The sequence below is a fragment of the Erythrobacter sp. JB3-1 genome (genome assembly GCF_057364995.1).
In genome coordinates this window covers 592501-706851 of sequence record NZ_CP200289.1, presented here as the reverse complement: position 1 = coordinate 706851, position 114351 = coordinate 592501, and the positions used below count along the sequence as shown (strand labels likewise).

The window sequence follows — 114351 nt, the reverse complement described above, 5'->3', positions numbered from 1 at the left end:
CCGTCTGGATCGGTGAAATAGCACAGGTTCATTGTGCCCATTGATCCGTTGCGCGGGCCGGGTGGGTCTTCGATGCTGGTGCCGCCATTGGCGACCGCGACATCATGCAACTCCTGGATCTGTTCCATCGAGCTGCACTTAAATCCGATTGTGAAGCCATTCGACGGGGTCACTGGCTCGCCATTGATGGGCTCGCTGACCGAGAATGTATCGCCATCATGGCTGTAAAACAGGCGGGTTTGCCCCGTGTCGTTGACATGCGCCATTGGCTCACCAGCGCCTAGAACGCCGAGAACTTTGTTGTAGAACGCCTTTGACCGTTCAATATCGTTGGAACCGATCATGATGTGGTTAAGCATTGTGGGGTGTCTCCTTTGTGAGTCTCCACGAAGCTGGTAGCATGGCGTTCAGATTGATTGCTATAGGCAACTGGTATGAGCTCTCTTTCCATATTCGCCGCTTTGCTGTTGGCGCAAGCTGGCCCCGCGGTCGCCCTTACACCTGTTGCTGATGAGGCTGCTAGCGCCGCTAACCTTTCCAGCGAAAACCGGGCGATTGTGCGCTGTTCAGCGGCGTTTTCACTGGTCGCTTTTGGCCAGGCCAACGGCAATGCGGATGCGCAAAAATGGCCTGCAATGGGCGAGCGAGGGCGCGAGTTCTTCGTGCGCGCGCTGGCGGGACTGATGGATGAGACCGGGCTAAATCGCGATGGCGTGTCGCAATTGGTCTCGCAAGAAGCGCAGCGCCTTTGGGATACGGACACACTCAATGATGTGATGCCGGCCTGCCTGTTGATGCTGGAAACCTCTGGGGTTTAGCTGCGTCCTTTTATTCAGGTTCAAGTCACTGAACATGAACTAATGCATGGCCAGCCCAAATTTTCAGGAGGATTTTCCATGCGCGCTCTGCCTATTGCTGCTGCCGCTGTGTTGGCGCTTGCCACCCCGTCCATCGCTTTTGCACAGGATGCAGCAGATATCTCGCCAAGCGACGCGGAAAGCTCTCTTTCGCAATTGTCTGAGAAATTGTCCGACCCCGCGTTTCAGGATCAGACTGCCGTTTTGGCCCAAGTCCTTCTGGGCACTGTTCTGGAATTGCCGATCGGGCCGATGGCTGAGGCTCTGGACAAGGCAACCGGAGGTCAAGGACCCGACATTGATCCCGACGCCCGGGTGAGAGACCTCGCACCAGAGGCGGACGAGCTGCCCGAGCAATTGTCGAATGAACTGCCCCGAGCGATGAATGCGATGAGCGGGATGGCAGAAGGCTTGGAGCTAATGCTGCCTGCGTTGCGCGATATGGCGGAGCGCATGAATGGCGCGCTGGACGAGGCGCGCGTACGCTAAAACGCGGCTCGCAGCTTGCAATCGCAGGTCGCAGGTTCGATTCACAAGACTTTACGCGAATTCCGGTGGACGCGGAGCCTGCGCTAAGGCATGAATCTCAGCGCTATGTACCGCCTTCATCAATTCCCTCTCTGCCCCTTTAGCCGTAAGGTTCGGCTGCTGATGGGCGAGAAGAATATCGCCTATGAATTGGTGCGCGAAGACCCGTGGGCGGCCTCTGACATGTTCTTCAATCTCAATCCGGCTGGCCGCACGCCAGTACTTGTTGATGCGGAGCGCGAGATCGTGATCAGCGATAGCCGGGCGATTGCAGAATATTTCGAAGAAACCGTCGACACCGCGCCGATGATCAATGGCACAGCAACGGGCCGCGCGGAGATTCGCCGGTTGGTCGCGTTGTTTGATGAGAATTTCTACGCCGATGTCACTGCGCCGCTCTTGTCGGAGCGGATGAAGAAGCGGATTGTTCTGCGCCAGCCGCCGGACTCCAAAGTTCTGCGGGTGGCGATGAAGCTCGCTCATGGCCATTTGGACTATATGGATTGGCTGATCGACAATCGCCCATGGCTCGCCGGATCGACCATGAGCATGGCCGATCTTGCCGCCGCCGCGCAGATATCGGTGGCCGACTATCTCGGCGGAATTGATTGGACCGGGCATGAGCAAACGCGCGGCTGGTACGCGGTATTCAAGAGCCGCCCAAGCTTCCGCCCGCTGCTGACTGAGCGGATGGATGTGATCAAGCCGCCTGCGCATTACGCGCTGGTCGATGGGTAGGCTTTTTTGTTTTCCGCACACCATCCGGTGTGCGATTTCCTCGCTCATGCGATCATAGATCGCGTCGCTGCGGGCGGGCGGTCGCCCTTGCGGTTCATCTTCGAGGAACCGATATCAGCGCTAGCGGATTATGGAGCGCGACAATGAATACCAACCCCAAGACTACGACCGATGCCGAATGGCGCGAAAAGCTCTCGCCAGAGCAGTACCACGTGCTGCGCGAAGCGGGCACAGAGCGGGCCTTCACCGGCGAATACGACAAGCATTTTGAAGAGGGCGAATACACCTGCGCTGGCTGCGGCACGGTGCTGTTTGCCAGCGATGCGAAATACAACAGCGGATGCGGCTGGCCCGCGTTCACGAAACCTGCCGATGCTGAAACCGTCGAGGAAAAGCGCGACGTTTCGTACGGCATGATCCGCACAGAGGTGCTGTGTTCCGCATGCGGCGGGCATCTGGGCCATGTCTTTCCTGATGGTCCGCCAGAAGCCGGCGGCCTGCGTTATTGCATTAACTCCGCCAGCTTGGATTTCGCCTCGGACGATTAAGGCGTTTCGCAGCAATAACCCGTTTTGGAGGCAGGCTGCATTGCGAACATTGTTCACGCCGGGTTAGGACAGACCCATGCAGGTCAATTGCGGGTGAAAGCGCGCGATTTTGGGCGCGAAAAGGATAGGCCAAGCCGGTAATGTCGAAACGGGGAAACCAACTGCAAAACAAAGGCAAGCGCGGTAGCCGCCGCGCCGCGGCTGAGCGTGCGGGTGGTTCCAAGCGGCCTAGCAGCAAGGGCAAAGGCAAATCGGCCAAGGACGCTAAGCCGCCATCTGCGTTTCGCAAATGGCTCAAGCGGATTGTCCTGTGGGGCGGCGGGGTCGCCGTTCTTGGCGTGATCTTCCTCGCCGTCGCCGTGGGTTTCGCCGCACGCGAGCTGCCTAGTTTTTACCAGCTGAAAGCGACTCAGAACGCGCAAACCATTCTGGTGCGTGCGCGCGATGGGACAGAGATTGTCGAGCTAGGCCCAAGTTTCGGCGAATGGTTGGCCTATGAAGAAATCCCGGAAAATATGACCAATGCCATGATCGCGGTGGAGGATCGCCGCTATCATTCGCATTACGGGATCGATCCGATCCGCCTGACCGGCGCGATCATCGAAGGCGTCACTGGCTCCAGAGCGCGGCTGGGCGGCACGTCCACCATCACTCAGCAGCTGGCGCGCAACCTGTTCCTCAATTCCAATCGTACCGTCGACCGCAAGGCGCGCGAGGCGGTGCTGGCGATGGCGCTGGAATGGAAATTTTCAAAAGAGCAAATTCTCGAGCTTTACCTCAACAAGGTCTATTTCGGCGGCGGCGCTTACGGCATCGACAGCGCCAGCCGCAAATTCTTCAGCCACCCAGCCAAAGAGCTGAGCGTGGCAGAGGCCTCGATCATCGCAGGTCTTGTAAAGGCACCGAGCCGCTATTCGCCGACCGCCGATGTGCAGGCCGCCGTTGACCGCGCGCAAACCGTGCTGCGCTTGATGAATGAGCAGGGCTATATCACCTCAGAGGAAGCCTCCGTTGATGTAAGCGCGGTGAATTTGCGTCAGCAGAGCGGGCAGAACTCGGTGCGATATTTCACCGATTGGGCTCTGCCTCAGCTCGATTTGCTGCTGCCAGAAACTTACGAGCCGATTGAGGTTTGGACGACGCTGGATGTGGGCATGCAGCGCGCGGCAACCGCTTCGATTGATGCGAACACGCCGGACGGATCGCAGGGCGCTCTGGTCAGCCTCGACCGTGACGGCGCGATCCTGGCGATGGTTGGCGGCACGGACTATGTCGAAAGCAATTACAACCGCGCGACCAATGCCATGCGGCAGCCCGGTTCCTCGTGGAAATTGTTCGTCTATCTCGCTGCGCTAGAAGCCGGATACACACCAGATGACCGTGTCGTTGACACCCCGGTTACCATTGACGGTTGGACCCCGCGCAATTCCAGCGGCCGCAATGTGGGTGAGACGAGCCTGCGGACCAGCTTTGCCTTTTCGATCAACACTGTTGCGGCGCAATTGGGCAATGAGGTCGGTTTTGGCACCGTCGCCTCCATGGCGCGCCGGTTTGGTGTCACGACGCCGATCTCCACCTTCCCTTCGATGGTGCTCGGTTCCTCCGAGGTCCGTCTGATCGATATGACCCGCGCTTTCGCGGCTGTCTCCGCGCGCGGAAAGGCCATCGAGCCTTACGGCATCTTGCGCGTAACGAGCGCGAATGGCGAGGTGATTTACAAGCACGAGAAGGCGACTGAGACGACTTTGGTGCCTGACTATGTTGCCGCTGGCATCACGGATCTGCTTCAAAGCGCGGTCGCGACCGGCACAGGCCGCGCGGCGCAGATTGGTCGCCCGGTTGCAGGCAAGACCGGCACCACCAGCTCCAACAAAGATGGCTGGTTTGTCGGCTTTTCTTCCGGCGTTACCACCGGCGTTTGGATGGGCCGCGATGATGCCAAGCGTGTGTCGGGCCTGCAGGGTGGGCGCGCACCAGCGCAGGCATTCGCTGCCTACATGCGTTATGCGGTGAAGGACCGCCCAGTTGAGAAGTTTGATACCGATCTCAACCTGCCCGAATGGCAGCTCGAGCCGGATGACGAGTTCCTCTATGGCGATCCGGACGACTACTACTTCATCGACGAGCAGGGCAATCTGGTCGAGCCGGGCCGCCGCGAGGCCGAAAGTGACGTGCCGTTCGGTATTGAGGGTGAGCGCACAGAACCGAGCGGCGCGGAAGAGCCGCCTCAGGCCGCAAGCGATGATTTCCTAGAGCAGGCCACAGGGCAAAACCTGCCGCCTGATCCGGGTGCACCGGGAGATGTGCCGAGGCGCGATCCTCCACCGCCACCAGCGCGGCAAGATCGCACGGGGCAAGAGGGACTGACCTCTATAAATTAGTGATGGTGCGGGGTGTTGCGGCGCAAGTCGCGGCAATACGCGTGCACTCTATTGACGATTGCCGGCTACCATCGCCCGTGTCCATTCAGCCCATACGAAAAGAGGCGCCGCGGTCTGCCCGCAGCGCCTCCTTTTTGATCGACTTCTCTGCTTAGATTAGCGCAGGCGTACCGGCAGGTAACGCGCGGGCTGGCCCGGACGCTGCATGCGCAGCAGCAGGGCATCACGGTCATCAGTCTCTGCCTGCGTGATGATCTCGCGCAGGTCGTCCACGCTGGAGATATCCTGATAGTTCGCCGATAGGATGATATCGCGGCGACGCAGACCTTTCCGGCCAGCGTCAGAGTTTGGATCGACAGCGGTGATTGCCACACCGGTCGTGCCTTCGTCAGCGCGCAGTTGACGGACGATCTCAGGGGTCAAGTCAACAACCTGAAGCCCGAGCTTCTCTTCGATGAAGCCATCGGAATCGCCTGGCGTCATCTGAGCGTCATCGTCATCTTCGCTGAACATTTGCTGTTGACGAAGCTCGTCCTCGGTTGGACGCTTGCCCACTGTCGCGTTGACAGTGCGGCGCTGGCCATCACGCAGCAGCTCAATCGGGATACGAGTGCCGGGCGCGATATTGGCAACGAGGAATGACAATGACTGTTCGCTGGTGACGTCTTTACCATCGATTTTCAGCACCACATCACCCGCTTGAATGCCCGCAACGTCCGCTGCGCCGTCATCCTGCACGCTTTGAACAAACTCGCCGCGATTGCGTTGAAGCCCAAGCGAGTCGGCCAGATCATCGGTGATGGGCTGAATGCTGACACCCAGGAAACCGCGCTCAATTTCTTGACCGCTCTTAAGCTGCTCGACGATTGGCACTGCAATCTCTGCTGGGATGGCAAAGCCAATCCCGACACTGCCGCCAGAAGGCGAGAAGATCGCATTGTTGATGCCGATCACATTGCCCTGCATGTCGAACAATGGGCCGCCGGAATTGCCTCGGTTGATGCTGGCATCGGTCTGGATATAGCGGTCATATGCGCCGCCTTGACCGGTGTTGCGCAGCACCGCGGAAACGATGCCGCTGGTCACTGTTCCGCCAAGGCCGAACGGGTTGCCGATTGCAACGACCCAGTCGCCGACCCGTGCTTCAGCGGAATTGCCGAACTTCACGAATGGGAAGTCATTGCTTGATTGGATTTTAAGCACGGCCAGATCGGACGCGGCATCGGCGCCGACCAATTCAGCCTCATATTCCGTGCCATCAGGCATGGTGATGGTGATCTCTTCCAGTGTCGCCCGCTCGTTCGGGGCGACGACGTGGTTGTTGGTGACCACAAAGCCATCGGCGGAAATGATAAAGCCCGAACCCAGCGATTGCGCCTCGCGGGTTTGCGGCTGTGCTTGACCATTGCTGCCACCGCGGCGGCGGTTGAACAGGTCAGCAAAAGGCGTGCCTTGGAACGGGTTGCGGCTTTGCACCTCGACCCGCTGACGGGTGGCGATGTTGACCACCGCTGGCTGCAATTGCTCGGTGAGATCGGCAAAACTGGCCGGTGCACCTGCACGCGGAACCACTTGGCTCATCACCCGGTCATCATTTTGCGCAACTTGTGCGCCAGCAGGCTGGCCGGTCACCAGCGAAATTGTCGCGCCGCCCACAAGCAGCGCACTCGTCAGTCCATAAACATAACGCACTTTGTTCACGTCCTCTCGTTCCTTTTACAAGTTTGCGCTTAGCACGCCCTCATGAATACGAGCGAGCCTGCTAAACAGTTACGCCCCTACAATGGCCCAAGACGCACTTAACGCAGTTTGAACGACAAATGTAGTCGGTCAGACCCGCTAGGCGGTTCGTCGGAACTCGGCCGGTTCCCGGTGCAACGCGGCATCAGGCGATCGGCCGAAGGTATTATTGCCCGCGAAACTCGCGGAAATACTCATTGTCTTCCGACAGAACCATGGAGCTGTCGCCCTTACCGTCGATAAAGGTCCGGCGATAACTCTCCATCGCGCGGTAGAAGTTATAAAAGCTTGGATCCTTACCATAGGCCGCTGCATAGGTGTTGGCGGCATTCGCCTCTGCCTCAGCGCGAATGATCTGAGCATTCTTGCGCCCTTGCGCGCGGATGGTTGCGGCTTCTTCCTGACGGTCCGATTGCATCCGGGTAAAGGCCGCTTGCAACGGTGTGCCCTCCGGCAAATCGGCCGCTTTGATGCGAACATCGATGATCTGCACACCGTATTGGCGCGCCTGAGCATCGAGCTTGTCGCGGATATTGTTCATCGCATTGCCGCGTTCCGCAGTCAGCAGGCTGGCGAAGGTGCGGCGGCCTAATTCCTGACGCAGAACCGAGGTCAGGATTGGCGACAATTGTGAACGCAGGCGGTTTTCATCGCCCGCGCTCTGCACCATCGTCACCGGCTGGATGATCCGGAACCGAGCATAGGCGTTCACCTGCAGACGCTGCTGGTCGCTGGTGAGCACTTGCTGGTTGTCCATGTCGAGGTCGAGCACGCGGCGCTCCACCATCTGCACCCGGTCAACGAATGGAATGCGGTACCACAGGCCCGCCTTCGTATCGCCAAACGGTACGTCTGGACGGAAGATATTCACCACTGAATGCGGTTCACCCGTGCGGATGATAACCGCTTGCTTGCTCTCCGGGACGATGAACAAGCTGGAAGCGGTTGCCACCAGCAATACGCCAAGTGCGATGAACGCGAAGCGATACTTTTGCCAAGTTGCATCCATGATCATTGCCCCCCTTGCGGTGCGGCTTGCGCCGGTGTTGCCGTTTGCGCCGAGTTGGAGCGGCGCTGCACTTCACTTAGTGGCAGGTAAGATGTGACGCCATCGGCCTCGATGATAGTCTTGTCGGTGTTCGCCAGAACAGCCTCCATGGTCTCATAATATAGGCGCCGGCGGGTGACCTCTGGGGCAAGGCGATACTCGCCATAGATCTGGTTAAACTCTGCCGCATCACCTTCCGCGCGGGCCAGCAATTGCTGGGCATAGCGGCGGGCCTGGTTGATTTCTTGCTCAGCGTTTTGCTGCGCAGCGAGCACGTCGTTAAACGCCTCAATCACTTGCTCTGGCGGGTCGGCCTTGTCGATTTCGATACCTTGCACGGCAATGCCGGAGCCATAGGCATCCAAAATGGTTTGCATCCGGGTCAGGACGTTTTGCTCAATGTCTGCACGGCCTTCACCGGAGATCACAGCATCCAGCGTCATCTCCGCAACAGAAGACCGCATGGCCGTTTCCGCTGCTTCTTGAACCGTCTCAATTGGCTCAGCGAGCTGGAATTCAAACTGCGTCAGATCCTTGATGTTCCAACGAATAAGATAGCTGAGGTCGACGAGGTTTTGGTCGCCGGTCAGGATCAACTTCTTCGGCACATCAACAGATCGGATTTCGCTGACGTCCTCGGCCTTCACCTGCTGGATTGGCCAAGGCAGCGTGAATTCAGTGCCGGGATTGAGCGTTTCAGAATATTTGCCGCCGAACCAGGTTACGACCGCTTGCTCGCGCGGTTGGATGAAGTGGACGCTGGTTGCGAACAGCCAGATTGCGCCGATGCCAACCGCGATGATTGGCAGCCAGCTCTTGCCGCCCTGCCGCTCTGGAAGACGGAATTTGGGTCCGCCCGGTCCGCCGCCACCACCGCGATTGGGGCCTTCTGGCCCGCGGTTCTTGAAAATATCTTCGATGCTGGCGGAACGTCGTTTGTCGTCGCCGCCGCCCGGCAGCCACGGGTTGCGCGGTCCGCCGCCCTTGTCACCGTCGCCCGTGTCATTGCTGCCATCGTCGCCGCCGCCTGAACCCCAGGGGTTTTTCTTGCCAGCCATCGCCAAGCCGATTGCGCCAAGGCCATCGGTCCCCTCATCAGAGGGGCGCGAAACGAAACGTTTTTTCAAACCGTCAAAAATTCTCATATGCCTTTTATAGGGTGCCCTTTTGCGAAAAACAGGCCCTATGCAAAAACAAGGATTACGTGGGCGATTTTGCTGCTAGAGGCGTGTCACCATGAGCGAGCCTAAAAACGCCACCAATGATCAAGAGCGATTGCTGAACGCTATCAAAGCGCAGGCCGGCGATGACCTCGCGCAGCGGACCACTTCCGCCCGAATGGTTGCAGGCCGCGCCGTCGTGGTGGTGGAGGCGACCGGGCTTTCTGGCGGCGAACGCAAAGATGCAGAGCAGCAGATCGAGGCTGCTCTCAGTCCTCTAGACGGGGTCAGCGAAGTTCGCGTTGCCCTGATGGGGGAGCGGGTGAAGCGCCGGATTATCGCGGTGGGCTCGGGCAAAGGCGGGGTCGGCAAATCGACGCTGACGGCCAACCTCGCAATCGCGCTTGCTGCATCGGGGCACAAGGTCGGCGTGATCGATGCCGATATTTACGGACCTTCTCAGCCCAAACTGCTTGGCACTGAAGGCAAGAAACCGGTGGCAGAGAACGAGCAATTGATCCCGCTCGACAGCCCGCATGGCCTCAAAATGCTATCCATGGGTAATCTAGCGAAACCGGCGCAGGCGCTGGCGTGGCGCGGTCCGATGGTTGGCAATGCGCTCACCCAATTGGTTGAGGGCGATTGGGGTGACACCGAATTGCTGCTCATCGACTTGCCGCCGGGCACTGGCGATGTGCAGCTCTCGATGTTGCAAAAGCATAAGCCCGATGGCGCTATCCTGGTATCCACCCCTCAAGATCTGGCGCTGATTGATGCCGCGCGCGCTGGTCAGCTGTTTGAAACCGGCAAGGTTCCGATCATCGGTCTGGTTGAGAATATGGCGGGCTATTCCTGTCCGCATTGCGGGGAAATTAGCGATCCGTTTGGCAAGGGCGGCTTTGAAACTCTGGCTCAGCGGCTCGACATTCCATTTTTGGGCCGTATTCCGCTCAGCATGGATGTGAGAGTGGCAGGCGATAAAGGCAGTAATCTGGTCGCGACAGACAGCGACACTGGGGCGGCCTTCCGCTTGATCGCGCAGCAGCTTGCCACTTGGCTAGAGCAAGAGGCGGGCTAGCGCGATGGAGCTGACACGCCGCGGATTGCTCACCGGTGCTGCTGTTGGCGGCGGGCTGGTGGTTGCCTGGTGGCTCTATCCGCGCACCTTCCCCAGCCCTCTAATCCCGAGCGAGGGCGAGCATGTGTTTGATGCTTGGCTCAAAATCGCTGAGGATGGGGTGGTGACTGTGGCGGTGCCGCAGCTTGAAATGGGCCAGGGGATCACAACTCTTTTGCCGCAGATTGTGGCGCAAGAACTCGGCGCCGATTGGCGGCAGGTTGCGGTCGAACCGGCTCCGGTTAGCGGCGCCTATGCCAACATCCCGCTCGCACGAAAATGGTCGGCGCTGTGGGATGGCTGGGGTCAGGGCCTCTCTGAAATGAGTGATGAGTTTCTGGCCGCGAAATTTGCGCGCGATGGCCGCTTTTCCGCCACGGCGGATGGCACCAGCATCGCGGCCTTTGAGGAACCGTGCCGATACGCCGCGGCTGCCGCGCGGGCTATGCTGGCGCAGGCCGCTGCGGATCGCTGGGATGCGTCCTGGGAGCAATGCGTCGTCGAAAACGGCTTCGTTCGCTACGGTGAGGAGCGCGTGACCTTTGGCGAGCTTGCCGCTGAGGCAGCGACCAAGGAAGCACCCGATCCGCCGCCTTTGCAAACCACGTCTCCTGGCGAGAAGCCAGTCGTCGGCGAGGACGTAGCGCCGCTGGCCTTTCCGCGCATTGATATGCCGTCAAAGGTTGACGGCACGCATCAGTTTGCCGCTGACGTGCGCCTACCCGGTATGCTCTATGCGGCGATCCGCCATGGCCCGGTGGATAGCGCTACGCTGACCGGCTTTGACAAGCGCCGCAGGCGCGGGGTCATCAGCGTGATCGAAGGCAAACGCTGGCTGGCCGCAGTCGCCAGCAATTGGTGGGCGGCGCAGCGCGGGCTCGCCGCGATGAAGCCGCAATTCGCAGCCGAGTCTCCCGCCGATAGCGGCGCTATCGCTGCCCGGCTTGAAACGATGGTCACTGGCGGCGATTCCTTTCGCATCGCCACCGAGGGCTTTGGCGAGGAGGGGATCAGCAGGATTGATTTCGCCCGCCAGTACGAGGTTGAGGCCGCGATCCCAGTTCCGCTGGAGACCGCGAGCGCAACTGCCAGATATGAAGACGGCACGCTTGAGCTGTGGATGGCGACCCAGGCGCCAGAGAGCGCCCGTGTTGCTGCCGCGCGCGCCATCGGAATTCAGCCGGAAGATGTGGTGCTGTATCCCATGTCGGCAGGCGGCAGTTTTGATCGCCGTCTGGAAAATGATCACGCCATTGAAATTGCGCTCATCGCCAGAGAGCTGGCCGAGAGCCACGGCGCGCCTGTGCAATTGGTCTGGTCGCGGCGTGAAGAGATATTGCAGTCGCGCCCGCGCACTCCTGCATCCATGCTGCTCGGCACTCAGCTCTCGCCGGATGGTTCAGGCCGGATCGATGGCCTGCGCACTCGGATCGCTTGCCCGCCGAGCAATCTGGAATTTGGCAAGAGGCTGTTCGAGAATTTCACTCCATCCGCCGCGATGCGCGAAACGGTGGGCGCGAAAGACGCTCTTGCCTGCGAAGGCGCGGTGCCTGCCTATGCCATCCCAAGCGTGATCGTCGACCATGTGCCGACAGAGATTGGTTTGCCGACAGGTCGTATGCGCGGCAATGCGCATTGCTATACCGCCTTTGCGACCGAGAGCTTGATCGACGAGATAGCCGCCGAACATTCTCGCGAGCCGCTGTCATACCGTATCGCTATGCTGGGCAAGGATGTGCGGCTGGCGGCGTGTTTGCAGCGCGCGGCGCAAATGGCGGAGTGGGACGGCGGCGCTGATCAAAGCGGGCAAGGGCTAGCCTGCCACCGGATAGGCGATGCGACCACCGGAGGGCGGATCGCCTGCATCGCCACCGCGCGGGCGGGTGAGGGCGGCGTGCGCGTAACGCGGCTGACGGCGGCGGTGGATATCGGGCGGATCATCAACCTCGACATCGCGCGCCAACAGATCGAGGGCGGCCTGATCTTTGGCATCGGCCTCGCTCTAGGCGCGCCGATCCGTTACTCCGAAGGCATGCCCGCGGCGCTCGATATGGACGAGCTTGGCCTGCCAGCATTGGCCGATTGCCCAGAGATCGAGGTTGAGTTTATCGCCAATGAAGCCGCCCCAGCCGACCCGGGTGAATTGGGCGCAGCGGTTGCCGCTCCAGCAATTGCGAATGCATTGTTTTCCGCTACGGGCTTGAGACTTCGCCGCCTGCCCCTACTTTCAGGCGGTATATGATTGCCCAGCAACGCCTTTTTAGCGCCAAGCGCTCATGACTTGGCAGCCTCAGCTCCTGCCCAATGATCACCCGCCGGTCTCCAGCGGATCGGTTGGCGTGCTTATGATCAACCTAGGCACTCCAGAGGCGCCAACGCCCAGCGCGGTGAAGACCTATCTGAAGCAATTCCTGTCTGACCGGCGCGTTATCGAAATCCCAGCGTTGCTGTGGCAGCCATTGCTGCGCGGGGTTATTCTCAACACTCGGCCAAAGAAAAGCGCCGAGGCCTATTCGAAGGTCTGGACGGAGCGCGGCTCGCCGCTCGCCGATATCACCGCGCGCCAATCAGAGGCAATTGCTGGGAAAATGGGTGAGAATGTGCAGGTCGAATACGCCATGCGTTATGGCTCGCCGTCTATCGAAGAGCGCTTGCGGAAACTGACCGAGGCAGGCTGTGACCGAATTCTGATCGCACCGCTCTATCCGCAATATTGCGCTGCGACGACTGCGACAGTGTTTGACGAGGTCGCGCGGGTCCTGGGCGCAATGCGCTGGCAACCGGCCTTGCGGTTTTTGCCGCCTTATCACGACGATCCGGCCTATCTAGACGCGCTGGCTGAGGATTTGACGCGGCAGGTGGAGGCTTTGACGTTCAAGCCGGAGGTACTGCTGCTGTCGTTCCATGGGATGCCAATGCGCACGCTGGAGCTGGGCGATCCCTATCATTGCCATTGCCACAAGAGCGCGCGGCTGCTGCGAGAGCGATTAGAAGGTCTGCCGCAGTTTGCTGGTGTCCGGTTTGAGACAAGCTTTCAGTCCCGTTTTGGCCCGGCCCAATGGCTGGAGCCTGCGACCGACGACACGCTGACAAAAGAAGGCGAGCAGGGGACGAAGCGCCTCGCCGTCGCTGCCCCTGGGTTCTCGGCGGATTGCGTCGAGACGTTGGAAGAACTCGCTCTTGAAGGGGCGGAGATATTTGAGGAAGCAGGGGGCGAAGATTACGCCGTGCTTGATTGCCTCAATACCAGCGCATCTGGCCTCACTCTGCTTGAAAGCATGGTCAAGCGCGAGCTCGGCGGCTGGATTTAGAACGCCTTAGCAGATCACTCTGGATTTGGTGCTCCTCGCTGCTTACAGTGAGGTAAGTTGTAAATCCGAACCTGATCAAGGATGCGCTAATGGCCACGCTCGCCGATACAAACGCCCCTGCTGAAAAAGCGCAAGAGGCGCCGCCGTCGCATTGGACTGAAGGCAATCCAGAGCCAAAAGAACTGGCGCATATCCCTGGTGACGCTGGCTGGCCCGTGGTTGGCAACACGCTCAAAATGCTGGCTGATCCGCACGCTTTCACCAGCAATATGGTTGAGACGCATGGTCGGGTTTATAAGAACCGCGCCTTTGGCGGCTGGAATGTCGCTTTGGTCGGCGCAGAGGCCAATGAGCTGGTCCTGTTCAATAAGGAAAAGATCTTTTCCAACGAACAAGGCTGGGGCCCGGTGCTCGATCAATTGTTCCCGCGCGGGCTGATGCTGCTCGATTTCGACCATCACCGGATTGATCGGCGAGCGCTTTCGATTGCGTTCAAGCCTGGGCCAATGCGGCATTATTCCGGCGCGCTGAACAATGGCATGTCGGCAGAAGTCGCAAGCTGGGCGGGCAAGATGGAGTTTTATCCGGCGATCAAGAAACTGACGCTGGATTTGGCGGCTGACAGCTTCATCGGGATCGAATGGGGGCCAGAGGCCGACAAGATCAACGAGGCTTTTGTTGATATGGTGCAGGCATCGGTCGCGCCGGTCCGATCACCGCTGCCCTTCACCAAGATGAAGAAGGGTGTCGATGGCCGCGCCTTCCTGGTCGACTATTTCACCAAGGAAACGCATCGCCGCCGGGCCGAGGGCGGCGGGCAGGATATGTTCAGTCAGTTCGCAACGGCCACCCGCGAAGATGGCTCTTTGCTGCCGGTTGACGAGGTGGTCGACCATATGAATTTCCTGATGATGGCCGCGCATGACACGATCACATCGAGCGCGACCTCACTGGTCTATCTGCTGGCGAAGAATCCCGAATGGCAGGCGAAGCTGCGCGATGAGATTACGGCTGTCACCGGCGGGCCGGATGGCTCGGGAGAGCCGCGACCGCTTGATTATGATGATATGGGCAAGCTTGAACTGACCGAGATGGCGTTCAAGGAATCTTTGCGGATCATGCCGCCGGTCCCTTCAATGCCGCGCCGCGCGCTGAAGAGTTTTGACTATGGCGGCTATCGCATCCCCGCCGGAACGCCGGTGGGCATCAACATCTATTGGACGCACCACAGCACGGATTACTGGGATGATCCCTACACCTTCGATCCAATGCGCTTCACGCCAGATCAGGTGAAGGCGCGGCACAAATATGCATGGGTGCCGTTCGGCGGCGGCGCGCATATGTGCCTTGGTCTGCACTTTGCTTACATGCAGGTGAAGGTCCTGATCGCGCAGATCTTACAGCGCTATGAGATCATGGTTGAAGAAGGCTATGATCCTGACTGGCAGGCTTGGCCGATCCCTCAGCCTAAAGACGGTTTGAAGGTAGAGTTCAAGCCTCTTTGATTTGCGCACGCCATCCGGCGCGCGATTTCCTCACTCATGCGATCATAGATCGCATCGCTCCGGGCGGGCAGTCGCCCTTGCGGTTCGCTGTTCGCGAACCGTTGATACTGACAATGTGTCTTGAATGCTAAAAATCCCAGGCGATGCCTTCGCGTTCCCAATCGCCATAGCGAGTGGGCGATAATTCGCGCGGCTCATCCTTCAGCGGATCGACCGCTTTTGGCTTTGGCACGGGGTCATTGCCCCAGTGCGCGGGTTTGGTGAAATTCTTCGCAGCTTCTGATTTTTGTTTTGTCATCGCATATTAGAAATGCGCAAGCTGGCACTTAGTTTCAAGTGCGGCTATTCGCCTGAGCCATGCCAAGTATTTCTGGACTTCCCGCGCGCCGCGCTGCGCTGCAAATGCTCGACGCTGTATTGCGGCGCGGCGAAACTTTGGAGCAGGCCGAGGGCGCTGCCACTCGCAAGCTGCACACTGGAGAGGATAAGGCACTGGCCCGCGCGATTGTCAGCGAGGCACTGCGCTGGCTGGTTGATTTTGATGCGCTGATCGACAGTGCGACCAAGAAGCGGCTGGCCGATGATGTGAAAGTGCGCAGCGTTCTGCGTCTTATGCTGGCTCAGGCCTTGCGGCTGAACACGCCGCCCCACGCGGTGATTGCGACGGGTCTGCCGCTGTTGTCTGGCGGACCGCGCCGGCTCGCGCATGGTGTCTTCTCAGCTTTGATCAAGCTGGAGTTGACCCTGCCAGATGCGCCTAGCCTGCCTGAGCGCGTCCAGGAAAGATGGAGCGAGCGGGCGGCGGAAATAGCGCCGGGGTTGGCCGATCCTCCTGAGCTTGATCTGCGCCTTAAGGATCCGGCCAGCACCGGCGAACAAGCGGTGGCGATGGGAGGGGTCAGCCTCGCGCCGGGCCATATTCGCTTGCCGCGTGGAACCTCGGTCGAGAAACTGCCTGGCTTTGCCGACGGCAATTGGTGGGTGCAGGATTTGGCCGCGCAATTGCCTTCGCATCTGCTTGGGGACGGCAACGGCCGTCACGCGCTCGACCTGTGCGCTGCGCCCGGCGGCAAGACCATGCAACTGGCCGCGCAGGGGTGGAATGTGACGGCGCTGGATATCAGCAAGCGGCGACTTGGCTTGCTCAAAGACAACTTGAAACGCACCGGCCTTAAGGCTTCTCCCGTGCGCGCCGACGCTGCCAAGTGGGAACCAAAGCATCATTATGATGCGATTCTGCTCGATGCGCCGTGCACCGCGACCGGCACCTGCCGCCGGCACCCCGACGTGCTCCACCGCATTGGCGGCGCCCAGATTGAGGAGATGGCCAGCCTGCAGATCATGCTGATCGAACGTGCCGCGCAGTGGCTGAAACCCGGCGGTCAGCCGATCTATGCGGTGTGCTCGTTGGAACCGGAAGAGGGCGAAGCTCAAGCCCGCCGCATTGCCGATAAGTACGGGCTAAAGCTGGTGCCCGTGACTAAGGATGAGCTGCCTGATGGCATTGAGCCAAGCGAAGAGGGCCACATCCGCACGCATCCCGGCATGCTCTCCGATCAGGGCGGGGTCGATGGGTTCTTTATCGCTCGCTTCCAGAAGGGCTAAAGCCTCGGGGCAAATGCGCCGGCGGCTAGCAATGCAGTTGCCAAGGCGTAGATAAACCAGCCGGGATGGCGGCCGCGCGTGCCCCAGCAATTGCCGATTGCCGCATAAAGGTAAGAGCTGCCGACCATTAGGGCGAGCACGGCCAAACCCTGCTCGCCAAGCCAGAACGGCGCGGCCATCAGCGCCAATCCGCCGATCTGCCAGTTAAACCCGCTGAAATCGAGCAATGCCGGGACCAATCGCGCCAAAGCCTCTGGATAGTCGCCATTGTTCAGAACCTTACCCGCTAGCGGACCGGTGATCTTCTGGCGCACTAGATAGCTGTGAATGAGCGCGCCAGATGCGCCAATGAAGCCTGCCGTGATTATTGCGACGTCTTGCCAGATCATTTCCATACACCTTTGTATGGTTACGTAAACTATGGGCTAGATTGCGTCAATACACTTGTGTATGGATGGCTGATGAGTGAGCGCCTCTCAAAGCATGATTGGGTGAAGCACGGTCTTATTGTTTTGGCCCGCGATGGGATCGGCGCGATTAAGCCGGGCCCGTTGGCGAAGGAGCTGGGCGTCTCACGCGGCAGCTTTTACTGGCACTTCGTTGATGTCGCTGATTTTCGCGGCGAACTGCTGGGCGCTTGGGCCAGGGAAACCACCGATAGAGTGATCGACGAAGGGCTCGACCTGCCCGGGCGCGGGCGCTTGCGCGCTCTGATTAAGCGCGCCTTTCACACCGACCGGGCGCTTGACCGGGCAGTGAGGTCTTGGGCCACGCAGGATTCGGCCGCGACAAAGCAAGTGGGCGAGGTCGACAAACGCCGCATTTCCCATATCGCCATCCTCTTGCTACAGGCTGGATTGGATCAGCAACACGCCGCTGAGCGCGCGCAATTCCTTTACTGGGCCTATCTTGGCCAGCCGCTGGTCATCGCGCCAGAGGCGGGCGCGGTGTCCGACGATGCGCTGGAACAAATCGCGCAAATGTTGGAACGTTAGGGGCTAGATTTTGACCCATGCCATGCTCAGCAGCGCGCAGGACCGGCCAAGCTGGCTCACGCGGAGCACGGCTGATGTGCCTTGCTGCTCCTCAATCGTGATCGCTATTTCCGTACCCAGCTCGATATAGCGGTGCATGTCCATCTCACCCCGAGTGATCTGTATGGCCGCGCCGTCGCATAGGAGGCTCACCGTCTGCCGAGCCAATTCAGAGAGATGCGGCGCGTTCACATGGTCGCCAGACCCGCTGAAAAAGGGATGACCCGGCATCAGGCCGTTTTCTTTGGTCACCAGCGCTTTGGTCGCGAGGCCATCTGGACCATCCGCCACGGTTCCAATCAAGGGTGGCTCCCGCTCTGTCAGGCCCAGCATCTTGCGCGTTGCATAGTTGAACTGCGTGGGAGCAGGCGCATCTTGCTTGGCTGAGGTCTTGGAGCCTTCACGCCATTTCTCAAAATTGCGGGTTCTAAAAACCACGCCCTTTCCGCCAATGCGCGCGATTAATCGGTCGTGCGCATCGAGCAACTGGGTGGTGAACGCCAGCTCACCGTCCTCTCCGCTCAGTGCAAAGACACCGCGAACGGCCTGACCAGTATCAAGCTCGCCCAGCGCCCAATCCGTCCAAGTCAGCGCGCTCCACTTGCTGTCATCGCGTGTGCCCAGCGCGGCGGTGGCGCCAACGCTGGTCCAGAAATTCTGGGTTTGGATGACGAGCGGGTGCTGCGCAGGCAGAGCAAGCCAAGGCCATTCGGCCTCATCTTGTGAACACTCAAACGCTACCGAGCCGTTGCTCAGCACCTTATGATCGGTTGTGTAAGACCGGCTCAGGCCGCATTGTTCAGCCGCGCATCACGCCTTCACCTTGCTTTGAAAGCTCTTGCGCAGCTTCATCAGTTTTGGCGGGATCGTCGCCAGGCAATAGGGGTTTCGCTGGCCTTCACCGTCCCAATATTCCTGATGGTAATCCTCCGCGGGATACCATTCACTTGCAGTCTCGACGGTGGTCACAGCTTCGCCTGAATTTTCTGCATTCCAGCGCGCAATCGCGGCCTCAGCTTTTTCGCGCTGAGCGTCGCTAAGCGGGAAGATTGCGCTGCGATATTGGGTGCCAACATCATTGCCCTGGCGGTTCAGCTGGGTCGGATCATGGGTGCCCAGGAACACATCGAAAATCTCCGGCAGGCTGATCACGGCCGGGTCGAAGGTCACTCGAATGCCCTCGGCATGGCCGGTCGTCCCGGTGCACACTTCCTTGTAGGTCGGATTGGGTTTGTCGCCGCCGATATAGCCGCTTTCGACCTCGCTCACGCCCACCACATCGCGAAAGACCGCCTCAGTGCACCAAAAGCATCCGCCTGCGATAATTGCCTGTTCCATCGATCAAAACTCCTTGTTGGCTGGGAGATAAGAACGCTGAGGCTGTTTGTCATTAGCCCGCTGATCGTGCCTCGGTCGATCCGCAACTTGTCATCGCCTGCCCAGCGGCTATTGAAGGTCGCAATCGTTCGACTAAAATGAGGACACCCCAATGAAGCCCCTATTTTTTGCTCCGTTTGCCGCTCTCGCAGGTCTTGCTACACTGTCGCCAGTAGCACCCGCAATGGCGGATGATCACGCTGCCGCGCCCAGCCTTGCCGAAGTGCTCGCCCACGAGCGCCGCGACAATGACCGCGCGCGCGATCAATATCGCAATCCTGCTGAAACGCTGGCGTTCTTTCAGGTTGAGCCGACCCAAACCGTGGTCGAATATGGCCCGGGTGGCGGCTGGTACACCCGCGTCCTTGCGCCTTATCTGATGCCTGCTGGCAAATATATCGCGATCAACCAAGACAGCGATGGCCGCGAATACCGCTCTCGCGCTCAAGAAGCGCGCAGCAAGGGCTGGACCGAGAATTTCAAATCGGGCCTTGCAGAGGCGATGGGCGTCGAAGCCGATGCCGTCACCGCGTTTGAAACCGATGAAATGCCAGAAGACGTCGCCGGCACCGTTGATCGCGTTTTGATCTTCCGCTCGATGCACGGCCTCAACATCGGCAATCGCTCCGATGATGTGCTGAAGGCTGCGCGCATGATGCTGAAGGATGACGGCATGGTTGGCGTTGTGCAGCACCGCGCGCCAGAGGGCGCAAGCTACAATGATTACGGAGCGCGCCAACGCGGCTACATGCGCAAAGCCGATGTAATCGCTATTTTCGAAGCCAATGGTTTTGAACTTGCCGCCGAGAGCGAAGTCAACGCCAACGCCTCTGACCCAGCCAATTGGGAGCGCGGCGTTTGGACCCTGCCTCCGGTCCTTGCCACCGGCGAAGATGATCCGCGCCGTAGTGAATATATGAGCATCGGCGAAAGCGACCGGATGACGCTGCTGTTCAAGAAAGCGAACTGAGGCTCACGCCAAGGAGAAAACCCATGATGCGATCTTTGATTCTAGTCGCTACGAGCGCCTTTGCCCTATCGGCTTGCGCGCCCGAAGCCGGCGAGAGTGGCGCAAGCGAAACCGCGGCTGAAAGCAGTGCGCTGGAAAATATTTTGGCCGCTGATCTGCGCACGGATGACAAAGCGCGCGATGCCTTTCGCAATCCGGGTGAGACCTTGGCGTTTTTTCAGGTACAGCCTGATCACACCGTCATCGAGTACGCACCAGGCGGCGGTTGGTACACGCGTATCTTGGCGCCATTGGTAAGCAATGAGGGCAGCTATATCGCGGTTGGCTTCCCGCCTGAGGCAGGCGCGAGCATCGGCGAGGAATTCGTTGCCCGCGTTCGCGAAGGCGGCGAAACTTTCGCGGCAAGACGGTCTGAATCGCTTGGCATTCCGGCAGAGCAATTGCCGTTCTATTTCAGCAATGCGATCCCGGAAGAGCTGAACGGCACCGCCGACCGTGTGCTTATCTTCCGCATGATGCACAACCTGAAGCGTTGGGGCATCGATGACAGCGAAATCACGGCTCTCAAAGCGGCTCTCAAGCCCGGCGGCATGCTCGGCGTAGTTCAGCACCGGGCCAAAGCGGATGCAACCGATGAGTTTGCAGACGGCAATGCCGGTTACCTAAAACAAGCGGATCTGATCGCCTATTTCGAAGGCCAGGGCTTTGAACTGGTGGATACGTCAGAGATCAATGCCAACCCCAACGACACCACCGATCACCCGAACGGCGTGTGGTCTTTGCCGCCCAGCTTTGCTGGCGGTGACGAGGGCCGGGAAGAGCTCGCCGCCATTGGCGAGAGTGACCGCATGACCCTGTTGTTCAAAAGCCTGAATGATCGCTAGCGGCGGCAGCAGAACGAGGTAAATCCGCGCGATGACCAAGCTCACTGTCGCCGCCCTACAGCTCGCTCTTGGCAGCGAGGACGAAGCTCAGAACATCGCCGCCGTCAGCGCTCTGGTGGAGCAAGCGGCGGGGCAAGGCGCTCAGCTTATACTGCCGCCTGAGCTGTTCTCCGGACCCTACTTTTGCCGCGAAGAAGACGAGGCTTTGTTCGCGCTTGCACGGCCCACGGCAGAGCACCCGAGTGTCATCGCGATGTGCGAGCTGGCGGCAAGGCTCAGGGTCACCATTCCAACAAGCTTCTTCGAGCGTGACGGCCATCATTATTACAACAGTCTCGCGGTAATCGGCCCCGATGGCGAGATCATGGGAGGCTATCGCAAAAGCCATATTCCCGATGGCCCCGGCTACGAGGAAAAGTTCTATTTCCGGCCCGGTAATGACGGCTTCAAAGTATGGGATGTGCCGCTGGGCGGCGGAGAGACCGCGCGCATTGGCGTCGGCATTTGCTGGGATCAATGGTATCCAGAGGCTGCCCGCGTTATGGCTTTGAAGGGCGCAGAAGTGCTGCTCTATCCGACCGCGATTGGCTCAGAGCCCTATGACGCAGAACTCGACACCAGCCGCATGTGGCGCCGCGCGATGGTGGGGCATGCCGTCTCCAACTGCATGCCAGTGGTCGCCAGCAACCGGATTGGCGCAGAGGGACCAGATGAGGCCGCTCAGAATTTCTACGGCCATTCGTTCATCACTGACGAGTGGGGTGATCTGGTGACAGACTACGGGGCTGAGGAGAGCGGCGTTTTAATCGCAGAGCTCGATCTTGCCCGTGCTGCCAAGCACCGGGCGGGCATGGGCTTTTTCAGAGATCGCCGCCCGCAGCTTTATGGCAGAATTGCCGAAGATATTTGAGGCCGCTGGTTTGAGCGCAGACACCTACCTTATTGCGCTTGGCTCCAACATGCGCGTGCCCGGCATTGGCCTGCCGCGCGAGGTGGTGCGGACAGCATTTGCGGCGCTTGGTGAAATCGGTGATGTGCTCGCCGTCTCTCCCATCATCGCGAGCGCGCCGATCGGGCCATCACAGCGCACTTACGCCAATGCGGCGGCGGTTATCGAATGCGGGCTTGCCCCTCTTACTCTGCTGGACGCCTTGCAAAAGATCGAGTGCGAATTCGGCCGGAGCCGCCGCGGACAGCGCTGGCGGGCGCGTCCGCTCGATCTGGATATGATTCTGTGGAGCGGCGGCATTTGGGCCAGTGAACGCCTTTCAATCCCGCATCCGCGCATGCGTGAACGCCGCTTTGTGCTCGGGCCAGCAGCGGCAATTGCGCCCGCTTGGCGCGATCCTGTGAGCGGACTTTTTCTAAGCCAGCTCAATGCACGCTTGACCCGTCCGCTCGCTCTATCTAGGTGAGCGCTCCGGCAGCGCTGCTTGCGGCGCGATTCCATGCCATGTGTGGGTCCTTAGCTCAGTCGGTAGAGCAACTGACTTTTAATCAGTAGGTCGCTGGTTCGAACCCAGCAGGACTCACCACCAAGCCCCTGTTTTGATGAACAAGGTGCTCTTCCCATATGCAAACCAGTATATCCCGCTATTTCCGGGGCTTTGCGGCTGCGTGTTTCACGCTGAATCCAATTGGAGACCACAAACGACCTACTCGAGCTTTCTTTGAAATGGGGTAATCGGTTGCCCCTGCCCAGTTTGCTTGGGCACCACGAAGTTGCAAGCCACATTGCAATTGCTGAAGCCGGCGGAGGCTGTCCATTCTCACCACCGGGATTACTAAGACCCGGCAGCCAGCAAACGACCCATTTCGGGTCTTTGTTAAATTAATGGAAATCCCGTGATTTAGGTAGGATGCGAACATCGCGGGGATGCCGGTTGCTCGGTGTGGGGTGGCGATCGGCAACTTTGTCGCCAAAGGAAGTGTCTAGCTTCGCGTGATGTGTCTCTGACATATGATTGAGATCATTCGTGCGATCGATCACATTGCTGACCATAAGATGCACGACGCCTTCCTTGCTGCGCTGCACCTCCCCTTCCAACAGCATCAGGCGAGAGGCCATTACAGGGCGGCGCAATCGTTCCATATGCCTCGACCAAAGCAGCGCGTTGATAATCCCCGTTTCATCCTCGATGGTGATGAAAACTGCATTGCCTTTACCCGGTCGTTGACGGGTTAGGACAACGCCTGCTGTGCGCACTTTCGCGCCATTTTTTGCTGCATCGGTTTCTGCGCAGCTCAGCACGCCTTCGGATTGGAAACGCTCACGCAGGAAGCCCATCGGATGCCCCTTCAGGGACAGCCGCGTGGTTTGATAATCCGCAACAGCATGGTCGGATAGCGGCATTGAGGGGAGCGGTGTGTCCTCTTCTTCACGCAATTCACGCGCCTTTGCCGCTGCGAACAAGGGCAGCTCTCCCTTGGGCATGCGCCGAACATTCCAGAGCGCTTGGCGCCGATCTTCACCAATGGAACGGAAAGCGTCTGCATCTGCTAACAATCTTAAAGCGCGTCGAGGCAAGTCGGCGCGGCGAGCCAGGTCTTCAATGCCTGTGAATGCGCCTTCGCTGCGAGCTGCCACCAGCTGCGCCGACCATTCTTTGCGAAAGCCATCCATCTGGCGAAACCCGAGCCGCAATGCGAGCTGACCACTTTCACACGGTTCGAGAATATTATCCCATTCGCTGTAATTAATGTCGGCTGCGCGCACCTCTCCGCCATGTTCACGCAGATCCCGCACCAGTTGCGCAGGCGCGTAAAAACCCATTGGTTGTGAGTTCAGCAATGCACAGGCGAAGACCGCCGGATGATGGCATTTAATCCAGCTTGAAACATAGACCAACCGTGCAAAGGACAATGCATGGCTTTCAGGAAAGCCATAGCTGCCAAAGCCCTGAATTTGTTTATAGCAGCGCTCAGCAAAGGACCGTTCGTATCCCCGCGCAACCATGCCATCGACCATCTTCTTTTCGAACTGGTTGATCGTGCCGACATTGCGGAATGTGGCCATTGCCCGGCGCAGACGATTGGCGTCTTCGGGAGAGAAGTCTGCTGCCACAATGGCAAGCTTCATCGCCTGTTCCTGAAACAGCGGGACGCCTTTGGTGCGCCCCAATACGCTTTTCAATTCGTTGGGATCGTGCGGTGGTCTGGGCGAAGGATAGTTCACTGCCTCCACGCCAGAGCGGCGGCGCAGATAGGGATGAACCATATCCCCCTCAATTGGGCCAGGACGGACAATCGCGACCTGGATCACGAGATCATAGAATTCCCTCGGTTTCATGCGGGGTAGCATGTTGATCTGCGCACGGCTTTCGACCTGAAACACACCGATACTGTCGCCCGCGCACAGCATGTCATAAACCTCGCTGTCTTCATGCTGGATTGTGTCCAGCTCAAAATCGCCGAGGCCATGTTGACGCATCAAATCAAAGCTCTTCTGAATACAAGTGAGCATGCCCAGCGCCAGCACATCGACTTTCATCAGGCCCAGCGCGTCAATGTCGTCCTTATCCCATTCTATAAATGTGCGATCCTCCATCGCCGCATTATGGATCGGCACTATTTCATCGAGCCGCCCCTGCGTCAGCACATAGCCGCCAACATGCTGAGACAGATGGCGCGGAAATTTGAGGATCTGATCGACTAGTAACTTAAGGCGCGCGATCTGAGGGTTGCTGAGATCGAACCCATTTTCCGCGATCCGATTGTCTTCCATCCCGGTCGCGTGACTGCCCCAAACGGTGCTGACCATACGGTTGGTCATATCTTCCGACAGGCCAAGCACCTTACCGACTTCGCGCACGGCGCTGCGCGGGCGGTAGTGGATCACAGTGGCGCAAATCCCCGCGCGCTCGCGGCCATACCGACGATACACATATTGCATCACCTCTTCGCGCCGCTCATGTTCGAAATCGACATCGATATCAGGCGGTTCTTTGCGCTCTTCGGACATGAAGCGAGAGAACAGCAAATTGTGCTCAACCGGATCGACCGACGTCACCTTGAGCAGATAGCAGACGATGGAATTCGCCGCCGAGCCGCGCCCTTGGCATAGGATTGGCGGTGTCTGGCTGCGCGCAAATCTAACCAGATCGTGGACTGTCAGGAAGTAATAGGCATAGTTTACCTTACGGATGAGGGCGAACTCCTCTTCCATCATCGCTTTGGCTTTAGGGGGAATGCCTTCGGGCCAGCGCTCGTGCGCGGCTTCCGAAACGAGATGCTCCAGCCAGTCCTGCGGCTCCCAACCTTCGGGCACTGGCTCATGCGGATATTCATAGCGCAAATCATCAAGCGTGAACGTGATACGCGACAAAATATCTTGGCTGGCAGCAATGGCCTGTGGAGCAGATTTGAACAGCCGGTCCATTTCCAAAGGGCCCTTCAAATGCCGTTCGGCATTGGGGGCAAGCCGCTTGCCTGCTTCGGAAATCGTTGTGCCCTCGTCGATGCAAGTCAGTACGTCGTGCAATTGCCGGTCTTCTGGCTCTGCGTAGAGCGCATCATTGGTCGCTAGCAGTGGAATGGCCAGATCGCTGGATAGAGCGATCAATTGCGCAAGCCGGCGCTCGTCTTTGCCAGATCGAGCCATGGTGGCTCCAAGCCACAACCTGTCTGGTGCAGCATCTTGCAAGGTTTTAAGCGCAGCCCTGTGCTTGGCATCACGAGGCTCTGCCATCGCAATCAGAACCATGTCTTCGCAATGGGCGAGCAAATCAGGCAATTGCAGCAGGCAGTCGCCTTTTTCTGCCCGCAAATTACCAGTGGTAAGCAGGCGTGTCAGCCGTCCCCAGCCATAACGTGTTGTCGGATACGCGACAATGTCCGGCGTCTCATCAACAAAGCAAAGCCGTGACCCTACCACCAAACGAAAGCCGAATGCAGATCGCTGAGCCTCAGGCAATTTCTCCAGTGCATCGCGCAGGGCAACATGCGCGCGCACCACACCAGCAACGCTGTTGCGATCAGCAATGCCAATGCCGCTCATCCCAAGGTTGAGTGCCTGAGCCACCATATCGCAAGGGTGCGATGCCCCGCGCAGGAATGAATAATTGGTCGCAGCGGCAAGCTCTGCAAAAGCTACAGGTGTTTCTTTTGGCATCAGGCAAACAGCCCATGCAAATACCAGTTCGGATCATCGGTTTCGCGGGCATAAAGGCCATGGCGAAACACCCAATACCGCCGCCCCTCTGTGTCCTCGATACGGTAATAATCGCGCGTCAATTGCGTACGCCCGAGCGGGTCTTCGCTCGCTTTCCACCATTCCGATGCAATCCGCTCTGGCCCCTCATGTCGCGCGGCATCGCGCACTTTGTTGCGCCAGCGAAACCGCTTTGGCGGCCCGTCGGGAATTTCCGCGATAACCACAATACGCTGCGGCGGATCGAACAATTGCAGCGGGCGTGAAGGAGGCTCACCCGGCTCTGTTGACGGCCAGGCAAAGGAATGATCTGCATCTACAGCAGACAGAGCTATTTGAGTGTTTTCGGGAATATGTGTGTCGTTCGGGCGAAAACGCAGCACCCTATTGCGCCCCAGTCGGACGCGCAAAATATCCAGAGTTTCCGCCAGTGTGTTGTCGCGCCTTACCTCTTTTTCGATATCTTCTTGCTGCGATTTCAAAAGCTCGGTTTGAACGATAGAAAGCTCGACGCTGTCAAAGCCGAAACCGGGATCGAGCGGGTCGGCCGAACCATCCAATCGTTCATTGAAGAGTCTGGCAATCGCGGCGCTGTCGCGGGTTGATTGGCCAGTTTCGACATACAGGTTTTGGACTGCACCATCGACTCTGTTGAAGCGCGCTTCAAAGGCGCGGCCGCCAAGGTCCTCTCTGGCGAGTTCTGCGTTGGCTTCATCAAGCAATTCGCGCAGAACCCTGACGGAATAGGTTTTGCTTGTGATGGGCTCGGAAAAGCGTCGGCGAAAGGTGAAAGAACGCCGGGCCTTGCGCGTATCCAGCGGCTTGGCGCTTTTCCCGATTACACGTTCCAGTTGATAAACGCTTGCTGCTCCGAAACGCGCTGCGATGACTTTGCGCGGGCGATCCATCACATCGCCGATCGTTTTCAGCCCTGCACGGCGCAAGCCCAAATCGGCTTCGGGATCAAGCTGTAGCGCAGCCACAGGCAGAGAACGAATTGCCTGCATCTCATCCGCTACCTCGCCGCGATGGAAGCGAGCCAAAGCGCTCGCCGCTTCAGCGGAAGACGCACATGCCAGGCGTGTTGCAATCTGCTGACTGGCAAACCAGCCTCGCACATCTTTCTGAAGCTGAATCTCTCCTCCTGAAAGATGCACGCTGCCTGTGATATCGAGCGTAAGGCCATCTGGTGGCTTCACCGCAACCATAGGCGTATAGCGCATGCATTCATCAGCAATCTGATCGAGCAGCTCGGCATCAGCCTGGGCATTGTGATCATACACGATCAACTCTGGCTCAACCGCCCGCGCATCAGCCAGGCTTGAGCCCGGTGCAAGCCCGCATTCCAGAGCGGCCCCGTTAAGCGCGACAAGGCGCATGGCCCCTTTTTGCTTCTCAACAAACGCAAGAGGCCGTTCAGGCGATAAGCTTGCTCCTCTCTCTCGCTGCAGCCTGTCCGACGCCAAAAAAGGAAACCATAGCGCCAGAAAGCGTCTTTGATGGTTGCATGAGTTTGGGTTCGCGAGGTTTTTGGAAGCGCTGGTTGTCACGGCTCCACTCCAGGCGCCAGCTTTTGCCTGAAGGCCCCGAACGTCTGCGTAACAAGGTCAAATCCAAGGTTGGATGACCCGGAGCATTGGCTTCGAGAGGGCTCGAAGGCGCTGATCGCACCGCCCACCGTGTGCTCGCTGTACTGGGTTGTTCGCGCGCACCAAGGCGCAGCATCAACGGCGTTACACCGCTGCGATCTGCGGTAAGCGTCAGTCGGCGACTGGCAGTTAGATCGAGCATGGCAGGCGAGCCCCAGCATTCGATTACCACCGCTCCAAAGCTGTCACAGCGTAGTGCATCGACAGCCGATCTGAGAAGCGTCGCTTCGTCAGGCGCAACCAGCATGAATAGAGCCGATGGGTCTCCGCCCAATTCCACGAAACCAGCCGGACTAAAACGTCCGCCCTTGCGGGGCGCGGCCAGAGTGCGCAGCCACAAAATGGTTTTGCCTGGCTGCATGGTACGCAATGCAAGCATCGCTGCAAAGCCGGCTGCGCTGCCATTATCCTCAGCAGAGGCGGCAAAGATTTCATGCAACTGGCCACGCAAAAGACCTCCATCAAGATAGGCATCGAGAGACGCGTGACCTGAGGCAAATCGCTCTTGGCAAGAGGCTTCATTTACATACGCAAAGTCAGCTAGCCGCTCACGTAAGCTAGACATGGATCGCTCCGAATCACACATATGTTCTTATTTTGTTCTATCCGCATTGAATGTCAACTTAAAGCCTGCGTTTCAGTCTGCCTTGAGGGCTCTCTCGCGCTGCTGAGATTGGGAACATCTGACGGTTGCAGACTCAGAGTGTTTCCCACCAAACTCTGCCAATAAGCATGAACGAAATGCCCAACTTGTATTTTCCGAACGTACAGACGGACCGCCCGCTTCAACCCCATAAATACATTGGGCAATGGCAAAAGCTGGGCCGTCAGCGGAATGACACTGTCACGGTTGTGAGGCTGAGGAGCAGCCACTGTTAGTGCGACAAAGCACTAATAGCAGCCGCCTTGCCTTGCCTTGCCTTGCGCTTGCCTCTTGCCGGGGGGCCTAAAGCTGCTAGCTTTCGCTGCAATAAAACAAGGGGAATACGCTTGAAACTGCCGGTTATCGCACTCGCTTCGTCATTGCTCCTTAGCTCAACCGCCCTTTTGGCAGAGACTGTTGTCGTTACGGCGGACAGTATGGTCGATGTCGAAAGCGGGCGGTTGCTCGATGACCCGGTGATCACGATCACTGACGGAGTGATCACGGGCGTTTCCTTTAGCGAAACGGTCTCCGCAGAGGCTGATGAGGTCATCGATCTCGGCGATATGACGATTCTGCCTGGCCTGATCGACATGCACGTTCACCTCACAAGCGATTCCGACACGCATGGGTATCGCAGGCTCGCGGTCTCTGATGAGCGCGCGACCATCACTGGCGTGGTGAATGCCAAGACCACGCTGATGGCTGGCTTTACGACGGTGCGCAATGTTGGTGCGGGCAGCTTTGGCGATGTGGCGCTGCGCGATGCGATTGCGGAGGGTGATGTCCCTGGACCTCGTATGTTTGTCTCTGGCCCTCCGATCGGCATTACTGGCGGGCACTGTTCGGACAACAATCTCTTGCCACCGGAGTATGAAGCGACCGGCGAAGGTGTGGCTGACGGCCCGTGGGCTGCGCGTTCCAAAGTTCGCAAAAACCGCAAGTTCGGCGCGGATTTGATCAAGACCTGCTCGACCGGCGGTGTCCTGTCCAAAGGCACAAAGGTTGGCGCGCCGCAATACACTGTTGAAGAGCTCACTGCGCTGACCCAGGAGGCGCACAGCCACGGGATGAAGGTCGCCAGCCATGCCCACGGAACGGAAGGCATCATCAATGCCCTGAAAGCGGGCGTCGACACGATTGAGCATGCAAGCTTCATCGATGACGAAGGCATCAGACTGGCGAAGGAAAGCGGCGCATTCCTGTCGATGGATATCTATGTAACCGAGTTCATCTTAGGCGAAGGGGAGGCCGCAGGCATATTGCCGGAAAGTTTGGAAAAAGAGCGCATGACGGGCCAGACTCAGCGCGAGAATTTCCGCCGCGCTCACGAGGCCGGAGTAAAAATGGTGCTGGGCACTGATGCTGGGGTCTATCCTCATGGCGACAACGCGAAGCAACTCTCGCGCATGGTGCGCTTTGGCATGACCTCCACCGAGGCTCTGCGCGCGGCGACATACAATGCGGCCGATGCCTTGGGGCAAAAGGGCAATGTCGGTGTGATCAAGACCGGTGCGTCGGGCGATATTATTGCTGTGCGCGGCAATCCCTTGGAAGACATTTCGCTGCTGGAAAACGTGACTTTCGTCATGAAGCAGGGCGAGGTTTACAAGTCTGAGTAGGTATAGGCTCGGCCTTCTTCGCGCTTGCACAATCCTATCTGAGGCACGCATGATGCGTTGACTCGGCGCAGAATGAGTACGCAATCGGTCTGATGCGTGCATTTTTGCAACAAAAGTGCGCCTGGGCGGTCTTTCAGGCGGCAATTCTGCCATACCGGCTTGACACTATGTTGCGTTGCAGCAAGTTTTCCCGCGGGAAGAGAACATAAAACACAGGGAATTTTATGCGCAGCTTTAAACTTTCAGGTCACGCACTGCTCCTCGCCGCCACCAGCATGGTGCCATTTGCCGCTCATGCGCAGTCCGCGCCAGATGAGGAAGTGGTCGAAGAAGGGAATGCAATCGTCGTAACTGGTTCGCGTATCGCGACGGACTCCACGACCGCTTTGCCAAGTCCGGTTCAGGTGCTCACTGCCGAAGAATTCCGGAACGCTGGTGAGATCGATATCTCTCAGACGTTGCGCGAAATTCCCGCTTTGCAGGGTTCCGATCCATCGTCTCTCGACACCGCGCAGGGCCTTGCTCTGTCAGGTGCCAGCACCTTGAACTTGCGCCAACTGGGTACCAACCGAACGCTCGTTCTACAGGATGGTCGCCGCCACGTTCCAGGTCTTGCAGGCACTGCGACCGTTGACGTCGGTTCAATTCCCTCAGCGCTTATTTCTAGGGTGGAAGTGCTGACCGGCGGCGCATCGGCTGTTTATGGTGCAGATGCTGTTTCGGGTGTCGTCAATTACATCACCCGCACTGGGCGAGATTTTGATGGCCTCGAGTTTCGCCTACAAGGCGGTATAAGCGATAAGGGCGATTCCGAAGAGTTTTTCGGTTCGGTTGCGGGTGGCGGAACCTTTGGTGATGATCGCGGCAGTGTCGTTTTCGCTGTAGAATATTCGCAATCCGAAGGCATTTTGAATGGAGATCGGCCCGGTTTTGCTGGAGCCGGCTTCTCATCGTTGAACAACAGCAATGCGTTCTTGAACGAAATCTTGGGACTTGATCCAGATGCGGAGCAAGCCTTTGTACCGAACCGCACACTCCCAGTGTCCAGTGCTGGCTCTACAATTGCTGTTGACCCAACACCATTTGCATTCCCGTTTGGTGCCTTGGGTTCGTTCGTAACCAACTTTAACCCTGCAACGGACTCGGTACCATTTATTCCGGGCACGACCATTCCGGTGTTGCAGGTTATCGATCCAGTAACCGGCGAAGTTCGGGCGTTTAATCCTGGTATTTCAACCGGTGCATTTAACGCCATCGGCGGTGACGGTATTCCTATTGGCGAGACCGCACCCGGCCTCAGCCTTATTCCTGACCAGACTCGGATTGTCGCAGCAGCCGGCGTTGATTACGAGGTGGCTGACGGGATCACCTTCTTCGCCGACGCAAAATTTGCTTATACAGAAGCAAGCAATATCGAAGGCATTCCGTTCTCCGACGATATTCCGATTGCCTTGGACAATCCATTCCTTCCGCAGGCTATTCAGGATCAAATTCCGATCCTTGATGCGTTGGATCCAGCCTCGACCCCAAGTATCTTTGTCGCTCGCGACAACCTCGGTTCGGAAATTGGCGCGGGGACAACTGTTGAGCGTTCGACAATTCGTGCGACCGGAGGTTTTAAGGGTGAAATTCCTGGAACAAATGTCGATTTTGAAGTGTCGTATTCATGGGGGCGTACTGATGTGAATAGTATTGGTCGAGCCTCTCGTCTGAATGACCGTTACTTCACCGCGATTGATGCAGTAGCACTGACCGCAGCCGACCTTGATGGGACCAACCCGAATGCCGCATTCGCAGCCGGCGGACCTGGTACGCTCAATGCAATTCGCGGCGGTCAGGATTTGGTTATTGATGCCGGAACAGCCCAGGTTGGCGATATCGTTTGCCGGTCAGAACTTACCGGTCTGCCGTCGCCAGCTGCTCTTTTCGTTGGCGGCCCGCCACTCTTTGCAGCTGGCACACAGATCGTCGGTGCCGATGGTAACCCGACTGACGTTGGCAGCTTGACCCGTCCGGTCACATTCGCAATCGGCGATGGCCAATGCGCACCTTTAAACATCCTTGGATCGCAAGCCATTCAGGGGGCAGGAGCAGCTTTCGCCTTTGTTGACCTTGAAAACGACACTACAATTGAGCAGCAGCAAGTCCTTGCTGTCATTTCTGGCGACACTGGAAACTTCTTTGAACTTCCAGGTGGACCAGTGGGCTTTGCAGCTGGTTTCGAATGGCGGAGAGATACATCTCAGTTCATTCCTGACAGTTTCCGTTCAATTGAAGGCAACGTAGTTGGGAACGCCAGCACGGTCGTGAATGTCTCTCCGACTGACGGCCAAGGCATCAGCGTTTACGAAGGCTTCGGTGAAATCAAACTGCCACTGCTGGCTGACCTTCCATTCGCTGACTATTTGGAAGTGAGTGCCTCGGGCCGTATCTCTGATTACAACACGATCGGAAGCACTGAAACCTATTCGTTCGGAGCTACATACCGTCCGGTCGATTGGTTCACTGTTCGGGGCACACTGTCCCGCGCTATCCGCGCTCCGAACATTGGTGAACTGTTCAATCCGCAGTTGGCTGCATTTATTGGCGTGGATGCTGACCCTTGTGATGATGGTAACATCAACAATGGTAGTGCCAACCGTCCGACCAACTGTGCAGAGTTCGTTGCTGCAGGCTTCGATTCATCTGACTTCTTGACGGCGTTCGTAACCGGAACGACTGGCGGCAATCCGAACCTAACGGAAGAAACCTCTGACAGTCTTACAATTGGCGGCATCTTCGAACCAGGTAACAGCATTTTCGGCGGGGCCTTGGATGGCTTGGTCGTACTTGCCGACTACTATGACATCGAAATTACCGATGCTGTGGGTAGCTTGACCGGCGCTGCGATTGCTTCTGCCTGCGTTGACTTGCCATCAACAGACAACCAGTTCTGTGATGCGATCCAACGCGATGCCAACAATGGCGGTGCGATTTCTGGCTTTACCTCCGGAAATATCAACCTGTCCGTGCTTCGTGCTCGCGGCGTTGACTTCGAAGCTCGCTACAACTTCGAGGCCCCGTTCGGAAACGGGCAGTGGGGCGAGTTCCAACTTTCTGCCGCGGGCACGCACTTCATTGAGCGTTTTACGGAAAGTGACCCAGTGATTGCGCAAACGATCGCTTCCGAACCCGACCCGCTTCAGCAGCAATTGTTGATTGCCGACCAAGCAACGGTCAGCGATCTGCTTGGTGTTGTTGGAAACCCAGACTGGATCATCAATTTTGGCGTGAACTGGGAGTTTGAAGGCTGGAACATTGGCTGGAGAGGTCGCTTTGAAGACTCTGCGCTGCAGTTCTCGAACGCTGCAGCGACGGATGTTGAGATTGTTGATGGCGCTGTCGTCGTGTCGCCAAACGTCGGCCTGGCTGATCCTTCTCAGCTCACCACCGGCAGCTCGCTCGAACATGATATCAGCGCAAGCTATGATCTGAATGATGATATCCAGCTGTTTGGCGGTGTGAACAACCTGACAGACGAAGAACCGTTCCTTGGCAGCCTGGCTCGCCCGGTTAGCCCACGCGGTCGCTTCTTCTTCTTCGGCGTATCTGGATCGTTCTGACCTAAACTAGGTATGCGGACGATTTGAACCGCAAGCAGTGACACCAAGGGGCGGGGCAGTTACCACACTGCTCCGCCCTTTGTGTTTTGGGCTGTGTGACGAAGGATGAGGTGATGGATGCTGCGTAGGGTGGTTTTGAGCGTGGCGGCTTGTGCGTCGCTGACGGCGTGCGATGCGATTGGCGGCACTTTCGGTTCGGGCACCTGCGCCGTGCCAGAGCTGGCCGCGGCGAGCGCCAATCTCGGCAATGTTGAGGACCATTCCCTGGCGGACCTCGCGCGCATGATGGAGGCGGGTGAGACCTCGAGCGAGGCCATCACCGCCGCCTATCTCGCGCGCATTGAAGAGCTCGACGATGCCGACGGCGGGCCTCAGCTGAACGCGGTCCTCTCGCTGATGCCTGATGCGCTGGAGCTTGCGCAGGCCAGCGATGCCGCGCGCTGCGATGGCGAGGAGCTGGGCAGCCTCCACGGCATCCCTCTGCTGGTGAAGGACAACATCGAGGTCGCTGGCCCCGTCCCCACCACCGCTGGCTCCACCGCGCTGAGTGACAATGTGACAGATCGCGATGCCCCGCTCATCGCGCGTCTCAAGGATGCGGGCGCGATCATCCTGGGCAAGACCAACCTTTCGCAATGGGCGAACTTCCGCTCGACGAACTCCACCAGCGGCTGGAGCGCGGTTGGCGGGCTGGTCAAGAACCCGCACCGCCTGCCGTTCAACTCCTGCGGCTCCTCCAGCGGCAGCGGCTCTGCCATGGCGGCGGCGCTGGCGGCGGGCACGATCGGCACAGAGACCGACGGCTCGATCATGTGCCCGTCCTCGGCCAATGGCGTGGTCGGTCTGAAACCGACCGTCGGGCTCGTCTCGCGCACCCACGTCGTCCCGATCAGCCACACTCAGGACACCGCCGGGCCGATGACGCGCAGCGTGATGGACGCCGCCATGATGCTTACCGCGATGGCTGGCACCGACCCGGCTGACGCCGCGACCGCAGAGGCGGATGCGCAGGCAAGCGACTACACCGTAGGGCTGAGCGCCGACGGCCTCAAGGGCATGCGGATCGGCGTGATGCGCGGTCAGGTTGGTGACAACCCCGCGATCATAGAGCAGTTCGACGCTGCTCTTTCCGTGATGGAGGCGCAGGGCGCGGTGCTGGTCGAGATCCCGGATCGCGGCATCTCCGACGCTGACCAAGAGGCGCTGGGCGAGGCGGAGTTCCTCATCCTGCTCACCGAGTTCAAGGCCGATCTGGGCGCCTATCTCGCCACCACGCCGAAGGCCGTGACCACGCGCACTCTGGCCGATCTCATCGCCTACAACACGGCCAATGCCGAGGTTGAGATGCCGCATTTCGGCCAGGAGCTGTTCGAGCAGGCTCAGGCCCAGGCAGGCCTCACCGATCCGCGCTATCTGGAGGCGCTGAAGACGACCAAGCGGATCGCTGGTGAGCAGGGCATCGATCGGCTGCTGCGCGAGAACGACGTCGCCGTACTGGTCTCGCCGACGCTGGGGCCGGCATGGCGCTCCACCCTGGGTGATGGCGACACGTTCGCCGGGCCCAGCGCGAGCTGGCTGCCTGCGACCTCTGGCTATCCGCATCTTACGGTGCCGATGGGCGAGATCGAGGGCCTGCCGATTGGGATCAGCTTCTACGCGGGGAAGTGGTCGGAGGGCCTGCTGCTGAAGGCGGGCTATGCCTATGAGCAAGCCTCGAACCATCGCCTGACCCCGCAGTTCCGGACCGAGTAGGGCGCCCGAGCCGTTGCGCTTGGTGATCGCTCCATTCGTCGCTGCTGAAGCACGCTTGGAACGGATGGAACACAGTACAGGGGCGAAAAACCAATCGATCACAGATGGGCCGATTGATCGATTTAGTCGATTAGTGGGAGAGTGGAGCGCGGCTATGAGAGGCATGCTCAATGCATAGCGAGCGTCCGCTGAGTAGGAAAACTGGTAGCTCCCGCCTACCACCGCACCTTTAGGCTAAACACATTAGCATCTTTAACCGAGAATTAAGTGCACTGCCCCCGGAACTCGGAACTTTGTCCCCAGCACTCCGGACTCTACTGATCAGTCGGACTCCGTAAGATCAAAGATGCTGGACGATGCGAGATACGAGTTCGACATCTGCGCCTCCAGAAGCCGACGAACGCTGTCGCGATCATTGATGTCTACGGTAAGGTCGGGCGCATAAGCAGCCCCTCCACCCGACATGATTGTCAATCCGGTGTCGGTAAACGAATGAAGTAAACCATGATAACGACTCCTCGTCTTGCTGCCGTATTTCAGAGCTTCTCCGTAATTTGGCCAACCCAGTTCATAGAGCATAAGTATTCCCACCGACCGGAATTTGAATAACGCTTCTTGGGCAACACCGTGCTCTTCGAACAAAATGTCCCCCCGACCCGCCTTGCATTCAGCGTCGTAGATTGCGAACTGCTTCTGCGCCTCTGGATCAGCAACCAGCTTCTTCAGAAGCTCGTAGAACTCCTCGAAAGTAAACTTTCGCGGCATCTGAAATTCTTCGTCACTCATCACCCAAACTCCCGCATATTTGCTTGCGGGTCAAATACGTCGCGAAATGCTCCACGGCGAGAAGCCCGTCATAGGCTGGATCCCTTACCGTTTCGTCATTGCCCTACACTTCCAACCCCGCGTCATCCCAGCGAAAGCTGGGTTCTAGGGCGTCTGAACGCTGTGCTTGTGGCCCTAGACTCCGGCTCGGGGGCCGGGGTGACGGTAGTTTGGAAGTGCTGTGTGGGCGCTAAGCGCAATCCTCCCTATCTCGTCATGCTGAACTCGTTTCAGCATCCATCGCCTGTCTTGCCGCTGATGATTGCGCTGGTGATGGACTCTGGAAGCGCATCTGGCCACAGCACAACTAAGTTCAGGGTGACGTCTTTTTTGTTTTAGGCCTCAAGCGCCGGCGGCGGCATCCGCCGCCTTGGCTTTCCTCGCTCACGCGCCTTACAGGCGCATCGCTGCGGGCGGGCATGCGCCCTAGCGAGGCCTGCGGCCTCGATCCATTCCAAGCCAATTGGCTGGCTCCAGGCGTCTTAGCGCATTGTATCTTGCTTGGTCGCGGAGCACGGCGCGCAGCGCCGCAAGCCCGACCGGGCGCCCGCAGCGGGCGCAGCTTTGCTGCGCGCCTAGCGAGGACGTAGCCGCGGATGCGGCTACGAAACACAAAAACTAAACACGCCCCGCAACACCAACCTCAACCCCGCGCATCCAGCCACTTCGCCAGCCGCACGCCGCCGGTGATCAGGAATGGCACCAGCACAATTGACAGCGCGACCTTGGCGATCACTTGTCCGATCAGCAGGTCCATAATCGGAAACAGGCCGTAGAAGGCGAGAGTGATGAAGATCACCGAGTCCACCGCTTGGCTGAGCGCAGAGGCCACCGCGCCGCGGATCATCAGGCCTATCGTGCTGGCCTCTCCGCTGCCGCGCAGCCGGTCAAAAATCCAGATATTGAGCAGCAGCGAGACGATGTAAGCCGCCGGGCCCGCCGCCCATACGCGCCACACGGTGTTGTGTACCCGCTCAAACGCGGCAAGGTCGTCTGCACGCCCGCTTAGCATTTCCACTGAGGGTGGCAGTGCCAGCACCAATTGCATCAGCACGCTGGCGATCAGCAGCGGCACAAACCCCAGCCAGACGATCCGGGTTGCGTATTTCTGACCATAAAGCTGCGACACTGTGCTGGAAATCACGACCAGAATGAGAAATGCGAAAATGCCCGACTCCACCGCCAGATCGGTCGGCCACAATTGCACTTGCTTAAACGCCAGCACACCGGCCAGCACCGTCATCCCGCCATATAACATCAGATAGACAAACAGCCCGCGCGGCATTCGCATCATGCCGGCCGCGCTGGCGGCTGGGGAGGGTTCGCTGGTGGATGGGGCCTGCGCCGGTGTCGCTGTGTTCATGGACAAGGCTTAAGTCGCGCGGGCGGAAAAGAAAAGCGATGGCGGGCGCGCTATCAACGCCTCTAAGCCCCGCGAGAATTGACTGTTTGCGCGCAAGCGGCAAGGTTCCCTCCCGCGTGCCGAGAGATCGCGGCGCGCATGTTGATTGCGCAAAGTACGCGCATTTAGGGGAGCCTCGCGCTTAAACATGCCGCCATTTGTCATGAGCCTCATCGGGATCGCTGCGATCCTGGCCATCGCCTTTCTGCTGTCCAATGGGAAAAAGCGCATCAAATTGCGCGTGGTCGGCGCGGCCTTTGCGCTCCAGGCGCTGATGGCGCTGCTGGTGCTGCGCACGGATTTTGGCGTTAGCGCGATTGAATTTATGTCGAACGGCGTGATCGCTCTGCTCAGCTATTCTGTGCAGGGGATTGAGACCCTGTTCGGCCCGATGGACAGCAATCCCTTTGCCAACACGTTCCTGATCGCGGCTTTGCCTGTGATCGTGTTCTTCGCGGCACTGGTTTCGATCCTCTATTACCTTGGCATTATGCAGCGGCTGGTGCGCTGGCTGGGCGGGGCGATTGGCTGGCTGACCGGGATTAGCAAGGTTGAGGCGCTGGGCAGCGCGGCCAACATCTTCGTCGGCCAATCGGAAAGCCCGCTGGTCGTGCGGCCTTATCTCGCCGCTTTACCGCCATCGCGATTGTTCACTTTGATGTGCGTCGGCATGGCCGGGGTCGCGGGCACGATCCTCGCGGCTTATGCGTCCTTCCTGGGCGATGATGCGGTGCCGTATTTGCTGGCGGCGGCGTTTATGTCCGCGCCGGGCGGCATTCTGATGGCGAAGATCATCATGCCGGATGATCCCGAAGAGGCGGCGGCGCATGACGCGCTGATCGCCGATGCGACTGTGTCGGAGACCTTCGAAGAAGGCGAGAAGCCCGCCAATATTATCGAGGCGGCGGCGCAAGGCACCACCACCGGCGTGAAGCTGGCCGTGGCCGTGGGCGCGATGGTGATGGTGTTTGTCGCGCTGGTTGCGCTGGCCAATGGCCTGCTTGGCGGGGTCGGGGGCTGGTTCGGCTATCCCGATATCTCGTTCCAGCAATTGCTCGGCTACCTGTTCGCGCCGGTGATGTTCCTGATTGGGATTTCCGACTGGGACCAAGCGCAGATCGCAGGCGGTTTGTTCGGCACCAAAATCGTGCTCAATGAATTTGTCGCCTTCATCGAACTGGGCGCAGTCGAAGGCCTGACCGAGCGCAGCCGTGCGGTCGTCACCTTTGCCCTGTGCGGGTTTGCGAACTTCTCCTCCATCGCGATCCAGATGGCGGTGACGGGCGGCTTGGCCCCTAACCAGCGCCCAGTGATCGCGCGGCTTGGGCTAAAGGCGCTCGCCGCTGGTAGCCTCGCCAACCTGATGAGCGCGGCGCTCGCTGGCCTGTTCTTGCCGCTGTAGGCTGGAACAATCGCAGGATAGGTATTACGTAATCTGCCATGACTGACACCGCCTCTGATATCGCAATCGTCTCGCTCGCTCAGCCGCTGGAGACGATCTCCGACGCGCTTGGCCGCAGCTTTGCCGAATATGGCTTCGCGGTGGTGCGCGACCATGGCATCCCGCAAGAGCTGATCGACCGCGCCGAGGTACTGTCTAAAGAGTTCTTTGCGCTGCCAGGCGACGTCAAGCGGGCGTATAAGATCGAGGGCGGGGGAGGCGCGCGCGGCTACACCCCGTTCGGCACGGAAAAGGCCAAGGATGCAAGCGTCCATGACCTCAAGGAATTCTGGCACGTTGGCCGCGGCCTGCCTGCGGATCACCCGCTGGCCGAGTTTATGGGGCCGAACGTCTGGCCTGCCGAAGTGGGCGGGTTTGAGGACACTTTCAGCGAGCTCTACGCCGCGTTTGAAGAGGCTGGCGGACGCGCGCTGGAAGCGATTGCGCTGCATCTGCGGCTGCCGCAGGATTTCTTTGCCGCGACGGTTGAGGATGGCAATTCTGTGATGCGCTTGCTGCATTATCCGCCGCTTGGGCCCGATGCGCCAGAGGGCGCGATCCGTGCGGCTGCGCATGGCGATATCAATACGATCACTCTGCTGCTGGGCGCTGAAGAGGCGGGGCTCGAACTGCTAACCAAGGCTGGCGAGTGGAGGGCGATTGATGTGCCTGAGGGCGCGCTGGTCATCAATGTCGGCGATATGCTGGAGCGGCTGACGAATGGCCGCCTGCGCTCAACCACGCACCGGGTGGTGAACCCGCGCGGACCGGCGGCGCAAAGATCGCGCTATTCCATGCCGTTTTTCCTGCATTTTCGGCCCGATTACCTGATCGAGCCGCTCGCGAGCTGCACCGACGGATCAAGCGACTCGGCGCCTGCCGAGCCAATTTCGGCGCATGACTTCCTGATGCAGCGCCTGCGCGAGATCAATCTGGCCTGATCAGCCCTCGGCTGACCGAAACCATCACGAATCTAATATTTTGTTGCGCTGCAGCAACACCGGTCCGCTAACCTGCAGGAATCCGCGAGTCCTGCGGTGGAAAACTCTGTTCTGATTCCGCTCTGCCAGCCGAGCAGTGGATAGCGTAATGGATATGTCACAAATCGGTCTTTTTAGCGTCTCCCAACGGCCCTAATGGGGGGCGTGTTCACATCCATCCACTGTGATCAGGGGACCCTACTAATGAAACTCAAGTATCTTTTGGCAGCGAGCGTCGTCAGTCTCTCAGCCGCCGCAACTATCGCAGCGCCAGCCGCCGCACAAAGCATTACATCCGGCATCGAAGGCTCGGTTATCGACGTGAGCGGCAACGCGCTTCCAGGTGCGACCGCAACCATCACCGATACGCGCACCGGCGCCGTTCGTGACGTAACCGCAGGCGCAGACGGCAACTTCCGCGTCGGCTCACTGCCGCCCGGCGGCCCATACACGGTCACTGTCACCGCACCTGGCTATGAAGGTCAGACGGTTGAAGACGTCTTCACCAGCATCTCAGGCAACACCGCATTCCGCTTCACCCTCGAAGCAAGCGCAGCCGGCGGCAGCGACAATGTCATCATCGTGACCGGCGCCCGCGCTGGCGTGACCCAACTCGCTGTTGGTCCAGGCACCGCATTTGACACGCAGACGCTGGAAAACTTCCCGTCGATCACCCGCGACGTTCGCGACATCATCCGCATCGACCCTCGTGTCAGCCTTGAGCAGAGCAACGACGTCGATCGCATTTCCTGCCTCGGCGGTAACGACCGCGGCAACACCTTCACGGTTGACGGTATCATCCAGTCGGACGTGTTCGGCCTAAACGGCACGCCGTTTGCGGCACGTAACTCGCTTCCCCTGCCATTCGACGTGGTTGAGCAAACTTCGGTTGAATTCGCTCCGTTTGATGTCGAATATTCCGACTTCACCGGCTGTCTCGTGAACGTTGTTACCAAGGCTGGTACCAACGAATTTAGCGGATCGGCGTTCTACACCTATTTCGACGAAGGCCTTCAAGCCGACACGCTTGAATTCGCAGACGGCGAAGTTCAAGAAATCAATGCTGGCCGCGAAGAGCGCTGGGGTGCCACACTTTCTGGCCCGATCATCCCTGATCGCCTGTTCTTCTCGCTCGGCTATGAAGAAGTAACGATCGCTGACGGTTACAACGATGGCCCAATTGGGTCCGGTGCAGCCAACGAAGTACCGTTCGCAACACAAGCACAGTTTGATGAGTTCGCGCGTATCGCCCGCGAAGTCTACGGCCAAGAAGTTGGCGAACTGCCAACGACTTTGCCTGAAGGCAACGTGCGCTACTTCGGTCGTCTCGACGCGATCATCAACGATGATCACCGCCTCGAGGCTACCTACCAACGTCTCGAAGAAACCAATGTTGAATTCGATGGTGGCGGAAACACGCTGACCGGTATCAATTCGTTCGAAGATGAAGGTACGGTTTCGGACTATTACTCTGTCCGTCTGTACTCAGACTGGAGCGACAAGGTTTCGACCGAATTGCGTCTCAGCCGCGCAGATGTCGCTGACGTTCAAGGTCCGGTTGGCTTCGGTGAAGCCCAATCAGACGATCCAACTGTTCGCCTCGTGGTTGGCCTGCCCAACGCAACCAACCCGGATGTCATCGCGGCAGTTGGCGCTGACGAAGCGGATAACGGCGGTTTTGCCACGGGCCCTGGTATTTTCCGTTCAGCTAACGCGCTGAACACGCGGATTGATCAGGCGCGTTTCGTTCTGAACTATGACGCTGGTGACCACCAGTTGAAGTTTGGTGCGGAAATCAACGACCTTGAAGTGTTCAACCTGTTCGCGATCAACGCAACGGGCACATTGTTCTTCAACGGTCTTGCCGACTTTGAAGCCGGCCTGCTTGCCAACGGCACTGGCGGCGATTTCGACGGTCCCGACGAGATCATCGAATCTGGCGCAGGCGGCGGTACGATCCGCACCGGTATCGATGGCGACATCAACAATGCTGCTGCACAGTTTGGCCGCACGGTTTACTCTGTCTTTGTTCAAGACGATTGGTCTGTGAACAGCCAGCTTGACGTAACAGCTGGTGTTCGCGTCCAGCTCTATGAAGGCGATGCGCCTCGGAACAACCCGCTGTTCGTACAGCGGCTCGGTTTCAGCAACAGCGTCTCATTCGGCTCGATCGATCCTGTTGTGTTGCCGCGTCTCTCTGCCACGTACAACTTCGACAACGAGGGCTTCTTCTCAAACACCAGCGTAACCGGCGGCGTCGGTGTATTTGCTGGCGGTGACCCGGTCGTGTTCTTCTCTAACGCGTTCTCGAACGATGGTTTTGCATCGGTCAACGGAAACACCGGAGATTGCGATGCGGCTGAACTGACCACTGATCCGGTTACCGGTCAGATCTCGGTCGCTTCTGGGGGTGCTTTCACCGGCTTCCCGCAGTGTGCGATTAACGCTGGCGCGGCTGGTGCGGCCGCTGGTGGCGGTGAAGTTCAGAACATCGATCCTGACTTCAACATCCCAACCGCAGTGCGCGCCAACATCGGCTTCGCCACTGACGTTGGCACCGAGACCGGGTTCTTCTCGAACTGGAAGCTCAACGTCGATTACATCTACACGCGCTTCAACGACACACTGGCTATTCGCGATCTCTTGCAGGTTGTCGATACTCGCCAAGCGTTGGACGGGTTCACTGTAGATGGTCGCCCGATCATCGCAGCGATTGATCCTCTTGCGGATAACTGTAACGCGACGTTTGATCGTGATGCGGGCACGTTTGTGGGCGTAACTGATCCATGCTTCTCCACGGGTCTCGATGAGTTCTTGCAGCTCACCAACGGTCCAAGCTTTGACAGCCACAACCTGTCATTCATCTTGAGCAAGCGTTTCAGCGAAGGCCTGTTCACCGAGAATGGCGGCGTAAACATCAATCTCGGCTACGCCTTCAACGACAGCGAGCAGACCATCAACTCTCGCTCCGCTACGGCAGGCTCGCAGTTTGACGGAACCGCAGTGTTCGATCCTCAAAACCCGGCTGTATCTCAGTCTGGCTTTGAAACGCGGCACAACTTCACGCTGTCTATGTTCTTCCGTGAAGAGTTCTTCGAAGGATACGATACCGGTCTCGGCATCTTCTTCCGTGCTTCGGAAGGCCGTCCGTACAGTCTGACCTTTGATGATGGCTTCCCGGACTTCCGCGACAGCGGTTCTGCCGAAGAGAACATTCTGGCCTACATCCCAACGGGAATCGACGATCCAAATCTCTCACCACTGAGCGATTTTGATGATGTTGCGTTGTTCCTTGATGCCATCAATGGTGGCGATAGCATCGTTAGCAACTTGAACTGCGAGTTTACGCCAGGTCAGACCATTCGTCGTAACACCTGCCGTAACCCATGGTTCTTCGATGTCGACTTCCGCTTGAGCCAGGAACTGCCATTCATCGGCAGCCTCACCGGCATCAAAGACGACCGCATCGAAGTCTTCGCTGACTTCTCGAACTTCCTGAACCTGCTCAATGGCGATTGGAACGTTCGGCGCTCACTCGGCGACTTCGATGGCCGCGTAGCTTTGCTTACCGGCGAATTCGATGACCAAGGACGCTATGTTCTGGAAGACTTCCGGGCCTTTGAAGGCGAAGCGTTTACCGCCATCAACAGCAGCATCTGGCGCATCCAAGTTGGTGCACGCTACGAATTCTAATTCGTCGCTAACCGACTAGCTAAACAAGCGGCGGGGCCTTAGCGGGCTCCGCCGTTTGCGTTTCGCGGGCAGGGTTAGGCGCGCGAGCTGCTGCTTCGGGGTTCGGATTGATCGCGATCCTCAGCAATGCTGAGCGCATCGCGCAGCAAATTGAGCTGCACCGCAGGATCAAATTCACCGCGCAGCGCTTGCTCCAGCATGGCGGCTCTGTCGCCCAGTTCTGCCTCGCCGAACATGGCGGCGGTGCCGGCCAATTTGTGCAGCAATTGCAGGATTTCGTCTTTGCGCTCTGCATCAAAACCGCCGGCCTTCATTGCGTCTCGCAGCGCTTCTAGCGCCTCCTCGCGGCGAGCCTCCCAACGCTCAATCAGAGCGGGCGAATGCGACGGGAATTGCTCGCTTGGCGGGGCAGGGAAGTCGATAACTTGCGATTGCTTGGCCAACTCTGGCTGAGGGTGGTTTGCGGCTTCGCTTTGTTGATCTGAAGCACGCTGCGGCCCGGGCGCGTCCTCGTATTCCGCAGGAGTGTTTTCCTCGACGATTCTGGTTGGCAGCCAGCGCTGAAGTGCGCGCGCCAATTTCGCGAATTGCAGCGGTTTGGCGAGGTGCGTTTGCATCCCAGCGTCGCGTGCCGCCGCAATGTCTTCGGGAAACACATTGGCGGTGAGCGCAATGATTGGCAGAATGTCGCCGCCAATCCCTTCGCCTCGGATCGCGCGGGTGGCGGCATAGCCATCGCAGCCCGGCATCTGCACATCCATCAGCACAAGGTCATAGGGATCACCGCGCAGGAATGCGTCGATCACCATTGCAATGGCCTCATTGCCGTCATGCGCGATCGAGACATTCTGGCCGCATTGCTCCAGCATTTCGGTGACCAGCAGACGGTTCACATCGTGATCTTCTGCGAGCAAGATCCGCGTGCCGCGCGGCAAATGCTCTGGCTTTGGCAGATCCAAGGCGGGCTCAATTTCTGGCAGAGGTTGTGCCTTGGAGAACGGCAGGGTCAGCGTGAAGCATGAGCCGCGCCCGGGTTCACTTTCCACTTCTAAGGTTCCGCCCAGCAATTCTGCCAGCTGGCGGCTGATGGAGAGGCCGAGGCCTGTTCCGCCGAAACGGCGCGCTGTGGTGCTTTCACCTTGTGTGAATGGCTTGAAGATACTGCCTAGGCGCTTGGGACTGATGCCAATGCCGGTGTCGAGCACTTCTATTACGATCTGGCCGTACTCAATCCGATAGCTGACCGTGACGCGGCCGAACTCAGTGAATTTGATCGCATTGGCGATAAGGTTGAGCACGATCTGCCGCACCCGGAGGCCATCTGTTGTGACCCAGGGTTCTCCTGCATCGCTTTCGAAATGCAGCTCCAGGCCTTTTTTCTCAGCGCTGGGGCGGTGGAGTGCTGCGCATTCCTCCAGCGTGGCATCGAGGTCCAGAGCTTGCTTGTCGATGTTGATTTCCCCAGCTTCGATCTTGGACAAATCGAGGATGTCATTGAGGAGCAACATCATGGAACGCCCCGATTGCACAATCAGGTCAACATTGCGGCGTTGCTCAGGATGGAGCTCGCTCTGCAGGGTCAACTCAGCAAAACCGAGCACGCCGTTCATTGGCGTGCGGATTTCGTGGCTCATATTGGCGAGAAATTCTGATTTCGCGCGTGCTGCGCGCTCCGCTTTGCGCCGTGCGCGGGTGAGAAGGAGTTCGAGCTCCACCCGTTCTGTGACATTGCGAGCAGACACCACAATGCCTTCGCGCTCTCCATTTTCCGGGCTGTAAGCGACCGCGCATTCCGCCTCGATAAAGACCGGCAGTCCCTCATCGCTGTCGGTAAAGCGCCGGTAAGTGAAGCGCTCATTCGCGCTGATACCGGTGATGAGACGCTCTTGTGCTTCAGAGATCAGCTCGCGCGATTCCTCGTGTGTTCGCTCGCTGGGACGCTTGCCGATAAAGCTCTCTGGCGGCTCCCCCAGCACGGTTGCAACCGATGGTGAGGCGTAGGTGCAGCGGCCCTGAAGGTCGAAACACATCAAGGCATCGGTTGTGTTCTCAGCCAGTAAGGCCAGCTCGCGTTTGCCCTGTTCCAGCTCCTCCATCATGCGTTCGCGCCCGGCCAAGATGACCGCGACGGGAAGACCAGTGAGGAAGTTTGCAGCGACAAATGCTTGAAGCAGGTGCGCCTGCATCTGAGGGGATACGCCGGCTGCGGCGATCGGGCCATAGCCGCTCCAGGTCATTGCCATGGCGACAAACGCCAGCAGAGCGACGAAGATTGCGGTGCCAGTGTTGCCCAAGCGAAATGCATGCAGCAAAGTGATTGGCGGGATCAGGAACAGCAGCGGATAGCTAGGCTGGTAAAACACCAGAAAAGCGCATCCACAGCCCGCGATAAGCATGACTGATCGTTCGACCAGCTGCGAATTGGTGGGTCGCTGAAAATTACGGATGGCATCATGCAACAGCAGCGCCGTCGGAACGATCAGCACCATTCCCAGGCTGTCGGTTAGGAACCAGGTTTGAACGGTATCCGCCATGGCTGCCAAATTTGGAACCATTGCGAGCACCGCGACCATCGCAGACAGAAGCGGGCCCACCAGCCCGCCGATCAGAACAATTTTAGCCAAGTGCTCCAGATTGGTCATGTCGGGCCGCATTCCGCATACCAACCTGACGAGTGAGACGATGATCGCGATGTCGACGATATTGGCTGCCGCGAACACAAATGGCATGTGGACCGGGAAATCCGTGCTATAATTGCCGATAAAGCCCGATACAAAGATTGCGGTCAAAAACAGGATTTCATTGCTCAATCGCGCGCGCAGCAGGAACGCGACCGCAACCCCATTGGGGAGCCAAATCTTGGCCAAGGCGCCGCCAAATCGCGACAGCTCGAGGCTGATGATCGCAAGCGTTGCAAACACGACAAAGCCGACCGCCGCGCCAATCACGCTGCGGCGGTCGATTGCACCTATTGCAAAACAAGCCAGCCGCGCTGGCTCTTGGGGTTGTACTGCGTGCACGTGGCTTGCACTCCATCGCTAACCCTTGAACAATGGCGTATAGAGCATACCGCCGCGTTCGACGTGAGATGCGGGCAAATACTTAAAGGTGCAAAGGACAGCGGGGAGGTTATGGCAAAAGCAAGTTATGCGGCGCGTCGCCGCCGACCGCGCTGGCCTCTGCTGGTGCTGATTGTGCTGTTGCATGTGGCGGCGCTCTACGGCTTGGCGCGCGCCTTCGCCCCGGATCTGACTGCATCAGTTGAGCGCAGCGTCGTCTCCACCTTTTCGGTGACGATCACTGCGCCGCCGGACCCTCCGCCACCTGAAAACGAGCCGCAGCCTGATGAGGGCGCGCAAGGCGATCCCGGGCGGCAGGCGGTGCCAAAGCCTGTGACCGCGCCGACGCCGAAGGTGCCGGTCAAGCAAGACCCGCCTCAGCCGCGCGCCTCCTCCACCGGCACAGCGGTCAATTCTGGCGCGCGCGAAACCGGGGATGGCACGGGCGCAGCGGGCAGCGGCCTTGGCACGGGCAGCGGCAACCAGGGCGGCGGGCAGGGCGGCATTGCGGTTAGCAAGCCGGTGCATATCTCAGGCTCGATCAACAATGCGCGGGACTATCCCATCCCTGCGGGCGGGCGCACAGCGCGGCGCGGCACGGAGGTGATTGTGAAAGTGACGGTTGGGACCGATGGGCGCGCGCGCAACTGCTCCGTTTACCGGGCAAGCCCCGATCCAGAGGCTGATCGCATCACTTGCCAGCTGGTCGAAGGCAGACTGGGGTTCCGGCCTGCTCAGGATGCCAACGGCAATCCTGTTGCAGCGCCGTTTTATTGGCGGCAAAGGTGGTTCTAATGTTTCAGTTACCCATCGTTAGTCCCTCCCGAGCTAAGCTGGCCACACAATGACCTCAGCCACAATCCACCCTGTTATCTTGTGCGGCGGCGCGGGCACCCGGCTGTGGCCGGTCAGCCGCCGGAACAAGCCGAAGCCGTTCCTGCCGCTGATCGGCGAGACGACCCTGTTTCAGCAGGCGATTGAGCGGACCAGCGACGCCAGCCAGTTCGCAATGCCGATGATTGTCGCGGGTGAGGCACATGCGGATTTGATTGAGCAGCAATTGGCCGACATGTCCCGCACCGCGCAGCCGATTATTGAGCCCGCCGCGCGCAACACGGCCCCGGCCATCGCTTTGGCTGCGGCCCGGCTGGATTCGGCAGCGATCATGCTGGTGTGCCCCAGTGATCATCACATCGCGGATACTGCCGCCTTTTGCGCAGCGGCCCGTGCTGCTGCTGAGCTGGCGGAGAACGATTACTTAGTCTCCTTCGGGATCGCGGCGGATTGCCCTGAAACGGGCTATGGATATCTCAAACGCGGCAAACCCTTGCCGGGCGGTTTTGCGATTGAGCGCTTCGTTGAAAAGCCGGATTTGACGACGGCGAAGAGCTATCTCGAAAGCGGTGAATACAGCTGGAATGGCGGAATTTTTGCCTTTCGCGCGGGCGCATTTCTGGATGAATTGGCGCGGCATCGCCCGGATATGGCGGAGCTGGTTCGGCGTGCTGCCGAGGATGGCCACGAAGAGGGCGCGCGGTTCAATCCGGCGCGCGAAGCCTTTGCTGCGATCATCGGCGAGTCGGTTGATTATGCGGTGATGGAAAACACCGCGCGTGCCGCAATGGTGCCGGCTGATATGGGCTGGTCGGACATTGGTAATTGGGCCGCATTGCATGATGCTCTGCAAGGCGATGCGAGCGGCAATGTGGCACTGGAAAACAGCGAGTTTGCCGATTGCACAAATGTTCTTGCGATCAGCGATGGGCCGCGCATTTCCGCAATTGGTCTTGAAGATGTGTGCATCATCGTCGATGGGGACGAGGTCTTGGTGACCACGCGCGATGGCGCGCAAAAGGTCGGCAAACTCTCAGGACCCAATGAGCAATGAGCGCTACCCCACAGACTAATCATGCCGGGCCGCAGCCGGAGCGCTTCGCACGCAAGCTGGCCACGCGCCGGGTCGAGAAGGTGTGGGGGCGAACCAATCTGCCAGCGCCATTTGATCGCCGCGCGGTCGCACGCAGCAAGGGGCCGGATGGACGGCCCATGCTGGTGGGTGAGGTGTGGTTTGAGCCGCCGCCAGAGCTCGAGCGAGCTGCTGGTCAAATACCTTTTCACCAGCGAGAAATTGTCGGTTCAGGTGCATCCCGGCGACGATGATGCTGAGGGCGATGAAGCAGGCAAAGACGAGTGCTGGCTGGTGCTCGATGCAGAGCCGGGTGCGAAACTGGCGATTGGCTTTGAGGAGCCGGTCACATCTGAGCAAATGAAAAAGGCCGCGATCAGCGGCGAGATTGAAAGCCTGCTCACCTGGTATGAGGCGAAGGCGGGCGATCTGTTCTTTCTGCCAGCGGGAACGGTCCATGCAATCGGGCCGGGTTTGAAGCTGATCGAAGTCCAGCAGAACAGCGATACCACCTTCCGCCTTTATGATTATGGCCGCCCACGAGAGCTGCATTTGGAGCGAGCGATGGCCGTTGCCAGCGGCAGCCAGTACGATGCCAGCCATAAGGGTACAGTCGCGGCGCGTGGGCAGGTCTTGTTTGACGCGCCGCACTTCCGGGTCGACCGGGTCGAAGGCGCGCCAGATGCGGAGACTTGCGCAGCTCTGGGCGGAACGATCCTGGTGCTGCCGATTGATGGCGAGGTTACGTGGAGTGCCGAGGCGTCGGGGGATGCTGGAGACACGCGCGCGAAAGCGGGCGAATGCGTGGTTGCAAGCGGCCTTGACCTGTTCGACTTTGCCGGTGCCAAAGTAACCTTGGTTGTGAGCGCCAAGCAGGTTTAGACGCGCTGGCCTAGGCCTCGCTCACCCCAAGCACATGGCTGATATCTTCGCGGCCATAGGGCTTACGCAGGAGCCCGTCCGCGCCGATTTCATCCAGCTGGTTTTCCATCTCGCCATAGCCGGTTGCAAGCACGAATGGCACGCCGGCCTCGCGTAGGGCGCTCGCCACTGGCGCGCTGGATTCGGTGCCGAGGTTGAAATCGAGGATCGCAAAATCAGGACGCCGCTTGCTCAGTTCATTTAGCGCACCATCGACGCTGCTTGCGACCGCGACATGCTCCACGCCGAGGCGTTTGAGGCTTTCCTCGGTGTCGAGTGCGATGATCATGCTATCTTCAACCAGCAGAACCGATTTGGGCAATTTGGCGAGCTGCGCTGCCTTGGCCGCCGCAATTTTGCGTTCTTCTTCGGTGATATATTCTTCAGCTTGCGCCTCGGCCTGCGCGATAAAGTGCGCTGGGATCACAAATTTTGCTTCTAGGCCGGTGAGCTTGAAGCGGACATCGGCCTCCCCCTTCAACTCATAGGGGATCGAGCGCTCAATAATGGTTGAGCCAAACCCGCGCCGCGTTGGCGGCTTGACTGGCGGCCCGCCTTGCTCCTTCCAGTAGATTTCCAGATCGCCGCTTGTGGTCTGGTCGAGGTCAATCGACAGCTTGCCATGGCTGTCGCACAGGCTGCCATATTTGGCCGAATTGGTGACGAGCTCATGCACCACCAGCGCCAGCACGGTGTAGGCCTCTGGCTTGATCAGGACTTCCTCACCGTTCAGCATCAGCCGGTCGCGTTTCTCGTTGAGATAGGCCTGCAGCTCTGTCTTCAGCAAAGCGGACAGCGGCGCGGGGGCCCAATTCTCACGCGTGATATTGTCATGCGCGCTGGCCAGCGCGTTGATCCGGCCGCCAATAATATGGCTGAAATCAATGATGCTGCTGGCGTCATGTTGAGACTGGTTCACCAGGCTGCGGATCAAATTGAGGATATTGCGCACGCGGTGATTGAGCTCTGAGATAAGCAGCTCTTGCTGTTCCTGCGCCCGGCTGCGCTCGCGCGCAACCTCGTCTGTCATGCGCAAGACCACTTCGAGCAGCGTCACCCGCAGGCTTTCGGCGATTTGCAGCTCTGGCTCGCTCCACTCTTCGCTGGTGCCCTCAATCTCGCTGCGCCAAGCCGCAAAGCTGCCGCGCGGCTCCAAGCGTTCACCCTTTGCAGCTTTCGCCTTTTCGGGATCGCCCGCCCAGGTCACAATCCGTGTGAGCGGCCTGCGCCACAGCACCAGAAAGTCGCGCGGCGCACGCGAGATAGGCAGGAACAGCGCCCCGCCAACGACGTCCTGCAATTCCTTCGCGGCCGGAATCTCGTCTTTGAGCGTATGGGTGGAGATAATTGTGCTGATCGCCGCGCTGTTGAGCGCGGGCAGCAGCGAGCGAAACTGCTCTTCGCTAGGGGCGATCCCGTTGGAGGTATAGACCCCGTCGACCATCACGGATGAGCCATCATGCGGGATGACGTTCTTGAGCAGCTCATGCAGCATGGGCAAATTCTGACTGAGCGACGCGCCTCCAGCCAAACGCACCATCAATTGATCGTGCAAAGCCTGCCCGCGCTTGCGCACTTGATCCGCCTCATCAATCAGGATCCGGTCGAGCATCAGCGAGAACATTTGCGAAAACATCTCTGCCACCGTGCGCAGTGAGAATGCGGGCACGCGCGGCGAACAATGGTGGCCGGAGATCAGCCCCCACAGCTTGCCCTGCCGCACAATAGCGATCGAAAATGACGCATCCACGCCCATATTGACGAGATATTTCATATGCATGCGCGAATGCGAGCGCAGCACACTCATGGATAGATCGAGCGGTTCGCCCGTCACGGCCACTTCAGGCTCGATCGGCACTGGCTCCGCCTTCGTGTCGCCGATTATGCGGAAGCGATTGCGCCGGAACAGTTCTCTAGCCTGCTGCGGGATGTCGGCGCGCGGATATCTCAGGCCCAGGAACGGCTCAAGGTCGCTGCGCTTTTTCTCGGATACAACCTCGCCGCTGCCATCATTTTGGAATCTGTATACCATAACCCGGTCATAACCGAGCATTTCGCGCACCAGCTTTGCCGCATGGTCGCATAGCGTTTGCACATCGCGTAGCGGCTCCAGCTTAGAGATCAGCGAGCCGATCAGCGCCAAATGCTCGGTGTATTTGTCTGTTTCGTGCGGCTCAAATTCGATGATGATCTTCGGACCAGCCGAGTGCAGCGCGATATCGAACAGCTCTCCGCCCGCGCTCAGGCGAACGCCAAACAGCCGCTCAACCTGATCGACCTGTGTAACGCGGCCAATCCCGTCACGCAGGATTTCAAGCGCGCGCGGCTGAAAAATGGCGGCCAGTTCCTCGCCCGGCTCCGGGTTCTTCTCAAGCCCCAAGAGTTCAGCGCAATTGGCGGAGCGATGCGCAATGTACCAATCGGAATTGAGCGCGATCAGACCGCCAAAGGGTTGGACGGCGGCGATGTGGTGGATCGCCTCGCGGTCGCATTCGGTCAATTCCTGCTCAGTTGCGGAGAAGCTCATACAGGCTCTTTCGTCGTCTTGGGTGTTGTGCTGGCCTGGCGGCTTTCATTGGCGCCGTCTTCGGATGGTATCAGTGCATCGTCTGCGTCAGCGTCATCGAGCATCGGGGGCGTTTCTGGGTCGCAAGCCGGTACGTCGCTGCCCTGTTCTGGCTTGGTCCCACTAGACGGCTTCGCAACAGCGATGAAATGCGCGAATGTCGCGTGCGCGGCCTCAGTCGCGGCATTGGCCGCTTCGGCGCTGGTCGGTGCCTCTATCCCTGGCCGCATCGCGTTCCAAAAGGCGAGCATGGCGTCATCGCCCAGAAATGCACTTGGCCAATCCTCATGCCCATTGCGGCGAAGTTCGTGCAGGATCGCGCGGTTGCCCAGGGATGATCCAGCCAGCACCCAAGCGACGCCTAGAATGCTGGCCTTTGCATAAGGTCCGGCAATGTTGAGTTCGAAATTCGATGCCCTTGCAGGAAGCTCCACGCGCAGCGCCGCCAAATCCGCGGCGATCAAAGTCGATTGCGGGGGCGGGCAAAGCCCCTCGGGCGCGTGGGCATCCAGCCAATCTTCTACGGGGCGCCGCGCAGCATGTTGCAGGCTAAGAAAGGCGGCGTAATGGGCTGAGGTGGTCCAGCCAGTAGCGGCACGCATCGCCTCATCAAGCTGGTCGTGCGTGTGGGCGGTCGCCTCGCGCAGGATTGCCCGTAGATTTCTGCTATCGCTAGGCTGCTTGATAACGAATGCTCCCCGTCGCAGCGGCGCCATTCACCATAAAATGGGCGCGGTCGCAGCGCTAATGACAGGAAGTTGTCCTCTGTGCAAATTCTTGGTTTACACGATCCATCCGATTTGGATCGAATTAAAGCGCAGTATTCAGGCTATTATCAGTAGTCTTGCTAAGTAAATGTGCGGAATTAGCGCTTTTCTAGCAGCTGGCCGCCTTCTTTGCGGACGGCCTTTTCAATTAACGGTTTTGCCATGCTTAAGATTACTGGCAGTTCAAACTCAATGATCGCCTGCGTGTCTTCGACTTCTACAAAGCCGGTCACACTATGGCCGAAAACACTGACTTGCAGGTCCATTCTGTCTTCATGCGGCCAGGATGTATCAACCTCCGCCATGCCTTCTGGAAAAAATCCGCCAATTTCACCGGCATGTTCGTGCATGCGGCGGCGAACTTCCTCGCGCCCCAATTCGTGCGGCAGGGCAATCCTCATTTCGGAGTGTCCTCCAGCGCCTCAGCCCCGCCATAACGGTATTCGAGATAGCGGTCCTTGATCGCCAGATCGTCAAGCGCGCCCTCGGCCAAGCGGCGGGTCACACGGTCCAGCTCGCCGCTGATCTTGCCAAGGCTGTCAGCAAGGCGGTCATCAGCCGATTTGCCGACATGATCTTCGCGGCGCAAATGCTCCGGGATCTTGCGGTAATTGTCGATCGTCTCAGGGATGTACTCGCCCACCAGCTCGCGCACTTCGGCGACGCTGGGATGGGATTGATCGACCGTTTCCAATTGCAGCCCAAGCGCGTCCAATTGAACGCCCAACTGATCGACCAGCTTTACAGCCGGTGCAGGCAGAGCCGGGCGTTGAGCCTCCAGCCACAGTTCGGTGCGGGCGACCATTTGCTTAGGCTCGCCTTGTTTGAGCTCGGTGCGCTTGGGCACTTTGACTTTGGGGTATTGGCTGAGCAAATAGAAGGCACCGAGAGAGGCGATAACTGCGGCTAGAAAGCCCATCGTACCAAGCCCACCGATAACCGCGCCCAAGACGCCCAAGCCAACCCATAAAGCGACGACCCCAAGAACAGCGTTGCGTAATCGCTTGAGCCAATTGGTCTTCTTTATTCCCGCTGACCCCGTGCCGATGGAATCGCCGGGGCGATGCGTGCCGCCTTCGCGCTGCACTTGCAGGCTCTTGCCCGCCGCGCTCAGGATCTGGTCCGATTGTGTAGTGGTGTCTTGCATCGCCAGCCTTAGCTATCCAGCGCCAGCAGTGATGGCTCAGAGGCGACCTTGGCTTCAGCCTGCGCTTGGCCTTCCGCGCGGGCGATATAGCCTTTCGATTTCTCGACCTCATCGGTCAGCACGGTGACGGTTTCTTTCATGCTGGCCAGCGCCTTCACCTTGAACTCATCAACTTCGTCCATCGTGTCATAGATGTTCTGGAACGCGCGCTGCAGCGTTTCCAGCGGAATGGTGCTGGAGGCGGCTTGTTCGTGGATTTGGCCGGTCTGCTCGCGCAGCAGCGTGCTGGTGGAATCGATAATATCGCTGGTGGTTTGGTTGAGCGCGGTGATCTGGCCCAGCACAAGCCGCTGGTTGGTCATCGCCTGCGCCACAGTTACCGCCGTGCGCAATGCGCCCACGGTTGTGGTGCTGGCGCGGTCGACGCCCTTGACCAGCTCGACATTGTTTTTCTTCACCAGATCAAGGCTGAGATAGCCCTGAACGCTGACCGCCATTTGCGTCAGCAGATCCTGCGTGCGTTGGCGGACATAGAACAGCGCGCTTTCGCGCAAGGCTTTTGCCTTGGCCGGGTCGGTTGCATCCAGCTCATCGGCTTTCGCTTCGAGCTTTTCATCGAGCTTCTTGGCGATGTGGATCATCTGCTCCAGCTCGCCCATCGCCGCCCACAGCTTTTGCCGCTCAACATCAATCGCTGCATTGTCCTCGTGCAGCTCTTTCTTGCCGGAGGACAGCCGCTCCAGGATGGCTTGAATGTGGCCCTGCGAAGAGGTGTAGCTGTCAAAATAGTTTTGCAGCTTGTTGCCGAACGGGATGATGCCGAACAGCTTGCGCGGTGCCAGCAGCTTGCCCTTGCGGCCCGGATCGAGGTCTTCGACGGTGCGGCGCAATTCAGCGAGATCGGCGCCGACTGTGCCGTCGCCATCCATTGAGCGCACGGGGCGATCGAGGAAGCGGTTGGACATGGCGGCTGCGGCGCGGATTTGCTCCTGCCCCATGCGGGTGATCTGATCGACCTTCTCGCCAAAGGCCGGTGAATTGGCGTCCTCAGCGACGAGATCCGTTACAAAGCCGTCAACCTTCTCATCGAGCTTGGACTTCTTCTCCTCGTCCACTGGCACCAGGCCTGCGGCCTTTTCTGGGGCAACCGCTGGCACGGGGTCCGGCGGGCTCAACTCAAAATCGGTGGCCGTCTTGGTGGTGGTTTCCGTCGTATTCATCGGGCTTCTTCAACTCCCTGAAGTCGTGGCTTACGCCAGCCTAAATGCTGGTGGCAGCGGCTTGAACTGGCTGCATCTCTCTTGCTGTATTAGTAATCTAAGACACACTATTCAAGATAATGCCTTATCGCCGGGCACGCGTCCATCCAAAAGCGCGCAGGCGATGGCTGCGCGAAAGGCGGGCTTTTGCAAGTATGCTTTTGTTTGCGCGCGTTTCCGCGTAACCGGATTGGCGTGAGCATAGAAAGACACGGGCATAATCATGAGCAATAATGGGGATCGCAGTGCGGACTTGGGCGAGGACCAGGACACCGCGCGCAATACGGGGCAAGGCTCGGCCATGGCGGCGGCGTCATCCGCCGCGGGCACGTCTGCGGCCTCTAAGGCGACCGGTCACCCGGATCCGATTCCGTCCAAATCCAGCTTTTCGCGCGTGCTGTTCAGCTGGCGGCGCTGGTGGCTCGAAGATGTCGTGGGCACGGTCCAGCAATCGAGTGTGATTGAAAAGCGGCGCGAGGATTGCGCGCTTTCGGAACGTTATCTGTTTATGACCGCGATGAGCGGCGGGATCGCGATCCTCGGCTTGCTGCTGTCCTCACCAGCGGTTGTAATCGGCGCGATGTTGCTCTCCCCATTGATGGGGCCGATTATGGGTCTCGGCTTTGCTTTGGCGATCGGCGATTACGAGTGGCTGAAACAATCCGCGCGCAGTCTCGCTTGGGGCAGTGTGATGGCGGTGGCGCTGTGCGCGCTGATCGTGTTTTTCTCACCCATCCAGACGATCACGCCAGAGATCGCGGCGCGCACCCGGCCCAACCTGTTTGATCTGATGGTTGCGCTGTTTTCCGCGCTCGCGGGTGCCTATGCGATGATCCGCGGGCGTGAGGGCACGATTGTGGGCGTGGCGATTGCGACCGCTTTGATGCCGCCGCTGGCGGTGGTTGGCTTTGGCTTGGCGACGTCCAATTGGACGGTCTTCTCCGGCGCGCTGCTGCTCTATGTCACCAACCTGATCACGATTGCGCTGGTCGCCTGGGCGATGGCGCGCCTTTATGGTTTCCGCCACGCGCTCAGCCAGCGGCAAACGTACTTTCAGAACCTCATGGTCGCGGTGGTCTTCATCGCGCTTGCTGTACCGCTCGGCCTGTCGCTCAGCCAGATCGCGTGGGAGGCCAATGCTCAGCGGATCGTTCGCAGCGAGATCGTCGAGACTTTTGATGATCGCTCGCGGCTTAGCGAAATGGAGATTGAGTTTAGTGGCGACGGGCTGGGCGTGAACGCCACGGTCCTGACGCCGCGCCTGCGCGCCGATGCGGAGACCGATGTTGAGCGCGCTTTGATGACGCGGCTGGGGCGACCGGTCGAGTTGACCCTGACGCAATATCAAGTCGGCACCAGCGCCAGCGCGGCTGAAGAGGCCGAAATCTCTGCCACCCGCGCGAGCGAAGAGGCCGCCGCGAGTGCGCGCGCGGAGAACCTCGCTCAGCGATTGGCGCTGGTCGCGGGCGTCCCAGCAGAGGATGTCTTGGTCGATCGCACCCGGCGCAAAGCGATGGTGCGCTCACAACGGCTCGAAGGGGCGTCTTTGTCCGCCTATCGCACGCTGGAGCAGCGGATCGCCGCGACAGAGCCGGAATGGACGATTGAGCTGCTGCCGCCAATGGGCCGCTTGCCAAGCATCATCGCGTTTGGCGAAGACGGACCAACGCCTGAAGGTGCACAGGCGCTGAGCACGATTGAATGGGCGGCCAAGCGCATTGATATACCAGTTGTGCTGTCAGGCAATGAGGAAGACTTGATGCAGGCGTCCGAGATTCTATCCCAGCGCGGCGTAGCGCCGCAGATTGAGATCACGCGCGGCCCGGTCAATGCGCGCTGGGGAGCGCCAGGGGAATAAGGCTCTTGCCGGGTGCGGCACCTAGGCCTTGTCTAGATTATCACCGTTCGCCCTGAGCTTGTCGAAGGGCTGCACTGTCTTCTAGCGCTGCTTTCGATGAGAAAAGACAGGGCTTCGATAAGCTCAGCCCAAACGGCTTTGCCCTACGGTACTAAGCCGCCAATTCCAGCGGAACAATCTCGCCTGACAGATACAGCTTCTTCGCTTTTGCGCGGCTCAGCTGATGGCGGAAACGGTCTTAAGGCCAGCATTGCGGTGAGCCCAGGCACCGTGCGTGCTGGGCTGTTCTGTCTAAATGAGCCTGCGCGCTTTCGCGTTATGCAGTCTGTTAGTGGCTAAGATTGAACAGGAACCGATACCTGTGACTACTTGCAGTATGGCTTGAAATAACCAAATCAGCCTGTACCACCTTCCTCGCTTGCATTGCGCTCCGTACCGACTTCAGATCCAGTACCGCCAGTTGTCTGTTGATCTGCGCTATTTCCACTAGTTGATCTTGGGCGTGTCTGGATTTGATCTTTCTCGATGGCGGTACGAACTAAGCGCAAAATGCTGGCTGGCGTACAGATCATCTGGTGGTCGATCAATTCCTGTACGGCTGGATCAAATCCACTGGGTTTGTTAGCCAGCGCTTCATCTTGCTCTTCTTTTAGTTTTTTCATAGTCAGACCACGCACGGCATCGATATTGTCTGAGTCGAACAGAAATTGTTCTTCATAAAGATCAATTCCAGCGCTGGTTAGCGTAGTGCCAACAGCCAATAGGGCAAGCGCATCACTTTCTCGTCGTTCACTGCCAAAATTGATTACGGAAAAAGTTCCGGCTATTGCTGTCGTCAAAGGTTGGACAAGCCCACGAATTGCTTTTGCACTTGTCTGTCTAGATGCTTTAACAGCAAAGAAATCGTTACACCGCGTCTTGACCAAAGTGAATCCACTTTGCATCATTGCTCTCGCGTCACTTCTTTCATTACCCGCACTTGAGTGAAGGGATTTGCAAACATTATTAGAGAAGTTGTGAGCTAAATTATACTGAGCTAAGTTATCTGTAGGATATTTTTTTTGGCCGTTTTCCAAGTTTATGACTTTGTTCTGTTGAAATTTTCCTTGCTTACACTGAAAGTTATCTTTGCCAACTGCACCATCAATATGAGCAAGGCGAACGGGACGAGGTGGGCCAATAAAGCCGGGCGTATTACACGCGCTTAAACCAAGGCTTGCGGCGGATACAAGAATTATTGATTTACGAATCATTTTAGAGCCCCCTCTGTTAATGCAAAGAGTGCAGAATAATTATAGGGAGTCAACTAACTTTGTATTATAGGTTATAAAACTTTGAATATCTTGCGTTTTGGAAAGTCAGTACCGCAGTGAAGTATTCATACTAGAATTAAGTAGGGTGATCTGAAGAACTAAGCCGCCAATTCCAGCGGAACAATCTCGCCTGACAGATACAGTTTCTTCGCCTTCGCCCGGCTGAGCTTGCCAGAGGAGGTGCGCGGCAAGGTGCGCGGTGGCACCAATTCCACGACGCAGCTCATTCCGGTGACAGAGCGGACCTTGTCGGCGATCTGTTCGCGCAGGTGAATGCGCTCGGCCGGGTCAGAGACGCGGCAATGCACCAGCACAGCGGGCGCTTCCTCGCCATTGTCGGTTTCAATCGAGAACGCAGCGATATCGCCGTGGTTGAAGCCGGGCAGCTGCTCAACCGCCCATTCGATATCTTGCGGCCAGTGGTTCTTGCCGTTGATGATGATCATGTCTTTGGCGCGGCCGACGATGAACAAATAGCCATCGGCCAAATATCCCATATCGCCGGTGTCGAGCCAGCCATCGACGAGGCAATCCTCGGTCGCTTCTTCATTGCGGAAATAGGAGTGCATGACGCTGGGGCCGCGGCACCAAACCTTGCCGATTTGATGATCGCCGCGCGCATAGCCATCTTCTCCGCGAATCTCGACATCCATATCGGGCAGGGTCTTGCCGCAATTGACGATCGCGCGGTAGCGGGCCGGGCGCGAGATGTCGCGCGGAGTGCCGGACAGGCGCTCTTCCTCGACCAGCTCAACCCGAATGCCTTCGCCCGGAGGCATGACGGTGACGGCCAGAACCGCCTCGGCGAGGCCGTATGACGGGGTAAAGGCGCTTGCCTTGAAGCCAGCATCGGCAAAGGCGTTGACGAAGCTTTGCATAACGTCCGGGCGGATCATGTCCGCGCCATTGCCCGCCACGCGCCAGCGTGAGAGGTCAAAACGTTCCGCAACATTGCTCTGGCTGGAAATGCGGCGCGCGCAAATGTCGTAGCCAAAGGTTGGTGAGTAAGAGAGCGTGCCGCCTTTATTGCGGCTGATCACGTCGAGCCACGCCAGCGGACGGCGCGCAAACGCATCTGGTTTGAGATAGTCGCCGGAAACCTGATTGGCGATCAGCGACAGGAAACAGCCGACCAGACCCATATCGTGATACCACGGCAGCCAGCTGACGCAGCGCTCGTTCTCGCCCAGCTGCATGCTGGTGGAATGGCCATAAAGATTGTGCAGCAAGGCCCGGTGCGTCACCGCAACCCCGGTTGGGAAACGGGTCGAGCCAGAGGAATATTGCAGATAGCAAATATCTTCTGGATCAGCTTTCGGCAGCTCGCATTCGGGCGCGTCGCGTTTTGCAAAGTCCTCATAACTTTCACTCGCGCAATCTTGGCGATCCGCCGCCGCGCTTGCCATTTCAGCGATCTCTTCTGGGTAGATCAGGATTTTAGGGTCGGAGCTGTTCAATTGCACAGCGAGCTGATCGATGAAGCTTTCCTTGCCGCCAAAGCTGGTCGGCAGCGGCAATGGCACCGGCCACGCGCCAACATAGACGCAGGCGCAGAACAGGGCGGCAAAGTCCGGTCCGGTTTCCGCGATCAGCGCAATGCGATCTTCCTTGCCAATTCCGCTCGCGATGAGGCGGCGGGCCATAACAAGAGCGTCTTCCCGAAGCTCAGAATAGGGATAAACGCGCTCTAATTGTCCACGCATATCATGGAAGTTGAGGCCCTTTTGGCTCTTCGCAGCGTAGTCAATGGCGTCGTTGAACGTATCGAACTGCGCTCTGATGCGCGGCAATTCGCAATCATTCGGCGTCGGCGTCAATGCGGCGTCGGTCATAATTTTCTAGCGAAACCCGTCAGTTACAGCGCGGCACAGCACGCCAAATCCCGTCTGCGTTACGCGCTGGACATCATATCCAACACGCTTCACACTTAGGTATTTGATAACGAGTGTGGCACGAATAAGGCAATATGGTTTCAAAAGATACCAAAGCATTCTCGTCACCCGGCGCTAAAAAGGGCGCAAGAAACGACTGGGCGAGCCGTAAACGCCGTCCGCTCGACGAAACTTCCTTGCGTGATTTGGCACTTTCTTATGTCGCTCGCTTTGCGACCAGTGGGGCGAAACTTGAGGCCTATCTGGCGCGCAAAATTCGCGAACGCGGCGTCGCGGGGTCCGAAGACGGCGAAAACAGCGCTCAGCCCCGACTTGATGTGCGCGCTATTGTCGAGCGGCTGATCGAGCTCGGCTATGTCGATGATGCGGCCTACGCCAAGGCAAAGAGCCGCGATATGATGGCGCGCGGCCTTGGCGCGCGGCGGGTGGATCAAGCGCTTTATGCAGCAGGCATTGAAGAAGGCGTGCGCAGCGATCAGGCCCCGAGCGAGGCAGCGGCCCGGCATGCGGCGATATTGCTCGCAAAGAAACGCCGCTTTGGCCCGTTTTGCCAGAAAGACATGGACCCCAAGCTGCGCGAAAAGCAGATTGCAGCAATGCTAAGAGGCGGGCATGACTTTGCCGCCGCGCGCTTTATTATCAGCGCTGAAAACGAGGAAGAGATCGAACAATGGTTAGCCGAGGCGCAGGACGAGGACAACGAGAGCGGGGAGTTTGGCCCCGCGGGCGGGGGACTGTGGTGAGATCCGCTGCGCTCATGCTCGCAGCCATGCTGGCCGCATGCTCTCCAGCAGAGGCCGGACCAGAGCCAGCGGGCAGCCAATCGGCCAGCGGCGGCGCTGATACGGCGCAGGCAAGCAATGAGGCCGTGCGCTATCATCCGGTTTCAACTCTGCAGGTGATCGATGTCACCATCGAAAGCGCGGCCGGCACACATGTGTTCAACACAGAGCTGGCCATTACCCCGCAAGAACAAGCGCGCGGGCTCATGTTCCGTACGGAGCTGGGCGATGATGAGGCGATGCTGTTCCCGTCTTACCCGCCGGAGCAGCGCAGCTTTTGGATGAAGAACACACCGCTCTCGCTCGATATCATCTTCATCGGGACCGATGGCCGGATCAGCAATATTGCCGCCAACACCGTGCCATATTCGCTCGAATCGGTGCCTTCAAAAGGGATCGCCAGCGCCGTGTTTGAAGTGCGTGCGGGCCTGTCAGAAGAGCTGGGGATCAAGCCGGGCGACCTCGTTACCTACAAGCTGCCAGAGTAACCTGCGCTCTGGTTGGCGCGCGAAGGGCAGGAGAATGCCCAAATCCGCGTGCTGAGGCGCTTGAAGCCAGCTTCGAATCATACTAATCGCTTCGCCCATGGGATTATTCGGAAAAATCTTCACTTGGTGGGACGGCGCCACCATCGGCACGCTCCTGTGGTCTGGCCGCAATGGCGAGCACGTTGGCAGCGATGCGCAGGGCAATAAGTATTATCGCCAGAGCAAGAACCCGCGCGCGGATGGCAAGCCTGATGGCTCCAACATCAGCCGCGAGCGGCGCTGGGTGATCTACAATGGCGCCAACGATTCCAGCCGGGTGCCATCAGAATGGCATGGCTGGCTGCACGGCTCGTTTGATGACGTGCCAGAGAGCAATCTGCCCCCGGCGAAGATTTGGGAAGCGGATTACACCCCGAATGCGACCGGCACAGCGCAGGCTTACCGCCCGCAAGGCGCGCTGGAAAAAGGCGGCAAACGCGCCCGCGCTGTCGGAGATTACGAGGCGTGGACCCCGGAGGGGTGAGCCTGATGCGCGCGGCCTTCATTCCCGTCTTGGCGCTGGCCTTGGCTGCGTGCGACAGCGGCGCTCCTGAAGCGGAGCCTGCCGCCCGCGCGACCGAAGTGCCCGAAGGCTTGGAAGGCTCTGAAGTTTCCGAAATTGACGTTGAGGAAGTCGAGGGCGCAACCCCGATGACCGAACGCGTGGCGACCATTGGCCTGCTGAACAAGCGCAACAATGTCAGCCAGAATTTTGAGATTAAGCCCGGTGAGACCCGCCGTTCTGGCCCGGTCGTGATCCGCTTGCAGGCGTGTGAGCGCACCGCTCCATGGGAAATGCCGCAGGAAACCGGCGCCTTTGTCCAGTTACTGGTGCAAGAGCGCGGCTCAGATGATTTTGGTACGGTCTTTTCTGGCTGGCTGTTTAAGAACTCGCCCAGCCTGAATGTGGTCGAGCACCCGGTCTATGACGTCTGGGTCAAAGACTGCGCGATGGCCTTCCCTGGCGAAGAGTGAGGCGGGGAATGAATGCCGGGATCGGCGAATTCTCTAAACGCTTGATTAAGACTGAGCCGAGGCGGCGCCTCGCGCGCTTGCTCAACCAATTTCAGATAGTCTGACTGAGGCATTTCGACCGCGCCCAGTGAGGCGAGATGGTCGGTCATGAACTGGCAGTCGAGCAGCTCATATCCGGCATGCCGCAGCAGTGCCACCAGCCATGTGAGCGCGACCTTGCTGGCATTGTCCGCGCGCGAAAACATGCTTTCCCCGCAGAATACCCGGTCAAACGACACGCCATAAAGCCCGCCTGCGAGAATTGGCGCGCTGCCGCCCTCGTCATCAGGCGTGATCCAGCATTCGATTGAATGCGCCGATCCATGCGCGTGCAACTCTTTGTAGCTGGCGATGATGCGCTCACTGATCCAGCTTTCCGGATGGCCCGGGCGCGGCGCGGCGCAGGCCTGCATCACAGCGCCGAAATCGCGGTTGAGTGTGACGATAAAGCGATCCTGGCGCACGGTCTTGCGCAAAGATTTCGACATACGAAACGTATCGAGCGGCACAATCGCCCGCTCGCGCGGCTCGACCCAAAACACATCAGGATCATCGCGCCGGTCTGCCATTGGGAAAATGCCGCTTTGATAGGCGAGCAGCAGCATGTCGGGCGGGATCGGCGGGGGGAAGGGCGAGTGCATATCGCGCTCGCCTATAGCAGGATGACACGCGGCCTCACCATAAGTATGTCGATCTTGTGTTGCCTATCGCGATTTGCTGATCTAATGCGCAGCCCGCCCATGCAGGGGCGTAGCTCAGTTGGTAGAGCGTCGGTCTCCAAAACCGAAGGTCCAGAGTTCGAGTCTCTGTGCCCCTGCCATTTTCCCACATTCGAAAAACAACGCCAGCGACTCGAACGCGCTGTGCCTGCGCGCGTGCCGATTGGCTGCGCGGTGACCCAATGCGCCACTGAAAACTGGCCCGCCGGAGAGATTGTCGCGTTCCGACAATTATTGGCGGGTCAATTGTGGGTACACCGTAGTTGAACAGTCGTTCCTTGCGAACGACTTTGAGCCATACGAAACCCCGGCCCGGCGCGACGACCATCTCGGTGGGCCAGCAGCATGGAGCTATTCATGGAAAGGCGTCTGTCAGGTGTAATCAGCCCAAACGGCAGCAAACGAGATCATTGGTCTGGCCCTAGACCATACACCGATGAGCTGCTGCGGCGGAAAAAGCACGGCCCCATCCGCCCGATGGACTGTGATGAACCTGGCGCAGGCGAGCGCTTTGTTCGCTTGTTTTTCAGACGCTGAACCAGGGGCCGTCTTACTGCGGTCCGATAACTCCAACTGTCTCATACCCTAAAAGGGCCGGTCTGTACCTGGCAGACCGGCCCTTAATGGTTTTGGTGAAGGGGTGAGGTCGGCTGGTGGAGCCGGCCTTAGCCTTAGTATTCTTCAGGCTATTCCGGCGTGTCGGCCCGGTAATCCTTGCCCGCTGTCTTATCGCCTTGGGCGAGCTTGAACACCACGCCCGATAGTAAGACCAGAGCCAAGAGGTTCGGCAATGCCATGGCCGCGTTTGAGATATCGCCGAGACGCCAGACCAAAGTCAGGTCGAGCGTGCTGCCGAGATAGATCACAACGCACCACAGAACGCGCCAAATCATGTGCAAGATTTTCTCGCCGCCCCGGGTCGAGCCGGGGATACGGTCGTAGATGAATGTGATCGCGCGTTCGCCGTAATAGCTCCAGGTGAGCAGGGTGGTGAACACAAACAGGATCAGCGCGGTCGATGCGATCAGCGTTCCGATTGGAATGCTTGCGATCTCAAGTGGGAAGGCTGCGGCGAATGCGCCGGACGTCATGGCAAAGCCTTCGAGGTCCGAATTCCATGCATGTGCCACCGCGACACCGTCGCCAGTGAAGTCGCCTTGCACCGTCAGGATCACCAGCGCGGTCATGGTGCAGATCACAATCGTGTCGATGAAGGTGCCCAGCATTGCCATGCGGCCTTGCTGCTGCGGATCATTGGTTTGCGCCACCGCGTGAGCGATTGGGGTCGAACCCTGGCCTGCCTCGTTAGAGAACAGCCCGCGCGCCACACCGGCCCTGATCGCCAACATAATCGCCGCACCAGCAAAGCCGCCGGTTGCCGCCTGCGGGTTAAACGCACCGTGGAAGATCAGGCCAAAGGTCGCTGGAATATCGCCAATGTTCAGGATCAGCGCGATGATTGCCATGATGATATAGGCACCCGCCATGAACGGGATGATCTTCTCTGCGACGCCGCCGATGGACTTAATCCCGCCGATGATCACGATGAACACCGCGATGGCGACAATCGCGCCGCCGATGGCTTCTTCAATGCCAAACAGCTCGTTAAGGCCATCCGCGACCGCATTGGCCTGGATTGAGTTGCCAGTCACAAGCGCGGAGAACAAAGTTCCGAGGCAGAAGAAGATTGCGAGCCAGGTGTATTTTGGCCCGAGACCCATCATAATGTAGCTCATCGGGCCGCCGCGATAGACGCCGTCGCTGGTCTTTTCGCGGTACCGGATCGCAAGCGAGCCTTCCGCAAATGCCAGCGCCATACCGATCAGCGCGGTCACCCACATCCAGAAAATCGCGCCCGGTCCGCCGAGCGCGATGGCGGTGGCCACACCGGCGAGGTTACCCGTGCCAACTTGGCCAGAAAGAGCGGTCGACAGGGCGGCGAATGGAGAAATCTCTCCCTCGCCTTCGCCCTTGCGGCTTTTGAACAGGCCTTTGAAAGAGCTGCCCAATTGGCGGATCGGGAAGAACCGCAGGCCGAACATGATGTACAGGCCAATGCCCAGCAAGATGATCGTCATCGGCGGAACCGGCTGACCCGCGATCTGCAAGATCTGCTCGCCGTTCCACGTGCCGCCCCAGATGAAGTCTGAAACATTGGTGACGCGATCGATCAAACTCATCGATCCGGTGTCTGTTGCTGCCATGATTCGGCGATCCCCCAAGGAATTGAATTTGTAGCGAATGCCCAGGGTAATCCCCTAGGCATGAAGCGACGCACGCTAGAGCCGCGCCTGCGCCTTGGCTAGCATTTTAACTTTCCCTGTGTGAGCGGCCTCCAAATTCGGATTTCGCGAGCGAGAGCGCTTGCTATTGCTGCGGCTCGCGAGTAAGCACGCAGCCGTCTTTCAGACATTGATATTCAGACCAGCCCCTCCCGGACCTTGTTCGGGGCGGCGTAGAACCCTACCTGAAAGTCTATGGCGGAAAGACCCGCGAGAGTATTCAAGGACGATAAGGCTTAGCATTATGGCCGAAGAGAAAAAGAGCAGAACATCACCCGCTGAGTTCATGAACCAGGTTCGGTCTGAGACCAGCAAGGTTGTGTGGCCGACGCGTGAAGAGACGATCCGCACCGCGATCTTCGTCTTTATCATGATGGTGATCTTGTCGTTGTTCTTCCTTGCCGTCGATTCTGTCTTCAGCGCTATCGTCAGCTGGCTGCTCACACTCGCATAAATTGGCCCGCGGCGGGGATCACCTCCCGCTCGGCTCATCGGTTCATTTTCGACTTTCTAGGGATTAATCATGGCTCGCTGGTACATCATCCACGCTTATTCGGGCTTCGAAAACAAGGTCAAAGAGGCGATCATCTCTGAGGCTGAGCGGCTTGGCCTGTCCGAGGGCGTCGAGGAAGTCGAAGTGCCGACCGAGACCATCACCGAAGTGAAGCGCGGCAAGAAGGTTCAGGTCGAGCGTAAGTTTATGCCGGGCTATGTTCTGGCAAAGCTGCGGATGAATGACGACATTTATCACCTCGTCAAAAACACCCCGAAGGTCACCGGCTTTCTGGGCAATAACAACAAGCCGCAACCGATCAGCGAAAAAGAGGCCGCGCGCTATTTTGGCGGCGTCGAAGAAGCCAAGGCTGCGCCGAAGCAGCAGGTCAGCGTCGATTACGAAATTGGCGACAGCGTCAAAGTGCTCGACGGTCCATTCGCCAGCTTCAATGGCGTGGTGGAAGAGCTCGACTTCGACAAGGCGAAGGTCAAGGTTTCCGTCTCGATCTTCGGCCGGGCAACCCCGGTTGAGCTCGACTTCGAACAGGTTGAACTGGTCAAGTAGCTTGTTGTCGTTGCACTAAAGGCGGCAAAAGCGCCTTCTGTGAAGACCAAACCATCAATCTGCCGCAAGAAAGCGCGCTTTGCCTCTGTTGAAGAGGCTGAGGTAGCCGCCGAGGCAGCACCGTTTAAGCTGCGCGCCTATCGCTGCGATCTGTGCCGCAAGTATCATCTAACCAGCCGGACCAAGGGCATGAAAACCCCGCGGGCAGAGCTGGCGCGTTTGCGCGGGCAAAGCTGAGCCGTTCTCAGGCTGGTTTATAGACCGCGTCTGACCGTCAATTTGCTTGCATTTTGGGCGCGCGTGGCTATTGCGCCTGCTTCCCCAGCATTGCTGAAGGAAATCTCGTGTGGGAGGCTCATGCAAATGGGCTGTTTGACCGCTTAACATGCAGGTGAGCTGAAACGCGCATCTGACAGTGTGAAAGGAGGCCCTACGTGGCCAAGAAAATTGAAGGCTATATCAAGCTGCAAGTTCCAGCTGGTACAGCAAACCCATCACCGCCAATCGGCCCAGCATTGGGTCAACGCGGCGTGAACATCATGGAATTCTGTAAGGCGTTTAACGCTGCGACACAGGACCTTGAGAAGAACGCTCCGATCCCAACCACCATTACGGTTTATGCGGACCGCTCGTTCACCTTCACCACCAAAACCCCGCCAGCATCGTACTTCATCAAGAAGGCTGCGAAGCTGAAGAAAGGCTCTGGCGAGCCGGGCAAGGTTGTTGCTGGATCGATCAAGACCAGCGCGCTGAAGGAAATCGCTGAGGCGAAAATGGCTGACCTCAACGCGAACGATATTGACCAGGCTGTGAAGATCATCGCGGGCTCTGCTCGTTCGATGGGCCTCGAAGTGGTGGAGGGCTGATCATGGCGAAGCTTACCAAAAATCAAAAACTGCGCGCTGAGCTCGATTCAGAAAAGCTCTACGGCGTTGACGACGCGATCAAGACCCTGCGCGAGCATGCGTCTAAGAAGTTCGACGAAACCGTCGAAATCGCGATGAACCTGGGTGTTGACCCGCGCCACGCCGACCAAATGGTCCGCGGCATGGTCTCGCTGCCATCGGGCACCGGTAAAGACGTGAAAGTTGCTGTGTTTGCGCGCGGCGACAATGCGGACAAGGCCACCGCCGCTGGCGCTGACAAGGTCGGCGCGGAAGACCTTATGGAAGACATGCAGGCTGGCAATCTCGACTATGACCGGATCATCGCGACCCCGGACATGATGGGTGTTGTTGGCCGCCTCGGTAAGGTGCTGGGTCCAAAGGGCCTGATGCCGAACCCGAAGCTGGGCACGGTCACTCCGAACGTTGAGCAAGCCGTTAAGGACGCCAAGGGCGGCCAGGTTGAGTTCCGCGTTGAGAAGATGGGCATCGTCCACACCGGCATCGGCAAGCTGTCGTTTTCTGACGATGCGCTGAAGGCAAACTTTGAAGCGCTGACGCAAGCGATTGTCAAAGCCAAGCCAACCGGCGCAAAGGGCAAGTATGTGAAGAAGGTCACTCTGACCTCGACTATGGGCCCAGGCGTTAAGATTGACTTCGCGGAAATCGAAGGCGCGTAACTTTCGCTCGCGGTTATCGAGCTGCGCTCGCACCTGCGCGGGCGCGGCCTAACCGGCCGGCGCGTAGTCACGCTTTCGGTAGCTTCGCTACCGAATGATCTTACGGACAAAACCGTTAAAAGGGGCTGGGAGCTGACGCTTCCGGCCCTTTTTGTATCTAGGCCCTTAGCAATCCGCGCATTTTGCCGAGCGCGCCTGTGCGAGCCGCCAGGCTCTTTGTACCAGCGACCAGATTGTCGAAGCCTGCTCGTCCGCTCAGCAGAGCCCGGTTGGCAAGTGTGGGCTCCAGCAAAACGAAGCTCGTGCAATCTGCGCTGTCGGTGCCGAACATAGCTTTGTGCGAGCCGGTGCCTTCGGTGAAATCGAAGTAAGCAAAGCGCGCTTCCGCGAACAGACGTTCCAGCGCCTCCATTTGCAATACGGTGCCCGGTGACCAGCGCGACCAGTCCGGGTCATAGCCAAGATGCGCATAGACCAGTGTTTCGCCGGTGATCGGCAGCGCGAGGTAGGCAATCGCGTTGCTGCCAGCGTGCAGCAAATAGCAGCGCATTTCGCCTGCCTCAGCCTTGGCGAGCATTTCAGCATGCGCCTCGGGTGTCTCTGGCAGTCCGGCATCAAGCAGGCGCGCCTGATAAGTCTTGGCCGACAAAGGCAGGGCGACTTTCAGAAACGCCTCAACCTCTTGCGGAGTGCGATGCTCTGTGATCGCGAAGCTCTCTCCGGCTTCGCTCGCGAGCTTTCGCTGTTTACGCCGGAGCGTTGAGCGGGTCTTGCCGGAAAAGCGGGCGAGGTAATCCTCATAGCTGGGACAGATCCCGGGGCGCATATCGATATAGTGGCGCTGATAATCCTGCCGCCCGCCGATCAGATGCTGCGGGAACTGCGCTCGGATCGTTGGCACAGCGGAACGCGGTGCGGACAGGACGCGCATCCCGTCCTGCCCAGACTGCGGCGCAATTAAAGGCGCGTCATCGGCGGCCAGCACGTCTTGTAAAGTGAAGGCCCAGGTCGACAGTTCCCGGCCAACGGACAACAGTCGCCGCGAACCGACGGTGAAGTCAATCGAGGTGCTGGTCCCAACCACTAAAGCGATCCGTAAAGCGTGTTCGAGGCAAGTTGCTCCGCCAGACGCCAGCCTGTGCGCAGCGGGTTTGCAGGCAGCGGATCGGAGGGAAGCGGGTTAGAGGCCGAGCCATGCAGCGGCGGGGTGTCACGGTAATTGCCGCTGGTCACGCCTTCCATATCGGCGAGCGCTGCGCACAGCCCTTCAAAGCGCGCGTTCACGACTCGGTTCAGCGTCCTCTTGCTGCGATTGACCAGCTCAAAACTGTGGGTCACCAGCGTGAAGCTGGGCTGATTGGTGCTGCGCGCATAGCACAATGCGGCGGTCATCTCGCCCAGCGATAGCGCGGTCAGTTGGGCGTGCCGGAGCCCGCCGGTGATGGTCGCAATCGCGCCCACGGGCACTTCGATGATGCCCTCGTGCAGCAATGGTGAGCGGTCGCGCTCTGTCAGGTCAATCTCGCATAGGCCGCGCCCAACCAGAGCGGGGCAGTGGCTGCTGTCATAGCGGATGCCAATGGCGGCTAGCGCTCGTAAGGTATCGTTGTTCGCGCCATAATTGCCCGCTCTAAAGGCAACCGGTTTCGGCGCGCCCGCCGCGATCAAAACATCGCGCGCATATTCGAGCAGCCGGCATTGCTCTTCGAAGGTGAAGTCTTTGATATTGCCGCCTGTGCGGTCTTTGATGACGGCATTGGACCCAGCGAATTTCAGCCATTCGGTGTGGCAATGCGGCTGGATATCCTGCCCAGCCTCTATGATCGGTCCGACCACATCCTCAATCGCGGCAATGCCCCAGACCATAGCGGGCATGGGATCGACGAAAAACACCGCCTTTACATCGTGCTCGGCGAATTTTGCCAGCTTGTGGGTGACCCCCGCTGGGCCATCGGGGGTGATGCAGGCGATGGAGCGCGCAAAATTGTCTGCGCGCGCAGCCTTTGCCGAGCCAGTGAACAGCCCGGCGGAATACTCGGTATCAATCGTGATAAATGCCTGCGTCATCGCGCCTGCGGGATAGCGGAAAAGGGTTAAAGGGTCGTTTGAGCGACCCATGCCGTAATACCGTTATGCGAAGGCAGAATGGGCCATCGCCATGGTAAACATTTGCGCGTTGATCCGGATGGAGGAAGGGAACACGCTCGCATCGGCAACATAGAGGTTGCCTGTGCCATGCACCTTCAGGTCTGCGCCCACCACAGAGCGATTAGGATTGGACCCCATCACATTGCCGCCTTGCGGGTGAGAGGTGCTGACGATGAAGTCGTGCCCGTCCTTGAGGTGCTGCTCGACCAAAGCCTCGATATCGTCGCCTGGCCGCACGGTGACATTGCTGGAGGTGGGGAGATAAACCTCTTCCGCTCCGCCGGCGAAGTGCATCTTTACCGCATCAACCACAAACCCACGCAATTGCTCGCGGTGCTTGCGTTTCAGCTTCACCCGGAAATGCCCGCCTTTGACCTCGCCCATATCGCTGACCGGCATGAGGATGCCGAGGCACACGAGGTTGGAATAGGATTCCATCCGGCGGACGTATTCGCCGAACCATCCGCCCATCGAGGCTGAGAATGTCGCGGGTGGGTGGAACCAGCTCTCGATCAGGTGATCGCCGCGGTCGACATAAGTGCCCATTTGCACGCCGTCCCAGCCGCTCACCGCGTGCGGCATTTTGGCGATCACGGGGCAGGCGAGATTGCAGGCAATCTGCTCACCAACGTCAGCAAAATCGAACCGCTCCATCAGCGCCGATGAGGCGCCTGTACCAGCGGCAATAATCGCGCCCTTGGCAGGGCGAATGCGCACATGGCGGCCATTTTGCCGCGCCTCAACCGATTTCACCGGCTTGTTGTGCAGGTTCCAGCCAATGTTGATGCGAAAGGCGGCGGTGTTCTCCGCAATGCGCGCGCCGGCTGCCAGCGCGTCTTTCAGCAGAGTTTGGACGACCGAGCTCTTGCGATCATAGGGGCAGCCAGAATTGCAATAGCCGCAGCCCCAACATTCGCGCGCGCCGTGCCCGTAATTCTTCTCAAACCGCGCGGCCTCGACATTGGCATCGTCTACTCGGCCATGGCCCTGAGCCTTAAACGCGTTCCAGGCATTGCGTAGATGCGCGCCGTTGGGCCCAGAAATCTCCTCGGGGATCTCGGCAATGCCCAGCCGGGTCCACAAATGGTCAAACGCCGCAGTCAGCTTGCCGCCCGCGTTCACATCGACGCCGTATTCGTCTTTCCAATGCTGGATCACATCTTGGGTGCGCGGATGCGGATTGGGTTGGTCAGGACGGAAGCAAATGCCATTGTTCACCAGCGATGACCCGCCAATGCATTCCGCCTGCAGGATCGCAATTTCGCGGTTGCTGGAGGTCATCAGCCCGCCGCCAATATACATGCCCGCATATTGCTCTGCGTCGCGGTGACGGATTTCCGCTGTTGACCAATAATCCCCCTTTTCGATGATCAGAACATTGTCGCCTTTGGCCGCGAGCGCTGCAGCCGCAGCGGCTCCGCCCGCGCCGGAGCCGATCACCAGCCAGTCGCAATCTTCCGTGTCAGCCAGATCGCTGCAGGTGAGATCATCCGTATCTGTAAATGGCTTTGCATTGGCGCGCGATTGGGGCGGGACGAAACCGATCCCGTTCCAGCTGCCCGGCTGCTGATAATAGGCGGAATAGAACACCGTCCTCAGCCGCCCGAGCGAGCGGATGATCCCAAAATCAGCCTCGGCAATCTTGTCGGTCAGGCGCTGCTGGCGCTCTGCAATGGAAAGCTCTGTGAAGCTGCGCCGCAGCCACAGCTCCAGCAGGAACAGACCGCGTTTTACATCCACGCGGGTGCTGTCAGGCAGGATAGCGATCCAGCGCATCGCATTGTTGACGATGTCTTCGATTGTGCCGCTGGGCGGTGCACCGCCAAACAGGGCCTCGACATAGGCGTGCTCAAAGCTCGCGCGGCGCTGAGCCACGACTTCGATCAAATTGTCATCCACCTGGATGGAATTGGCCTCAGCCCGGTTGATCGCCTCGCCTTCGAGCGCGACCGCGCCGGCATCGCCGATGATATAGTCTGCGCGCTCGCCATCCGGCCCCGCTTCAACGCGCACAACCGGATGGCCATCCGCAGTCTTTCCCAAGGGTCGCACATTACTCGGCGCAAGTGCGGTAATAACGGAAGGTGATGGGTTAGGCATCGCACAATCTCCCCTTTGCTCAGGCAAGGAGAAGATGGCGCAATTTGCTTTTGTTCGAAATAGAAATAACGGCGATTCCTTGTAAGGATGCGCCAATCTTTGCCGGTTTCTGGCTAAATACCGCCCGGCGTGAAATCATAGCCGCTTGTTGCTAGCCCATCGCACAGCGAATCTACAGCAGACTTGAGCGTGTCTTTTTGAGTTGAGCGCAGGACGAAATTGGCGCCGACTTTGCCTTCGCGAAAGAACGGGTAGGAGCCGATCTGGCATCCCTCATGGGCCTGTTCGACCTCGATCAGCAGGTTTGCAACTTCGCTTTCCGCAATCCAGCAGCCGACGGTTTCCGTGATCAGCGGCGCGCCGCCTTCCAGCTTTCCGGTGAGCGCATCGAGCATGCCAGCGGCGATGTGCGGGACGCCCGCCATCAGGATCACATTGCCGCGCCGGATGCCGGGCGCGCCGGACATGCGATTGGGGATCAGCTCCGCGCCCTCGGGCACCCGGGCCATGCGCAGGCGGCCCTCATTGATGCCGCCCTTGTCTTCATAATAGCGGGTCAGCAGCGCGCGCGCTTCTTCATTGATGACAACCGGCACGCCGAGCGCCTTGGCCACCGCATCGACTGTGATGTCGTCATGCGTTGGGCCGATCCCGCCGGTGGTGAAGAGATAGTCATTGTCGGCGCGCAGAGCGTTGACCGCCTCAACGATCGTGTTCTCCACATCGGGCACCACACGCACCTCGGCCAAACGGATGCCTTGCACCTGCAGCCAGGATGCGACCTGCGCGATGTTCTTGTCTTGGGTGCGGCCGGAGAGGATCTCATCGCCAATAATGACGAGGCCCGCGGTCCAAATTTTGTCCGATGTGGTCATGGGCAGGGGTTAGGAGACTCTTGCTTTGACCTCAAGCGTTTGCGGTCAGCACCAATTCTCTACTCTGCCGCTTCGAGTTGGCCAGCCACTGCGTCAGCGCGCGCGCTAGAATTGCTAAACGTCAGCAAACCATCGTCGATCCGATCGCTCATCATCCGCTTGCGATCGACCACGTATTCCTGATTGAGCCGCCATGGATAGCCGACCGCATTTTTTGGCATGATGTGCTTGCCGCGCTGAATGTACCCGCTGGAGAAGTCGAAAATATCATCTTCTTCCAACAGAGTCTCGGCTTCGCTTGTTAGGACTGGAGTAGCAATTGCATTGCCTGTCTTGCGCATATGATTGAGCACCCGGCAGACATAATCGGAATTGATATCAGCCCTCAGCGTCCAACTGGCATTGAGATAGCCGAACACCACCGCAAGGTTTGGCAGGTTGGAGAACATGCAGCCTTTGTAATAAAAGCGCTCATGAAAATCGACCGGAGTGCCGTTTTGGCTAATCGCGATTTTGCCCGCGACGGCTAGTTTCAGGCCGGTCGCGGTGATCACAATATCGGCCTCAATTAGCTCGCCCGATGTGAGGCGAACGCCGTTCTTTTCAAACTTCTCAATATGGCCGGTTGCGATTGAGGCCTTGCCCGCCTTCATCGCTTTGAACAGGTCATAGTCCGGGATCAGACATACGCGCTGATCCCAGGGATCGTAAGGCGGCGTAAATGTCGCCGCGTCAAAGTCGTCGCCCAGCGCCTTTTGGATCCCCTTGTGCAGCGCATCCTTTACCTTTTGCGGCTTCTCGCGCGCCATCTTAAAGCTGAAATCCTGCATCCTGATATTCTTAAACCGGGTGAGCCGGTAAGCGAGGCTATCAGGCAGGAATTTACGCAAAGCATTGGCGAGCCAATCTTTCGCAGGCTTGGCAAACATCCAAGTTGGCGTGCGCTGGAGCATGGTCACATGCGCGGCTTTGTCTGCCATGCTGGGCACAATTGTGACCGCTGTCGCGCCGGAGCCGATCACGACCACGCGTTTGCCGGTGTAGTCTAAGTCCTCTGGCCAGAATTGCGGGTGCAGAACCTGTCCTTCAAATTCGCCCAGATCAAATCCAGGGTCGAATGGCTCATCATAGTCGTAATAACCAGAGCCAAGGTAGAGGAAGTTCGCTGTGATGCGGGTGCGCGTCCCGCCTGCCTGCTCCAGCTCGACATGCCAGCGGGCTTCATCCTCGCGGAAATCGGCAGCGATCACCTTGTGGCCAAAGCGAATATGCTCGCGAATGCCGCGCTCATCGGCGATCCGGTTGAGATATTCGAGGATCGACGGCGCATCGGCGATGCTTTTCTCGTGCCGCCATGGCTCAAAATCAAAGCCGAGCGTGTGCATATCGCTGTCAGAGCGGATGCCGGGATATCGGAACAGATCCCAAGTCCCGCCCAAATTATCGCGCTGTTCGACGATCGCATAGGAATGATGGGGCGCCTTCATTTGCATGTGCGCGGCCATGCCGATGCCGGAAATTCCGGCTCCAACAATCAGAACATCAACCTCTGGTGCAGTGGCCAGCATCGTCTTCTCTCTCCTGTTGGCGTGGAGGTAAGCACACCATGGCCGCAAAAGCGAGTCACGATTGCATTTTGCAACTGACTTGCGGGCAGGGTTCGTCTAAGCGGCGGCCCATGTTGAAAATGCGATGGTCGCTGTCGGCCGCTCTCCCCCTCGTTTTGTCCGCTCCGCTTTATGCCCAAGACCAGGGTTCTGATCCTGATGGCGACGACAATGTGATTGTCGTCACAGGGGAAGGGCTGGAGCAGGCAGCCTCCACCAGTGTCTATGCGACAAGCGAGATTGACCGTGATACGATCATCGCCACCGGCTCTGGCCGGATAGAAGATGCGCTGCGCAATGTTGCTGGGTTCCAGCAATTCCGACGTTCTGACAGCCGCTCCTCCAATCCCAGCGCACAGGGCGTTACCTTAAGGGCGCTGGGCGGAAATGCGACCAGCCGCGCCTTGGTTGTGCTGGACGGGGTGCCAATCACCGATCCGTTTTTCGGTTTCGTCCCGCTCAGCTCGATCGCGCCGGGGCAATTGGGCCGGGTTCGGGTGACGCGCGGCGGCGGCTCTGGTCCGTTTGGCGCGGGCGCATTAGCAGGTACGATTGAGCTTGAAAGCGCGGGCCTCGATACGCTTGGCCCAGTCAATGCTAGCCTGTTGGCGAATGACCGCGAGGAAACCGAAGCCAGCGCCAGCCTTGGCGCCAATCTCGGCTCCGGCTTTGCCGTTGTGAACGGCCGCTGGGACACAGGGCAGGGCTTCTTCACCACGCCTCAGGATCAGCGCGTTCCCGCAACAGCGCGCGCCGCTTTCGATAGCTGGAGCGTCGGTGTGCGGGCCGCAGCGCCATTGACGGATGACATTGAGTTGCAAGCGCGGGTGCAGGTCTTTGATGATGCCCGCACTTTGCGCTTTGATGGCGCAGACTCCACCAGCGAAGGCCAGGACGCGAGCATCCGCTTCGTGGGCCGAGGTGATTGGCAGTTTGATGCGCTGGCCTATGTTCAGGCGCGCAATTTCTCCAATATCGTGATCAGCTCCACCCGCTTTGTGCGCGTACTTGATCAGCGCAACACGCCCTCAACCGGGCTTGGCGGCAAGATCGAAGTGCGCCCGCCGGTTGGTGGCGGCCACAATGTCCGTCTGGGCGTCGACTACCGCCGCTCTGATGGCGAATTGCAGGAGGAGGCGTTTAGCGCCTTCACTGGAGCACTGACGCAGCGCCGCCGCGCGGGCGGCACAAACAGCGATCTCGGTCTGTTCGTCGAGGATGATTGGCAAATTGGCGCGCTATTGCTGACGGGCGGTTTGCGGGCCGATCGCACAGTAATCTCTGACGGTTTCTTCCGGGCAGTCGATGCGAGCGGGGCCTTGGTCAGCGAAACAATCGCGCCGGATCGCAGCGACTGGACGCTGTCGTGGCGCGCTGGCGCATCCTATGATCTCGGCGGCGGGCTAGGCCTGCGCGCAGCGGCCTATACTGGCTTGCGGCTTCCGACCTTGAACGAGCTCTACCGTCCCTTTGTTATTTTCCCGGTGGTCACTCAAGCTAATGCAGCGCTCGAAAATGAGCGGCTTGAAGGATTTGAGATTGGTCTCGATTGGCGGCCCAATGACAATGTCAGCCTGGCTCTGACCGCGTTCGACAGTCGGGTTGAGAACGCGATTGCCAACGTCACTCTAACGCCAACCCTGCGGCAACGGCAAAATCTGCCAGCGATTGAAGCGCAGGGGATTGAGGCGGCGCTGGGGCTTCAATTCGGTCAGGTGAGCTTTAACGGCTCGCTTGCCTACACCGATGCCGAGATCGCTGGTTCCGGCGCATCCATCGCGCTCGACGGCAATCGCCCTCCGCAAACGCCAGAGCTTGCTTTCTCCGCCACGCTCGCATGGGAACCTGCCGAAGGCTGGCGGCTGGCAGGCACTTTGCGTCACACCGGAGCGCAATTCGAAGACGATCAGGAAACCACTTCTCTGCCTGCGGCGACCACTTTGGATGCGTTTTTCCAAGTGCCGATTGCAGGTGAGTTCTCAGCCGTACTGCGCGGTGAGAACTTGCTTGATGAAGAGATCATCACCCGCAATTCGAACGGCGCGATTGACCTGGGCGTGCCGCGCACTGTGTGGTTCGGCCTGCGCTACGGGTTCTAATTCAAGCTCAAGGCCCGTTTCGCTACAAAGCGGCTAATCCCGACTAACTCGCAAGTATATTTTGCAGCCGCAGCAAAAAGTGCACATTTGCTGCGCTGCAGCACAATATGTTGCATTTTTACATCAATTTTTGAGAACCCACGTCGCGCTCTTGCGAATTGAATTCGCGCGTGACTAGTCTGCGACCTAAAAAAATAAGACATCGGTTTGTTGGAGAGGAAACCTATGACGAGAAAGTTCGCAGTATACGCGGCTGGCCTAATGGCGACGAGCATTCTGGCTCAACCAGCCTTGGCTCAGAACAATGAAACGGATGCGGAGGAAACGGCCCGCGATAATGTGATTATCGTCACCGCCACCCGCCGCGCCGAAGATGTCCAAGACATCCCCATTGCGGTTACTGCGGTCACCCCCGAACAGCTTGATAAGCAGGGCGTCGTCAACGTTCAGAACATCACTCAGGTTTCACCCAGTTTCTCGACATCCAATGCGCAGATCGCATCGGGTTCGGTTGTGCTGCGGATTCGCGGCGTGGGTACGACGTCTAACAACATCGGCTTTGAAAGCGCGGTCGGCATCTTTGTAGACGGCGCTTATCAATCGCGTCCGGGCATCGCGCTTGGCGAATTTGTTGATATTGAGCGGGTTGAGGTTCTGCGCGGTCCGCAGGGCACTCTGTTTGGCCGCAACACTTCGGCTGGTGCGCTTAACATCACGACCCGCCGCCCTGATCTCAACGAGTTCGGCGGCTTTGTGAACGGCACGTACGGCAATTTTGACCTCATCAATGTGCAGGGCGCGATCAACGCGCCGATCGTTGAAGACACGCTCGCGGTTCGCCTGACGGGCGCCTATCGCCAGCGTGACGGGACGGTCGATATTATTGATGGCACCGGCGCGCAGATCGGCGAATCGAATACGATCGATCAGTTCCTTGTTCGCGGTCAGCTGGGCTATGAAAGCGAAGGCGGTGTCAGAGCTCGCTTGATCTTCGATTACACAGAGAGCGAAAACCAGTGCTGCGCAGCGATTGAAGTGCTTGCGAACACAGCTTTCGAAGGCGCAGTCACCGCCGTGGGCGGTCCCGCTCGGGCTGGCATGGCAACGCCGCTTCCAGCCACTCAGCCGTTTGACGTTACCGCTGCTCAGCGCGCGATAGACAACCGCGTTGCAACGGCCAGCCGAGTTCCGCTCGCCAGTGTTGAGCAATGGGGTGTCGTCGGCGAGATCGAATTCCCGATCAGCGACAATGCTGACCTGATCTTCATCGGCTCTTATCGCGATTTCTCATCATCTGAGAACTACGATTCCAGCTTCTCTGGCCTAGACGTTTTCGATGTCGACCGGCTTGATACCAATATTGAAACATTCACCGCTGAGCTGCGCTTGCAAGGTGAGGCATTTGACGGCGCATTAAGCTGGCTCGTGGGCGGCTATTATTCCGATGAATCAATCGACTCGGACACTGATTTCTCGCTCGGAGCGGACTATGATCTGCAGATTGCCGGCCTGTTTGGCGGAGCACTGGGCCCAGCGCCGCTCACGCTTCTCACAGACCTTATTATGGACGGTATTCCCAATGGTAACGGCATCAGCCCAAATGGCACGTCGGCAACCAACGTCTATGCTCAGAGCAGCGAAAGCTGGTCGATCTTCACCCACAACACGCTCGACATCACTGACAACCTCAGCCTGACTTTGGGCCTGCGTTATTCGGATGAGAGCAAGACGGGCGGATTTACTCAGACTGCGAGCAACAATCCGGTTTGCCTGACATTGCTAGGCGGCGTGCCGACTATTGCTGCAACCGTCGGGCCAGACCTGGTTGGCAATGTGCTCGGCACGGGCTGTTTTGCCTTCACCGCGCCTGCGATTGGAAGTGATGCGATTGCATTCCCATTGCCGCGCGAATTCGAAGTGCCATTTAGCGACAGCGAGCTGATCTATACCGGTAAGATTGCGTATCAATTTGATGCCCCGGTCACGGCCTATGCCAGCTTTACGCATGGCTATAAGTCGGGCGGTATCAACCTCGATATTACGGCGAACGCTGGCGGCGCTGATCCAACCTTCCTCTCGGAAGAAGTCGACGCCTATGAAGTCGGCGTGAAGGCGCAATTCCTGGATGATGCCGTCACGCTCAACGTGGCCGGGTTTGTCGAGGAGTTTTCAAACTTCCAGGTTCTGGAATTTACCGGCGCTCAGTTCACCACTTTCAATGTTAACCGGGCGATTTCTTCCGGGGTTGAGATTGAATCGGTAATCCGGCCCACCCCGGAGTTGACCTTTAACGCTGGTCTGACGGTGACAGACGCGCGCTATCCCGAGGATTGCGATGGCGGCGTGCCAAACGCCAACGTCACTTCGCTGTGCGGAAATTCGCTCACCAATGCGCCGGATATCGTGGCCATTGCTGGCGTGAATTACGACCGGGATATCGGCAGCAATCTGCGCGGTTTCTTCTCTGGTCAGATCCGGACAGAGAGCGATCGCCGCACTTCGACGCAAGCGACCACCGTGCCAAGTGCGGCGATTATCGCGGGCTTTGGCGGCGATATTCAAGCCGCCGTTGATGCAGCGCCGCTGGTGCCGTTCGATGTTCAAGACAGCAACACCAAGGTCAATCTGCGGGTTGGCATTGGCGCTCAGGATGAGAGCTGGACGGTCGAAGTTTGGGGCGTGAACGTGACCGATGAAGTGACACGCGGTGTGACATTCAATACCGTGCTGCGCGGTTCATCACGCTCTGCATTCGCGCAAGAGCCAGCAACATATGGTGTGACCGTACGGGGCAAGTTCTAAGGCTCACACCACGACCAGGTCCGCCTAGCGGCGGCTTGCCTTTGGGAGAGGGCAAAGAGAAGGGGCGGTCCGCATAAGCGAGCCGCCCCTTTTTGTTTGTGCGTTGGTTTTTTGAACTTAGCCAGCCCGCGCTCTCCACCCTTCCACCCGGATTATCGCACTGAGTTACGATCCGGGTGGAAGGGTGGAGAGCGCGGGCGGCACGGTATCGTGACGCGAACCTACATCCCGCGCGCGATCACCATTTTCATCACTTCGTTTGAACCGCCAAAGATCCGCGTGATGCGGCAATCGCGGTACATCCGAGCGATGGGGTAGTCGTTGATGAAGCCAGCCCCGCCATGGAACTGCAGGCATTTGTCGACGACTTCACCCTGCAGTTCTGTGACCATAAGTTTGGCCATGCAGGCGGTCGGCACATCGAGTTCGCCCTTCAGGTGCTGTGCGATGCAATGATTGACGAAGACCCGCGCCGCGGTGCTGCGCGCAGCCAGTTCGGCCATAACAAACTGCGTGTTCTGGAAATCCCAGATCGTCTGGCCAAAGGCCTTGCGGTCCTTGACGAATTCCATCGTGGTCTCAATCGCTTTTTCGATACCCGTCATCGCGCCCATTGCAATGATCAGGCGCTCCTGAGGCAGCTCGCCCATCAGCTGGTAGAAGCCTTTGCCCTCGACCCCGCCGAGCACGTTTTCCGCTGGCACGAACACATCGTCAAAGAACAGCTCGGAGGTGTCGGCTGCATCCATCCCGATCTTGTCGAGCTTCTTGCCCCGCTCGAACCCGTCAGCGCCCTCCGTCTCGAGCAACATCAGCGAGATGCCCTTGGCCCGTTCGTTCGGGTCGGTCTTGGCAACTACGATGATAAAATCGGCTGTCTGCCCGCTGGAGATATAGGTTTTCGCGCCGTTGATGCGGTAGCCATTGCCATCTTTGAGCGCGGTGGTCGTGATGCCTTGCAGGTCCGAACCAACGCCGGGCTCAGTCATCGCAATCGCGCTGACCAATTCGCCGGTCACCAGTTTGGGCAGATACTTCTTCTTCTGTTCCTCGGTGCCGTGGCGCACGAGATAGGGCAGAATCACGGTGTTGTGCAGGCTCGCGGCGAAACCTTCCACGCCGTGCTTCGCCTGTTGATCAAGCACCACGATGTCATGGCGGAAATCGCCGCCGTGCCCGCCATATTCCTCTGGCACAGAGACGCCGAGTAGGCCCGCTTCGCCGGCCTCGTTCCAGAACTCACGCTCCACCTGGCCATCTTCGCGCCATTTTAGAACGCGCTTTTCCGGGGCGTGCTGCTGATAAAATTTGCCCACTGCATCGGCGAAGATCGAAATTTCTTCGTCTTCCATGAATTCCGGCTGCGCTACATTGATGACTGACATTTCTCTCTCCTGTGCACCGGGGCGCGGGCGACCCGGCCTCTCAAGCAAAAACTTTTTTACTTGCCCTTCCAGTTCGGGGCCCGCTTCTGCGCGAAGGCGGCTGCGCCTTCGCGGGCATCTTCAGATACGAACACCGGCGCGATTAGCTTCGCTTGATTGTCATAACGGTCATCCATCGCCCAGCCGCGCGATTCCTTGATGATCTGTTTGGACACGCGCACGGCGAGCGGGCCATTGGCTGCGATCTTGGCGGCCAGTTCCATTGCGCCGTCCAGTGCAGAGCCTTCGGTCACGTGGTTGATCAGACCCAGCTCATAAGCGCGCTCCGAACCGATGAACTCACCGGTCAGCGCCAATTCCATCGCAATGCGCTCTGGAATTTGATCAGGCAGCATCATGACCCCGCCCGCTGCCGCCACAAGGCCGCGCTTGGCTTCTGGAATGCCAAACTTTGCAGCCGACGAAGCGACTACCAGATCGCAGGCAATCATCAGCTCCAGCCCTCCTGCCAGCGCGTAGCCTTCGACCGCTGCGATCAATGGCTTGGCAGGAGGAGCCTGAACCACGCCGCCAAATCCGCGCCCTTCGACGCTCGGTGTCTCACCGCGCAGGAAACCTTTAAGATCCATGCCGGAGCAGAACGTACCGCCCGCACCAGTGATGATACCAACGCGCAGCCGATCTTCGCTGTCGAGTCGGTCCATCGCTGCGGCGATTCCCTCGGCCGCCGCCTTCGTCATCGCGTTCTTTGCCTCTGGACGGTTGATCGTGATGATCAGGACCCCGTCCTTCACCTCGGTCAGCACTTCTTGGGTTGCGCCTTCGTTCATTTGCTCTCTCCACTTTTTCCAATGGCGGATCATTTTGCCATTTCGATTTGAAACTGAATTCTTGTGTGAGTGGTGCAGGCGGTTTACGGACAGGTCAACTGCAATTTGGAAAAGTGGAAGAGGAAATCATGACTGAAGCATATATCATTGATGCGGTGCGCACACCGCGCGGAATTGGCAAGCAAGGCAAAGGCGCTCTGGCGGCGGAACATCCGCAGCATCTGGCGGCGACTGTGATGCGGGCGATTAAGGACCGCAACAGCCTAGACACCAGCACCGTCGATGATGTGATCTGGTCGGTTTCGACTCAAGACGGCATGCAGGCAGGTGACCTTGGCCGGATGGCTGCGCTCGATGCGGGCTATGACATCACCTCCAGCGGCACGACGCTCGACCGATTCTGCGGCGGCGGCATTACCTCCGTCAGCCTGGCGGCGGCTCAAGTGATGAGCGGCATGGAAGATTGTGTGGTTGCGGGCGGCACAGAAATGATGAGCCTGACCGCAGCGATGGCACAAGAGAAAATGAAAGCTGGTCTCAAGCCGCCAATGATGGGCAGCTATAACGAGCGCTTGCAGAGCGTTCACCCGCAATCGCATCAAGGCATTTGCGGCGATGCTATTGCCAGCATGGAGGGCTTTACCCGGCAGGAGCTTGACGAGGTGGGCTACCGCTCTCAGCAGCGCGCCGCCGCCGCGATTGAAGCGGGCAAGTTTGATGCGTCCGTTGTTCCGGTGACGGATGACGCGGGCAATGTTTTGCTGGCGAAGGATGAGTATCCCCGTCCTGAGACAACGCTAGAGGGTCTAAGCGAGCTGCAGCCTGCCTTCAAGAAGATCGCTGATGTCCCGCTGGATGCGAATGGCACGACCTTTCGCGGTCTGATCAATCAGAAATACCCTGATCTTGAGGTCGAGCACTTCCACCATGCGGGCAACAGCTCTGGCGTGGTCGATGGCGCGGCGGCGGTTCTGGTTGCGAGTAAGGATTATGCTGAGAAAAACGGGCTGAAACCGCGCGCGCGGATCGTTGCCACCGCGAATATGGGCGATGATCCAACGCTGATGCTTAATGCGCCGGTACCAGCGGCCAAAAAGGTGCTGGAAAAGGCGGGTCTGACTAAGGACGACATCGATCTGTTTGAGATCAATGAGGCGTTTGCAGTTGTGGCCGCCAAGTTCGTTCGCGATCTCGGGCTTGATTGGGACAAGGTCAATGTGAACGGCGGCTCTATCGCGCTCGGCCACCCGATCGGCGCAACCGGATCGATCCTGATCGGCACCGTGGTTGATGAGCTGGAGCGGCAGGACAAGCGCTACGGCCTCGTCACGATGTGCGCGGCGGGCGGTATGGCGCCAGCCATCATCGTTGAGCGCGTCACTGACTTCGTCGATTGATCCGCACGTGACCATTGCCGACAACACGCCGGTCATTATCGGCGCGGGCCAATATTCCGAACAGGTCCAGCAAGCGGGCTATGAAGCGCTCTCTTACATGGACCTGGGCGGAAGGGCGCTGGCCGCTGCGATCGCCGATAGCGGGGCGAGCGGCGATGTCTCGGCGGCGATTGATACACTTGCGGCGATCCGCGCGTTTGAAATCTCGCGCCCTGATCGAAAGCCGCCCTTTGGCGGGTCGGACAATGTCCCGCGCAGCTTTGCAAAGCGTGTGGGCGCGGACCCAGAACGCGCGATCCTTTCGACCACTGGTGGGCAATACAACCAGCATTTGGTTGGCGAATTTGCGCGCGACATTGCCGACGGCAAGTCGGACTGCGCGGCAATTGTTGGGTCAGAAGCGATCTCGACCGTGCTCGCTTTAGCGGCAAAGGGTGAGAAGCCGGACTGGTCGGAAGAAGTCGGCGGCCAGCTGGAAGATCGCGGGTTTGGCAATGACGGGCTGATGGAGCTGGGCCTGTTCGCGCACGGCGCGACTGGTGCGATCCCGCTCTACGCTCTGGCTGAGAACGCGCGGCGCGCGAAGACTGGTAAGAGCCTCGATGAATACCGCCGCGAGATTGGCGCGCTGTTTGCGCCCTTCACGAAAGTCGCTGCGAGCAATCCGCACGCTGCTGCTCCTAAAGAGCGAACGGCAGAAGAACTGGCGACGATCACCGAGCGCAACCGGATTGTGGCAGAGCCCTATGCACGGATGACGGTCGCGCGCGATCAGGTGAATCAGGCAGCCGCCATTATCATAGCCAGTGCAGGCAAAGCGCGTGAGCTGGGCGTGCCCGAAGACCAATGGGTGCACATCCATGCGGTGTCATCGGCGACTGAACTGGAGCTGTCTCAGCGGCCCGATCTGTCGACCAATCCTGCCTCCATCGCCAGCGTCGAAGCGGCCTTGGCACGTGCAGGCAAAAGCATGGCAGACATGCAATTTCTCGATTTCTATTCCTGCTTTGCGATCCCCGTATTCAACCAATGCGAGCATTTCGGCATCGCGCATGATGATCCGCGCGGGTTGACGCTGACCGGCGGACTGCCGTTCTTTGGCGGGGCAGGTAACAATTACTCAGCCCACGCAATTTGCGAAGCCGTGGAGCGCGTGCGCAGCAATCGCAGCACATACGCTTTGGTTGGCGCGAACGGCGGTTGGATGAGCAAATATGCGACCGGTGTCTATTCTACAGAACCAGCGGATTGGTCAGATGGCGACCGGTTTGAGAAACTGCCCATGGCCACAAATGCGGTGCCGCGCGGCGAGGGACCTTTCGATAGCGCGACAGTCGAAACCTACACCATCAACCACTCCAAAACGGGCAGCGATGTTATCTGGCTAGGCCGCAATGCGGAGGGGCAGCGGGTGAGCGGCAATGCGGACCTCAGTGACGAGGCAACCGCAAACGCCTTCCTCGGAGGGCAGCCGTTCGGCGCAAAACTGGCCGTCACTCAGGACGAGCGCAGGCGCAATATTGGGCGTGTCGTCTAGCGTTGCTTGGCGGGGCCAACCCCAAGTGGTCCATTCAAAATCGGTGCGTTTGCCCTTTGACAAATCCGTGCGAACAGCGTATTTAGTTACAAACGTAACCAATTAACTCTTGAGTAGGCCCGCACATGACCAAGCATCCATCTGATCTGTTCGATAACCCCGCTGGCCTTGATGGCTTTGAGTTTGTTGAGTTTTGCGCTCCTGAAAAAGGCGTGCTGGAGCCTGTTTTTGAAGCCATGGGCTTTACCCATGTGGCAACCCACCGCTCTAAGGACGTCAATTTGTGGCGCCAGGGCGGTATCAATCTGATCGTGAATTACGAGCCGCGCAGCGCCGCTTGGTACTTTGCGCGCGAACACGGCCCTGGCGCTTGCGGCATGGGTTTCCGTGTGCGTGATGCCGCCGCTGCTTATGAGCATGTTTTGGAGCAAGGCGCAGAGCCTGTTGCCAATGTTCCCGGCCCAATGGAGCTCAGCATTCCCGCCATTCGCGGGATTGGCGGATCGATCCTCTATCTGATCGATCGCTATGCTGACGAGGCGGGCGAAGGCCTGTCTATTTACGACATCGACTTTGAATACCTGCCTGGCGTCGAAAAGCACCCTGAGGGCTGCGGTTTCCAATTGATCGATCACTTGACGCACAACGTCTATGGCGGGCGGATGGCCTATTGGGCCGATTTCTATGAGAAGCTCTTCAACTTCCAGGAGATCCGCTATTTCGACATCAAAGGCGAATACACCGGCCTTACTTCGAAGGCGCTCACAGCGCCTGATGGCAAAATCCGCATCCCGCTGAACGAAGAAGGCGAAAACGGTAAGGGACAGATCGAGGAATATCTGCGCGAATATAACGGCGAAGGCATTCAGCACATTGCCCTGATCTGTGATGATCTGGTTGCGTGTTGGGACCGTCTTAAGCAGCTGGATGTGCCGTTCATGACCGCCCCGCCTGAAACATATTATCAGATGCTGTCGGAACGCCTGCCGGGCCATGGTCAAGACGAAGCGGCGCTCAAGTCGCGCGGAATATTGCTAGACGGAACGACCGAAGGCGGCAGCCCTCGCTTGCTTCTCCAAATCTTCGCAGAACCGCGTATTGGCCCGGTCTTCTTCGAATTCATCCAGCGCGTGGGTGACTACAAAGACGGTTTTGGCGAAGGCAATTTCAAAGCTCTGTTCGAGAGTATTGAACGCGATCAGGTCGCGCGCGGTGTGCTGGACGTAGAGAAAGAGCCGGCTGAATAACGAAGAAAACCAATAAGTCCGCTTGTGCTGAGCCTGTCGGAGCACTGCACTTTTCTTCGGTGCAACGGTCCCTATAAAGGACAGCCGTAGGGCATACGCCCACCTTACGGTTCCGACAGGCTCAGGACGAACGGAGTAGGTTTATGTCAGAGCAGCCCGTAAAACTCGGCGGCGTCCATCATGTGGCCTATCGCTGCAAGGACGCCAAAGAGACCGTCGAGTGGTACGCCCGCGTCATGGGCATGGAATACACCACGGCTTTTGCCGAGGACCATGTCCCATCGACCGGCGATTACGACCCTTACATGCATGTCTTCCTCGATGCGGGGAACGGCAACATCTTGGCCTTCTTTGAGCTGCCGAACCAGCCAGACATGGGCCGCGACGAGAACACACCGGCCTGGGTTCAGCATTTGGCATTCCGGGTCAGCAGCGAAGCTGAATTGCTCGCGGCAAAGGCGCATGTTGAGGCGCAAGGGATCGACGTGCTCGGCCCAACGCACCACGGCATTTTCAAATCGATCTATTTCTTCGATCCCAACGGCCACCGCGTAGAGCTCGCTTCTGATATCGGCACGGAAGAGCAATATGCGGAGCTGAAACGGGTTGCGCCGCTCATGCTGGATGAATGGTCAGAGACAAAGAAGGCCCCGCGTCACGCCGATTGGCTGCATGAATTGGCCCGCAAAGAACACGGCGCGTAAACCAAGCAGCTAACACGCTTCTTTCTGACTTGTTTCGACCGTGCAAAAATCTGAAATTTGGCCAAGAATTGGCCGCAGCATTCGCGGGGTAATACTTACTTCGCTTTAACCAGTTGCAACTATTGGGTTTCCTCCGATCTAGGAGCGTAAACGCCAATGGCGAATCTATCAGCCTCAATGACTTCTAAAACTGCGTCGGCGGTGCAGGAGATCTATAGGCCGATTATTCGTGGCTATTTCGCCGTCTTTGCGTCGTATTACCTTCTCCTTCTTCCAACAAATTTCTTTTATTATCAAGGCCTTGAGCTTTGGGTTGTGGTCGGCTTTGCTTCGCTGACCTCTTTGGTCGCACTTGTTGGCTTTTTCCGACTGCGCGAAGAAACTGAAATTGACCTGTTGGAACGCCTACTCGTTGTAGTGAATTTCTTGGTTGTGATGAACGTCGTTACGACGCTCAATTTGGTGTTTGAGCCAGAGAAGCTCGTCTATTTCGTGATTCTGGTGATGTTGTTTGCGCTTTCCAGCGTGAGTACGCGCCAATCGGTCCTTTCAATCATCTTCGCCAGTATCGCTTTTGTGACGTATTTCCCGCGCCTCGGATCGTCCGATCAGGTGATGTATGGCTTTCTGGTATTTGGCGCGGTCATAGCTTCGCTCTCGATTACATATTACCTCCGCAAGGCGGTCACCTACATCGCCACTGCGAAACTGGATGCAGAAGATCAGCTCGATGAAGCGCGTGTCGTCGGCGAGAGCCTGCGGCACAAATCGCTCTCAGACAGTCTCACTGGCCTGCCCAATCGCCGCGCCTTTTTTGAGGCACTTCGTAAATCTAAACACGAAGTCAGCCGCCAAGCAAAGGAGAGCCGGGACGATCCACAGACGCCGGTTCAAAACTTGTGGCTGATCCTGGTCGATCTCGATGGCTTTAAAGCTGTCAATGACGTGCACGGGCATTTGGTCGGCGATTTGCTGCTTAAGGAAGTCTCCAATCGGCTTATGGCGCATTGCGGTGAGACCGCCCATGTCAGCCGAATGGGCGGGGATGAGTTTAACATCATCCTGAAATCCAGCGGGGACGAGGCGGCCATCAAAGCGTGGTGCGATGAGCTGCTCGAAGAACTTGCCAAATCCTATGTCATCGAGGGGCGCTATGTCCGCATTTCGGGATCCATGGGCTGCAAGGTCATGGATTTGACCCAAGGCGCACGGTCGCAAATCAACGAGGCCGATTACGCGCTGATGGCGGCCAAGAAGCAGGGCAAAAACCGCACGGTGGTCTTCACTGCGACTCACGCAAAGCAAGCGGATGAGCGCTACAAGGTCGAACAGGCTCTGCGATTTGCGAACCTGCAAGATGAAATCGAACTGCTCTATCAACCGCAAGTGGACCTGCGCCAAAACCGGATTGTAAGGGCGGAGGCGCTGGCCCGCTGGTCTAGTCCAATTATCGGTGAAGTGGATCCGAGCAAATTCATCAAGGTCGCAGAAGAAAGCGGCCTGATTACGCAAATCACTTTGACGGTCGTTGAGCGGGCGTTCCGTACGCTTTCCTTGTGGGCGGCACCGGTGCCGATCGCAATCAACCTGTCGTGCCATGATCTGATCAGCGACCCGAGCATTGATCAGATTATCGACATGGCCCGCGACTTCAAAATTGATCCAGCCTTGGTCGAGTTTGAAGTGACCGAAACGGCTATGATGATCGATCTCGACAAGGCGACCACCAATCTCACGCGCCTGTCCGAAATGGGCTTCTCCATTGCTTTGGACGATTTTGGCACGGGCTATTCCAATTTCAGCTATCTGCGGCGTCTGCCGATTGAGAAGCTGAAAGTGGACCGGTCACTGATGGAAAACTCCGGCGATCCTATGACTGAGAAGGTCCTCTTTTCGCTGGCTGGTATGGCACGCACCTTGGGTGTGGAATGCCTGCTGGAAGGGATCGAGAGCGAGGTTGACCTGTTGGTTGCTAAGCGCGTCGGCGCCGATGCGGTTCAAGGGTTTCTGTTCGGCCAGCCAATGACCGTGGGCGAGCTGAGCAAGGTCTTGGAAAACGAAGCACGAGAAAAGGCCAGCCCAGAAACCGTCACTCAGTGATGAAAGGCCTGATCACCGCGCAAACATCGCCGCGCGGCCTGAATCACCTGAATCAACAGTCCTGAAAGATGGTGGCGGAAACGGAGGTGGCAAGTGCGGAGGTGTAAGCGCTTGTGAAGGCTGAGATATGCCAACTCTAAGATAGGCTGCTCCCACATCTGCGCCCACGAATTCATAGGCGGTGCAGGTCAGCAACCAAAACCGGCCTGACAGCTATCGACCCAATTGTGGACATTTTCCAAAGCCATCCCCTTGGTTCGAATCCAATCCCCTCGCAAACTGAGACAAATTTGACTAGGATTGACGGCGCTTCTTAGTAAACGGAATCAGGCCTATGCCGGACAAAAAACGAAAGTTACTAACATGAGTAACCATCAATGGGACTTGGTAATTCGAGGCGGAACTATCGTTGATGGCACGGGCGGCGCAATCTATAGCGGCGATATCGCGGTCGCCGATGGCGTTATCGCTCAAGTTGGGCAGGTCAGTGGAACGGGCAAGCAAGAAATCGACGCGTCGGGGCAAATCGTCACTCCGGGCTTTGTTGACATTCATACCCACTATGATGGCCAGGCTACATGGGATGAACGCCTGACCCCTTCGTCCGAGCATGGCGTCACCACGGTCGTAATGGGCAATTGCGGAGTTGGATTCGCGCCTTGTCGCAGCGAAGATCACGACCGTCTCATATCGCTGATGGAAGGGGTTGAAGATATTCCCAACCCTGTCCTTTCCGAAGGCCTTTCTTGGAATTGGGAGAGCTTTTCAGATTTTCTGGATGAGATTGATTCCAAACCCCACGATATCGATTTCGCCTGCCAAGTGCCGCATGGGCCATTGCGGGTCTATGTTATGGGCGAACGCGGTGTGAACCGAGAGCCAGCAACCAATGAAGACATTGCCGAAATGGCTCGGCTTGCCGAGGAAGGAATCAAAGCCGGGGCCTTAGGCTTCTCGACATCACGAACCTTCAATCACCGGACAAGTGAAGGCGATCCAACGCCAAGCTATCAGGCGGCAGAAAAGGAATTGGCTGGGATTGCGCAAGGCCTTGCCCGAGCGGGTACTGGAATTTTGCAGATCGTGTCAGACTTCACCGATGGCCAGCAAGAACTCGCTATGCTGGAAAATCTTGCAACCGGATCAGGTCGCCCCATTATCCTGTCTCTTGGTCAGTCGGCCCAGTCTCCTGATGCGTGGCGCAATCTGCTGGGCTGGATCGAAGCGGCCAATGGGAAGAACGCGAATATCAAGGGGATGGTGGCCACGCGTCCGGTTGGCGTTCTGCTTGGGCTGGAGGCGAGTATGAACCCGTTCTCACAAAATCCAGCCTATCGTGAGATCGAGCATTTGTCATTGACAGAGCGGCTTGCGGAAATGCGTAAGCCCGAGGTTAAGGAGCGCATCCTAGCCGAAGAAGCGCAAGCAACTGACAATCCGTTTGCGGTCGTGCTCAGGAACTATCCGGCCATGTTTATTCTTGGCGATGTGCCTAACTACGAACAGCCTCAAGACGCCTCGATTGCAGCGATGGCAGAGCGCCAAGGCGTGTCGCCGGAGTCCATTGTTTATGATGCGCTGATAGCAGACGACGGTAGCGAATTGCTCTATACGCCTTTCCTCAACTATGCCGATTTCGACCTAGAAGCGGTGCGCGAAATGATGCTTCACCCCAAAACTGTGCTGGGCTTGGGTGATGGCGGTGCCCATGTCGGTATGATCTGTGATGGCAGTTTTACCACGACATTGATGACCCATTGGACACGCGACCGAACACGCGGCGATAAAGTGGATCTGGCTTGGGCTGTAAAGGCCCATTGCCATGATACAGCGACCGCCTACGGCTTGGAAGATCGCGGTCTTCTGCAACCGGGCTACAAGGCTGATATCAACGTGATTGATCATGCTAATCTGGAACTGAGAAAACCCAGAATTGTCTACGATCTGCCAGCAGGTGGTAAACGGTTGCAGCAAGAGGCGAAAGGCTACACCGCAACTATTGTCTCTGGTGTTGTCATCCAGCAGAACGGTCAGCCAACTGGAGCTTTGCCTGGCAAACTGGTTCGCGGGCCTCAGCACTCGCCGATAGCAATGGCAGCCGAGTAGCCATTCATTACCTAACTTCCGTTGACTCTTTACGATATGCTTGGCCGCTTTCACACCCAAGGTCGGTCATAGCTTCAAGGTATTTGGACTGCCAAAAGCGGACGAAGCAAGCATAGCGACCGCATGTAAACTGCACTACATTGAGGCCTTTGCTGATAGCAAATTGCGAGTTTTAGTTCGCCCTGTCGAAGTGGCTATCTGTTACCAAAACGGGCAGCAACGAGAGCAAGCTTTCGTCCTTACGACTTCCCCACAAGCCCGGTTTGGGCTAGATAATCCATGTGAAACCGGTGCCTTTTCTGCCATTGAACGGTCGGGGTGGTGGTTGATCAGACCATGCACATATGGGGAGCAACTTCGGGCACACCGTACGCAGCGAACTCTGCAGAGGAAGGACCGAAAAGTACCTATAAAACAGTTGTTTGAACGCCCTTTTCCAAAAGTGGACCTTCTGTGCCAGTCACGTGCCAGTGAGTATTTCGACTGTGCTAAAATGGTCCAAAAATTCTTATAGCATTGATTGTATTGGGGAAATTCGATGTTTCCTACACCCATTTTGCTGTGCCAGAGTGGCACTCGCCTTCCGCAGGGTGGGCTAGGTTCTTTGAAAACAAAAGGAATCTGGATTCATGCAAAGAGAACACCGTTTGGTGACCTACGTCACGCCGCTCGTAGCCGAGTGGATTAAGGCTCAGGCAGAAGAACGCCGGGTTAGCTCAAGCATCGTGATTGGCGATTGTATTTTCGATGCTTGGCACCGCGATGTCGAAAGTCACCATGACAGACCGGGTACCGATCCCGTGCGCCAGAATGTCTTCATCACCGTCGCTCTGGATGCGCTGCTCACGCACCATGCCGTGCCCGGTTTGCGCGATGAAGTCGTGGCTGCATAGCAACGCCGCTTGGAGCGTTTGGGCCTCATTGCGCCTCGTCCAGATCGTAGGGACTGCCATCGATGATAGCACGCTTGCAGGGCTTATATTGTTCCCTTTCTAGGCCCTTCATTCGTGCAAAAGTTTGCCCATTCACGCATCAGCTCGCGCCTTTTCTCGAGGTAGTTGGTGCGCCGATAGGCGGCCTCAAATCTGTTGCCTACAGCGTGTGCTAGCGCCGCCTCAGCAACCTCGCCCGGGTAGCTGGTTTGCTCCGCTGCCCAGTCCCGGAATGAAGATCGAAAGCCATGCACTGTGTATGGCAGCTTGGCATAGCGGAGGATCTTGAGGAGCGTCATATCGGACATTGGCCGCATCACATTACGTCCTGGGAAGATCAGATCGCTGCACGGGGCATAGTATGGTTTCGCGCGTTCCAACACGCCTAGAGCTGCATCGCTCAAAGGTACGACATGCTCCTTGCCAACTTTCATTCGATCAGCGGGAATGGTCCAGAGCTTGTCTTTAAGGTCGATCTCGGACCACTTGGCACCGCGAACTTCGCCAGAACACGAACCGCATAGAATCAGGAACTCCAGCGCCAGTCGTGCGACGCTCTCCCGCTTCCAAAGGTGCCGCATGAACGCGGGAACCTCTTAATAGGGCATAGCTGCAAAGTGATTGTCGCGCTTGGGTTGACGCGGGAGCGCTCGTTCTAATGAACGCATTGGAGCCTCGGTTGCGCGCATTCCATTGGCATAGGCCCAGTCTAGAACGACTCCAATGCGTTGCTTCACCCGGCGCGCAGTTTCAGGTTTCTCGAGCCAAATTGGTAACAGGCATTCGCGGATCAACGGGCCTTCGATATCATTGACCAATCTTTGGCCCAGTTTGGGGAAGGCGTATTTCTCTAAAGTTGTGATCCATTGATCCTGATGCTTGCCGTTCTTCCAGCCTGCTTTTTGTTCGGCATGAACCTTTCGCGCAGCCTCGGCAAAGGTCGGCACAACCCTCTCTGCCTTCTCCCGCTCAGCAATCGGATCAAGCCCGATATCGCGTCTTCGGCCCTTGATTGTCGCCCTTAGAACCCAATAGCCTTTGCCTGGACCTTTCAAAACTAGCGTGAGTCCATCACCATCGGCATATCTACCGGGTGTCTTCAGATTGCGAATTTGCAGTGCGGCGAGCTTTCCCATGACCATCCATAATCTGTCCGCTCCCACAATGAATCAAAGAAACAGCGGAATTGATAGGAGCATAATAAGAACAAAAATTCCAATGCAAGACCTAAAAAGCCCAGAATTCCCGGACTTTCAGGCACTTCGTTGGACATCTTGGGATGGTATAGGTGGCGGAGACGGAGGGATTCGAACCCTCGATACCCGTAGTAGGTATGGTTCCTTAGCAGGGAACTGGTTTCAGCCACTCACCCACGTCTCCGCAACGCTCGCACTGCGTTTTCGCTGCGAAGGCGCGCTATAGGCGCGGCGATTGCCAGCGGCAAGGTACCTCTTTTCAAAAAATTGGCGAGGGGCAGCGGATAGGGCGGATCTGTTGGGCGGCCCAGGCGGGCTCGCGCCGTGATTACGCGTATCAGCCGCGCGCTAAACCGCCCTGTTTGCGCGATCCATCGGGAAATCGATTCGGTTCATCGTGTTTTCGATTCGATTCATCGCCAGGTAATTGTCGCGCGTGCAGCAAAGGACTCTGCTCGGCCCTGAACAGGCCTGAAAACGGCAATAGGAAGGTTAAACCTGATGGTTTTACAGCAGCTGATCACTCGCACGGGTATCGCATTCGCGGGAAGCATCGCGCTTTTGAGCGCGCCTTTGTCTGCCCAAGGGGTGGAAACATTCGATCCAGATGAGGCTTATGATGCCTCCGCTCAGGCCGATCTTGCGCCAATCGATGGCGACTTGCTCGATCCGGCCAGCGCCGCAGCAACGGGCAGCAATGCGCCCGTGCCGGTGCCAGCGAACGATGGCACTTCGACCGCATGGGGTGTCTCTGCGCCTGCGCCGCAGCCAGCGCAGCCGACATTTGATGATGAGTTTGCCACCTATTCAAACGATACGCAGACGGCCCCTGAATGGACGAACCCTGATGCGGGCGGTGAGGTTGGCGCTGATCCATCGATCCAGGCGGCCAATGCCGACACATACGGCGAAGATGATCTGATCGGCGCGGCTGAAGGCGTGTTCGGCAAAGGCGCAGAGGGCCTGGCCGGACTGATCGAAGATCTGCTTAAGAAGCAGGGCGAGCCAAACGGCTATATCATCGGCCGCGAGGCTGGCGGCGCGTTCATCGTCGGCGCGCGCTATGGCTCTGGCACATTGCACCACAAGATCGAGGGCGAGCGGAAAGTCTATTGGACCGGCCCATCAATCGGCTTTGACGCGGGCGCCAATGCAGGCAACACCTTTGTGCTGGTCTATAACCTCCACGATACCGAGGAGCTGTACGAGCGCTATCCAGCGGGCGAAGGCCAAGCCTATCTCGTGGGCGGTATGCACGCGAGCTACATGCGCAAAGGCGACGTTGTGCTGATCCCAATCCGTGTCGGCGCTGGCCTGCGCCTGGGCGTGAACGCGGGCTATATGAAGTTTTCCAAGAAGCAGCGCTGGCTGCCGTTCTAAGCAAAACGTGATTTGTTCCGCATAACTCAGCTGCAATAACGCAAAAGCTGGTTGCGGCATTGCTCGCCACGCGGCATTGCGCATGGCGTTATGCTCAATCGACTCGAAACCCAATCGCCCGACGCGCTGCTCGCGCTGATCAAGCTCTACGCCGACGACAGTCGCACCGATAAAATCGACCTTGGTGTCGGTGTCTATCGCACGGATAACGGCGACACGCCGGTGTTCGCCGCTATCAAGGCGGCGGAGCAGCGGCTGGTCGATACGCAAGACAGCAAAAGCTATCTCGGGCCAGAGGGCGACATGGGCTTCGTCAATGCGCTGATGCCCTATATCTTTGGCGATGATGCGACGATGGGCGGGCGCATCGCTGGGATGCAGACCCCCGGCGGGACCGGCGCAGTTCGCCTCGCGGCGGCTCTGGCGCAGAAAGCTGGGCTAGAGCGGCTGTATATGGGCACGCCAAGCTGGCCCAACCACGCGCAAATCTTTCGTGATATTGCAATGGAGTTTGCTCCGTTCGAGCACGCCAAGGCGGATGGCACCGCGAATATCGATGGCGTGTTGGAGGCCATTCGCTCTGCGCAGCCCAATTCCGGCATTCTTCTGCATGGCTGCTGCCACAACCCGACGGGCGTGGAATACACCGCTGAGCAATGGGACGCGATTGGTGATGCCATTGCGGAAACCGGCATCTTCCCGATCATCGACACCGCCTATCAGGGGCTGGGTGATGGCTTGGAAGAAGATGCAGCTGGATTGCGCAGCGTGCTCGCGAAAGTGCCAGAGGCCTTCATCGCTTACGGCTGCGATAAGAACTTTGGCATGTACCGCGACCGGGTCGGGGCGTTTTACATCTTGGCCGACGATCAGGCCGTGCTCGACAAGGCGTTTTCGAACGCCAATGCGCTGGCGCGGGCAAGCTGGTCTATGCCGCCTGACCATGGCGGCTCTGCTGTGCGCGAAATCTTGCGTGATGGCGAGCTGACACGGGTTTGGCTTGATGAGTTGGACACAATGCGTGAGCGGATGAGCGAAGTGCGCGCCCGCTTAGCAGCGGCGGGACAGACAGGCGGGGTCGATCTGACGCCGTTGGGTCAGCAAAATGGCCTGTTCTCCGTGCTTCCTGTGAGCAAAGAGCAAGTGGCGACACTGCGCGAGAAGCATGGGATTTATATGGCCGCATCGGGCCGGATCAACATTGCTGGCCTCAATATGGGCAATATCGACCGGTTCATCGCCGCCGTTGCTGACGTTACTGTGTGAGGGCAATCGCGGGTGGACCGTCAGCCAACCCTAGAAGGTGAGCGGGTTCTCCTAAGGCCTTTGCAAGAAGAGGATTGGGAGGCGCTGTTTTCTATCGCCTCTGATCCCGCCGTGTGGGAACAGCACCCGATGCACGACCGCTGGCGCGAGGATGTGTTCCGCCCGTTCTTCGACGATGCGCTGGCGCAAGGCGGGGCCTTGGCGGTCATCGACAAAACCAAAGATGCAATCATCGGGTCGACCCGGTTTCAGACGTATGACGAAGCGGACGGCGGGTCGGTTGAGATCGGATGGACCTTCATTGCCCCGCGCTATTGGGGCCGCGGCCTCAATCCTGAGATGAAACGATTGATGCTCGCACACGCTTTTGAAAGTGTCGCGCGGGTCGATTTTCGCGTTGGGGAAACCAACTATCGCTCACGCATCGCGCTGGAGAACATTGGTGCTGAGCGTTCGCGCCGCACCGAGCTTACCCAATATCAGGGCAGGCGCGTGCTCCACATCGTCTATGAAATTACCGCTGAAAGCTTCGCCTCTGGGCCGCTCGTCTCAAATGAGTCCGACGACGAAGCGGACGAAAGTTAGCGAACCGCTTGCAGGCTCTGCATCCGCTTGAGATAGCGCGCGAGCACATCAATCTCGAGATTGACCTGATCTCCCACCGTCAGCTTGCCAAGCGTGGTGACCTCGCTGGTGTGCGGAATGATGTTGAGCGCAAAGTCGCAGGCACCGTCCTGGCGATCGCGCACGTCATTCACCGTCAGGGATACGCCATCAATCGTGATCGACCCCTTGGCCGCGATAAAAGGCGCCATGCTGGCCCGCGCGCGGATCGCGACCTTCCACGAATCGCCTTGCTCTTTCGCCAGCACAACCTCGCCAATCGAATCGACATGGCCGGTCACAATATGGCCGCCAATCTCATCGCCAACGCGTAGGCTTGGCTCGATGTTGAGCGTCCGGCCCTCAGTCCACATATCGCGAACTGTGCACGATACGGTCTCACCTGAGACATCCACGTCAAACCAGGCGTCCCCGGCCTCTCCGCCGCGATCAATCACTGTCAGACACACGCCAGAGCACGCGATAGAAGCGCCAATGTCGATCCGCGCAGGGTCTAATGGCGCCGCAATCCGAACGCGCAAATCGCCCCGCTGGTCGAGGGATTGGATCGTGCCGATGGCGGTAACAATTCCGGTAAACATGAATGCGTTCCTTGTTAGCGCTGACGCAGATACGACGTGAACGTGTCTCTGCCAAGCTGGCGATGATCTGCACTGGCCCAGCGACCATGCGCCGCGTCCAGCGAATTGAGCTCCAATGCGCCTAGGCCGCGCAGGCCGTCGCCAATGACGATGGGCGCGCGGTACAGGTGAAGTTCGTCAATGAGGTCTTCTTTCAGAAAGCTTGCCGCTGTCTGCGCGCCGCTCTCAACATAGAGGTGCTGCACGCCTTCAAGCCCGCCGATCTCGCTTGGCGCGGCAATGGCTTGAACACCCTCTGGCGCGTCGCGGCGGGTGAGCACAACGCGCGATGGACTGCGCGCTTCAAGGCCGGGCAGGCGAACATTGAGACGCGGCTCATCCGCGCGCCATGTGCTGCCCCCGACGAGGATCGCATCATTGCGGGCCCGCTGAGCATGAACATGAGCGCGGGCAGCTTCGCCAGTGATCCATTGGCTGGTCCCATCGGCCAGCGCGATGCATCCATCCAATGACATTGCGAGCTTCAGCGTCACATAGGGGCGGCTGAGCCTAGCCCGCGTCAAATAGCCAGCGAGGCTGCGCTCGGCGCCCGCATGGTCAAGGATAGTGACGTCAATCCCGGCGGCACGCAGTCGCTCTACGCCAGCGCCTGCAGTGCGCGGGTCAGGGTCACTCTGTCCGACCACAACCCGCGCGGGCTGAGCAGAAGCCAGCAAGTCGGCGCAGGATGGCCCGCGCTCTGATTTGTGAGCACATGGCTCCAGTGTGACGTAAATCGTCGCACCCTTCGCGCCGTCTGTGCCTAGAGTGGATAGGGCATGCGCCTCTGCATGTGGGCGGCCGCCAGGCTGCGTCCAACCGCGAGAAATCGGCTGGTCATCGCGCACGACTAGCGCGGCGACACCCGGATTCGGGCGACTGAGCGGACGAGCGCGAGCAGACAGCCGCGCGGCGGCCTCCATCCAGACATCGTCGGAACGTGCGGCCCGCAAAGTTATGGCGCTTCGCTTTCGCTGCTTGCCGACGAAGTTTGTTCGTTGCGGGAGGAAAGCGCCTCCAGGCGCGCCGTTTCGGCGGCGGCTTCTGCGGCGCGGTCCGCCTCTGCTTGGCGCTCCATTTCTTCAACGTCGAAACCGCTCGCTGCGCCTAGGGCTTTATAGGCATCGCGTTTGCGTTGTTCATATTCCGCGATGCGGGCGGCGCGCGCGTCCTTGGCGGCCTGATTTTCCTCGTTGGAGGCGATGATTTCGTCGTCCGTGCGGTCCGGCGCAAAGCTGGTGATGTAGGTCACGCTTGGGCGCTCTGGCGGCATATAGGCGGTTTCGGATGTCGCCCACAGCATGATGAGCGCAAACGGCAGCGAAGACACGAATAGGATCGGCCAGCGATAGGGGTTGGGCTTGCGAAACTCCGACCAGAAGTCTGCAATGCCGGCCTTTGGATTGAAACGCGATTTCGACAGCATGGCGGCAATATAGGGCGCAAAGGGGCGCTATGCCAGTGGTGCTTTTGAGTGGGCGCTCGTCTTAGCCAAAGCTGGTGTAGAGCGTGCGGCCTTGCTCTTTCAGCCAGCGGTCAGCGCGGCTGATATCCTCTTCATAAAGATCATCGAGCAGCGCGTAGAATGCCGGGCTGTGATCGAAATGGACCAGATGGGTGACCTCATGCGCGGCGACTGAACGTCGAACAAAGTCGGGCGCCTGCACCAATCGCCAATTGATCCGAATTTGGTTTTTCTCAGAGCAACTGCCCCAGCGTTTTTGCGCGCGAGATAGGCCGACGGGCACTTTGTCCAACTCGGCGCGCTCGCAATAGTCCGACACGTCTTGTTCGAACAGCGCCAGAGCCTCGCGCTCGAGCCAGCTTTTGAGGCGCTTCTCCAGCGCGTTTTCCGGCCCGCCAATCTTTATTTGACCGCCCATTTTAAGCGGGCGGCGCGGGGCATCCGGCGACCACTCGACGAGGAGTGGCTCCCCGCGAAACAGGATCTCACCGCCGGGCTGAGGCGCACAGCGGCGCGGGATGCGCGCCAATTGCTCGGTCAACCATTCGGTGCGCGAGAGGGCAAAGTTGAGCGCCTCGCCCGTGCGCGCCCAGGCCGGCATGCTGATGCGCACTTCGCTGCCATCGGGCGCAAGGCGCAAGGTCAGCCGCTTGGCGTTTTTCATTCGCCTCAGCGCAATTGGCAAGGTTTGATCGCCCAGCTCAATTTCGTGGGTAACGGGCTTGTCGCTCTCTGCGCGGCGTAGCCAATCGATCATGGAGCCGCCTTTACGAAAGGCGAGCTGTCCACGCCTTCGCCCCATTGGACGATGTGATGTTCCAGCGGGCCAGCATCATTCTCGCTCACGACCCGGCCTGCCACTGACACACCCGCATGCTTCACCGCTTCGCGGTCGCCGCTGATCAGATAGTGCCATTCTGGCAGATCGCGTCCCTCCGCTCGCATCCGATAGGCGCAGGTTGAGGGCAGCCAAGGCACGTCTTCCACGATCTTCAGCGTTAAGCGCAGGCAATCCGGCACGAAGGCTTTGCGGTTGCGATAATCGCTGCACTGCGCGCTTTCGCAATCGAGCAATTTGCAGGCGACATTGGTGTCGGTGATCTCGCCCGTATCAGCGTCTTCGATTTTATGCAGACAGCAGCGCCCACAGCCATCGCATAGGGCCTCCCATTCGGCGCGGTTAAGCTCAGCCAGCTTAAGCGTCCAAAATTCGTCTCTTAGCTCACCCATTTGTCGAGTTCTGCTGCGACCGCCTCTGGCCCTTGATCGGTTGGCAAAGTGGCGAGCGGCTCGCCGCCCGGCCCAAACAGATAAGTGATCGTCGAGTGGTTGATCAGATACCCGCCGCCCGGCGTGTCTTCACCGCGCTCATAAAAGATGCGGAAATTGTCCGCCGCCGTTTTGACCTGTTCAGCGCTGCCAGTGAGACCAATCAGATCATCGGAAAAGGCCGAGGCAAATTCGCCAACGATCTCCGGCGTATCGCGCTCCGTATCAACCGAGATGAAAATCGGCTGGATATTGCCAGCGCGTTCCGGCGAGCTCTCGGCAAATTGGCCGAGTCCCTGGATCATGCGCTGTACATCTGTGGGGCAGATGTCCGGGCAAAAGGCAAAGCCGAAATAGACAATCCGATATTGCCCATCAAAATCCGCCCAGCGCACGGTTTCCCCGGTGGAGCTGATCAGCTCGAACGGGCCTCCGATGTCTGCGCCGGCGAGCGGCGGCTCGCCCACGTCTGCGGCGGCGTTTGGCATGCCAGAGCAGCCTGCCAATGCGAGGCTGCATGCGAGCGCGAGGCTCGCGAAAAAACGTCGGGCTGGCTTCAAGGTGTTGGCGCGCTGGTTCATGGTCTGCTAACTGAGCTTAGTTCAAAAGGATCGAAGCATCGGGGCTCCGCTTAACTGCGTCCTCAATAATGATCTGGCAGGAAATGTGAAAGGATAGAAGCTTGGGGCGCTCATTTTTGCGTAGTTTTGGCGCTGCGGCGGTATTGGCGTGCGGCGGAGCAGCGGCCATGGGGCTTGGCAGTGTGGTGCTGACAGCGCCGCTCGCCGCGCAAGGTTTCTCCGATGGTTTTGAGTTTCTCAAAGCGGTTGAAGAGCGAGACGGCGATGCAGCGACAGCTTTCTTGAATGAGCCAGGCACGACCATCGTCAACAGCCGCGACATCACCTCTGGCGAGACGGGTTTGCACATCGTGGTGGCCCGCCGCGACACCGTTTGGGTGCGCTTTCTGCTGCAGCGCGGGGCCAATCCCAATATCCGCGACAAGAAGGGGGTGACCCCGCTGCAGATGGCCACCACGCTTGGTTTTGTTGATGGGGTGGAGGAGCTGATCAAACGCGGCGCGCAGGTCGATGTCAGTGATAAATCTGGTGAGACGCCGCTGATCGCCGCCGTACACCGGCGCGACACCGCGGTCATCCGGTTGCTGCTGGACAAGGGCGCAGACCCCGACCGCAATGACAATTCCGGGCGCTCTGCGCGGGATTATGTTGAGCTGATGAATTCCAACAGCGCCATTCTGGCCGAATTTACGCGCGCCGATAAAGAACGCGAAGAAAAGGGAACGGATCGCAATTACGGGCCTTCTTTCTGATATGAGCGACTTTTCTGACATGACCCTGGATGAGCTGCGCGTTGCGCTGGCCCCGGATATTGCGGCTTCGGCTATCTTTGATGGATGGAACGAGACAGTGCTGCTAGCCGCTGCTGATATGGCGGGCGCTGATCCAGATGTCGCAAAGCTGGCCTATCCCGGCGGCGCGATGGACATGATCACAGCGTGGATCGAGAATATCGACGCGCAGATGGAAGCGGAATGGCCCGCTGAAAAACTGGGTGAACTGAAAATTCGCGAGCGCATTCGCGAACTCGTCGCGTTTCGTTTGAAAGCGGTCGACGGATTGGACGAGGCCTTGCGCCGCGCGCTTTCGATCATGGCAATGCCTCATAACGCGCCCGCATCGCTTAAGATCGGCTGGAACTCAGCGGATCTGATGTGGCGGCTCGCTGGCGACACCGCGACCGATTACAATCACTACACTAAGCGCACGTTCCTGGCCGGGATCTACAGCGCGACATTGGCTGTCTTCGTCAATGATGACAGCGAGGGCAAAGAGGCAACCTATGCCTTCCTCGATCGCCGCATTGACGGCGTTATGAAGTTTGAAAAAGCCAAAGCGAAGTTTCTGGGCGGAGAGCGCGAGACGTTCAGCTTGTCGCGCTTCCTCGGCCGTTTGCGTTACCCAAGCACATAAGGTTCTGGATAAGCGCGTTCAGCGCTCGCCTCTGCTTGCCCGCTCGCTTATGACAATAGGGAATCGCAAACACGGGCCGCGGGCATTGCCGCGTTCTCAGGCAACACAAGCAAAGGGTTTCAAGACATGGCGGGTTCGCTCAACAAGGTAATGCTGATCGGCAATTTGGGCGCTGACCCTGAAATTCGCAGTTTCCAGAATGGCGGCAAGGTCGCCAATCTGCGCATCGCGACCAGCGAAACCTGGAAAGATCGCAACACGGGCGAACGCCAGGAACGCACCGAATGGCACACGGTGGCGATTTTCTCAGAAGGCCTCGTCAACGTGGTCGAAAACTACCTCAAGAAAGGCTCAAAAGTCTTTATTGAGGGCAAGCTTCAGACCCGCAAATGGCAGGACCAATCCGGCAATGATCGCTATTCCACCGAAGTGGTGCTGCGCGGCTATGATGGCACGCTGACCATGCTCGATGGCCGCGGCGAAGGCGGCGGCGGTGGTGGTGGTCGCTCAGGCGGCGGCTACGGCGGCGGCGGCGGTCAGGGCGGCGGCCAAGGTGGCGGCGGCTGGAACCAAGGTGGCGGCGGCTCTGGCGGGGGTAACCAAGGCGGCGGAAACGCTGGCGGCGGCGGAGGTTACGATGACCTCGACGACGACATCCCGTTCTGATCGGTTCAAACCAATCCAAACATCAAAGAGCCTCGCAGAAAATTCTGCGGGGCTTTTTGTTTGTCGAAACACTGAATGTTAAAAGAGTTGGACATTTCTCGAAAAATGTTAAAAGATTTGTACATTATCGCTGAATAGAGGAATGCGTAAATGACGTACCGCAAGATGTTTTGGCTGACGGCCGCCTTGGCTTTGGGAACCGCTCTGGTCGCGGGCTTTTTCATTGGCAATGCCGTTGAGAATACCGGTGCTGTCGAGAATCCTGAATTCGTCCTGCCCGCTTTGTTTGCGGTTGCAGGCGTCGTTGCTTTCGCATCTTGGCTTTGGTGGCAAAAAACTGATGACCTTCAGCAGCAAGGTCAATTGATCAGTTGGTGGTGGAGCGGAAATATCGGAGCGGTGATCATGCTGATCACACTCGTGGTGATGACCGGTCGGCACAGTGAAATGAGTATGGGCGCGGGGTATGTATTCGGCGCTGAGTTCGCCGGAATGCTCATTGTCTGGCTTGTATGGAAATTCCGCGGCCGGGGCGCGGCAGAATGAAGAACTGCCTGCGCGATCTGCGCAAAGCGCGGGGCCTTAATCAGGCTGATCTTGCCGAGGCTCTGGAGGTTTCGCGCCAGACGATCATCGCGGTGGAGGCCGACAAATACGATCCCTCACTGCCGATGGCGTACCGCTTAGCGGCCTATTTCGATGTCGCGGTGGAGGAACTGTTCTTGAATCCGTGGAAGACGGATTAGCCCTTCTTAAGCGCGGCGAGCATTTCTGCCATCGGGCCGTCTTGCTCGCCTTCTGCGACAATACCCGCCTTGGCGCGCACTGCATCGGCGTTCGGCCCCTCGGCGTAAGGATCAATCGCCAAGCCCAGGCTTTGCGCGACCGCTTCGCCTAGATCAAAGGCGTCGCCTGAATATTCAATCTCGTCGAGGTCTTCATCGGACAATTCGATCTCGAGGTCTTCGGTCGCATCGGCGAGGGCTGCGCGAGTTGTCTCTGCATCTACGAATTTGAGCGCAATCTCTTCGCTCACTTCAACCGGAAATTCCTCACCCGATACGGCGCATATTTGGATGAACGCGGCGTGCATCGTTCCGTTGGCGCGTACTCCGCCATTCGCCGCACCTTCCAGAGACACTTCGGCGCTCAGGGACGAAATACTGGCCAGCGCAAACCGGCTCGCGAGCGCAGCCTTTTCGGTCTCATCCGCTTCAACCACAATAGGCTTCGCTGGCAGAGGTCGGACCTTGACCATGCGGCTTAGCTCAGATGTGCTCATTCTACGCCTTCTGCCTTGATCACTTGCTCATCGCTCAGCGCCGCCAATCGAACCGAGAGCTCTTGCAGCTTGCCGGAAACACAGGCGGCTGAGGTGGCTTCATCGCGGCCTTCCAAAAAGGTCACATTGCGCGCGACAGCATCCGTGATTTTGGCAGAATCGCCCTCGCCAAAGGCGCTGCGATAGGCGCCTAGACGGCCGCCCAGCACTCCCATCAATTTGCCAACGCGCTTGCCCACGACCACGTCGTTGACGCCAAATTCGCGCAATTGCCCTTCCATGTCCTCAACGAACAGCTCGGCCAGTAGGGCGCTTTCGCTGCGCATTTCAGCGGCCTCCACGCGCAGGATCACAACGCTCAGCACAGCGGTGATCATGTCGAACCGGCCATCCACGCTGTCATCGACGCCGCATTCTGAATAATAGCTCGGCTCGCGCGCAAGCTCGATCACGCGGTGCCACAGCGGGCGCACTTTCTCGCGCGGGTCAGGCGCAGTCCCGAGCATTTTCGATAGGAATGACATTCAGGGCCCTTTCGCCTCAAAGTTCAGCCTTGAGGGCAGAAATCTCTGCCGCATTCAGCCAGAATTCAACCAATTCACCCCGGCTGCGATAGACAGCGGCGTTGCAAGGTGCGGGTCAGCCGCTTAAAGCCTTGCGAAATGTGATATAGGAAGCCGCTGAAGTGCGGCAATAGATGGCCTTACATTGGTCATGAATTGAAGGATTGGCGGACACGATGAGTAGGCTTGATAGTGCAGCGGGCGCGAACATCTGGCGCAAGGCCCGCGCGCTCACCTTGGTGGCTGGGGCTGGACTGGCGCTGGCCGGGTGTTCTTCTATTCAAGAGACGCGAGGCTATGTCGTCGACAATGTCTTGCTGCAATCGATCCAGCCTGGGATTGATAATCAGCGTTCTGTCGAAGGCACCTTGGGCCGCCCAAGTTTCACCAGCCAATATGGCGACCCAACCTGGTATTATGTCTCCAGCGTCACGGGCCGCCGCCCATTGGTGCGCCCCCGCATTCAGCAGCATTCCGTTTTGGCGGTTAAGTTCGATGCGGCGGGCAATGTAGCGTCCGTGGAAAACGCTGGGTTGGATCAAGTCGTGTTCCTGTCACCAGATGGCGACAAGACGCCGACCCTGGGCCGAGAGCGCGGTTTCCTAGAAGACTTGTTCGGCAATATCGGCACGGTTGGCTCCGGTGTCGGACCCACTGGAGCGCAGTAGCGCTAGCTTGATTGCCAGAATTGAGCGCCCATATCGCGTGCCATGAGTAACGACACGGCGAGCCACGGCCTGACCCAGTGGCACGGCACCACCATTGTTGGCGTGAAGCGCGATGGCAAAATCGTCATCGCGGGCGATGGTCAGGTTTCCATGGGCAACACCGTGATGAAACCCAATGCGCGCAAGGTTCGACGGATCGGCGAGGGCGGCAAAGTCGTCGCAGGCTTTGCCGGTGCGACCGCCGATGCGTTCACTTTGTTTGAGCGGCTTGAGAAAAAGCTGGAGCAATATTCCGGCCAATTGCTGCGCGCTGCAGTGGAGCTCGCCAAGGATTGGCGTACGGACAAATACCTGCGCAACCTTGAAGCTTTGATGATCGTAGCGGACAGCGAGACTTTGCTGGTGCTGACCGGCAATGGCGACGTGCTGGAGCCGGAAGGCGGCATCGCAGCGATTGGATCGGGCGGCAATTATGCGCTGGCTGCGGCGAAAGCGCTGGCTGATTACGAGAGTGATGCGGAGCAAATCGCGACCAAGGCAATGGCCGTGGCGGCGGACATTTGCGTCTTCACCAATGGCAATGTGACACTCGAAACAGTGTAAGCTCGCTAGGCGCTGAGCTTCCACTTTCTTTCTTCCTGACGGATAATCATGACAGACAATCTTACACCCAAAGCAATTGTTGCTGCGCTCGATGAGCATATCATTGGCCAAAAAGACGCCAAGCGCGCCGTTGCTGTCGCGCTGCGCAATCGCTGGCGCAGGCAGAGGCTGAACGCGGATTTGCGCGATGAGGTGACGCCAAAGAACATTCTGATGATCGGCCCAACTGGCTGCGGTAAGACCGAGATCAGCCGCCGCCTCGCAAAGCTGGCCGAGGCGCCATTCGTAAAGATCGAGGCGACCAAGTTTACCGAGGTCGGATATGTCGGCCGCGATGTGGAGCAGATCGCCCGTGATCTCGCCGAAGAAGCAATCCGGCTTGAAAAGGAGCGCCGCCGCGAGGCCGTGCGCGAAGCGGCCTCTGATGCCGCAATGGAGCGCCTGCTCAACGCTTTGGTCGGCGACAACGCCTCAGAGGCGACCCGCGAGAGCTTCCGCCAGCGCATCATTCAAGACGCGATGAACGAGGTTGAGGTCGAAATCGACGTGACCGAGGCGCCTAATATGCCGTTTGATATGGGCAATATGGGCGGCAATATGGGCATGATCGACCTGTCAGACATGATGGGCAAAGCGCTCGGCAAAACGCCCACCAAACGCCGCAAGATGCGCGTGCCAGAGGCGTGGGACAAGCTGGTCGATGAAGAGGCGGACAAGCGGCTCGATGATGACGATGTTGCGCAAACGGCTTTGCGCAATGCGGAAACCAACGGGATCGTGTTCCTAGACGAGATCGACAAAATCGCGGTCTCTGATGTGCGCGGCGGCTCCGTCAGCCGAGAGGGCGTGCAGCGCGACCTTTTGCCGCTGATCGAGGGCACGACGGTCAGCACCAAATATGGCCCGATGAAGACGGACCATGTGCTATTTATCGCCAGCGGCGCGTTCCATTTGGCCAAGCCATCGGACATGCTGCCTGAATTGCAGGGCCGCTTACCGATCCGGGTTGAGCTGCGCGCGCTGACGGAAGAGGATTTCGTGCGCATTCTGGGCGAGACCAAGGCCAATCTGGTCGAGCAATATCGCGCACTGATCGGCACCGAAGACGTCACTCTAGATTTCAAAGACGACGCCGTTTCTGAGATCGCAAAGATCGCTGCTCAAGTGAACGAAAGCGTCGAGAACATCGGTGCGCGGCGTTTACAGACCGTGATGGAAAAACTGCTCGAAGAGATTAGCTTTGAGGCCGAAGAGCACCAGGGCGAGACGATTGCAATCGACGCCGATTACGTGCGAGTCCGCCTGACCGAGCTGGCTGGTAATAGCGATCTGTCGAAATACATCCTGTGATGGGCGGGCCCGTCAGTGATTTGGCCGCGATGCTGGCTGGCATGGATCCGTTGCTGCACGATCTGCCATATGTGTTCATGCATGAAGATCGCTGGACCGATTTCTCGATAGAGCTCACGGACGTGTTTGCCTCCATGCTTGAAGAGGAGGGCAGCACTTATGTGTTTCCACTCGATCAAGAATTGGAGATGACAGAAGGCCTGCCCCGGTTCGCGCGCATTACCTTGCAAGTGCATTCTGATCTGGAAGCCGTGGGCCTGACCGCCGCCGTATCCTCAGCGCTGGCCGAGGCCGGTATATCTTGCAATGTCATCGCGGCGTTTCATCACGATCATCTGTTTGTGCCCTGGGACCGGCGTCTCGAGGCGATGGCTATATTGAAGCAGCTCACCAACGACGCAGGTCGATGATTCTCAACCCTTCGGCGAGCGAGCCCGCGATCATTGCTTGAGCTTGCGCGCTAAGAAGGCTTTAACAGTGCCCAACACTTTCATGATTGGGGACTGAAAGCATGATCACTCAGACATTTCGCCGCACTTTCCTTGCCAGCGTTGCAACCGCTGCCTTGGCCATGGGCGCACCCGCCATTGCCGATGACCATTCCGGCGATGGCGCGCAGGAGGCTCCAACCCTCTCTGCTCCGAAAATCGAATACACCCGCTGGCAGCCGGACAACGGCCTGACCGTGATCGCCCTGCCAGACAACACTACCGCCAATGTCACGACGTCGCTGTGGTATAAGGTTGGCTCAAAGCATGACCCAGAAGGCCGCTCCGGCTTTTCGCATTTGTTCGAGCATATCCTCAGCCGCAAGACGGTGAACATGCCGTACAATATGATCAATAAACTGACCGAGGATGCCGGGGGCCAGCGTAATGCCTCCAACTGGATTGATCGCACCAATTATTTCGAGACAGTGCCCGCGCAATATCTCGAGACTATGCTGTGGACCCACCGCGAGCGGATGGCATTCCCCGTGGTCGATGCCGAGGTGTTTGAGAACGAGCGCAATGTCGTGAAGGAAGAGCTGCGCACCCGGGTGCTCGCACCGCCCTATGGACGGCTTCAGCGGATCGTAATCCCAGAAAATGCTTTTGATGTGCTGCCGATGCGTCGCCCTGGTATTGGTTCGATCGAAGATCTGGATTCGGCGACTTTGGATGACGCTCGTGCGTTTCATCAGGCCTATTACGGTCCCGATACAGCAACCCTGATCGTTGCCGGCAATTTCGAAATGGAAAAGCTGCGCGCGCTGGTCGATCAATATTTTGCAGATATTGAACCGCGGGATAATCCGATCAGCCTCGAGATCGAAGGCAATGAACCCGTTCGCACAGAGCCGCGTTCCATTGCCGCCACCGCGCCCAATGTCCCTTTGCCAGTGGTCGGCGGAATTTGGAAAGCGCCGCCTGTCAGCAGCGAAGACGCAGCAGCGATTGAAGTGCTGTCCGCGATCATGGCGCGCGGCCAAAGTAGCCGCCTGCACACGGCCTTGGTGCGCACCGGGAAAGCGGTTCAGGCCGCCCATTTTGACACAATGACGATGGACGGCGGCTTTATCGCCAATTTTGCCGTGCTCAGCCCGGTGGCGAATTCCGAGGAAGCGGACGCCATCCTGAATGCAGAGCTGGAGCGTGTTCGCACAGAGCCAGTGACCGATGCGGAGCTGACTGAGGCGAAGAACGAGATTTTCTCCTCAGCCCTGTCTCAGCGCCAGACGGTTCGCGGGCGCGCCTTTGAGCTGGGTGAGGCCTTGGTCTCAACCGGCAATCCCGATGCCGCCGATGCGCGGCTTGCCCGAATTGCCTCCGTCACCGCGGAAGACGTCCAGCGCGTCGCAGCCAAATGGCTCGATCCAAATGCCAAAGTGTCGATGACCTATACGGCTGGTGAGGATGATCCGTCGACCTATGCCAATCCGGTGCCGCGCCCAAGTTATGGAAGGGTGCCTCCCGCCACGGGCGAACCGCTGGAGCTGCTGCCTGAAGGGGAGCGCATGGCGCCGCCAGCTCCGATTGACGCGCCGGAGGTGGTGCGCAGCGACTTTGTGACGAGCACGCTGGCCAATGGCATTCCGCTTGTGACGACTCAGACCAGCGACGTGCCAATCGCAACAATCACGATCGTGTTCCCCGGTGGGGACGCGAGCGATCCTGCGGACAAAGCAGGACTTGCCGGTTTCGTCGCAAGCCTCGCCGATCAGGGCACAGCCACGCGCAGCGCGCCAGAGATTGCCGCGACTTTGGAATCGCTTGGTGCATCGCTTAACATCAGCAGCAGCCCGGACGGCACCTTTGCGAGCCTGACCGCGCCAACGGTCAATCTGAACAAAGCCGGAGAGGTGCTGGTCGATATCATTCAAAATGCCAGCTACCCGACCGAGGAATTGGAGCGGGAACGCAAGCGCGCGATGGATGGAATTGACGCGACGCTTAAAGATCCAAGCTCGCTCGCCGGATTGGTCGCGACCCGCGTGATGTATGGCGATGCGCCCTATGGCCGGGTCGCCACGGTAAGCAGCATTCCGAACATTTCCCGCGAAGATCTGCTGGCAACCCGCGCGGCCTATTGGCATCCGCAGACGGCCAAGATCGTCGTGAGCGGGGGCATTGCTGCGGACGAAGCGGCGACATTGGCAGGCAATCTGTTTGGCGAGTGGGAAGCGAGCAGCGCGCCGCCTGCAATGGTCGCGAATCCTGCAGGCAGCGGCACCGCCCCGCGCACTTTGGTGATCGATATGCCCAATGCGGGCCAAGCCGCCGTGATCGCTGGCGTTCGCGGTATCTCGCGTTCGGATGAGGATTTCTATCCCGTCTGGCTGGCCAATACGGTGCTGGGTTCAGGCTCCAACGGGCGCTTGTTTGAAGAGGTTCGGACCAAGCGCGCCTTGGCCTACGGTGCCTATTCGCAAATGCCTCAGCTGGCCGATGCCGCCGTATGGCGCGCGATTGCGCAGACTGACCATGCGACAGCCGACGATGTTGCGGCGGTCTTCTTTGAAGAGTTTGAAAAGCTGAGCGCTCAGCCGGCAAGCGAAGATGCGATTGAAAAGCGCCGGCTGTTCCTGGGCGGAGCGATCGCTCGCAGTCTGGAAACCAGCGGCGGGTTCAATGGCTTGGTCGCGAGCGCCATGCTGCGCGGGCTTGAGCCGGATGAGGCGTTCCAGATTGCGGAGCGTCTGTCTGATGTGAGCGCTGAGGAAGCGGCTCAGGTCGCAGCGGAATATCTGACCAAGGATCGCACATCGCTGGTGATCGTCGGCAAGGCTGAAGACTTCTTGGAAGACTTGCAGGCTCTGCGCGGCGAGGTTGAAGTGATCGCTTTTGACGATCTCGATCTGGCCGCAAGTGATTTGCGCAAGTCAGCCGCTGCGGCGCCCGCTGGCGGCGAATAAAGGCGAGACATGGAAGCGGTGAGGGGCGTTCTGGCCTCTCACCGCTCCGTGCCGGCTGCCTTCTCTTCCGCGCTTTCATTGGCCTGCCGCGCCCACATTTCTGCATAAAGCCCGCGCTTACTCAGCAGCTCAGCGTGCGTGCCTTGCTCGGCCAATCGCCCGGCCTCCAGCACTATGATCTGATCCGCATCGGCAATTGTTGAGAGTCGGTGCGCAATCGCGATCGTCGTGCGGCCAGCGGCAATGCGGCGCAAGGTGGCCAGAATTTCCTGTTCTGTCCGTGTGTCGAGCGCGCTGGTTGCCTCATCCAGCAGCAGGATCGGCGGGTCTTTCACAAGAGTGCGAGCAATTGCCACCCGCTGCTTCTCACCGCCGGACAGCTTAAGCCCGCGTTCGCCGACCATGGTCTCAAACCCATCGGGCAAACCTTCGATCAGGGGCGTTAGCGCAGCATCTTGTGCGGCGCGTGCGATCACGTCGTTGGTCGCATCAGCGGCGCCGTAGCCAATGTTGTAATGCAGCGTGTCGTTGAACAGCACGCTGTCCTGCGGGACGATGCCAATTGCCTCGCGTACGCTTCCTTGCGCGACCTGCGCGATGTCCTGACCGTCGATCAAGATGCGACCGGAGGTGGGATCGTAAAATCGGAACAGCAGCCGCCCGATAGTGCTCTTGCCCGCCCCGGAAGGGCCGACAATTGCGACATTGCCAGAGGCAGGCACTTCAAAGCTAAGCCCATGAAGGATCGTGCGCTCTGGGTCATAGCCGAAGGTCACATTGTCAAAGACCAGATGCGGCTTACGAACGATGAGCGCCGGAGCGCCCGGCGCATCGCGCACCTCTACCTCTGTATCCATCAAGCGGAACATCTGCGCCATATCGACGAGGCCCTGGCGGATCGTGCGATACACCCAGCCGAGGAGATCGAGCGGGCGGAACAGCTGCATCAGGAAGGTGTTGACCAGCACCAAATCACCGACGGTCAGTTCTCCCTTGCTCCAGCCCCAGACGGTGTAGGCCATTGCGCCCGCCATCAGCGCATTGGTGATCAGCGACTGCGTTATGTTGAGCAGGCCGAGCGAGTTTTCGCTCTTGACCGCTGCCTCGGCATAGGCCCGGGCCGCTTGGCTGTAACGCTTTTCCTCGCGCTCCTCAGCGCCGAAATATTTGACCGTTTCAAAGTTTAGCAGAGAATCGACCGCGCGGTGCAATGCCTGACCATCAAGGTCGTTCATCTCGCGGCGTAGCTTTGTGCGCCATTCCGTGATCCAGCGGGTGACCGCGATATAGGTGACCACGGTGACAGCGGTTGCGGCGACCAGTTCCCAGCCAAAATTCAGGTAGAAGATCACTCCCACCGCGATCAGCTCAATGGCGGTGGGCGCGATGTTGAACAGCAAGAAGTAGAGCATCATGTCGATGCTCTTGGTGCCCCGCTCAATGATCTTGGTGACCTCGCCGGTGCGGCGCGACAGATGGAAGCGCAGGCTTAGGCGGTGAAGGCGGTGGAATACATCCTCGGCCAGGCTCAAGGTGGCAGCCTGACCAACGCGTTCGAACACGATGTTGCGCAGATTGTCGAACAGCAGCGAGGTGAAGCGGCCCAGTCCGTAAGCGATCACTAAGGCCAACGCCACTGTTGCGCCTTCGCTGACCGGACCGGCCATCGCATCGGCGGCGTGCTTATAAGCGAACGGCAGCGCCAGAGTGACGCCCTTGGCCGCGAGCACGAGCACCATCGCTATAACAATCCGCCAGCGCAGGCCTGGATTGTCCTTTGGCCAAAGGTAGGGAAGAAACCGCTTGAGCGTTGCCCAGCTTTCCGGCTCGGGCGGGCGGTTTGCATGGTCAGCAGAAGTGGATGTGTCAGGCGGCATCGGTGGCGACCATGTGGGCGCACCTTATCACAAGCGCAAGGCTCTCAGGCGGCTGTGTTGCCTTAAGAGCCTTCTTAGTATCGGCTTGTTGGCTGGTTCCGGCGAAAGTCGCGGCGAACCGAGCGAGGCAGGTCAAACAAAACCCGTTGCCGCGAGAAGTCGATTGCGACACGGTCAAACATCCTCAGATGGTTCATGCCCAGTGACAGAACCGGCTTCTCCTTCAGGCCCAGCGCTTCAAAGGCTGGCGTGTCAGCAAAGGTGATCGGCACATTTTTGAGGTTGACGCCGCCGATCTCCAGACTCCTTACGAACGACATTTCTCCGGAGGCGGACACGCCGTTGACGTCAGTGGTCTGGACCGTCGCGGCGCGCTTCGTGCGAATGCGTTGGCGCAGCGCATTATTGGCGAGGCTGGCCTGCGCGCCCGTATCGATAATCACGGTGGTTTTTACGCCTTCAACCTCGGCGTTGGTAATCAGCGGCTGGCCCAGCTTGTGACGGGCGCGAACCACGATTTCAAAACCGCGCTGACTGGCTTTTTCTTTGGTGACGTCTTCGATCACCATGGTCTCATTGCGGAAATCGATCAGCACTCTGAAATCTTGCAATGTGTCGAGCCCGATGATGCCGTCCGCACCAACGTGATCTTTACAGAGAACCGGGGCGGCAAGGTTATGGATCGTGCTGCCGCCGAGCTCGAGGCTGTCCAACTCAACCACTTCAACTGGGCGGCGGCTGGCCATGCCTACCAGAGTTGCGGTGCCAAGCGATTCTAGACCCAGCGTATCATTAATCCCGTGCGTGACGGCGGTCGCTTGGCTGCCAGTGTCGATCATGAAGTTGTAGGGGCCAGCGCCATCAATGGTCACTGGCACGGTCATGCGCTCATTGCGCTCTTCTTCTAGGCTCAAAATCTCTGTGTTCGGATTGGTGAAGCTGGGCGCAATCGACTCATCCCCGGCTTGCTGTCCCATGCCAATAAAAGCCATGGAAAGCGCGGGGCCATACCAGAAATAATGCATAATGTGTCCTCCCATGTGCGCTGACTAGGGATGCTGCGCACTGCCCAAGAAGAACATACTACCAGACGATTGATGATTGCCCAAACCAAAGCGAGATGGGCTTGCATTCACAGCAGGATTAAGCACCTGCCGCGGCTGGCGCTGCGCCGCGATTGCGCAGCAGGCCCCATGTCTCGCGTACCTTCGCATTCCATCCGAACCAGAATGTGGCGGCATATACGCTGGCCCCGGCAAAGCCGTTCCACACCAGATCAATGAACGACGAGCCGAATGAAGCGTATCTTTGCAGGGCGAGCACGACCAGCGCCATTGCCCCGCAAGCGACGGCCGTTGGCGCTATCTCTTTCAAAAGAGCGAGCGGCGAGGCGCCGATGCGCGGCAAGGTGAGCGAGAGCGTGATGCAGCACAGCAATGGCGCAGCGACCCACCAAGCATGGACGAGGCCCATGGCTCCGAATTGAACGCCCCAAAGGAATGCGAGCGGCATAATGATCGCGCCACACAGACTGGTTGTTAGATAGACCTGCGTTCGGCCCATGGCATTGGTAACAGGCGAACAGATAAGGTGCAGGGCAAAGAACGGCATTGCCAGCGCCAGCCCGCCGACAATCGGGATCATGCCAGCCCATTTCTCACCAAACAGCGTTAGGATGGCCGCTTCGCTGGTCAGCGCCAGCCCGACATATATCGGTGCGGTCACCATCATCACCATACGGGCGGTCTTCAAGAAGTATGGGCCGAGCGGCTTGTTCGCGCGGTGCAGCTCTGAATAGGCGGCAAGCCCAACCTCATTGATCGGCGGCAAGAATCGGCCTGTTACAATCAGCGTGAGGAACAAGGCCTCTGAATAAAGGCCAAGGTCATAGGTCGACATCTGACGGCCCGCGATGACGATGTCGCTCTGGCTTTGGATGATCCAGAAGATCTGGCAGAGCGTCAGCGTGCCGCCGAAGGTCACCAGATCCCAAGCCCCGCGCGGATCAAATATCGGCTTCACCAATAGGCGTGCTGCAATAGAGAGCCCGATCGCGCGGCTGATAAAC

99 protein-coding genes and 3 tRNA genes (2 of these 102 cut by a window edge) are annotated in these 114351 nt (G+C 58.5%); 58 read left to right on the top strand and 44 right to left on the bottom strand.

All coding sequences use genetic code 11. The annotated features are described in order from the left end of the window. A protein-coding gene (locus AC0V6M_RS03330) for a VOC family protein (protein ID WP_486137445.1) crosses the window boundary here: on the bottom strand, positions 1-359 show its 5' portion. 31 nt of this gene lie to the left of the window's left edge; only the first 359 of its 390 coding nucleotides appear in the window; the start codon lies at positions 357-359; the stop codon falls past the left edge of the window. Positions 360-434: 75 nt separating this feature from the next. Between AC0V6M_RS03330 and AC0V6M_RS03325 the strand changes: the two genes are divergently transcribed. The 5 genes from AC0V6M_RS03325 to AC0V6M_RS03305 all read left to right on the top strand — a co-directional run bounded on the left by AC0V6M_RS03325 (position 435) and on the right by AC0V6M_RS03305 (position 5052). After that, positions 435-818, top strand: a complete 384-nt coding sequence (locus AC0V6M_RS03325) for a hypothetical protein (protein ID WP_486137444.1) — start codon at positions 435-437, stop codon at positions 816-818. Between the two features lie 78 nt (positions 819-896). Further along, a complete protein-coding gene (locus AC0V6M_RS03320) occupies positions 897-1346 on the top strand; it encodes a hypothetical protein (protein WP_486137443.1) in 450 nt (149 codons plus the stop codon). A 105-nt stretch (positions 1347-1451) separates the two neighbouring features. Continuing rightward, on the top strand, positions 1452-2123 hold the full coding sequence (locus tag AC0V6M_RS03315) for a glutathione S-transferase family protein (RefSeq protein ID WP_486137442.1): 672 nt from the start codon (positions 1452-1454) through the stop codon (positions 2121-2123). Between the two features lie 143 nt (positions 2124-2266). Beyond that, positions 2267-2671, top strand: coding sequence for a peptide-methionine (R)-S-oxide reductase MsrB (gene msrB, locus AC0V6M_RS03310; protein WP_486137441.1), 405 nt, complete (start codon positions 2267-2269; stop codon positions 2669-2671). A 140-nt stretch (positions 2672-2811) separates the two neighbouring features. After that, positions 2812-5052, top strand: a complete 2241-nt coding sequence (locus AC0V6M_RS03305) for a transglycosylase domain-containing protein (protein ID WP_486137440.1) — start codon at positions 2812-2814, stop codon at positions 5050-5052. 156 nt (positions 5053-5208) lie between these two features. Here AC0V6M_RS03305 and AC0V6M_RS03300 read toward each other — a convergent pair whose 3' ends face one another. From AC0V6M_RS03300 to hflK, 3 genes are all read right to left on the bottom strand, one after another. Further along, on the bottom strand, positions 5209-6753 hold the full coding sequence (locus AC0V6M_RS03300) for a Do family serine endopeptidase (RefSeq protein WP_486137439.1): 1545 nt from the start codon (positions 6751-6753) through the stop codon (positions 5209-5211). Positions 6754-6958: 205 nt separating this feature from the next. Then, a complete protein-coding gene (gene hflC / locus AC0V6M_RS03295) occupies positions 6959-7801 on the bottom strand; it encodes a protease modulator HflC (RefSeq protein ID WP_472645793.1) in 843 nt (280 codons plus the stop codon). Between the two features lie 2 nt (positions 7802-7803). Then, complete coding sequence (gene hflK, locus AC0V6M_RS03290) at positions 7804-8898, bottom strand: protease modulator HflK (RefSeq protein WP_486139559.1); 1095 nt, start codon at positions 8896-8898, stop codon at positions 7804-7806. A gap of 178 nt (positions 8899-9076) precedes the next feature. Here hflK and AC0V6M_RS03285 point away from each other — a divergent pair, with 178 nt between their 5' ends. From AC0V6M_RS03285 to AC0V6M_RS03270, 4 genes are all read left to right on the top strand, one after another. Next, positions 9077-10078 carry an Mrp/NBP35 family ATP-binding protein gene (locus tag AC0V6M_RS03285; protein ID WP_486137438.1) on the top strand — a complete coding sequence of 334 codons (1002 nt, stop codon included), beginning with the start codon at positions 9077-9079 and terminating at the stop codon, positions 10076-10078. 4 nt (positions 10079-10082) lie between these two features. Beyond that, entirely contained in the window at positions 10083-12359 is a 2277-nt protein-coding gene (locus AC0V6M_RS03280; RefSeq protein WP_486137437.1) for a molybdopterin cofactor-binding domain-containing protein, read from the top strand. Positions 12360-12393: 34 nt separating this feature from the next. Beyond that, complete coding sequence (hemH, locus tag AC0V6M_RS03275; RefSeq protein WP_486137436.1) at positions 12394-13428, top strand: ferrochelatase; 1035 nt, start codon at positions 12394-12396, stop codon at positions 13426-13428. A gap of 89 nt (positions 13429-13517) precedes the next feature. Next, the gene (locus AC0V6M_RS03270) at positions 13518-14933 is read left to right on the top strand and encodes a cytochrome P450 (RefSeq protein ID WP_486137435.1); all 1416 of its coding nucleotides are present in this window, start codon (positions 13518-13520) and stop codon (positions 14931-14933) included. Between the two features lie 127 nt (positions 14934-15060). Here the strand turns inward: AC0V6M_RS03270 and AC0V6M_RS03265 are convergent, their stop codons facing one another. Further along, entirely contained in the window at positions 15061-15231 is a 171-nt protein-coding gene (locus AC0V6M_RS03265) for a DUF1674 domain-containing protein (protein ID WP_472644174.1), read from the bottom strand. 59 nt (positions 15232-15290) lie between these two features. Between AC0V6M_RS03265 and AC0V6M_RS03260 the strand changes: the two genes are divergently transcribed. Further along, positions 15291-16538 (top strand): RsmB/NOP family class I SAM-dependent RNA methyltransferase, encoded by a 1248-nt coding sequence (locus AC0V6M_RS03260; RefSeq protein ID WP_486137434.1) that lies wholly within the window; start codon positions 15291-15293, stop codon positions 16536-16538. Here the strand turns inward: AC0V6M_RS03260 and AC0V6M_RS03255 are convergent. After that, entirely contained in the window at positions 16535-16927 is a 393-nt protein-coding gene (locus AC0V6M_RS03255) for a hypothetical protein (protein WP_486137433.1), read from the bottom strand. The genes AC0V6M_RS03260 and AC0V6M_RS03255 overlap by 4 nt on opposite strands. A gap of 72 nt (positions 16928-16999) precedes the next feature. Here AC0V6M_RS03255 and AC0V6M_RS03250 point away from each other — a divergent pair, with 72 nt between their 5' ends. Beyond that, positions 17000-17533 carry a TetR/AcrR family transcriptional regulator gene (locus AC0V6M_RS03250; RefSeq protein ID WP_486137432.1) on the top strand — a complete coding sequence of 178 codons (534 nt, stop codon included), beginning with the start codon at positions 17000-17002 and terminating at the stop codon, positions 17531-17533. Between the two features lie 3 nt (positions 17534-17536). Here the strand turns inward: AC0V6M_RS03250 and AC0V6M_RS03245 are convergent, their stop codons facing one another. Both AC0V6M_RS03245 and msrA read right to left on the bottom strand, forming a co-directional pair. After that, entirely contained in the window at positions 17537-18331 is a 795-nt protein-coding gene (locus AC0V6M_RS03245) for a hypothetical protein (RefSeq protein WP_486137431.1), read from the bottom strand. A gap of 51 nt (positions 18332-18382) precedes the next feature. Continuing rightward, positions 18383-18910 (bottom strand): peptide-methionine (S)-S-oxide reductase MsrA, encoded by a 528-nt coding sequence (msrA, locus tag AC0V6M_RS03240; protein ID WP_486137430.1) that lies wholly within the window; start codon positions 18908-18910, stop codon positions 18383-18385. Between the two features lie 151 nt (positions 18911-19061). Between msrA and AC0V6M_RS03235 the strand changes: the two genes are divergently transcribed. From AC0V6M_RS03235 to AC0V6M_RS03215, 5 genes are all read left to right on the top strand, one after another. Continuing rightward, entirely contained in the window at positions 19062-19919 is an 858-nt protein-coding gene (locus tag AC0V6M_RS03235) for a class I SAM-dependent methyltransferase (protein WP_486137429.1), read from the top strand. A 23-nt stretch (positions 19920-19942) separates the two neighbouring features. Next, positions 19943-20803, top strand: a complete 861-nt coding sequence (locus tag AC0V6M_RS03230) for a class I SAM-dependent methyltransferase (protein ID WP_486137428.1) — start codon at positions 19943-19945, stop codon at positions 20801-20803. Between the two features lie 31 nt (positions 20804-20834). Then, positions 20835-21713, top strand: a complete 879-nt coding sequence (gene aguB, locus AC0V6M_RS03225) for an N-carbamoylputrescine amidase (RefSeq protein ID WP_486137427.1) — start codon at positions 20835-20837, stop codon at positions 21711-21713. After that, on the top strand, positions 21688-22218 hold the full coding sequence (gene folK, locus AC0V6M_RS03220; protein ID WP_486137426.1) for a 2-amino-4-hydroxy-6-hydroxymethyldihydropteridine diphosphokinase: 531 nt from the start codon (positions 21688-21690) through the stop codon (positions 22216-22218). Before aguB ends, folK begins: the two co-directional genes overlap by 26 nt. Before the next feature lie 44 nt (positions 22219-22262). Then, positions 22263-22338, top strand: a tRNA-Lys gene (locus AC0V6M_RS03215). A 296-nt stretch (positions 22339-22634) separates the two neighbouring features. Here AC0V6M_RS03215 and AC0V6M_RS03210 read toward each other — a convergent pair. From AC0V6M_RS03210 to AC0V6M_RS03200, 3 genes are read right to left on the bottom strand one after another with little or no spacing between them, the layout of a single operon-like run. Continuing rightward, the gene (locus tag AC0V6M_RS03210; RefSeq protein WP_486137425.1) at positions 22635-25913 is read right to left on the bottom strand and encodes an error-prone DNA polymerase; all 3279 of its coding nucleotides are present in this window, start codon (positions 25911-25913) and stop codon (positions 22635-22637) included. After that, positions 25913-27331: a Y-family DNA polymerase gene (locus AC0V6M_RS03205; protein ID WP_486137424.1), complete on the bottom strand. Its 1419-nt coding sequence runs from the start codon at positions 27329-27331 to the stop codon at positions 25913-25915. The genes AC0V6M_RS03210 and AC0V6M_RS03205 overlap by 1 nt, the downstream gene beginning before the upstream one ends. 37 nt (positions 27332-27368) lie before the next feature. Beyond that, positions 27369-28166, bottom strand: coding sequence for an ImuA family protein (locus tag AC0V6M_RS03200; protein WP_486137423.1), 798 nt, complete (start codon positions 28164-28166; stop codon positions 27369-27371). A gap of 425 nt (positions 28167-28591) precedes the next feature. On the opposite strand from AC0V6M_RS03200, the gene AC0V6M_RS03195 reads away from it, so the two are divergent. The 3 genes from AC0V6M_RS03195 (at position 28592) to AC0V6M_RS03185 (ending at position 35220) form a co-directional block, all read left to right on the top strand. Next, on the top strand, positions 28592-29866 hold the full coding sequence (locus AC0V6M_RS03195) for a Xaa-Pro dipeptidase (protein ID WP_486137422.1): 1275 nt from the start codon (positions 28592-28594) through the stop codon (positions 29864-29866). Between the two features lie 224 nt (positions 29867-30090). Beyond that, positions 30091-33468 (top strand): TonB-dependent receptor domain-containing protein, encoded by a 3378-nt coding sequence (locus AC0V6M_RS03190; protein ID WP_486137421.1) that lies wholly within the window; start codon positions 30091-30093, stop codon positions 33466-33468. Between the two features lie 117 nt (positions 33469-33585). Next, positions 33586-35220 (top strand): amidase, encoded by a 1635-nt coding sequence (locus tag AC0V6M_RS03185; RefSeq protein WP_486137420.1) that lies wholly within the window; start codon positions 33586-33588, stop codon positions 35218-35220. Between the two features lie 321 nt (positions 35221-35541). On the opposite strand, the gene AC0V6M_RS03180 is transcribed toward AC0V6M_RS03185, so the two are convergent. Together AC0V6M_RS03180 and AC0V6M_RS03175 are read right to left on the bottom strand one after the other, a co-directional pair. Further along, entirely contained in the window at positions 35542-36006 is a 465-nt protein-coding gene (locus AC0V6M_RS03180) for a hypothetical protein (RefSeq protein WP_486137419.1), read from the bottom strand. Positions 36007-36688: 682 nt separating this feature from the next. Further along, the gene (locus AC0V6M_RS03175; protein ID WP_486137418.1) at positions 36689-37408 is read right to left on the bottom strand and encodes a queuosine precursor transporter; all 720 of its coding nucleotides are present in this window, start codon (positions 37406-37408) and stop codon (positions 36689-36691) included. Between the two features lie 187 nt (positions 37409-37595). Between AC0V6M_RS03175 and AC0V6M_RS03170 the strand changes: the two genes are divergently transcribed. The 3 genes from AC0V6M_RS03170 to AC0V6M_RS03160 all read left to right on the top strand — a co-directional run bounded on the left by AC0V6M_RS03170 (position 37596) and on the right by AC0V6M_RS03160 (position 43561). Further along, positions 37596-38849: a NupC/NupG family nucleoside CNT transporter gene (locus AC0V6M_RS03170; RefSeq protein WP_486137417.1), complete on the top strand. Its 1254-nt coding sequence runs from the start codon at positions 37596-37598 to the stop codon at positions 38847-38849. Between the two features lie 38 nt (positions 38850-38887). Continuing rightward, positions 38888-39829, top strand: a complete 942-nt coding sequence (locus AC0V6M_RS03165; RefSeq protein WP_486137416.1) for an isopenicillin N synthase family dioxygenase — start codon at positions 38888-38890, stop codon at positions 39827-39829. A 243-nt stretch (positions 39830-40072) separates the two neighbouring features. Beyond that, positions 40073-43561, top strand: a complete 3489-nt coding sequence (locus tag AC0V6M_RS03160; RefSeq protein ID WP_486137415.1) for a TonB-dependent receptor — start codon at positions 40073-40075, stop codon at positions 43559-43561. A 74-nt stretch (positions 43562-43635) separates the two neighbouring features. Here AC0V6M_RS03160 and AC0V6M_RS03155 read toward each other — a convergent pair whose 3' ends face one another. Next, entirely contained in the window at positions 43636-46581 is a 2946-nt protein-coding gene (locus tag AC0V6M_RS03155; protein WP_486137414.1) for an ATP-binding protein, read from the bottom strand. Between the two features lie 111 nt (positions 46582-46692). Between AC0V6M_RS03155 and AC0V6M_RS03150 the strand changes: the two genes are divergently transcribed. The 3 genes from AC0V6M_RS03150 to AC0V6M_RS03140 all read left to right on the top strand — a co-directional run bounded on the left by AC0V6M_RS03150 (position 46693) and on the right by AC0V6M_RS03140 (position 49408). Next, the gene (locus AC0V6M_RS03150) at positions 46693-47415 is read left to right on the top strand and encodes a TonB family protein (protein WP_486137413.1); all 723 of its coding nucleotides are present in this window, start codon (positions 46693-46695) and stop codon (positions 47413-47415) included. Between the two features lie 49 nt (positions 47416-47464). Beyond that, positions 47465-48508 carry a mannose-1-phosphate guanylyltransferase gene (locus tag AC0V6M_RS03145; RefSeq protein WP_486137412.1) on the top strand — a complete coding sequence of 348 codons (1044 nt, stop codon included), beginning with the start codon at positions 47465-47467 and terminating at the stop codon, positions 48506-48508. Positions 48509-48688: 180 nt separating this feature from the next. Next, the gene (locus AC0V6M_RS03140) at positions 48689-49408 is read left to right on the top strand and encodes a class I mannose-6-phosphate isomerase (protein ID WP_486137411.1); all 720 of its coding nucleotides are present in this window, start codon (positions 48689-48691) and stop codon (positions 49406-49408) included. Between the two features lie 10 nt (positions 49409-49418). Here the strand turns inward: AC0V6M_RS03140 and AC0V6M_RS03135 are convergent, their stop codons facing one another. The 5 genes from AC0V6M_RS03135 to AC0V6M_RS03115 form a co-directional block, all read right to left on the bottom strand. Next, positions 49419-51974, bottom strand: a complete 2556-nt coding sequence (locus AC0V6M_RS03135; protein ID WP_486137410.1) for an HWE histidine kinase domain-containing protein — start codon at positions 51972-51974, stop codon at positions 49419-49421. Beyond that, complete coding sequence (locus tag AC0V6M_RS03130) at positions 51971-52615, bottom strand: biliverdin-producing heme oxygenase (RefSeq protein ID WP_486137409.1); 645 nt, start codon at positions 52613-52615, stop codon at positions 51971-51973. Before AC0V6M_RS03130 ends, AC0V6M_RS03135 begins: the two co-directional genes overlap by 4 nt. 263 nt (positions 52616-52878) lie before the next feature. After that, complete coding sequence (locus AC0V6M_RS03125) at positions 52879-53181, bottom strand: polyhydroxyalkanoic acid system family protein (protein WP_486137408.1); 303 nt, start codon at positions 53179-53181, stop codon at positions 52879-52881. Then, positions 53178-53927 (bottom strand): hypothetical protein, encoded by a 750-nt coding sequence (locus AC0V6M_RS03120; RefSeq protein WP_486137407.1) that lies wholly within the window; start codon positions 53925-53927, stop codon positions 53178-53180. Before AC0V6M_RS03120 ends, AC0V6M_RS03125 begins: the two co-directional genes overlap by 4 nt. An 8-nt stretch (positions 53928-53935) precedes the next feature. Next, on the bottom strand, positions 53936-55147 hold the full coding sequence (locus tag AC0V6M_RS03115; protein WP_486137406.1) for a toxic anion resistance protein: 1212 nt from the start codon (positions 55145-55147) through the stop codon (positions 53936-53938). 262 nt (positions 55148-55409) lie between these two features. On the opposite strand from AC0V6M_RS03115, the gene AC0V6M_RS03110 reads away from it, so the two are divergent. Continuing rightward, positions 55410-57044 (top strand): TIGR00341 family protein, encoded by a 1635-nt coding sequence (locus tag AC0V6M_RS03110; RefSeq protein ID WP_486137405.1) that lies wholly within the window; start codon positions 55410-55412, stop codon positions 57042-57044. Positions 57045-57439: 395 nt separating this feature from the next. On the opposite strand, the gene AC0V6M_RS03105 is transcribed toward AC0V6M_RS03110, so the two are convergent. Together AC0V6M_RS03105 and AC0V6M_RS03100 are read right to left on the bottom strand one after the other, a co-directional pair. Then, positions 57440-58297 carry a hypothetical protein gene (locus AC0V6M_RS03105; protein WP_486137404.1) on the bottom strand — a complete coding sequence of 286 codons (858 nt, stop codon included), beginning with the start codon at positions 58295-58297 and terminating at the stop codon, positions 57440-57442. Between the two features lie 158 nt (positions 58298-58455). After that, positions 58456-60189 carry a fatty acyl-AMP ligase gene (locus AC0V6M_RS03100; protein ID WP_486137403.1) on the bottom strand — a complete coding sequence of 578 codons (1734 nt, stop codon included), beginning with the start codon at positions 60187-60189 and terminating at the stop codon, positions 58456-58458. Between the two features lie 134 nt (positions 60190-60323). Here AC0V6M_RS03100 and AC0V6M_RS03095 point away from each other — a divergent pair, with 134 nt between their 5' ends. The 4 genes from AC0V6M_RS03095 to AC0V6M_RS03080 all read left to right on the top strand — a co-directional run bounded on the left by AC0V6M_RS03095 (position 60324) and on the right by AC0V6M_RS03080 (position 62533). Then, a complete protein-coding gene (locus tag AC0V6M_RS03095; protein WP_486137402.1) occupies positions 60324-60992 on the top strand; it encodes a regulatory protein RecX in 669 nt (222 codons plus the stop codon). Continuing rightward, positions 60989-61519, top strand: coding sequence for a DUF192 domain-containing protein (locus AC0V6M_RS03090; RefSeq protein WP_486137401.1), 531 nt, complete (start codon positions 60989-60991; stop codon positions 61517-61519). Before AC0V6M_RS03095 ends, AC0V6M_RS03090 begins: the two co-directional genes overlap by 4 nt. Positions 61520-61616: 97 nt before the next feature. Further along, positions 61617-62042, top strand: coding sequence for an NADH:ubiquinone oxidoreductase subunit NDUFA12 (locus AC0V6M_RS03085; protein ID WP_486137400.1), 426 nt, complete (start codon positions 61617-61619; stop codon positions 62040-62042). Positions 62043-62047: 5 nt separating this feature from the next. Further along, positions 62048-62533, top strand: a complete 486-nt coding sequence (locus AC0V6M_RS03080; RefSeq protein ID WP_486137399.1) for a DUF2155 domain-containing protein — start codon at positions 62048-62050, stop codon at positions 62531-62533. Here the strand turns inward: AC0V6M_RS03080 and aat are convergent. Then, positions 62482-63213 (bottom strand): leucyl/phenylalanyl-tRNA--protein transferase, encoded by a 732-nt coding sequence (gene aat, locus AC0V6M_RS03075; protein WP_486137398.1) that lies wholly within the window; start codon positions 63211-63213, stop codon positions 62482-62484. The two genes, AC0V6M_RS03080 and aat, sit on opposite strands and share 52 nt — an antisense overlap. Before the next feature lie 103 nt (positions 63214-63316). Between aat and AC0V6M_RS03070 the strand changes: the two genes are divergently transcribed. Next, positions 63317-63392: transfer RNA gene (locus tag AC0V6M_RS03070), tRNA-Trp, on the top strand. Between the two features lie 585 nt (positions 63393-63977). Here AC0V6M_RS03070 and AC0V6M_RS03065 read toward each other — a convergent pair. Beyond that, positions 63978-65495, bottom strand: coding sequence for an alanine/glycine:cation symporter family protein (locus tag AC0V6M_RS03065; RefSeq protein ID WP_486137397.1), 1518 nt, complete (start codon positions 65493-65495; stop codon positions 63978-63980). 322 nt (positions 65496-65817) lie between these two features. On the opposite strand from AC0V6M_RS03065, the gene secE reads away from it, so the two are divergent. The 5 genes from secE (at position 65818) to rplA (ending at position 68197) form a co-directional block, all read left to right on the top strand. After that, on the top strand, positions 65818-66027 hold the full coding sequence (gene secE / locus AC0V6M_RS03060; protein WP_486137396.1) for a preprotein translocase subunit SecE: 210 nt from the start codon (positions 65818-65820) through the stop codon (positions 66025-66027). Positions 66028-66096: 69 nt separating this feature from the next. Then, positions 66097-66633: a transcription termination/antitermination protein NusG gene (gene nusG, locus AC0V6M_RS03055; protein ID WP_472644252.1), complete on the top strand. Its 537-nt coding sequence runs from the start codon at positions 66097-66099 to the stop codon at positions 66631-66633. A gap of 39 nt (positions 66634-66672) precedes the next feature. Then, positions 66673-66870: a hypothetical protein gene (locus AC0V6M_RS03050; protein ID WP_486137395.1), complete on the top strand. Its 198-nt coding sequence runs from the start codon at positions 66673-66675 to the stop codon at positions 66868-66870. Between the two features lie 197 nt (positions 66871-67067). Then, positions 67068-67499: a 50S ribosomal protein L11 gene (rplK, locus tag AC0V6M_RS03045; RefSeq protein ID WP_472644255.1), complete on the top strand. Its 432-nt coding sequence runs from the start codon at positions 67068-67070 to the stop codon at positions 67497-67499. Between the two features lie 2 nt (positions 67500-67501). Continuing rightward, complete coding sequence (gene rplA, locus AC0V6M_RS03040; protein ID WP_472644256.1) at positions 67502-68197, top strand: 50S ribosomal protein L1; 696 nt, start codon at positions 67502-67504, stop codon at positions 68195-68197. A gap of 157 nt (positions 68198-68354) precedes the next feature. Here rplA and AC0V6M_RS03035 read toward each other — a convergent pair whose 3' ends face one another. The 5 genes from AC0V6M_RS03035 to AC0V6M_RS03015 form a co-directional block, all read right to left on the bottom strand. Then, a complete protein-coding gene (locus AC0V6M_RS03035) occupies positions 68355-69281 on the bottom strand; it encodes a GNAT family N-acetyltransferase (RefSeq protein ID WP_486137394.1) in 927 nt (308 codons plus the stop codon). Then, complete coding sequence (locus tag AC0V6M_RS03030) at positions 69281-70315, bottom strand: polysaccharide deacetylase family protein (RefSeq protein ID WP_486137393.1); 1035 nt, start codon at positions 70313-70315, stop codon at positions 69281-69283. Before AC0V6M_RS03030 ends, AC0V6M_RS03035 begins: the two co-directional genes overlap by 1 nt. Before the next feature lie 12 nt (positions 70316-70327). Continuing rightward, on the bottom strand, positions 70328-72388 hold the full coding sequence (locus AC0V6M_RS03025) for a GMC family oxidoreductase (RefSeq protein ID WP_486137392.1): 2061 nt from the start codon (positions 72386-72388) through the stop codon (positions 70328-70330). Positions 72389-72558: 170 nt separating this feature from the next. Continuing rightward, entirely contained in the window at positions 72559-73320 is a 762-nt protein-coding gene (locus AC0V6M_RS03020; protein WP_486137391.1) for a competence/damage-inducible protein A, read from the bottom strand. Between the two features lie 59 nt (positions 73321-73379). Then, positions 73380-74888: a flavin-containing monooxygenase gene (locus AC0V6M_RS03015; protein ID WP_486137390.1), complete on the bottom strand. Its 1509-nt coding sequence runs from the start codon at positions 74886-74888 to the stop codon at positions 73380-73382. A gap of 110 nt (positions 74889-74998) precedes the next feature. Here AC0V6M_RS03015 and AC0V6M_RS03010 point away from each other — a divergent pair, with 110 nt between their 5' ends. Both AC0V6M_RS03010 and AC0V6M_RS03005 read left to right on the top strand, forming a co-directional pair. Beyond that, positions 74999-77026, top strand: a complete 2028-nt coding sequence (locus tag AC0V6M_RS03010) for a TonB-dependent receptor plug domain-containing protein (protein ID WP_486137389.1) — start codon at positions 74999-75001, stop codon at positions 77024-77026. A gap of 225 nt (positions 77027-77251) precedes the next feature. Further along, positions 77252-79828, top strand: a complete 2577-nt coding sequence (locus AC0V6M_RS03005) for a TonB-dependent receptor (protein ID WP_486137388.1) — start codon at positions 77252-77254, stop codon at positions 79826-79828. A gap of 221 nt (positions 79829-80049) precedes the next feature. Here the strand turns inward: AC0V6M_RS03005 and AC0V6M_RS03000 are convergent, their stop codons facing one another. Further along, positions 80050-81213, bottom strand: coding sequence for an acyl-CoA dehydrogenase family protein (locus AC0V6M_RS03000; protein ID WP_486137387.1), 1164 nt, complete (start codon positions 81211-81213; stop codon positions 80050-80052). Positions 81214-81269: 56 nt separating this feature from the next. Then, on the bottom strand, positions 81270-82043 hold the full coding sequence (locus AC0V6M_RS02995; protein ID WP_486137386.1) for a crotonase/enoyl-CoA hydratase family protein: 774 nt from the start codon (positions 82041-82043) through the stop codon (positions 81270-81272). A 128-nt stretch (positions 82044-82171) separates the two neighbouring features. On the opposite strand from AC0V6M_RS02995, the gene AC0V6M_RS02990 reads away from it, so the two are divergent. The 7 genes from AC0V6M_RS02990 to AC0V6M_RS02960 all read left to right on the top strand — a co-directional run bounded on the left by AC0V6M_RS02990 (position 82172) and on the right by AC0V6M_RS02960 (position 92027). Beyond that, positions 82172-83440, top strand: coding sequence for an acetyl-CoA C-acetyltransferase (locus tag AC0V6M_RS02990; protein ID WP_486137385.1), 1269 nt, complete (start codon positions 82172-82174; stop codon positions 83438-83440). Continuing rightward, entirely contained in the window at positions 83412-84977 is a 1566-nt protein-coding gene (locus AC0V6M_RS02985; protein WP_486137384.1) for an acetyl-CoA acetyltransferase, read from the top strand. The genes AC0V6M_RS02990 and AC0V6M_RS02985 overlap by 29 nt, the downstream gene beginning before the upstream one ends. A gap of 125 nt (positions 84978-85102) precedes the next feature. Continuing rightward, on the top strand, positions 85103-86224 hold the full coding sequence (hppD, locus tag AC0V6M_RS02980) for a 4-hydroxyphenylpyruvate dioxygenase (protein ID WP_486137383.1): 1122 nt from the start codon (positions 85103-85105) through the stop codon (positions 86222-86224). A gap of 143 nt (positions 86225-86367) precedes the next feature. Further along, on the top strand, positions 86368-86928 hold the full coding sequence (locus tag AC0V6M_RS02975; RefSeq protein ID WP_486137382.1) for a VOC family protein: 561 nt from the start codon (positions 86368-86370) through the stop codon (positions 86926-86928). Between the two features lie 177 nt (positions 86929-87105). Beyond that, the gene (locus tag AC0V6M_RS02970) at positions 87106-89028 is read left to right on the top strand and encodes a putative bifunctional diguanylate cyclase/phosphodiesterase (RefSeq protein ID WP_486137381.1); all 1923 of its coding nucleotides are present in this window, start codon (positions 87106-87108) and stop codon (positions 89026-89028) included. Between the two features lie 363 nt (positions 89029-89391). After that, entirely contained in the window at positions 89392-91134 is a 1743-nt protein-coding gene (locus AC0V6M_RS02965; RefSeq protein ID WP_486137380.1) for an N-acyl-D-amino-acid deacylase family protein, read from the top strand. Positions 91135-91763: 629 nt separating this feature from the next. Then, positions 91764-92027 carry a hypothetical protein gene (locus AC0V6M_RS02960; protein ID WP_486137379.1) on the top strand — a complete coding sequence of 88 codons (264 nt, stop codon included), beginning with the start codon at positions 91764-91766 and terminating at the stop codon, positions 92025-92027. An 83-nt stretch (positions 92028-92110) separates the two neighbouring features. Here the strand turns inward: AC0V6M_RS02960 and AC0V6M_RS02955 are convergent, their stop codons facing one another. The 3 genes from AC0V6M_RS02955 to AC0V6M_RS02945 form a co-directional block, all read right to left on the bottom strand. Beyond that, complete coding sequence (locus AC0V6M_RS02955; protein WP_486137378.1) at positions 92111-92647, bottom strand: tyrosine-type recombinase/integrase; 537 nt, start codon at positions 92645-92647, stop codon at positions 92111-92113. Between the two features lie 15 nt (positions 92648-92662). Further along, a complete protein-coding gene (locus AC0V6M_RS02950; RefSeq protein WP_486137377.1) occupies positions 92663-93202 on the bottom strand; it encodes a tyrosine-type recombinase/integrase in 540 nt (179 codons plus the stop codon). A 153-nt stretch (positions 93203-93355) separates the two neighbouring features. Then, positions 93356-93446, bottom strand: a tRNA-Ser gene (locus AC0V6M_RS02945). A gap of 317 nt (positions 93447-93763) precedes the next feature. Here AC0V6M_RS02945 and AC0V6M_RS02940 point away from each other — a divergent pair. The 3 genes from AC0V6M_RS02940 to AC0V6M_RS02930 all read left to right on the top strand — a co-directional run bounded on the left by AC0V6M_RS02940 (position 93764) and on the right by AC0V6M_RS02930 (position 96493). Beyond that, positions 93764-94642, top strand: a complete 879-nt coding sequence (locus AC0V6M_RS02940) for a DUF1134 domain-containing protein (protein ID WP_486137376.1) — start codon at positions 93764-93766, stop codon at positions 94640-94642. A gap of 90 nt (positions 94643-94732) precedes the next feature. Then, a complete protein-coding gene (locus tag AC0V6M_RS02935; RefSeq protein ID WP_486137375.1) occupies positions 94733-95908 on the top strand; it encodes an amino acid aminotransferase in 1176 nt (391 codons plus the stop codon). A gap of 12 nt (positions 95909-95920) precedes the next feature. Then, positions 95921-96493, top strand: a complete 573-nt coding sequence (locus tag AC0V6M_RS02930) for a GNAT family N-acetyltransferase (protein WP_486137374.1) — start codon at positions 95921-95923, stop codon at positions 96491-96493. Here the strand turns inward: AC0V6M_RS02930 and AC0V6M_RS02925 are convergent. The 6 genes from AC0V6M_RS02925 to AC0V6M_RS02900 all read right to left on the bottom strand — a co-directional run bounded on the left by AC0V6M_RS02925 (position 96490) and on the right by AC0V6M_RS02900 (position 100374). Beyond that, entirely contained in the window at positions 96490-97113 is a 624-nt protein-coding gene (locus tag AC0V6M_RS02925; protein WP_486137373.1) for a riboflavin synthase, read from the bottom strand. The genes AC0V6M_RS02930 and AC0V6M_RS02925 overlap by 4 nt on opposite strands. A gap of 14 nt (positions 97114-97127) precedes the next feature. Beyond that, on the bottom strand, positions 97128-98111 hold the full coding sequence (gene ribD / locus AC0V6M_RS02920) for a bifunctional diaminohydroxyphosphoribosylaminopyrimidine deaminase/5-amino-6-(5-phosphoribosylamino)uracil reductase RibD (protein ID WP_486139558.1): 984 nt from the start codon (positions 98109-98111) through the stop codon (positions 97128-97130). Beyond that, entirely contained in the window at positions 98108-98578 is a 471-nt protein-coding gene (locus AC0V6M_RS02915; RefSeq protein WP_486137372.1) for a hypothetical protein, read from the bottom strand. Before AC0V6M_RS02915 ends, ribD begins: the two co-directional genes overlap by 4 nt. Positions 98579-98639: 61 nt before the next feature. Then, the gene (locus AC0V6M_RS02910) at positions 98640-99374 is read right to left on the bottom strand and encodes a M48 family metallopeptidase (RefSeq protein WP_486137371.1); all 735 of its coding nucleotides are present in this window, start codon (positions 99372-99374) and stop codon (positions 98640-98642) included. Then, complete coding sequence (locus tag AC0V6M_RS02905; RefSeq protein WP_486137370.1) at positions 99371-99847, bottom strand: YcgN family cysteine cluster protein; 477 nt, start codon at positions 99845-99847, stop codon at positions 99371-99373. Before AC0V6M_RS02905 ends, AC0V6M_RS02910 begins: the two co-directional genes overlap by 4 nt. Then, on the bottom strand, positions 99835-100374 hold the full coding sequence (locus AC0V6M_RS02900) for an SCO family protein (RefSeq protein ID WP_486137369.1): 540 nt from the start codon (positions 100372-100374) through the stop codon (positions 99835-99837). The genes AC0V6M_RS02905 and AC0V6M_RS02900 overlap by 13 nt, the downstream gene beginning before the upstream one ends. Before the next feature lie 194 nt (positions 100375-100568). Between AC0V6M_RS02900 and AC0V6M_RS02895 the strand changes: the two genes are divergently transcribed. From AC0V6M_RS02895 to AC0V6M_RS02875, 5 genes are all read left to right on the top strand, one after another. Beyond that, positions 100569-101219: an ankyrin repeat domain-containing protein gene (locus tag AC0V6M_RS02895; RefSeq protein WP_486137368.1), complete on the top strand. Its 651-nt coding sequence runs from the start codon at positions 100569-100571 to the stop codon at positions 101217-101219. 1 nt (position 101220) lies between these two features. Continuing rightward, the gene (locus AC0V6M_RS02890) at positions 101221-101880 is read left to right on the top strand and encodes a COQ9 family protein (protein ID WP_486137367.1); all 660 of its coding nucleotides are present in this window, start codon (positions 101221-101223) and stop codon (positions 101878-101880) included. 126 nt (positions 101881-102006) lie between these two features. Beyond that, positions 102007-102546: a single-stranded DNA-binding protein gene (gene ssb, locus AC0V6M_RS02885; protein ID WP_486137366.1), complete on the top strand. Its 540-nt coding sequence runs from the start codon at positions 102007-102009 to the stop codon at positions 102544-102546. Between the two features lie 192 nt (positions 102547-102738). Next, a complete protein-coding gene (locus AC0V6M_RS02880; RefSeq protein WP_486137365.1) occupies positions 102739-103092 on the top strand; it encodes a hypothetical protein in 354 nt (117 codons plus the stop codon). Beyond that, positions 103089-103292: a helix-turn-helix transcriptional regulator gene (locus AC0V6M_RS02875; RefSeq protein WP_486137364.1), complete on the top strand. Its 204-nt coding sequence runs from the start codon at positions 103089-103091 to the stop codon at positions 103290-103292. Before AC0V6M_RS02880 ends, AC0V6M_RS02875 begins: the two co-directional genes overlap by 4 nt. Here the strand turns inward: AC0V6M_RS02875 and AC0V6M_RS02870 are convergent. Continuing rightward, the gene (locus AC0V6M_RS02870) at positions 103289-103828 is read right to left on the bottom strand and encodes a YceD family protein (protein ID WP_486137363.1); all 540 of its coding nucleotides are present in this window, start codon (positions 103826-103828) and stop codon (positions 103289-103291) included. The two genes, AC0V6M_RS02875 and AC0V6M_RS02870, sit on opposite strands and share 4 nt — an antisense overlap. Beyond that, complete coding sequence (locus AC0V6M_RS02865; RefSeq protein WP_486137362.1) at positions 103825-104352, bottom strand: ubiquinol-cytochrome C chaperone family protein; 528 nt, start codon at positions 104350-104352, stop codon at positions 103825-103827. The genes AC0V6M_RS02870 and AC0V6M_RS02865 overlap by 4 nt, the downstream gene beginning before the upstream one ends. A 215-nt stretch (positions 104353-104567) precedes the next feature. On the opposite strand from AC0V6M_RS02865, the gene AC0V6M_RS02860 reads away from it, so the two are divergent. From AC0V6M_RS02860 to AC0V6M_RS02840, 5 genes are all read left to right on the top strand, one after another. Next, positions 104568-105059 (top strand): outer membrane protein assembly factor BamE, encoded by a 492-nt coding sequence (locus AC0V6M_RS02860; RefSeq protein WP_486137361.1) that lies wholly within the window; start codon positions 104568-104570, stop codon positions 105057-105059. A gap of 42 nt (positions 105060-105101) precedes the next feature. Further along, positions 105102-105662, top strand: coding sequence for an ATP-dependent protease subunit HslV (gene hslV / locus AC0V6M_RS02855; protein ID WP_486137360.1), 561 nt, complete (start codon positions 105102-105104; stop codon positions 105660-105662). Between the two features lie 48 nt (positions 105663-105710). Next, complete coding sequence (hslU, locus tag AC0V6M_RS02850) at positions 105711-107012, top strand: ATP-dependent protease ATPase subunit HslU (RefSeq protein WP_486137359.1); 1302 nt, start codon at positions 105711-105713, stop codon at positions 107010-107012. After that, positions 107012-107422 carry an ACT domain-containing protein gene (locus tag AC0V6M_RS02845; RefSeq protein WP_486137358.1) on the top strand — a complete coding sequence of 137 codons (411 nt, stop codon included), beginning with the start codon at positions 107012-107014 and terminating at the stop codon, positions 107420-107422. The genes hslU and AC0V6M_RS02845 overlap by 1 nt, the downstream gene beginning before the upstream one ends. A 101-nt stretch (positions 107423-107523) precedes the next feature. Next, the gene (locus tag AC0V6M_RS02840) at positions 107524-110406 is read left to right on the top strand and encodes a M16 family metallopeptidase (RefSeq protein ID WP_486137357.1); all 2883 of its coding nucleotides are present in this window, start codon (positions 107524-107526) and stop codon (positions 110404-110406) included. 38 nt (positions 110407-110444) lie between these two features. Here AC0V6M_RS02840 and AC0V6M_RS02835 read toward each other — a convergent pair whose 3' ends face one another. From AC0V6M_RS02835 to AC0V6M_RS02825, 3 genes are all read right to left on the bottom strand, one after another. Beyond that, a complete protein-coding gene (locus AC0V6M_RS02835) occupies positions 110445-112283 on the bottom strand; it encodes an ABCB family ABC transporter ATP-binding protein/permease (RefSeq protein WP_486137356.1) in 1839 nt (612 codons plus the stop codon). A gap of 74 nt (positions 112284-112357) precedes the next feature. After that, positions 112358-113308, bottom strand: a complete 951-nt coding sequence (locus AC0V6M_RS02830) for an aspartyl protease family protein (RefSeq protein WP_486137355.1) — start codon at positions 113306-113308, stop codon at positions 112358-112360. A gap of 118 nt (positions 113309-113426) precedes the next feature. Beyond that, positions 113427-114351, bottom strand: partial view of a lipopolysaccharide biosynthesis protein gene (locus AC0V6M_RS02825; protein WP_486137354.1) — the 3' portion only. 638 nt of this gene lie beyond the right edge of the window; only the last 925 of its 1563 coding nucleotides appear in the window; its start codon lies beyond the right edge, outside the window — the gene reads right to left on this strand; the stop codon is at positions 113427-113429.

Excerpts from the sequence above, each read along its gene's own strand:
- AC0V6M_RS03325 (WP_486137444.1), top strand. The coding sequence starts at position 435 with ATGAGCTCTCTTTCCATATTCGCCGCTTTGCTGTTGGCGCAAGCTGGC.
- AC0V6M_RS03320 (WP_486137443.1), top strand. The coding sequence starts at position 897 with ATGCGCGCTCTGCCTATTGCTGCTGCCGCTGTGTTGGCGCTTGCCACC.
- AC0V6M_RS03315 (WP_486137442.1), top strand. The coding sequence starts at position 1,452 with ATGTACCGCCTTCATCAATTCCCTCTCTGCCCCTTTAGCCGTAAGGTT.
- msrB (WP_486137441.1), top strand. The coding sequence starts at position 2,267 with ATGAATACCAACCCCAAGACTACGACCGATGCCGAATGGCGCGAAAAG.
- AC0V6M_RS03305 (WP_486137440.1), top strand. The coding sequence starts at position 2,812 with ATGTCGAAACGGGGAAACCAACTGCAAAACAAAGGCAAGCGCGGTAGC.
- hflC (WP_472645793.1), bottom strand. The coding sequence starts at position 7,801 with ATGGATGCAACTTGGCAAAAGTATCGCTTCGCGTTCATCGCACTTGGC.
- hflK (WP_486139559.1), bottom strand. The coding sequence starts at position 8,898 with ATGGCTGGCAAGAAAAACCCCTGGGGTTCAGGCGGCGGCGACGATGGC.
- AC0V6M_RS03285 (WP_486137438.1), top strand. The coding sequence starts at position 9,077 with ATGAGCGAGCCTAAAAACGCCACCAATGATCAAGAGCGATTGCTGAAC.
- AC0V6M_RS03280 (WP_486137437.1), top strand. The coding sequence starts at position 10,083 with ATGGAGCTGACACGCCGCGGATTGCTCACCGGTGCTGCTGTTGGCGGC.
- hemH (WP_486137436.1), top strand. The coding sequence starts at position 12,394 with ATGACTTGGCAGCCTCAGCTCCTGCCCAATGATCACCCGCCGGTCTCC.
- AC0V6M_RS03270 (WP_486137435.1), top strand. The coding sequence starts at position 13,518 with ATGGCCACGCTCGCCGATACAAACGCCCCTGCTGAAAAAGCGCAAGAG.
- AC0V6M_RS03265 (WP_472644174.1), bottom strand. The coding sequence starts at position 15,231 with ATGACAAAACAAAAATCAGAAGCTGCGAAGAATTTCACCAAACCCGCG.
- AC0V6M_RS03260 (WP_486137434.1), top strand. The coding sequence starts at position 15,291 with ATGCCAAGTATTTCTGGACTTCCCGCGCGCCGCGCTGCGCTGCAAATG.
- AC0V6M_RS03255 (WP_486137433.1), bottom strand. The coding sequence starts at position 16,927 with ATGATCTGGCAAGACGTCGCAATAATCACGGCAGGCTTCATTGGCGCA.
- AC0V6M_RS03250 (WP_486137432.1), top strand. The coding sequence starts at position 17,000 with ATGAGTGAGCGCCTCTCAAAGCATGATTGGGTGAAGCACGGTCTTATT.
- msrA (WP_486137430.1), bottom strand. The coding sequence starts at position 18,910 with ATGGAACAGGCAATTATCGCAGGCGGATGCTTTTGGTGCACTGAGGCG.
- AC0V6M_RS03235 (WP_486137429.1), top strand. The coding sequence starts at position 19,062 with ATGAAGCCCCTATTTTTTGCTCCGTTTGCCGCTCTCGCAGGTCTTGCT.
- AC0V6M_RS03230 (WP_486137428.1), top strand. The coding sequence starts at position 19,943 with ATGATGCGATCTTTGATTCTAGTCGCTACGAGCGCCTTTGCCCTATCG.
- aguB (WP_486137427.1), top strand. The coding sequence starts at position 20,835 with ATGACCAAGCTCACTGTCGCCGCCCTACAGCTCGCTCTTGGCAGCGAG.
- folK (WP_486137426.1), top strand. The coding sequence starts at position 21,688 with ATGGCAGAATTGCCGAAGATATTTGAGGCCGCTGGTTTGAGCGCAGAC.
- AC0V6M_RS03210 (WP_486137425.1), bottom strand. The coding sequence starts at position 25,913 with ATGCCAAAAGAAACACCTGTAGCTTTTGCAGAGCTTGCCGCTGCGACC.
- AC0V6M_RS03205 (WP_486137424.1), bottom strand. The coding sequence starts at position 27,331 with ATGCGCCTTGTCGCGCTTAACGGGGCCGCTCTGGAATGCGGGCTTGCA.
- AC0V6M_RS03200 (WP_486137423.1), bottom strand. The coding sequence starts at position 28,166 with ATGTCTAGCTTACGTGAGCGGCTAGCTGACTTTGCGTATGTAAATGAA.
- AC0V6M_RS03190 (WP_486137421.1), top strand. The coding sequence starts at position 30,091 with ATGCGCAGCTTTAAACTTTCAGGTCACGCACTGCTCCTCGCCGCCACC.
- AC0V6M_RS03185 (WP_486137420.1), top strand. The coding sequence starts at position 33,586 with ATGCTGCGTAGGGTGGTTTTGAGCGTGGCGGCTTGTGCGTCGCTGACG.
- AC0V6M_RS03180 (WP_486137419.1), bottom strand. The coding sequence starts at position 36,006 with ATGAGTGACGAAGAATTTCAGATGCCGCGAAAGTTTACTTTCGAGGAG.
- AC0V6M_RS03175 (WP_486137418.1), bottom strand. The coding sequence starts at position 37,408 with ATGAACACAGCGACACCGGCGCAGGCCCCATCCACCAGCGAACCCTCC.
- AC0V6M_RS03170 (WP_486137417.1), top strand. The coding sequence starts at position 37,596 with ATGCCGCCATTTGTCATGAGCCTCATCGGGATCGCTGCGATCCTGGCC.
- AC0V6M_RS03165 (WP_486137416.1), top strand. The coding sequence starts at position 38,888 with ATGACTGACACCGCCTCTGATATCGCAATCGTCTCGCTCGCTCAGCCG.
- AC0V6M_RS03160 (WP_486137415.1), top strand. The coding sequence starts at position 40,073 with ATGAAACTCAAGTATCTTTTGGCAGCGAGCGTCGTCAGTCTCTCAGCC.
- AC0V6M_RS03150 (WP_486137413.1), top strand. The coding sequence starts at position 46,693 with ATGGCAAAAGCAAGTTATGCGGCGCGTCGCCGCCGACCGCGCTGGCCT.
- AC0V6M_RS03145 (WP_486137412.1), top strand. The coding sequence starts at position 47,465 with ATGACCTCAGCCACAATCCACCCTGTTATCTTGTGCGGCGGCGCGGGC.
- AC0V6M_RS03135 (WP_486137410.1), bottom strand. The coding sequence starts at position 51,974 with ATGAGCTTCTCCGCAACTGAGCAGGAATTGACCGAATGCGACCGCGAG.
- AC0V6M_RS03130 (WP_486137409.1), bottom strand. The coding sequence starts at position 52,615 with ATGCGTGCCGCTACTGGCTGGACCACCTCAGCCCATTACGCCGCCTTT.
- AC0V6M_RS03125 (WP_486137408.1), bottom strand. The coding sequence starts at position 53,181 with ATGAGGATTGCCCTGCCGCACGAATTGGGGCGCGAGGAAGTTCGCCGC.
- AC0V6M_RS03120 (WP_486137407.1), bottom strand. The coding sequence starts at position 53,927 with ATGCAAGACACCACTACACAATCGGACCAGATCCTGAGCGCGGCGGGC.
- AC0V6M_RS03115 (WP_486137406.1), bottom strand. The coding sequence starts at position 55,147 with ATGAATACGACGGAAACCACCACCAAGACGGCCACCGATTTTGAGTTG.
- AC0V6M_RS03110 (WP_486137405.1), top strand. The coding sequence starts at position 55,410 with ATGAGCAATAATGGGGATCGCAGTGCGGACTTGGGCGAGGACCAGGAC.
- AC0V6M_RS03105 (WP_486137404.1), bottom strand. The coding sequence starts at position 58,297 with ATGATTCGTAAATCAATAATTCTTGTATCCGCCGCAAGCCTTGGTTTA.
- AC0V6M_RS03100 (WP_486137403.1), bottom strand. The coding sequence starts at position 60,189 with ATGACCGACGCCGCATTGACGCCGACGCCGAATGATTGCGAATTGCCG.
- AC0V6M_RS03095 (WP_486137402.1), top strand. The coding sequence starts at position 60,324 with ATGGTTTCAAAAGATACCAAAGCATTCTCGTCACCCGGCGCTAAAAAG.
- AC0V6M_RS03085 (WP_486137400.1), top strand. The coding sequence starts at position 61,617 with ATGGGATTATTCGGAAAAATCTTCACTTGGTGGGACGGCGCCACCATC.
- AC0V6M_RS03080 (WP_486137399.1), top strand. The coding sequence starts at position 62,048 with ATGCGCGCGGCCTTCATTCCCGTCTTGGCGCTGGCCTTGGCTGCGTGC.
- aat (WP_486137398.1), bottom strand. The coding sequence starts at position 63,213 with ATGCACTCGCCCTTCCCCCCGCCGATCCCGCCCGACATGCTGCTGCTC.
- AC0V6M_RS03065 (WP_486137397.1), bottom strand. The coding sequence starts at position 65,495 with ATGGCAGCAACAGACACCGGATCGATGAGTTTGATCGATCGCGTCACC.
- secE (WP_486137396.1), top strand. The coding sequence starts at position 65,818 with ATGGCCGAAGAGAAAAAGAGCAGAACATCACCCGCTGAGTTCATGAAC.
- nusG (WP_472644252.1), top strand. The coding sequence starts at position 66,097 with ATGGCTCGCTGGTACATCATCCACGCTTATTCGGGCTTCGAAAACAAG.
- rplA (WP_472644256.1), top strand. The coding sequence starts at position 67,502 with ATGGCGAAGCTTACCAAAAATCAAAAACTGCGCGCTGAGCTCGATTCA.
- AC0V6M_RS03030 (WP_486137393.1), bottom strand. The coding sequence starts at position 70,315 with ATGGGTCGCTCAAACGACCCTTTAACCCTTTTCCGCTATCCCGCAGGC.
- AC0V6M_RS03020 (WP_486137391.1), bottom strand. The coding sequence starts at position 73,320 with ATGACCACATCGGACAAAATTTGGACCGCGGGCCTCGTCATTATTGGC.
- AC0V6M_RS03015 (WP_486137390.1), bottom strand. The coding sequence starts at position 74,888 with ATGCTGGCCACTGCACCAGAGGTTGATGTTCTGATTGTTGGAGCCGGA.
- AC0V6M_RS03010 (WP_486137389.1), top strand. The coding sequence starts at position 74,999 with ATGTTGAAAATGCGATGGTCGCTGTCGGCCGCTCTCCCCCTCGTTTTG.
- AC0V6M_RS03005 (WP_486137388.1), top strand. The coding sequence starts at position 77,252 with ATGACGAGAAAGTTCGCAGTATACGCGGCTGGCCTAATGGCGACGAGC.
- AC0V6M_RS03000 (WP_486137387.1), bottom strand. The coding sequence starts at position 81,213 with ATGTCAGTCATCAATGTAGCGCAGCCGGAATTCATGGAAGACGAAGAA.
- AC0V6M_RS02995 (WP_486137386.1), bottom strand. The coding sequence starts at position 82,043 with ATGAACGAAGGCGCAACCCAAGAAGTGCTGACCGAGGTGAAGGACGGG.
- AC0V6M_RS02990 (WP_486137385.1), top strand. The coding sequence starts at position 82,172 with ATGACTGAAGCATATATCATTGATGCGGTGCGCACACCGCGCGGAATT.
- hppD (WP_486137383.1), top strand. The coding sequence starts at position 85,103 with ATGACCAAGCATCCATCTGATCTGTTCGATAACCCCGCTGGCCTTGAT.
- AC0V6M_RS02975 (WP_486137382.1), top strand. The coding sequence starts at position 86,368 with ATGTCAGAGCAGCCCGTAAAACTCGGCGGCGTCCATCATGTGGCCTAT.
- AC0V6M_RS02970 (WP_486137381.1), top strand. The coding sequence starts at position 87,106 with ATGACTTCTAAAACTGCGTCGGCGGTGCAGGAGATCTATAGGCCGATT.
- AC0V6M_RS02965 (WP_486137380.1), top strand. The coding sequence starts at position 89,392 with ATGAGTAACCATCAATGGGACTTGGTAATTCGAGGCGGAACTATCGTT.
- AC0V6M_RS02960 (WP_486137379.1), top strand. The coding sequence starts at position 91,764 with ATGCAAAGAGAACACCGTTTGGTGACCTACGTCACGCCGCTCGTAGCC.
- AC0V6M_RS02955 (WP_486137378.1), bottom strand. The coding sequence starts at position 92,647 with ATGCGGCACCTTTGGAAGCGGGAGAGCGTCGCACGACTGGCGCTGGAG.
- AC0V6M_RS02950 (WP_486137377.1), bottom strand. The coding sequence starts at position 93,202 with ATGGGAAAGCTCGCCGCACTGCAAATTCGCAATCTGAAGACACCCGGT.
- AC0V6M_RS02940 (WP_486137376.1), top strand. The coding sequence starts at position 93,764 with ATGGTTTTACAGCAGCTGATCACTCGCACGGGTATCGCATTCGCGGGA.
- AC0V6M_RS02935 (WP_486137375.1), top strand. The coding sequence starts at position 94,733 with ATGCTCAATCGACTCGAAACCCAATCGCCCGACGCGCTGCTCGCGCTG.
- AC0V6M_RS02925 (WP_486137373.1), bottom strand. The coding sequence starts at position 97,113 with ATGTTTACCGGAATTGTTACCGCCATCGGCACGATCCAATCCCTCGAC.
- AC0V6M_RS02915 (WP_486137372.1), bottom strand. The coding sequence starts at position 98,578 with ATGCTGTCGAAATCGCGTTTCAATCCAAAGGCCGGCATTGCAGACTTC.
- AC0V6M_RS02910 (WP_486137371.1), bottom strand. The coding sequence starts at position 99,374 with ATGATCGATTGGCTACGCCGCGCAGAGAGCGACAAGCCCGTTACCCAC.
- AC0V6M_RS02905 (WP_486137370.1), bottom strand. The coding sequence starts at position 99,847 with ATGGGTGAGCTAAGAGACGAATTTTGGACGCTTAAGCTGGCTGAGCTT.
- AC0V6M_RS02900 (WP_486137369.1), bottom strand. The coding sequence starts at position 100,374 with ATGCCAAACGCCGCCGCAGACGTGGGCGAGCCGCCGCTCGCCGGCGCA.
- AC0V6M_RS02890 (WP_486137367.1), top strand. The coding sequence starts at position 101,221 with ATGAGCGACTTTTCTGACATGACCCTGGATGAGCTGCGCGTTGCGCTG.
- ssb (WP_486137366.1), top strand. The coding sequence starts at position 102,007 with ATGGCGGGTTCGCTCAACAAGGTAATGCTGATCGGCAATTTGGGCGCT.
- AC0V6M_RS02875 (WP_486137364.1), top strand. The coding sequence starts at position 103,089 with ATGAAGAACTGCCTGCGCGATCTGCGCAAAGCGCGGGGCCTTAATCAG.
- AC0V6M_RS02870 (WP_486137363.1), bottom strand. The coding sequence starts at position 103,828 with ATGAGCACATCTGAGCTAAGCCGCATGGTCAAGGTCCGACCTCTGCCA.
- AC0V6M_RS02865 (WP_486137362.1), bottom strand. The coding sequence starts at position 104,352 with ATGTCATTCCTATCGAAAATGCTCGGGACTGCGCCTGACCCGCGCGAG.
- AC0V6M_RS02860 (WP_486137361.1), top strand. The coding sequence starts at position 104,568 with ATGAGTAGGCTTGATAGTGCAGCGGGCGCGAACATCTGGCGCAAGGCC.
- hslV (WP_486137360.1), top strand. The coding sequence starts at position 105,102 with ATGAGTAACGACACGGCGAGCCACGGCCTGACCCAGTGGCACGGCACC.
- hslU (WP_486137359.1), top strand. The coding sequence starts at position 105,711 with ATGACAGACAATCTTACACCCAAAGCAATTGTTGCTGCGCTCGATGAG.
- AC0V6M_RS02845 (WP_486137358.1), top strand. The coding sequence starts at position 107,012 with ATGGGCGGGCCCGTCAGTGATTTGGCCGCGATGCTGGCTGGCATGGAT.
- AC0V6M_RS02840 (WP_486137357.1), top strand. The coding sequence starts at position 107,524 with ATGATCACTCAGACATTTCGCCGCACTTTCCTTGCCAGCGTTGCAACC.
- AC0V6M_RS02835 (WP_486137356.1), bottom strand. The coding sequence starts at position 112,283 with ATGCCGCCTGACACATCCACTTCTGCTGACCATGCAAACCGCCCGCCC.
- AC0V6M_RS02830 (WP_486137355.1), bottom strand. The coding sequence starts at position 113,308 with ATGCATTATTTCTGGTATGGCCCCGCGCTTTCCATGGCTTTTATTGGC.